The organism is uncultured Methanobrevibacter sp. (assembly GCF_946184425.1).
GTDB lineage: Archaea > Methanobacteriota > Methanobacteria > Methanobacteriales > Methanobacteriaceae > Methanocatella.
In genome coordinates, this window is record NZ_CAMHFP010000003.1 from 1 (window position 1) to 88,405 (window position 88,405).

The 88,405-nt window shown below is 31.8% G+C and carries 87 protein-coding genes and 1 tRNA gene; 45 read left to right on the plus strand and 43 right to left on the minus strand.

Features of this window, described 5'->3' with window-relative positions:
• The 4 genes from Q0P94_RS00725 to Q0P94_RS00740 all read left to right on the plus strand — a co-directional run.
• Positions 1-441: 4Fe-4S binding protein (locus Q0P94_RS00725; RefSeq protein ID WP_295112495.1), on the plus strand; the 441-nt coding region annotated here is incomplete at its 5' end.
• Between the two features lie 312 nt (positions 442-753).
• Positions 754-1,929, plus strand: coding sequence for an MFS transporter (locus Q0P94_RS00730; protein WP_295112498.1), 1,176 nt, complete (start codon positions 754-756; stop codon positions 1,927-1,929).
• A 160-nt stretch (positions 1,930-2,089) separates the two neighbouring features.
• Positions 2,090-3,358 carry a serine hydroxymethyltransferase gene (gene glyA / locus Q0P94_RS00735; RefSeq protein ID WP_295112501.1) on the plus strand — a complete coding sequence of 423 codons (1,269 nt, stop codon included), beginning with the start codon at positions 2,090-2,092 and terminating at the stop codon, positions 3,356-3,358.
• Positions 3,359-3,364: 6 nt separating this feature from the next.
• On the plus strand, positions 3,365-4,057 hold the full coding sequence (locus tag Q0P94_RS00740; RefSeq protein ID WP_295112503.1) for a dihydromethanopterin reductase (acceptor): 693 nt from the start codon (positions 3,365-3,367) through the stop codon (positions 4,055-4,057).
• Here the strand turns inward: Q0P94_RS00740 and Q0P94_RS00745 are convergent.
• Entirely contained in the window at positions 4,043-4,285 is a 243-nt protein-coding gene (locus tag Q0P94_RS00745) for a DUF192 domain-containing protein (RefSeq protein WP_295112777.1), read from the minus strand. The two genes, Q0P94_RS00740 and Q0P94_RS00745, sit on opposite strands and share 15 nt — an antisense overlap.
• 140 nt (positions 4,286-4,425) lie before the next feature.
• The gene (locus Q0P94_RS00750) at positions 4,426-5,091 is read right to left on the minus strand and encodes a DsbA family protein (RefSeq protein ID WP_295112506.1); all 666 of its coding nucleotides are present in this window, start codon (positions 5,089-5,091) and stop codon (positions 4,426-4,428) included.
• Positions 5,092-5,406: 315 nt separating this feature from the next.
• On the opposite strand from Q0P94_RS00750, the gene ileS reads away from it, so the two are divergent.
• Genes ileS through Q0P94_RS00770 form a run of 4 tightly spaced genes read left to right on the plus strand, consistent with a single transcriptional unit; the run spans position 5,407 to position 13,180 of the window.
• Complete coding sequence (gene ileS / locus Q0P94_RS00755) at positions 5,407-8,646, plus strand: isoleucine--tRNA ligase (protein ID WP_295112509.1); 3,240 nt, start codon at positions 5,407-5,409, stop codon at positions 8,644-8,646.
• Positions 8,647-8,656: 10 nt separating this feature from the next.
• Entirely contained in the window at positions 8,657-10,795 is a 2,139-nt protein-coding gene (gene purL, locus Q0P94_RS00760; RefSeq protein WP_295112512.1) for a phosphoribosylformylglycinamidine synthase subunit PurL, read from the plus strand.
• A gap of 20 nt (positions 10,796-10,815) precedes the next feature.
• Complete coding sequence (gene glp, locus Q0P94_RS00765) at positions 10,816-12,033, plus strand: gephyrin-like molybdotransferase Glp (RefSeq protein ID WP_295112515.1); 1,218 nt, start codon at positions 10,816-10,818, stop codon at positions 12,031-12,033.
• 16 nt (positions 12,034-12,049) lie between these two features.
• The gene (locus Q0P94_RS00770) at positions 12,050-13,180 is read left to right on the plus strand and encodes a site-2 protease family protein (protein WP_295112518.1); all 1,131 of its coding nucleotides are present in this window, start codon (positions 12,050-12,052) and stop codon (positions 13,178-13,180) included.
• A 129-nt stretch (positions 13,181-13,309) separates the two neighbouring features.
• On the opposite strand, the gene Q0P94_RS00775 is transcribed toward Q0P94_RS00770, so the two are convergent.
• Together Q0P94_RS00775 and Q0P94_RS00780 are read right to left on the minus strand one after the other, a co-directional pair.
• Entirely contained in the window at positions 13,310-13,723 is a 414-nt protein-coding gene (locus Q0P94_RS00775; RefSeq protein WP_295112521.1) for a ferritin family protein, read from the minus strand.
• 44 nt (positions 13,724-13,767) lie between these two features.
• Positions 13,768-14,994: an FprA family A-type flavoprotein gene (locus tag Q0P94_RS00780; RefSeq protein ID WP_295112524.1), complete on the minus strand. Its 1,227-nt coding sequence runs from the start codon at positions 14,992-14,994 to the stop codon at positions 13,768-13,770.
• Between the two features lie 191 nt (positions 14,995-15,185).
• Between Q0P94_RS00780 and Q0P94_RS00785 the strand changes: the two genes are divergently transcribed.
• The 5 genes from Q0P94_RS00785 (at position 15,186) to Q0P94_RS00805 (ending at position 18,966) form a co-directional block, all read left to right on the plus strand.
• Positions 15,186-15,347 (plus strand): hypothetical protein, encoded by a 162-nt coding sequence (locus Q0P94_RS00785; RefSeq protein WP_295112527.1) that lies wholly within the window; start codon positions 15,186-15,188, stop codon positions 15,345-15,347.
• A gap of 29 nt (positions 15,348-15,376) precedes the next feature.
• Entirely contained in the window at positions 15,377-15,700 is a 324-nt protein-coding gene (locus Q0P94_RS00790) for a hypothetical protein (protein WP_295112530.1), read from the plus strand.
• Complete coding sequence (locus Q0P94_RS00795; protein ID WP_295112533.1) at positions 15,654-16,301, plus strand: tyrosine-type recombinase/integrase; 648 nt, start codon at positions 15,654-15,656, stop codon at positions 16,299-16,301. The genes Q0P94_RS00790 and Q0P94_RS00795 overlap by 47 nt, the downstream gene beginning before the upstream one ends.
• A 216-nt stretch (positions 16,302-16,517) precedes the next feature.
• Positions 16,518-17,804 carry an ATP-binding protein gene (locus Q0P94_RS00800; RefSeq protein ID WP_295112536.1) on the plus strand — a complete coding sequence of 429 codons (1,287 nt, stop codon included), beginning with the start codon at positions 16,518-16,520 and terminating at the stop codon, positions 17,802-17,804.
• A gap of 178 nt (positions 17,805-17,982) precedes the next feature.
• Positions 17,983-18,966, plus strand: coding sequence for a hypothetical protein (locus Q0P94_RS00805; RefSeq protein WP_295112539.1), 984 nt, complete (start codon positions 17,983-17,985; stop codon positions 18,964-18,966).
• A gap of 96 nt (positions 18,967-19,062) precedes the next feature.
• Here Q0P94_RS00805 and Q0P94_RS00810 read toward each other — a convergent pair whose 3' ends face one another.
• Entirely contained in the window at positions 19,063-22,278 is a 3,216-nt protein-coding gene (locus Q0P94_RS00810; protein ID WP_295112542.1) for an AAA family ATPase, read from the minus strand.
• 85 nt (positions 22,279-22,363) lie between these two features.
• On the opposite strand from Q0P94_RS00810, the gene Q0P94_RS00815 reads away from it, so the two are divergent.
• From Q0P94_RS00815 to Q0P94_RS00825, 3 genes are read left to right on the plus strand one after another with little or no spacing between them, the layout of a single operon-like run.
• Entirely contained in the window at positions 22,364-23,887 is a 1,524-nt protein-coding gene (locus Q0P94_RS00815) for a VPA1262 family N-terminal domain-containing protein (RefSeq protein WP_295112545.1), read from the plus strand.
• On the plus strand, positions 23,869-25,314 hold the full coding sequence (locus tag Q0P94_RS00820) for a hypothetical protein (RefSeq protein ID WP_295112548.1): 1,446 nt from the start codon (positions 23,869-23,871) through the stop codon (positions 25,312-25,314). Before Q0P94_RS00815 ends, Q0P94_RS00820 begins: the two co-directional genes overlap by 19 nt.
• A gap of 57 nt (positions 25,315-25,371) precedes the next feature.
• Complete coding sequence (locus tag Q0P94_RS00825) at positions 25,372-26,838, plus strand: hypothetical protein (protein WP_295112551.1); 1,467 nt, start codon at positions 25,372-25,374, stop codon at positions 26,836-26,838.
• Between the two features lie 120 nt (positions 26,839-26,958).
• On the opposite strand, the gene Q0P94_RS00830 is transcribed toward Q0P94_RS00825, so the two are convergent.
• Positions 26,959-27,762, minus strand: a complete 804-nt coding sequence (locus Q0P94_RS00830; RefSeq protein ID WP_295112554.1) for a DUF2971 domain-containing protein — start codon at positions 27,760-27,762, stop codon at positions 26,959-26,961.
• A gap of 72 nt (positions 27,763-27,834) precedes the next feature.
• Here Q0P94_RS00830 and Q0P94_RS00835 point away from each other — a divergent pair, with 72 nt between their 5' ends.
• Positions 27,835-28,929, plus strand: a complete 1,095-nt coding sequence (locus tag Q0P94_RS00835; protein WP_295112557.1) for an FRG domain-containing protein — start codon at positions 27,835-27,837, stop codon at positions 28,927-28,929.
• 165 nt (positions 28,930-29,094) lie between these two features.
• Here the strand turns inward: Q0P94_RS00835 and rhuM are convergent, their stop codons facing one another.
• Entirely contained in the window at positions 29,095-30,126 is a 1,032-nt protein-coding gene (gene rhuM / locus Q0P94_RS00840; RefSeq protein ID WP_295112560.1) for a RhuM family protein, read from the minus strand.
• Between the two features lie 122 nt (positions 30,127-30,248).
• On the opposite strand from rhuM, the gene Q0P94_RS00845 reads away from it, so the two are divergent.
• Positions 30,249-30,485 carry a hypothetical protein gene (locus Q0P94_RS00845; RefSeq protein ID WP_295112563.1) on the plus strand — a complete coding sequence of 79 codons (237 nt, stop codon included), beginning with the start codon at positions 30,249-30,251 and terminating at the stop codon, positions 30,483-30,485.
• Between the two features lie 493 nt (positions 30,486-30,978).
• On the opposite strand, the gene Q0P94_RS00850 is transcribed toward Q0P94_RS00845, so the two are convergent.
• Entirely contained in the window at positions 30,979-31,158 is a 180-nt protein-coding gene (locus tag Q0P94_RS00850; protein ID WP_295112565.1) for a hypothetical protein, read from the minus strand.
• On the opposite strand from Q0P94_RS00850, the gene Q0P94_RS00855 reads away from it, so the two are divergent.
• Positions 31,157-31,429: a hypothetical protein gene (locus Q0P94_RS00855; RefSeq protein WP_295112568.1), complete on the plus strand. Its 273-nt coding sequence runs from the start codon at positions 31,157-31,159 to the stop codon at positions 31,427-31,429. The genes Q0P94_RS00850 and Q0P94_RS00855 overlap by 2 nt on opposite strands.
• A gap of 38 nt (positions 31,430-31,467) precedes the next feature.
• Here the strand turns inward: Q0P94_RS00855 and Q0P94_RS00860 are convergent, their stop codons facing one another.
• The 6 genes from Q0P94_RS00860 to Q0P94_RS00885 form a co-directional block, all read right to left on the minus strand.
• Positions 31,468-31,644, minus strand: a complete 177-nt coding sequence (locus tag Q0P94_RS00860) for a hypothetical protein (RefSeq protein WP_295112571.1) — start codon at positions 31,642-31,644, stop codon at positions 31,468-31,470.
• On the minus strand, positions 31,637-32,608 hold the full coding sequence (locus tag Q0P94_RS00865; protein ID WP_295112574.1) for a TIR domain-containing protein: 972 nt from the start codon (positions 32,606-32,608) through the stop codon (positions 31,637-31,639). The genes Q0P94_RS00860 and Q0P94_RS00865 overlap by 8 nt, the downstream gene beginning before the upstream one ends.
• 12 nt (positions 32,609-32,620) lie before the next feature.
• Complete coding sequence (locus tag Q0P94_RS00870) at positions 32,621-34,297, minus strand: ATP-dependent helicase (protein WP_295112576.1); 1,677 nt, start codon at positions 34,295-34,297, stop codon at positions 32,621-32,623.
• A gap of 41 nt (positions 34,298-34,338) precedes the next feature.
• Positions 34,339-36,060, minus strand: coding sequence for an ATP-dependent endonuclease (locus tag Q0P94_RS00875; RefSeq protein WP_295112579.1), 1,722 nt, complete (start codon positions 36,058-36,060; stop codon positions 34,339-34,341).
• Positions 36,061-36,837: 777 nt separating this feature from the next.
• Entirely contained in the window at positions 36,838-37,320 is a 483-nt protein-coding gene (locus Q0P94_RS00880) for a hypothetical protein (protein WP_295112582.1), read from the minus strand.
• A 45-nt stretch (positions 37,321-37,365) separates the two neighbouring features.
• Positions 37,366-37,854 (minus strand): hypothetical protein, encoded by a 489-nt coding sequence (locus Q0P94_RS00885; RefSeq protein WP_295112585.1) that lies wholly within the window; start codon positions 37,852-37,854, stop codon positions 37,366-37,368.
• A gap of 2,480 nt (positions 37,855-40,334) precedes the next feature.
• Here Q0P94_RS00885 and Q0P94_RS00890 point away from each other — a divergent pair.
• The 7 genes from Q0P94_RS00890 (at position 40,335) to dmpI (ending at position 45,625) form a co-directional block, all read left to right on the plus strand.
• Positions 40,335-41,147, plus strand: a complete 813-nt coding sequence (locus Q0P94_RS00890; RefSeq protein WP_295112588.1) for a phosphate ABC transporter substrate-binding protein — start codon at positions 40,335-40,337, stop codon at positions 41,145-41,147.
• Between the two features lie 19 nt (positions 41,148-41,166).
• Positions 41,167-42,042, plus strand: a complete 876-nt coding sequence (gene pstC, locus Q0P94_RS00895; RefSeq protein ID WP_295112591.1) for a phosphate ABC transporter permease subunit PstC — start codon at positions 41,167-41,169, stop codon at positions 42,040-42,042.
• Positions 42,039-42,890, plus strand: a complete 852-nt coding sequence (gene pstA / locus Q0P94_RS00900; protein WP_295112594.1) for a phosphate ABC transporter permease PstA — start codon at positions 42,039-42,041, stop codon at positions 42,888-42,890. The genes pstC and pstA overlap by 4 nt, the downstream gene beginning before the upstream one ends.
• Before the next feature lie 18 nt (positions 42,891-42,908).
• Positions 42,909-43,661: a phosphate ABC transporter ATP-binding protein PstB gene (pstB, locus tag Q0P94_RS00905; protein WP_295112597.1), complete on the plus strand. Its 753-nt coding sequence runs from the start codon at positions 42,909-42,911 to the stop codon at positions 43,659-43,661.
• A 16-nt stretch (positions 43,662-43,677) separates the two neighbouring features.
• Positions 43,678-44,349, plus strand: a complete 672-nt coding sequence (gene phoU / locus Q0P94_RS00910; protein WP_295112600.1) for a phosphate signaling complex protein PhoU — start codon at positions 43,678-43,680, stop codon at positions 44,347-44,349.
• A gap of 69 nt (positions 44,350-44,418) precedes the next feature.
• Positions 44,419-45,300, plus strand: coding sequence for a phosphate uptake regulator PhoU (locus Q0P94_RS00915; protein ID WP_295112603.1), 882 nt, complete (start codon positions 44,419-44,421; stop codon positions 45,298-45,300).
• Positions 45,301-45,439: 139 nt separating this feature from the next.
• A complete protein-coding gene (gene dmpI / locus Q0P94_RS00920) occupies positions 45,440-45,625 on the plus strand; it encodes a 4-oxalocrotonate tautomerase DmpI (RefSeq protein ID WP_295112606.1) in 186 nt (61 codons plus the stop codon).
• A 9-nt stretch (positions 45,626-45,634) separates the two neighbouring features.
• On the opposite strand, the gene Q0P94_RS00925 is transcribed toward dmpI, so the two are convergent.
• Positions 45,635-46,048 carry a helix-turn-helix domain-containing protein gene (locus tag Q0P94_RS00925; RefSeq protein ID WP_295112609.1) on the minus strand — a complete coding sequence of 138 codons (414 nt, stop codon included), beginning with the start codon at positions 46,046-46,048 and terminating at the stop codon, positions 45,635-45,637.
• 111 nt (positions 46,049-46,159) lie between these two features.
• Between Q0P94_RS00925 and Q0P94_RS00930 the strand changes: the two genes are divergently transcribed.
• The gene (locus Q0P94_RS00930) at positions 46,160-47,380 is read left to right on the plus strand and encodes an MFS transporter (protein WP_295112612.1); all 1,221 of its coding nucleotides are present in this window, start codon (positions 46,160-46,162) and stop codon (positions 47,378-47,380) included.
• A 102-nt stretch (positions 47,381-47,482) separates the two neighbouring features.
• Here the strand turns inward: Q0P94_RS00930 and Q0P94_RS00935 are convergent, their stop codons facing one another.
• Together Q0P94_RS00935 and Q0P94_RS00940 are read right to left on the minus strand one after the other, a co-directional pair.
• Entirely contained in the window at positions 47,483-48,127 is a 645-nt protein-coding gene (locus Q0P94_RS00935) for a HEAT repeat domain-containing protein (protein ID WP_295112615.1), read from the minus strand.
• Between the two features lie 16 nt (positions 48,128-48,143).
• Positions 48,144-48,854: a tRNA threonylcarbamoyladenosine dehydratase gene (locus Q0P94_RS00940; protein WP_295112618.1), complete on the minus strand. Its 711-nt coding sequence runs from the start codon at positions 48,852-48,854 to the stop codon at positions 48,144-48,146.
• A gap of 107 nt (positions 48,855-48,961) precedes the next feature.
• On the opposite strand from Q0P94_RS00940, the gene Q0P94_RS00945 reads away from it, so the two are divergent.
• A complete protein-coding gene (locus Q0P94_RS00945) occupies positions 48,962-49,714 on the plus strand; it encodes a TatD family hydrolase (RefSeq protein WP_295112621.1) in 753 nt (250 codons plus the stop codon).
• Positions 49,715-49,956: 242 nt separating this feature from the next.
• Positions 49,957-50,727, plus strand: a complete 771-nt coding sequence (locus Q0P94_RS00950; protein WP_295112624.1) for a V4R domain-containing protein — start codon at positions 49,957-49,959, stop codon at positions 50,725-50,727.
• On the opposite strand, the gene cobI is transcribed toward Q0P94_RS00950, so the two are convergent.
• Positions 50,724-51,428, minus strand: a complete 705-nt coding sequence (gene cobI, locus Q0P94_RS00955; protein ID WP_295112628.1) for a precorrin-2 C(20)-methyltransferase — start codon at positions 51,426-51,428, stop codon at positions 50,724-50,726. The two genes, Q0P94_RS00950 and cobI, sit on opposite strands and share 4 nt — an antisense overlap.
• A gap of 95 nt (positions 51,429-51,523) precedes the next feature.
• On the opposite strand from cobI, the gene Q0P94_RS00960 reads away from it, so the two are divergent.
• Positions 51,524-53,353, plus strand: coding sequence for a helicase C-terminal domain-containing protein (locus Q0P94_RS00960; protein ID WP_295112631.1), 1,830 nt, complete (start codon positions 51,524-51,526; stop codon positions 53,351-53,353).
• A gap of 1 nt (position 53,354) precedes the next feature.
• Here the strand turns inward: Q0P94_RS00960 and Q0P94_RS00965 are convergent.
• The 8 genes from Q0P94_RS00965 to hpt all read right to left on the minus strand — a co-directional run bounded on the left by Q0P94_RS00965 (position 53,355) and on the right by hpt (position 57,803).
• A tRNA-Arg gene (locus Q0P94_RS00965) sits at positions 53,355-53,428 on the minus strand.
• A 20-nt stretch (positions 53,429-53,448) separates the two neighbouring features.
• Positions 53,449-54,444 (minus strand): topoisomerase IV, encoded by a 996-nt coding sequence (locus tag Q0P94_RS00970; protein WP_295112634.1) that lies wholly within the window; start codon positions 54,442-54,444, stop codon positions 53,449-53,451.
• Between the two features lie 9 nt (positions 54,445-54,453).
• Positions 54,454-54,765: a transcription factor S gene (locus Q0P94_RS00975; RefSeq protein ID WP_295112637.1), complete on the minus strand. Its 312-nt coding sequence runs from the start codon at positions 54,763-54,765 to the stop codon at positions 54,454-54,456.
• Between the two features lie 74 nt (positions 54,766-54,839).
• The gene (locus Q0P94_RS00980; protein ID WP_295112640.1) at positions 54,840-55,262 is read right to left on the minus strand and encodes an NUDIX hydrolase; all 423 of its coding nucleotides are present in this window, start codon (positions 55,260-55,262) and stop codon (positions 54,840-54,842) included.
• A 27-nt stretch (positions 55,263-55,289) separates the two neighbouring features.
• Positions 55,290-55,574 carry a DNA-directed RNA polymerase subunit L gene (locus Q0P94_RS00985; RefSeq protein WP_367270187.1) on the minus strand — a complete coding sequence of 95 codons (285 nt, stop codon included), beginning with the start codon at positions 55,572-55,574 and terminating at the stop codon, positions 55,290-55,292.
• Positions 55,575-55,585: 11 nt separating this feature from the next.
• Complete coding sequence (locus tag Q0P94_RS00990) at positions 55,586-56,152, minus strand: exosome complex RNA-binding protein Csl4 (RefSeq protein ID WP_295112647.1); 567 nt, start codon at positions 56,150-56,152, stop codon at positions 55,586-55,588.
• 75 nt (positions 56,153-56,227) lie between these two features.
• Positions 56,228-57,232: a diphthamide biosynthesis enzyme Dph2 gene (gene dph2, locus Q0P94_RS00995; RefSeq protein ID WP_295112650.1), complete on the minus strand. Its 1,005-nt coding sequence runs from the start codon at positions 57,230-57,232 to the stop codon at positions 56,228-56,230.
• Between the two features lies 1 nt (position 57,233).
• Positions 57,234-57,803 carry a hypoxanthine/guanine phosphoribosyltransferase gene (gene hpt, locus Q0P94_RS01000; protein ID WP_295112653.1) on the minus strand — a complete coding sequence of 190 codons (570 nt, stop codon included), beginning with the start codon at positions 57,801-57,803 and terminating at the stop codon, positions 57,234-57,236.
• 97 nt (positions 57,804-57,900) lie between these two features.
• Between hpt and Q0P94_RS01005 the strand changes: the two genes are divergently transcribed.
• The 7 genes from Q0P94_RS01005 (at position 57,901) to Q0P94_RS01035 (ending at position 64,453) form a co-directional block, all read left to right on the plus strand.
• Complete coding sequence (locus tag Q0P94_RS01005; RefSeq protein ID WP_295112655.1) at positions 57,901-59,250, plus strand: signal recognition particle protein Srp54; 1,350 nt, start codon at positions 57,901-57,903, stop codon at positions 59,248-59,250.
• Between the two features lies 1 nt (position 59,251).
• Positions 59,252-60,460 (plus strand): tRNA pseudouridine(54/55) synthase Pus10, encoded by a 1,209-nt coding sequence (locus Q0P94_RS01010; protein ID WP_295112657.1) that lies wholly within the window; start codon positions 59,252-59,254, stop codon positions 60,458-60,460.
• Positions 60,461-60,465: 5 nt separating this feature from the next.
• Complete coding sequence (moaC, locus tag Q0P94_RS01015; RefSeq protein ID WP_295112660.1) at positions 60,466-60,933, plus strand: cyclic pyranopterin monophosphate synthase MoaC; 468 nt, start codon at positions 60,466-60,468, stop codon at positions 60,931-60,933.
• A 69-nt stretch (positions 60,934-61,002) separates the two neighbouring features.
• Positions 61,003-61,164, plus strand: coding sequence for a preprotein translocase subunit Sec61beta (locus Q0P94_RS01020; protein ID WP_295112664.1), 162 nt, complete (start codon positions 61,003-61,005; stop codon positions 61,162-61,164).
• A 49-nt stretch (positions 61,165-61,213) separates the two neighbouring features.
• Positions 61,214-62,038, plus strand: a complete 825-nt coding sequence (gene hisF, locus Q0P94_RS01025) for an imidazole glycerol phosphate synthase subunit HisF (RefSeq protein WP_295112667.1) — start codon at positions 61,214-61,216, stop codon at positions 62,036-62,038.
• Positions 62,035-62,949, plus strand: coding sequence for a DNA glycosylase (locus Q0P94_RS01030; protein ID WP_295112670.1), 915 nt, complete (start codon positions 62,035-62,037; stop codon positions 62,947-62,949). The genes hisF and Q0P94_RS01030 overlap by 4 nt, the downstream gene beginning before the upstream one ends.
• Positions 62,950-63,085: 136 nt before the next feature.
• On the plus strand, positions 63,086-64,453 hold the full coding sequence (locus Q0P94_RS01035; protein ID WP_295112673.1) for an MFS transporter: 1,368 nt from the start codon (positions 63,086-63,088) through the stop codon (positions 64,451-64,453).
• Here Q0P94_RS01035 and Q0P94_RS01040 read toward each other — a convergent pair.
• The 4 genes from Q0P94_RS01040 to Q0P94_RS01055 form a co-directional block, all read right to left on the minus strand.
• Positions 64,445-64,684, minus strand: a complete 240-nt coding sequence (locus Q0P94_RS01040; RefSeq protein ID WP_295112675.1) for a hypothetical protein — start codon at positions 64,682-64,684, stop codon at positions 64,445-64,447. The genes Q0P94_RS01035 and Q0P94_RS01040 overlap by 9 nt on opposite strands.
• A 20-nt stretch (positions 64,685-64,704) precedes the next feature.
• Positions 64,705-64,863: a hypothetical protein gene (locus Q0P94_RS01045; protein ID WP_295112678.1), complete on the minus strand. Its 159-nt coding sequence runs from the start codon at positions 64,861-64,863 to the stop codon at positions 64,705-64,707.
• On the minus strand, positions 64,853-65,260 hold the full coding sequence (locus tag Q0P94_RS01050; protein ID WP_295112681.1) for a hypothetical protein: 408 nt from the start codon (positions 65,258-65,260) through the stop codon (positions 64,853-64,855). The genes Q0P94_RS01045 and Q0P94_RS01050 overlap by 11 nt, the downstream gene beginning before the upstream one ends.
• Before the next feature lie 134 nt (positions 65,261-65,394).
• Positions 65,395-65,826 (minus strand): peptidylprolyl isomerase, encoded by a 432-nt coding sequence (locus Q0P94_RS01055; protein ID WP_295112684.1) that lies wholly within the window; start codon positions 65,824-65,826, stop codon positions 65,395-65,397.
• A 71-nt stretch (positions 65,827-65,897) separates the two neighbouring features.
• Between Q0P94_RS01055 and Q0P94_RS01060 the strand changes: the two genes are divergently transcribed.
• On the plus strand, positions 65,898-67,058 hold the full coding sequence (locus Q0P94_RS01060) for an acetylornithine transaminase (protein ID WP_295112686.1): 1,161 nt from the start codon (positions 65,898-65,900) through the stop codon (positions 67,056-67,058).
• Positions 67,059-67,083: 25 nt separating this feature from the next.
• Positions 67,084-67,785, plus strand: coding sequence for a hypothetical protein (locus tag Q0P94_RS01065; RefSeq protein ID WP_295112689.1), 702 nt, complete (start codon positions 67,084-67,086; stop codon positions 67,783-67,785).
• Here the strand turns inward: Q0P94_RS01065 and Q0P94_RS01070 are convergent.
• The gene (locus tag Q0P94_RS01070) at positions 67,782-68,183 is read right to left on the minus strand and encodes an NUDIX domain-containing protein (RefSeq protein ID WP_295112691.1); all 402 of its coding nucleotides are present in this window, start codon (positions 68,181-68,183) and stop codon (positions 67,782-67,784) included. The two genes, Q0P94_RS01065 and Q0P94_RS01070, sit on opposite strands and share 4 nt — an antisense overlap.
• A 127-nt stretch (positions 68,184-68,310) precedes the next feature.
• On the opposite strand from Q0P94_RS01070, the gene lysA reads away from it, so the two are divergent.
• Together lysA and dapF are read left to right on the plus strand one after the other, a co-directional pair.
• Positions 68,311-69,594: a diaminopimelate decarboxylase gene (gene lysA / locus Q0P94_RS01075; protein ID WP_295112694.1), complete on the plus strand. Its 1,284-nt coding sequence runs from the start codon at positions 68,311-68,313 to the stop codon at positions 69,592-69,594.
• Positions 69,595-69,603: 9 nt separating this feature from the next.
• Positions 69,604-70,464 carry a diaminopimelate epimerase gene (gene dapF / locus Q0P94_RS01080; RefSeq protein WP_295112696.1) on the plus strand — a complete coding sequence of 287 codons (861 nt, stop codon included), beginning with the start codon at positions 69,604-69,606 and terminating at the stop codon, positions 70,462-70,464.
• A gap of 8 nt (positions 70,465-70,472) precedes the next feature.
• On the opposite strand, the gene Q0P94_RS01085 is transcribed toward dapF, so the two are convergent.
• The 10 genes from Q0P94_RS01085 to polC all read right to left on the minus strand — a co-directional run bounded on the left by Q0P94_RS01085 (position 70,473) and on the right by polC (position 82,382).
• Positions 70,473-70,631: a hypothetical protein gene (locus Q0P94_RS01085; protein ID WP_295112698.1), complete on the minus strand. Its 159-nt coding sequence runs from the start codon at positions 70,629-70,631 to the stop codon at positions 70,473-70,475.
• A gap of 11 nt (positions 70,632-70,642) precedes the next feature.
• Entirely contained in the window at positions 70,643-71,227 is a 585-nt protein-coding gene (locus Q0P94_RS01090) for a HemK2/MTQ2 family protein methyltransferase (protein ID WP_295112701.1), read from the minus strand.
• A gap of 5 nt (positions 71,228-71,232) precedes the next feature.
• A complete protein-coding gene (gene rsmA, locus Q0P94_RS01095) occupies positions 71,233-72,105 on the minus strand; it encodes a 16S rRNA (adenine(1518)-N(6)/adenine(1519)-N(6))-dimethyltransferase RsmA (protein ID WP_295112703.1) in 873 nt (290 codons plus the stop codon).
• A gap of 8 nt (positions 72,106-72,113) precedes the next feature.
• On the minus strand, positions 72,114-72,767 hold the full coding sequence (locus Q0P94_RS01100; RefSeq protein ID WP_295112706.1) for a DUF655 domain-containing protein: 654 nt from the start codon (positions 72,765-72,767) through the stop codon (positions 72,114-72,116).
• Positions 72,768-72,920: 153 nt separating this feature from the next.
• Positions 72,921-73,268, minus strand: a complete 348-nt coding sequence (locus tag Q0P94_RS01105) for an RNA polymerase Rpb4 family protein (protein WP_295112709.1) — start codon at positions 73,266-73,268, stop codon at positions 72,921-72,923.
• Positions 73,269-73,273: 5 nt separating this feature from the next.
• Entirely contained in the window at positions 73,274-73,564 is a 291-nt protein-coding gene (locus Q0P94_RS01110; RefSeq protein WP_295112712.1) for a 50S ribosomal protein L21e, read from the minus strand.
• 233 nt (positions 73,565-73,797) lie between these two features.
• Positions 73,798-75,477, minus strand: coding sequence for an MATE family efflux transporter (locus tag Q0P94_RS01115; protein ID WP_295112716.1), 1,680 nt, complete (start codon positions 75,475-75,477; stop codon positions 73,798-73,800).
• A 338-nt stretch (positions 75,478-75,815) separates the two neighbouring features.
• Entirely contained in the window at positions 75,816-76,292 is a 477-nt protein-coding gene (locus tag Q0P94_RS01120) for a hypothetical protein (RefSeq protein ID WP_295112719.1), read from the minus strand.
• 253 nt (positions 76,293-76,545) lie between these two features.
• Positions 76,546-78,864, minus strand: coding sequence for an anaerobic ribonucleoside-triphosphate reductase (nrdD, locus tag Q0P94_RS01125; RefSeq protein WP_295112722.1), 2,319 nt, complete (start codon positions 78,862-78,864; stop codon positions 76,546-76,548).
• A 215-nt stretch (positions 78,865-79,079) separates the two neighbouring features.
• Positions 79,080-82,382, minus strand: coding sequence for a DNA polymerase II large subunit (polC, locus tag Q0P94_RS01130; protein ID WP_295112725.1), 3,303 nt, complete (start codon positions 82,380-82,382; stop codon positions 79,080-79,082).
• A 200-nt stretch (positions 82,383-82,582) separates the two neighbouring features.
• Here polC and Q0P94_RS01135 point away from each other — a divergent pair, with 200 nt between their 5' ends.
• Genes Q0P94_RS01135 through Q0P94_RS01145 form a run of 3 tightly spaced genes read left to right on the plus strand, consistent with a single transcriptional unit; the run spans position 82,583 to position 84,547 of the window.
• Entirely contained in the window at positions 82,583-83,662 is a 1,080-nt protein-coding gene (locus Q0P94_RS01135) for a hypothetical protein (protein WP_295112728.1), read from the plus strand.
• A 37-nt stretch (positions 83,663-83,699) separates the two neighbouring features.
• Positions 83,700-84,170: a nucleoside deaminase gene (locus Q0P94_RS01140; protein ID WP_295112730.1), complete on the plus strand. Its 471-nt coding sequence runs from the start codon at positions 83,700-83,702 to the stop codon at positions 84,168-84,170.
• Positions 84,170-84,547: a hypothetical protein gene (locus tag Q0P94_RS01145; RefSeq protein ID WP_295112733.1), complete on the plus strand. Its 378-nt coding sequence runs from the start codon at positions 84,170-84,172 to the stop codon at positions 84,545-84,547. Before Q0P94_RS01140 ends, Q0P94_RS01145 begins: the two co-directional genes overlap by 1 nt.
• Before the next feature lie 26 nt (positions 84,548-84,573).
• Here Q0P94_RS01145 and lysS read toward each other — a convergent pair whose 3' ends face one another.
• On the minus strand, positions 84,574-86,157 hold the full coding sequence (gene lysS, locus Q0P94_RS01150) for a lysine--tRNA ligase (protein WP_295112736.1): 1,584 nt from the start codon (positions 86,155-86,157) through the stop codon (positions 84,574-84,576).
• 82 nt (positions 86,158-86,239) lie between these two features.
• Positions 86,240-87,445, minus strand: coding sequence for a proteasome-activating nucleotidase (locus Q0P94_RS01155; protein ID WP_295112780.1), 1,206 nt, complete (start codon positions 87,443-87,445; stop codon positions 86,240-86,242).
• A 303-nt stretch (positions 87,446-87,748) separates the two neighbouring features.
• On the opposite strand from Q0P94_RS01155, the gene Q0P94_RS01160 reads away from it, so the two are divergent.
• The gene (locus Q0P94_RS01160; RefSeq protein WP_295112774.1) at positions 87,749-88,099 is read left to right on the plus strand and encodes a hypothetical protein; all 351 of its coding nucleotides are present in this window, start codon (positions 87,749-87,751) and stop codon (positions 88,097-88,099) included.
• The last annotated feature ends 306 nt before the right edge of the window (positions 88,100-88,405 follow it).

Here is an 88,405-nt window from a genome sequence, read left to right on the forward strand (position 1 = left end):
TCCAGATCTGCAGACGGATTCTACATGGAAGCTCACCCTAAACTCAGACCTGTTGACACCTTAACTGACGGTGTTTACATTGCTGGTGTAGCACAAGGTCCTAAAGATATTCCTGACTCCGTAGCACAAGGTTCAGCTGCAGCATCCAGAGCAGCTATCCCAATGGCTAAAGGAGAAGTAGAAATCGAACCTATTATTGCATCCAACGATGAAACCGTTTGTGGAGCATGCCAAGTATGTGTTGAATTATGTCCATTCGGTGCTATTACTATCGCAACCGGTGTAGGTGGTAAAGAATTCGCACAAATTAACACTGCATTATGTAAAGGATGCGGAACTTGTGTAGGTGCATGTCCATCTGGTGCAATGAACCAACAACACTTCAAAACCGAGCAAATTATGGCACAAATCAGTGCTGCTCTTGAAGACATAGGTAAATAGATTTAGAGATTAATTTCTCTATTTCTTTTTTTTCTTTTTTTATTCATTTTCATAATGTAAACCAATTACTTTAAAAAATTAGATTTTTCTCTTGTAGACTTTTTTCTTTCACTTATATGTAACAAAAATTTTATATAATTTTAAATGTAAAATTACGACTGTACAAATAAGTGTTTATTATTAAATGATTTCTTTTATTGATAATGTTGAGTTCGATTTCGTTCTAACTTACATTTTTAATGATTATAAATTTTTTTAAGTTTAATGCACGATTTGGTTATTTTCATCATTTATATATAACTATTGTTATTAATGAGGAACACGACTATGAAAAACAATCCCAAAATACTTTTATATATTTTAATGCTATCAACATTGGGTATTAACACTCCATTAAGTATTATTGGTATTATTTCACAAATTTCACAATATTTCAACACATCAATTGCGATATCCGGTCTTTATGTAAGCTCATTCACGTTTACAATTGCGATTTCAGGTCTTTTCATACCTATATTTTTTTCAAAATTCAACCGAAAGACAACATTTGTTTCTATTCTATCGATTTTTGCAGTTGCCAATATTGTAATTATTTTTACAGACAATATTTATGTCGCATCATTTTTCAGAATCATGTCTGCAGTATTTTATCCAGCTTTCATATCAGTTGCATTGACATTCTGTGAGGAAATAGCGCCTGAAGGTGAGAGACAGGATTACATTACAAAAATATTGCTTGGAATTTCTGTTGGAAGTATAATTGGTCTTCCAATAACTACAGGGATTGGAACGGTATTCGGTTATCAGTTGGCTATGACCTGGATCTTTTTGATAAATCTGGTCACATTAATTTTAATAGCCGTATTTTTCCCTAACATTTCAGGTGAATCTAAAAAATTAGAAATACCTTTGTCATCCCTTAAATCTAAGGAGTTTATTTTAGCAACAATCGGAATTATTATGATGCCAATTGGGGCCAGTATCGTTTATAACTACATGCCTTACTTTTTGCAAACTGTCAGTCATGTTTACACTTATAAATTGAGTATTTTCCTATTTGCTTATGGGCTGATTTCAATATTTGGAACCTGGTTGGGTGGAAAACTAATTGTCATTAATGATAAGACCACATTAATCATTTTTCAATTGGTATGCACATTGATATTTTTAGGTTTGTTTCTCTTTGCAGATTATCTGATACCTGTCCTGATTTTATTCATGGTCTTTGGAATTTTGGATGGAATGGGGTATAATCTTATCCAGTACATTGAAACTTCAGTCCTGCCGGAAAGTCCTGAGCTTGCAAATGGGATATTTTTAAGTGTCCTTAATGGAGGTATTGCAATTGGAATTGCTATTGGAGGATTTTTAGTTGATGGGTTAGGTGTAATGTCAATATTTGTTTTTGGGATACTGTTTCTGGCGATTGCTTTTATTTTGCTCGTTTATGTGATTTTATTTTTAAAAATAGATTTAAAGTATAGCTAATCATGTTTTTCTTCACTCACTTTAAAATTAATTCTTTGAGTGAATTATCAAATCTGTTTTTTTAATATATTTTAGGTTGGGACTAATTTACATAACTCTTATATTAGATGTTAAACAAAAATTAAATCATAAATATATAATTGGATATTAGGTGTAATGAATGGCTAATTATCATGAAGAAATTTTAAAATTTGAAGAGATTGCAAAGAAACATACTAAATATATGAGAAACAGTATCAACCTGATTGCTTCTGAAAATGTTACCAGTGTAGAAGTGACAGAAGCTGTTGCAACTGATTTTGCACACAGATACGCAGAAGGACAGGCATTTCAAAGATTTTACGAAGGATGTCAATATGTGGATCAAGTCGAAGACATGACCAAAAAGCTTTCATGTAAAGTATATGACTGTGACTATGCAAACGTTCAACCGGTTTCTGGTGTTACAGCAAACCTTGCAGCATTTTTTGGTTTTGCAAAACCTGGTGAAAAGGTAATGGCTTTGGAAGTTCCTTCTGGAGGACACATTTCTCACGCAGATGTAAGTGCTGCGGGTATTCGTGGTTTAAAAACAGTTTTCCACCCATTGGATCAAAATATCATGAATATTGACATTGATGCAATGAACAAAAAAATCCTAGAAGAAAAACCAAAAATTGTTTTATTCGGTGGAAGTTTATTCTTATTCCCTCACCCAATCAAAGAAGCTCGTGAAGCAGCTGATGAAGTGGGAGCTACAATTATGTATGATGGAGCTCATGTATTAGGTCTTATTGCAGGAGGCCAATTCCAGCAACCTTTAAAAGAAGGGGCAGACTTGATGATGGGAAGTACACATAAAACATTCCCTGGTCCACAAGGAGGAATCATCCTTTCCCACAAAGAAAATGAGGAAGTCATAGACAATGCCGTATTCCCTGGTGTTGTAAGTAACCACCACTTGCATCATTTATTGGGATTAGGTATTGCAACTGCTGAAATGTTAGAATTCGGAGAAGCTTATGCAAAACAAACAATTAAAAATGCACAGGCATTAGGTCAGGCAATGTATGAAAGAGGATTCAATGTATTGTGTGAAGATTTAGGATTCACCAAATCCCATCAAATTGCAGTGGACTTGTCAGACATAAGATCAGCATCAGACATTGCAAAAGAATTGGCTGACAATAACGTTATTCTAAATAAAAATCTCTTACCTGGTGATGACAGGGACAACTCCGATAATCCGTCAGGTATCAGAATAGGTACTCAGGAAATAACCAGAAGAGGTTTAAAAGAAAAAGAAATGGATGAAGTTGCTGAATTTATCAAACGTGTAGCAGTTGATAAGGAAGATATAGCTTCTGAAGTTGCTGAATTCATGAACCAATACACAAAACTTGATTATGCATTCTCAGACAGAGATGCTTATCAATATCATCAATTATAGATTAAAATGAGAATCGGATTTGCATTTACTGGAGCGGGTCATTTACTTAGGGAATCAGTGCAAGTGGCTGAAAAGTTAGCCGGAGAACATGAAGTCACTGTATTTCTGTCAGGTGCGGCTGAAGAAGTCCTTAAAATGTATGGGCTTTATGAACGTGTTGAACGCATAACTGGTGGAAAGTATAGGGAACTTGCCACTGATTCAAACCAAAAATTTTCATATCCAATTACTGGCCGTTTATCTTTAGGTAAATATGACCTGTTAATAGTAACACCTGCTACAGCAAATACAGTTTCAAAAATAGTTTATGGAATAGCTGATACTTTAGTAACCAATGCGGTTGCACAGGCTGGAAAAGGGGCAGTACCGGTTTATATGGTGCCAGTTGACATTCATCCGGGACCAATTGATACAGTGCTTCCTTCAAAAATCGAATTGTCCAAATGTGAAGGATGTGATGATTGTGTCGCAGCGCTTGCATGCGAACAGGGCGCAATTATTCCTCATGAAGAGATAGACTTGACAAAATGTATCGGCTGTGGTCTGTGCAGAAATACATGTCCGAATGATGCAATATCTGAAGGAAAAATCATAACAATCTATATGAGGGATATCGATATTGAAAATACCCGTAAATTGGAAAGTATTGACAATATTAAAATATTTGAAAATCCACAAGAGATATTAGATAAATTCTAATTCATCTCCTATTTTTATTTTTAACAAGTCTTTTTTTGTTTCTAAAATGTATTTTGCATGTTTTTTTGGTCTATGGAATTTCCATGGTTTTAATGTAGCTTTTTCAAAAACAATCTTATTTTCATCTAGAAAATACACATCAATATCAAATCTCATGAAATGAGTATGTATTCCAGAGTCCTTCAGGTTACAGAATATCAATGCAAAATCAATATTATTTTTCCCCATCAATCCTTTAAAACGTTTAAAAAAAGTGTTAGCATACTTAATATTGATACAAATTTGTTTATTGGTGGTTTTATTTAAAATCATTAGATTTAATATTTTGTTTAAAGCTATTTATACTTTAAACAAATAAAAATCAATATTTAGATGAATGTTTTGTCTTTCATCTCACCGCTTTCAAGATCTTTCAGAGCGGTTTCAAATTCTTCGGTTGAAAATACTCCTGGAATAATCAGTCTTTCCCCATTTTTATTTAATATGAAGCATGGTGTAGCTGTTATTCCATTTGAAAGCGCTTCTTCCATATCTAAAAATACTTCTATATTATAATAATTATTTTCTATTATTTTACGAGCTTCATTTTCTTCCAATCCGCAAGATGTTGCAATTTTTGTCAGAACATCATTTTTTGCTAGGTTTTCATTTTCAACGAAATTTGAATAAAATATTTTGTCTACAAGATCTAAAGTAATTTCCGGATGGTTATTCTCCACAAACTTTGTTAACCTTAGTGCATCTTTGGAACTTGTAAGCTGCATATCCTTGTAATTCATGTTTAAGCCATCATCAGAAGCAATTTTGTCTATTTCATCTATCTTTTCTGATGCCTCTTTTTCGGATAAATCATGTTTTTTTGCATAAATTTCTGTAGTGCTTGATGTAGGTCTTTTGCCTGCTTCGGGTTCAAGTTCAAAAGGCCTCATTTCCCATTCCACATCTAAATCTAACTTTGCCACGGCTTTCTTAATCCTTTCAAGTCCAATATATGAATATGGGCAGTTAAAGTCAATTACATATATAATTCTCATTTTTTATCCTCTTTAGATTTTTTAGAATCTTTTTTGGATACCTTGTATAATTTCACAAGATTGTCAATAGTTCTTATGATTGTGTTGTATTTTCTATAAAATCCCATGTTTAAATATTTTAAATTAGTGTTATATGTATTTTTAGAGTTGGATATCACTTTCACCCATGAATTTTAAATTTAATTAAATCAAAAATCTTTTTTATTTTTAAAATATTCAAAAATCCCATAACCTTTATTTATTATCTAAAACAAAAAGATATATATTATAAATTTTTATTTACCTATATTAATTTTAATTATATGAGGAGTTACAATGCCAATAAAAGAGGCAGAAAAATCATACAATCATGAAAAAATAGAAAAGAAAGTTCAGAAATTCTGGAAAGAAGAGGAAACTTTCAAAAAAGTAAATGAACTTAGAGAAAAAGGTCCTAGATACTCATTCTTGGATGGCCCACCATACTGTAGTGGTAAAATCCACTTGGGAACAGCCTGGAACAAGGTAATCAAAGATTCATATCTCAGATACAAGTCAATGAATGGATTCAGCTTAAGAAGACAGGCAGGATGGGATATGCATGGTCTTCCAATCGAAAATAAGGTTGAACACATCATGGGTATTCAATCCAAACAGGAAATTGAGGAAGACATTGGAATCGACAAATTCGTTGATAAGTGTAAGGAGTTTGCAATTGAAAATAAGATTGCAATGGAACAGGAATTTGACCAGTTAGGTGTTTGGATGGATTGGGATGATCCGTACATGACACTTGACCCTAAATACATGGAATCTTCATGGTGGATGCTTAAAAGGGCAAATGAACAAAATTTACTTTTAAATGACCAAAGAGTCATTAGCTGGTGTCCTCATTGTGGAACAGCTCTTGCAGCTGCAGAAATTGAATATGAAGAAAAAGTGGATCCGTCCATATTTATCAAATTCCCGGTTCAGGGCGAAGAAGATACATATTTCCTTGTCTGGACCACCACTCCATGGACATTGCCGGCTAACCTTGCAATTTGTGCAAATCCTGAATTTGATTATGTTTATGTTTCAAAAGATGGTGAAACTTACATTTTGGCTGAAAATCTGATGGAAGACGTATTGGGAAAACGCATCAAAATCCACAGAACCAAAATCCCAGCTGAAAATGAGGATGAAGAAGACCAAATTATAGAAGAAAAAGAAGTGATGTATGAAATAATCAAAACAGTTAAGGGTGAAGATTTAATTGGTCTTGCTTATGATTATATTTTGGCAGATGAAATTCCAAAGCAAATGGAATTTGACTCTCAAATTGATAAAGTTCATACAATATTACCTGGTGACCATGTAGAGCTTGGTGAAGGTACCGGTTTGGTCCACACTGCACCGGGGCACGGTCCGGACGATTTTGAAGTTGGTAAAGCTAATGGTTTACCTATATTCTGTCCTGTAGGTGAAGACGGATGTTTCACTGAGGATGCGGGTAAGTATGACGGTAAATTCACAAAAGAAGAAAATGATCAAATCATCAAAGATTTGGAAGCTAAAAACTTAATGTATCGTGTAGAAACCATTGAACACAGGTATGGAGTATGTTGGAGATGTAAAACTCCTATTATTTACCGTGCAACCAAACAATGGTTCCTTAAAGTGACTGACATCAAGCAAAAGATGTTAGATGAGATTGAAAAGGTAGAATGGATTCCTAAGTGGGCCGGTGAAGGTAGGTTCCATGATTGGGTAGACAATGCACGTGACTGGACAATCTCAAGGCAAAGATACTGGGGTATTCCAATACCTATATGGGAATGTCCTGATTGTGGAGAACTAAAGGTAATTGGTTCTTTAAGCGAGCTAAAAGAAGAGTCATTAAATGAAATTAACGTAAGCGATTCAGAACTTATCCACAGACCATATGTGGATGAGGTAGAAGTAAAATGTGACAAATGTGGAACTTCAATCAAAAGGATTCCTGACGTATTGGATGTGTGGATTGACTCCGGTGTAGCAGGATGGGCATCATTATACTACCCTGAAGAAAAGGAAAAATTCCAGGACTGGTTCCCATATGACTTTATCACTGAAGGGCACGACCAAACCAGGGGATGGTTCTACTCACAACTCGGAACCGGGGTAATTGCAATGGGACAAAGCCCTTATCAGAAAGTATTGATGCATGGATTTGTTTTGGATGAGCATGGAAATAAAATGTCAAAATCATTAGGTAATGTTGTAGCTCCTGAAGAGGTAATAGAAAAATACGGAGCAGATGTGCTTAGATTCTACTTGTTATGGGCTTCAAAACCATGGGACGACTTAAAATTCGTATGGGAAGAACTCCTAAACATCAATAAAATGTTCAACATCCTATGGAATGTATATGTTTTCTCAACTACCTACATGTCCCTTGATAACTTCAACCCAGTCGGATTAAATGAAGATGACATGATTTTAAGAGCTGAAGACAAATGGATTATTTCAAAAGCTAACAGTCTGATTAAGGAAGTTGCTGAAGATTTGGACAACTTATTCTTCCACAAGGCAACCCGTAAAATCAACAATTTCATCCTGGAAGATCTAAGCCGTTGGTATGTAAGGCTTATTCGTGGAAGAACCTGGGTTGAAAGCGATGATCCTGACAAGCTTGGAGCTTATTACAGTTTATACACAGCACTTGTCAAACTGATTCAGGTATTATGTCCAATTGCACCTCATGTTTGTGAAGAAATCTATGAAAACCTTGTAAAAGGAGTAAACCCTGAAGCTCCGGAAAGCATTCACATGCTTGACTGGGAATATGATGACGATGCAATCGACAGTGTACTTGAAGCTAAAATGGATGTTGTTCGTGATGTAATTGAAGCATCCATCAAAGCACGTGATATGGCGCAATACAAACTCAGATGGCCTGTATCAGACATTACTGTAGTATCTGAAGATGGAGATGTATTGAATGCCATTGAAGATTTAAAAGACATTATTAAAGATCAATCCAATACTAAAGATGTTTTATGTGCTAATGAGTTTGAAAAGCTATCCTACAATGCAAAACCTAACCTTAAAATCCTTGGACCAAAACTCAAAGGAGACATGGGCAAAGTTGTTAAAGGTTTAAAAATGGCTGATGGTAATCAAATCAAAGCAGACCTTGAAGCCAATGGCAGTGTTACAATTGAAGGAATCGAATTGTCTTCTGAAGAAGTATTGTTTGACTCAGAACTTCCGGATGATTTTGTTTCCTCAGAGTTTGACGGCGGAAATGTGTTTGTAAATACAAACATCACTCCTGAAATCAAGCAGGAAGCTATGGCACGTGAACTTATAAGAAGAGTTCAGGACATGAGAAAAGATTTGGACTTGGATGTTGAAGCAAACATTGATGTAAGTGTTGAAACATCAGCAGAATTCAAAGACTTGATTGTACCTCAATCTGAATTCATCTCTCATGAAATCAGAGCCAGAAGTCTGATAATTTCTGATACTGAACCTTGCAACAAAGATTCTGAAATTTATACAAAAGAATGGGATATTGAAGGAGAAAATGTTGTAATCTCCATAAAAGATTAAGGGTGTTAAAATGACTTTAACAGATTCTGAAATGGAATATATTGAAGGAATCCTCGGAAGGAAAATGAATGAGCTCGAAGAAGGAATGCTTGATGTAATGTTTTCAGAACATTGTTCATACAAAAGCAGCAGAAGGTTCCTTGGAGCATTTCCAACTGAAGGGGAAAATATTATCTTAGGTCCGGGTGACGACGCAGGACTTGTAAGCGTAACTGATAAATATGCATTAGCTGTAGGAATGGAATCACACAACCACCCATCAGCTATTGAACCTTATGGGGGTGCAGGAACAGGTATTGGTGGAATATTAAGAGATATTATTTCAATGGGAGCAATGCCTATAGCACTCTTGGATTCACTCAGATTCGGACCAATCGAAGATGAAAAATCAAAATACCTATTTGAACATGTAGTAAAAGGAATTTCCGATTACGGTAATCGTGTTGGAGTTCCAACCGTTGCAGGAGAAATAGAATTTGACGAATCATTCAGAACAAACCCATTGGTAAATGTAATGTGTGTCGGCCTTGTCGAAAAGGAAAATATCGTTCGTGGACAGGCACCAAATATCGGTGATGTATTCTTATTAATGGGTGGAACAACTGGCCGTGACGGAATCCATGGTGTAACATTCGCATCCGAAGAGTTGACCTCTGATTCTGAAACTGAAGATAGGCCTGCTGTTCAGGTGGCTGATCCATTCACTAAAAAAAGAGTTTTGGAAGCTTCTTTAGAGATATTGGAAAAAATCGATGTCAGCGGTGTAAAGGACCTCGGTGGTGGCGGATTAACCTGCTGCATATCAGAACTTGTAGACGAGTCAAACAATGCTGCATTTGTAGATTTACGCTCAATTCCATTAAGAGAAACAGGAATGACTCCATATGAAATCATGCTTTCAGAATCCCAGGAAAGGATGGTATTTGTCATAAATCCTGATGATGTCAAATTAGCCCAGGAAATCTGTGATAAGCACGAAATCGTTTCTGCAGTAATCGGTGAAGTTCGTGAGGGAAACAATATGATCATTTCCGATGAAGGGGAAGAAATCGCTAACTTGCCAACAATTTTGCTTGCAGACCCACCTTCAATCGAAAGACCTGTTGCTGAAATTCCAGAAGATACAGAAAAAATCGAGCTTAAGGAACCTGGTGTTTATGAATCATTACCAAAATTATTGGCTAGTCCAAATATCGCATCAAAAGAATGGGTTTACAAACAGTATGATCATGAAGTTCAGGTAAGGACTGTTGTAAAACCTGGAGATGATGCAGCGGTTTTAAGAATAGATGAGGATACAGCTATTGCACTTACCACAGATTCAAACACAATTCACACAAAACTGTCTCCATTCGATGGAGCTGCAGGATGTGTTGCAGAAGCAATAAGGAATGTGATTTCAATGGGAGCAACTCCTTATGCAGTTGTGGACTGTTTGAACTTCGGAAATCCGGAAACACCTGAAATACTCTGGCAATTTAAAACAGCTATTGAAGGTATGAGTCTTGTTGCTGAAAAATTCAATGCACCTGTTATCAGTGGAAATGTAAGTTTCTATAATGAAACTGAAGGAATCAAAATCAATCCAACTCCTGCCGTTGGAGTAATTGGTGTTGAAAAGATTGAAAACATCAGAACTATGGACTTTAAAAATGAAGGAGATAAAATCCTTTTAATAGGTAAGACCTATGATGAACTCACAGGATCAGAATATCACAGAACTATTCATAATCTTGAAAAAGGAACTGCTCCAAGAATTAGAATTGATGAAGAACTCGCTAACGGTCAAACTGTATTGAAATTAATTGATGAGGATGCAGACAAAAATATTACTGCCGTTCACGATGTATCAGCTGGAGGTCTTGCTGTAGCACTTTCAGAAATGGTTATCAAATCCGGAATTGGATGTGAAGTTAACTTAAAAGATGATGAATTGGATAAAATTCAATTGCTGTACTCAGAAAGCCACGGCAGATACCTGGTAACTGTTAAAGCTGATGCATTGGATGAGATTTTATCAAAAATTGATGTTGATGTACAGGTCATTGGTGAAGTTAAAGGCACATCATTAAATGTAAATGACCATGAATTCAGCTATGAAGACTTAAATGATGCATATCATGGTGTAATTGAACAATACATGGCATAAATAATTGGGGGAGTATTGGCATGTTTTTATCTAAATTGGAGTCTCTAAGTAATGCATCAAAATTAGTCAATGAACATATAAAAACTACTGATGTTGAAGAAATACCTATCGCTGAAGCTCATAAAAGGGTTTTGGCTGAAGATATTATGGCATTTCACGATTCTCCACCTTTCGATAAATCTGCAATGGATGGTTTTGCAGTAATAGGTACAAATACTTTTGGAGCATCACAGTCCGCTCCTAAAGAATTTAAAATTATTGATGCTATAGGTGCAGGGGACTTTTCATCTAAAACCATTGGTGAAAATGAGGCTATTGTAATAGCTACCGGAGCTCCTATTCCTGATGGAGCTGATGCGGTTATCATGAAGGAGTATACAACTACTGATGGTGATGATTTAACAATTTACTCTCAGGTGACTCCTGGCGAAAATGTCAGTCCAAAGTCTGAAGATATCAGGAAAGGTGAAAAAATCCTTTCTAAAAATACTTTTATCAGATATCAGGAAATGGGTTTGATTGCCTCTGCAGGTTATGATATGGTCAAGGTATATAAAAAACCTAAAGTCATGATTGTCATAACAGGAAATGAACTAGTTGAACCGACCAAAGAGGAAATCGATAAGGCAAAAATCATTAACTCTAATCAGTTTACTATTAAGGCAATGGTTGAAGATTCAGGAGCTGTTGCAGATATTACACATGCAGGGGATAGTTTTGAGGAAGTAAAATCTGCAATATCAAAAGCGACTGAGGATTATGATGTTGTGATGACTACAGGTGGAACAGCTATCAGTAAGGGAGATGTTGTTTTAGATGCTGTTGATGATCTTGGAGAAATTCTCTTTCATGGGGTAGCTATCAGGCCAGGTAAACCTGCTGGTGCTGGGCTTGTTAATGATACAATGGTATTTACACTGTCAGGTCAGCCTGTAGCGGCCATGAGTCAGTTTGACATGTTTGCTAGAAAATATCTTTTTGAAATGCAGGGAAGGTCATTTGATTTTGATGTAGTGCAAAGAGTATCTCAGCTTAAGATACCTTCACAGCTTGGAAGGACTGATTTCATCCGTGCAGTTTCAGATGAGAATCATGCAAAGCATGTACTCAATAGAGGTTCTGGCATTATTAGGTCAATGGTTGAGGCAAACAGCTATATCATCATTGACGAAAATGATGAAGGATATCAAAAGGATGATTTAGTTAACGTTGTCTTCTTTAATTCATTACTTTGGTAGTTAAAGGTGTATTTTAATGAATGGTATTTACTATTATTTGATAGCTTTTGCCGTTATCTGGGTATTGGCTTTAACATTGAAAAGTAAATTAACCAATCATGGTTTTGAAATTAATTTCCCTGTCATAATGTGGAAAACTGAAAGGCTGAGAGGATTAATTTCAAAAATTTCTAATTTTTCTCCTAAATTCTGGAAATGGTACATGAATTTGGGAATTGTTGTGTGTTATATTGGTATGGTAGCCATGACATGGATACTGATTAGTTCCCTTCAAACGGTTTTTGACACACCAAGTGTTTCTATCATACTTCCTGGTGTGGAAATGCCCGGTTCTCCAATATATGTCCCATTTCTATCAGGTTTTATTGCATTAGCTACAGTATTGGTTGTTCATGAATTTTCGCATGGTATCCAGTCCATTGGTGAAAAGATCCCAATCAAATCCATAGGATTACTTTTGGTTGCAATTCTTCCGGGAGCTTTTGTTGAACCTGATGAGGATGAATTGAAAAAGGCCAGTAGGATGTCACGTTTGAGAGTTTATGGTGCAGGAACAATGGCTAATATAACATTGGCATTGATTGCACTTCTTGTAGTCTCTGGGGTTTCTTATGAAATACCTCACCTGTTTGATGAAAACGGAATTGAAGTAAATAGGATTGTTGGTGATTCACCTTCTGAAGGTATTTTAAAGGAAGGGATGGTATTGCAGGCCATTGACAATAAAGTCATTAACGATTCCGAGTCATATATGAATATTGTATCATCATTCAAGCCGGGTGATAATGTATCGGTAAAAACGGATCAGGGCACTTTTAATGTGGGGCTTGGCAAAAATCCAAACAATGAATCTGTCGGATTTTTCGGTATTCAGGCTTCAAAACACTTTGTGCTTAAGGACACTTCAATGGGTTCCATTCCATGGATACTGTTCAGTATTGCAGAGCTTTTCCAGTGGATATTTACATTGAATCTCGGAATAGGTTTATTCAATATACTTCCAATAAAACCTCTTGACGGAGGATATATGCTTGAGATTTTACTGAGTTATAGGCTACCTGAAAATCAGTACAAGCCGATTGTTAACTCAGTTTCTGCAGTTCTGGCAATGGTTATTGTATTCAGTCTTATTGCAGGGTTTTTATAAAAATTGCTCTAAGACTATAATTTTTTTTCAAAAAGAACTGATTTTTAAATAATAAAATTATAATTATCTTTTTATTTATGAATTTTTTAAAAAAAGAAAAGTGTGAAAGAATAATTAAATTCTTTCGATTTAGAAGTATCTTTCTAAGATTCCTTCTAAGATTTTGTAATGACGACCTTCGTCTTTTGAACTTTCTCTGAAGAAATCAGCAGCAGTTTCAATACCAGCTTCCTGAGCTTTTTCAGAAGCTTCTCTTTTTTCTGCATTTGCCATTTTTTCTCCACCCATCATCCATTCGATGTTAGCTTTGAGGTCATCTTTAATGATTCCGTTCATTTCACAGAATCTTGCAGCATGTTCAGCTTCTTCCCATGCTAATCTTTTGAATACTTCAGCTAATTCCCCATATCCTTCTCTGGAAGCTTGTCTGGACATAGCTAAATATATACCTACTTCGTTGGTTTCTCCTTCAAAGTTTCCTGCTACGAATTTTTCTACAGGGGTTCCTTTGGTAATTCCAATTTCATGTTCGTATTTTACCATTATATCTACCTCTTTATTGCAATATATAATTTACATTTTGGAGTTTATAACTCTTTACATGCTTGAGCTAATTTTTTACCTAACTCGTAACTTGCATCATCTTCATCAGCGGTTGGTACAAAGTAAATTTCTTGAGTGTCCACAATGTCGAATCCGCAGGTAGCTAATTCTTCAGCGAGTTTAGCAGGAGCTCCTCCTCTTCCACCCATGGAACCGAAGGTTACTGCTTTTCTTTCAATACCAGTTCTGTTGAATAATAATCCTTTCAAGTAGTACATGATGTCTCCGATACTTGGGTATGGTACATCGTTGATGGTAGGATCTCCAATAGCTACTCCTTTACTGGTTAAGATACTTTTAACTATTTCAGATCTTTCGTCTTCGTGCAGGAAGAACATTTCCACATCGTATCCTTCAGACATTGCACCTTCAGCAATTTCATGGGCCATTTGCTGGGTGGAGTAGTGCATGGTGTCGTAGATAATAGTGATTTTATCTTCACATACACCGGTAGCCCAGTTTTGGTAAGCTCCGATTACTTGCATTGGATCAGTCCAGATTTGACCGTGGGATGGTGCAATCATTTTAATTGAGTCGAGTAAACCTAATTCAACAACTTCATTTAATTTTTTGAGAACTAATTTTGAAAGTGGGGTGATTAAGTTTGCATAGAATTTTTGAGCAGCATCCATTAAGATGGTTTCTGGAATTTCATCTGAGAATCTTTGGGTGAAACATAAGTGTTGACCGAATGCATCGTTAGGGAATAAAATTCCGGTTTCATCAGCAAGTAAGGTGAACATGCTGTCAGGCCAGTGTAATAAGAATGCGTCTAAGAATGCTAATGTTCTTCCACCAACATCTAAACTGTCACCGGTTCCAACAGTGATGAATTCAGCACCTTCAAGTGCAGGGTAGTGTTTTAACAATCCTTTTACTGCAATTTCGGTACAGTAAATAGGTGCTTCTGGGAATCTTTTGTGTAAGTCTACTAAAACACCTGAGTGGTCTTTTTCAACATGGTTTTGGATGATGTAGTCAACTTTGACATCTCTTCCTTCTTGAGCGAATGCATCGTCGATACGAGCCATCATTTCTTTGGTTTTTCCAGGATAAGCATTATCAATAATTGCAACTTCGTCTTCACCGAATACAATGTATGCATTGTAGGTAGTTCCATCTAAAGTGTAACCGTGGTATGTTCTTAAGTCCCAATCGAGCACACCTATCCAGTATACTCCTTCAGCTATTTTTTGTGCGTTTGCTTTCATATATATCACAACTTTGTTTTTTTTTTTTTATTTAATCCATAATTTCGACTATGAATTTATAATATTTTTAGGAGTATTTGTATATATAGTTTTGTTTTATACGAACAGTTTCAAAAGTTCTGATACTTATTAGTATTCAACCGCTCTCTCTCAAGATATTATACCTATGAAAAATAAAGGTGTTAAGTATGATGAATGACGAGCTATTAAAAAATTTTTCAATAAGCTGCAACCATGCGCAGGGCACATTTTTTAGCTATGAGCTTTCGCTGAGAAAGTACTGCGAGTATTTTGGTATGAGCTTAAAAGATCTTCTTTATGAAGCTGAAGAAGATGAAAACACAGTCGATTAAAAGCAAAATTAGTCGAATATAGGCATTATATGTATCAGTATTATGCTCCAGGAACTGTCAGAAAAGAGATGAACTGCATTAAATATTTCTATAAATTCTATGACATAGAGATATTGTCACTGCCTAAAATTAATGAAAAAAGCATTCAAAAGCCAGCTCCGATATATTTCAAGGATTTGCCGGATAAGGCAGTAATAAGAGAGGCTTTTCAAATAGCTTCTCCTTTAATGAAAGCTATAATTTTGTTTTCATGTTCCAGCGGTTGTGCGAGAACAGAAACATTGAGTCTGACAATTGGAGATTACATTGAGGCATTATCTGAATATCTACCAAAAAGGGATATGGATATTTAATGTAATCGATTATCTCAATGGTGTTGATGATGTTGTTCCGACCTTCAGTATTTTGAGGAAAAAGACAAACAAGTATTACATCACATACTGCAGTCCTGAAGCTGTAAAGGCCATTAACGCATATCTGTTGCTTCGTGATAAACCTCTAACTGAAGAAAGTCCATTGTTTAGGATTAGCAGGACATATATGGTGCAATCATTTGAGATGATCAATGACACTTTAGGCCTTGGAAGGGTTGGAAAGTATCGAAGGTTCAGAAGCCATATGCTCCGCAAGTTCCATGCATCAGCATTGTATAATAGTGGCATGAGTTTGGATAAGGTCAATGATTTGCAGGGTAAGGCCAAAAACAAAACAGATGCAGCATATTTCATGACCAACCCTGACGATTTGAAGTATGAGTATATAAAACATCTACCAGCAGTAACAATCAATACTGATGTTGAAAAGCTATCCATCAAATCACCTCAGTTCATTCAAATGGAAAAAGAAAATGAATCCTTAAGATTAGAAGTAGGTAGCATGAGAAATGAAATGGAGGAGATGAGAGGTTTGAAAAAAGAACTTTTAGGCATCATAAACATGGTTAATGAAGGCTAATTGATATAGTAATGATAGCATTTGGCATGTGTTGAATGCTATCAAAATAATATTCAAAAAATCTTATAAATCCATAATTTTACAATGGAGTATTCTTGATGAAAAGTATAAAACAAACTTGATGAAAAACATAAAATTTATATGATGAAAAGTATAAAATAAATTTGGTGAAAAGTATAAAATAAAACTGGTGAAAAATATAAAAAAGTGATTAATATGAAAAAATATTTACCAAGATATACTGATCAGGAACTGAAAGAATCTCTTGAATATATGGGTGCTGTACTAATAACTGGTCCAAAGTGGTGTGGTAAGACAACAACAGCTAAACAACAATGTAAAAGCCTAAAGGAACTACAACATCCTGTTCATGGAAAATCTTACTTAAAACTTGCAGACACCAATCCAATAGAACTCCTAAAAGGTGAAAAACCAATGCTGATTGACGAGTGGCAGATGGCACCAGAACTATGGGGTGCTGTAAGGTATTTGGTAGATGAATCAGATGAGGATGGATTATATATTTTAACTGGATCATCAACAGTAGATGGTAGTAAAATCGCCCACAATGGTGCAGGTAGAATAAAAAGGATAGTAATGCGCCCGATGAGTTTATATGAAAGCGGAGAATCCACCGGTGAAATTTCATTAATGGACTTATTTGATGATAAAGATTTATACATTGATGGCATAACATCAAAATTAACAATACCTGATTTAATATTTGCCGCTTGCAGAGGAGGATGGCCAGAATCATTAAACAAAAAAACAAAAAAACAGCAATTGGCCATTGTATCAAATTATATTGATATAATATGTAATAGTGATGTTTCAGAGGTGGATGGGGTTAAACGCAGTCCTCAAAGAGTAAAAGCTATTCTAAAATCATATTCTAGAAACATATCAACATTGGCAACAAAAAGAACACTAATGAAAGATATAAAAACAGAATATGAAGATATTTCACCACCCACTTATAATTCTTATATTAATGCTCTTGAAAGGTTATATGTTATCCAAAATATTCCTGCATGGTCACCAAACATCAGATCAGCAAATACCATGAGAAAATCATACAAAAAAGAATTCATTGACCCATCAATAGCTGTGGCAAGCCTAAACCTAACACCTGAAAAGTTGCTTAAAGATTTTGAAACATTCGGATTCATATTTGAAAACCTGTGCATACGTGACTTGCTCGTTTACTCAAGCTCAGTCAATGGCGAAGTGTTATATTACAATGATGACAGTGGCCTTGAAGCGGATTGTGTCATATATCTAAATGATGGAAGATATGCATTAATAGAGTTTAAATTGGGCAACCGTGAAATCGATAAGGGAGCAGAAAATTTACTTAAGCTAAAAAAATTGATTAAAAAAAGTGTGGAAAACAAAAAAATTGATTTGGAAGAGCCAAGTTTTCTAGCAGTGATTACTGGTGGTGAACTTGCCTACACTAGAGCTGATGGAGTGAAAGTTATTCCGATTGGGTGTTTGCGATAAATATTTTTTGGATTAGAATACACTATGTTCAATTATCTGGAGTTATAATTGTTATCAGGAGGATAATGAAAACAAGAATCAAATACAACAGTTAGATTCAGAGTTAGCTATACTTAGAATGATGAAATACATTTTATTCATCCAGAAAAACTAAAAAAAAATAAAATGGTGTATTTTTATGGACTTTAAATTAAAGGAATATTTCATACATGATGTTTTACCTCCATTATTGTATCTTGATAAAATATATATTGATGCAAATCATCAATTACATGAAGAGTTGCTATTTGATTTGGAAATGGTTAATGAAGAAGATGTTTTGAGTTATTACAATCAACATGAGAGTCAGTTGAATTTTTTAAATCATAGAATTCCTGATAAAATGTTATGTGCTAAAATATTATTATTGGGAGATTTAATTGCTAATTCAATATATGAAGATAGATTACAAGCATTATTAGTTAATAAACCTTACGATAAAAATGAATTCGATGGTTTATATGATGATGAATATCTAATTAAAATAAATAAAAAATCAAAAACATATGATTCAATTTTCATTGATAATAATAGGTATGGGTTATGTTTACAATATAATGCTTTTAACTCATCATATTGGATTTCAAGGGAATTAAACAAGCTTAATTTAGATGAAGTTAAATTAAAAATTCGACCAGATCCATTTTTAAAAAATTTTAGTCCACTTATTCTAAAAAGTACAGTTTTTTCAAAACCTTTAAATTGGAATAATATTAGGTTTTTAAGAAATGATGATAGAGGTAAATTTGAAAATTATAAAACTGGAGAAGTGACTGAATATTTATGGCATCCTAGAAATAATGAAGTAATATTTACTTGTGAAGAATTGCCTCCAAAAAATCAAATAAATCTGAGAGGAAGTAGATATTTCCATGTCATATTTGAAAATGACTCAGGAAAATTTCAACATTGTGATGGTTCTATAAAAATCTATAATGAAAAATCATATGGGAGGAGATTGGATTTTTCAATTGATAATAATGAAGTAAATGATATTGGAGATGAAGTGAAAATATTTCGAGTTGACAATAATATTCCTAAAGAAAAATTTACTTCATTAATTTGTAGCTATTTTTATTGGAATTATGATTTGAGCAATTATTTTAGTAATTTGGTTAAATAAAATAATTTTGTTCCTATCTAGAAAATAGTTTAAATATTTTAAGAATTTTCAATATTAAATAACATATTTTATATTATTCAACCTCTCGAATCTTAATCAGAAAGGAATACAAGATTCTTCAATAAATGTTTTAAAAATATAAAATAAGTTATTCCAATCAATTTCAATGTTATATTGATTAATAAGATAAGGAATATTGCCTAAACAGTAATACATATTTGCAAAGAATTTATCTGAAAAATAAACATTTGTGGTAATCGAATCATGTATTATTAAAAGAAAATCTTCTTTAATAATTTCATCATCATATATTTTAAACAAATCTGGATATGTCATGCAATCATGATTCCCATTTTGTAATCTAGCTAAATCTAAATGGGTTAATCCTTCTAATTTAATTTCATCTAAATCATTGCTTTTCAAATAACCTCTTTCTAGAATTGTTTTATCAGATTCATCGGGTATTCTATCATCATCCTTACATTTTTCATACATTATGTCATTCTCCTCAAAAAATTGAATGCATCCATTAGGAACATTATAAACTCTTAATTTAAGGAATTTAAGATGAAGTAATAACTGTTTTTTATAATTTGACTTTAAAATATGATTAATATTGTTGAAATCTATTTCTCGGCTTGAATTAAATTTGAAGAAGTTCTTAAAAACAATTTTTTCGGGAAACTTATTAATTTTATCTTCATCTAGATAACCAATTTGTGAATCAAAATCTAAATCATAAGAATCTAATATTCTTTCAATTTTATCAGGTGCTTTTTCAGCTATATAATCCAAACTTAGATGGTGGATTCCTTTTTCTGATTTATTCATCGTATTCAAAATTAAATTCATCGATTCTTCTTCAAGAATACAACCATGTTTTTCAAAAATCAATAAAGCGGTATCTAGTGTTTCGACACTATAATCTTTGTGAAAAGAATACATATTAAAATATTTAAAGATTTCAGAGTAATCGAAATCTACTTTTAACGTATTATTGAATCTTAAATATCCTAACAATTCAATATATAAATCACAACTCATTTTATTTAAATTATTTTTTATATGCTCTGAAAGAGTAGATTTTAAATAAATGTTTTCATCTTCTAGATATCCACATTGATATATTCTCAATTTAGCACCATTCAATATATTCCGCGCAGGCATTGTGCGAATTTTTAATTCATCTAATATTTTGTTAAATTCCATATCATCAGACCAATTCCAAGATTTATTAACAAAATTATCAATAAATGGATAATATTTGGAATTTTCACAATTATTAATCCAAACATACGCTAAATAGTCCTCAAGTAATCTATAATTAAATTCATAACGGATAATATCCTCAATAACATTCTCATCTGCAATTTCACAATCTTCTTCAGAATAGAATAATTTTTCAATATCCCATTCTCTGTTTAATTCTTGGATTAGTTCTTCTTCATCATAGTATTCATTTTCTAGTAATTTTTCAAATGAATATACATTTTTTTCTTTATAATATTGATATAAACTCCACATTACACCATTACTATAAATATCACTTTCATTATATCCATTCCAATCTGCATATCTAAAAATTTGATAAAATAAACTAAAATTATCAAAATAGTCATTTCTATCAACAATCATATAAATTAGAATAAAAGAATAATATTGATAAATATTTAAAGTATTTGGATAACCTTTCAATATTTTTCTTAGATTTAAATAAAAAATTTTGACAGATTCAAAATCAAAATTGCTGCTTAGTTCTTTAAAGGTTTCAAAGTTTGAATATTTCCTTAAAACTTCTTTGACGAACTCTTCATCTTGAAAATCAATTGTATGGAATCTAGATAGATATTCAATGTTTATTGATAAAATATTTTCCTTAATACGGTCTAATATTCTATTACTTGCATCTAATTTAATTCTTAAATAATTATTAAAACTATCATGGAATAAGTTTAATCTATTCATTGCTGAATTGAATAAATAAGGATGTTCCTCTATGAATTCAAAAAGCATTTCCGAGTTATCTTCATCCAACAAACTTGAAATCTCTTCTGTTAAAACGTAAGAAGGAATAGTTAAAAATATCTTTAATAAATTTTTATATTTAATTTTTCTGATAATCTTATCATAATAATCATTAATTGATTCTATTTTCTCAGAATATTCAGATAAATCCCCTCCATTTTTAATGTGCTCTGCAAGATAATATATAATAATGGGATAACCAGCGGTAACATCATATAATTTTTCATAATAGTCGTTTAATGAAGGATATTCTTCATTTAAATAGTAATATGTTTCATCTTTAAACCAATTTCTTATTGTATGTTTATTTTTCATTTCGGAATAATTTCTAAGAGGTCTTGAAAAAATTATAGTTTTTGTATTGTCTAAACATTCAATGAAATTTATAAAAAATTCTAATTGATCTTCCCTATAATTTTCAACATGATCTAATCCATCAATGAGTAATATTCTATTTGATTCTTCCAATTTTTGGATGATTTCCTCTTGTGAATGTAAAGATGAATTTTTAAATAGTTCACATGATAAATTTTGTAAAAAATTATAAAAAACTACTCGATCGTCCTTGTAAAGATCATCATTTCCTATGTGGAATCTATAAATAAGTGTATTTTCATATTTGTCTTCAAATTCACTTACTAAATGACTTTTTCCAATTCCTGGGGGTCCAATACACCAATGAACTCCTTTTTGCACACGATTTTCATCTGGAATTTTTCTTAAAAGAATAGTTTTTTGATTTAGTTTAATCGGATAAATTGTATATGGAGGTAAATTCTTTTTATGAAATTCAAATTGGCCATTGTGTAAATTATTATAAATTAAATTATGTACTGATTTTTCTCGATTTATATCAAAATATCTTCCAATTTGTTTTTCTGAATTTGCTATAGTTAATGGGATAAAATACACTGAATCAATAAGTTTAGCTTTTATTCCTAAAATTTCATTATCACATTCAAAATTTGATTGGAAAACAACTATATTGGTATCTTCCTTTTTGAAAGGAATATCTTCATATCCCTTAATTTTTACTTTATTTTCTTTAATAGAAACATTATCTATATTAAAATTTTCGTAATCTTTTGCTTGAATATAATAAGTATTATTGTCTATATCTTTTAAGATTATGTCATCAAATTTAGTAGTTTTAGACTCATCTCTACTAATTTCAGCATCAATATATGTAATTTTATTGTTCAAATCCATTTTATATACAAAGTTAAGGTAAACCCATTTTTGATAACCATAACCTTTAAAAGCATTTCTTGTAATTGTATTTCCCATAAATAAAAGTTAATTTTATAAGATTAAATAGGTTGTGTTAAATCTCAACATAATTATTTAAATAAAATCTATTATAGTAATAATTATGGATGAATATGAGTTATTAGTAAAAAGTGGAAACATTGGAATTTATAATAGCTGCGAAGTAACTGAATTAGTTATTATGGAACCAAATGAAATTATTTATAATTTATATACTATCTGCGTTTTCCAAGAAAAAAATGTCAGTCCTGAAAAACATAAATATGACAGATTCTGTAAGAAGATAAATCTTGATGATTGTTCAATTGCTATTTTTCAATATGAATTAACATTATCAGAAATTAAAGAGAATTTTGAAAAACTTATCCATGAATATAAATGGATTTCTAATCGTGAAGGAGAATATTCCATTAAGGATAATAATCTAAAAAGGCTTAATAAACAATTCATCCCTTCTATTGAAGATAATAGGTTAAATCATGTTTTGAAAAATAATTTTTATTCAGGTTCATATATTCTGGAATTTTTTGATGAAAAAAAGAAGTTTGATTTTCTCACAGGAGATGAAGAACATTTTGAAAAAATATCTAAAAAAATTCATAAACGGCTTCCTATAAATCTATTTAAAGTAAGAGACAGGTTAGGAAACTTTATTTTTCAATTTCCAGTTAATATATTAAATGTTAAAACAAAAGTTGCATCAGATTCATGGGAGTCTCTAAATTTTAATTTAGATTGGCATCATTTAATTAAGGATAATTATCCAGATTGTATTTTAGAAGTTGATTCAATACTGGATAACAACCATATTGGCACCAATTTTGAAGAATATAATGGAAATGGCTTTCAAGAAGTGAATGCCGGTAATGTTGATTCATTAGTAAATATAAAAATCTGGAGAAAAAATCCAAAATTATTATTATATTCTGATTCGGGCAATTATATAAAATCAATTGGCTTTTCTATATCAATTGGAGGTCAAAATGTAAGATATTTTATGAATGATGGTGAAAAAGTGTTTATTAATTTATATTCAAAAGATTTAGAGTCATCAGTTGAAAATCAAAAATATTATCAATATATTGAGAATTCAATAGGTATTAAAGAAAAAGAGTTGCTTGAAAAAACATTATCATTTAAACAGTATACTCCATTTAAGAATAAATCAGAAGGAATTGGGGATTTAAGAAGATTGATTCGAGAAAATGGTAAGAATGGAGTATATTTATGGGATCCATTTTTAAGCTTCAAAGATATTGTTAACACGTTATTTTACTGTCCTTTTGAGGGTGTTGCTTTGAAAGCGTTAGGATCCAAAAAATTAAATAAAGATGAATTGAATAATCAAAAAGATTTATTTTCAAATTTGAATAGTAATTTTAAAGGTTTAAATTTAGAATTTAGGATTCAACAAAGTGAAAAGGCACATGATCGTTTTTTAATATTTCCAGGCAATTCTAAAAGATATGAACAACCAAAGGTTTATTCACTTGGAACATCTTTAAATTCATTTGGACGCAATTATCATATATTGCAAGAAGTTTTACATCCTCAGGCGGTTGTTAGGGTATTTGATAAAATTTGGGAAGAATCAAAGGAGAATTCAATATGGAAATATCCAGAATAATAACTAATTTGGAAGATTTCAATCAGGTTTCATCAGATAATGATTTAGATTTTATTATTGAAGATTTGTCTAAATTTTCTTTTGAAGATTTTATTTATATTGAATATGTTGGAAATAGTGAAAGTTTAGATATACGGGAGTTATTGAGAAAATTAATTAATAAAATAGATGATGTTTTTAAGGAAAATTCAATTGAGAAAAAATTAGCTATTATTAAATCATTAGTTCAAATATTTCAAAAAGGGCTTGATGAAATTAATTTAAGTTATTTTTTCATATTTTTACATGCCAATAGTCGAATAGATTTGCCTATTGGGGATTTAGTTAATAAATATGATTTAAATGATGAATTCAATGAAATTCTTATAAAAATATTTGAAATTTTGAACAATATTAAAATTCATGTTGCTGATGAAGCTTTATCTATGTATTTTGATAAATTAAATGCTCTTAATTGGGAAGAAACTCTAATTACTTCATTAAGAGAAATAGATTTTGAAAAATATAATCCTTTAATAAGAAATACTAAATTTATATTGCCTAATCATTTTTATCAAATGATTTATGTATTGCAAAAATATAATTTAGAATTATTTGAAAAGTTATTAACTTCAGATAATGTATTTTCTTTGGTTCTAATTATCAAATGCTTGTCCTTTAATCAAATAAATTCATTTTTCATAAATCATGAAATTAAGGAAAAAACATTACTTTGTTTTTTAATGAAGTTTTTAAGAGCATCTTCGGATGATATTGAGAATTATCGTGACATGGTTGTAGAAATGTGTATTTGCTTATATAAATTGAATAAAACTCTCTTCAATGGATTAATGGATATTTTTATGTATAATGAATTTTTCAATGAAGTAATTGGAGTGATGTTTTGCAAACTATCTAAAGATAATCTTAACATTTTAATTGAATCAATTCCATTGAATGATAATGTTGAATGGATTAATGTTAGGACAAAAATGTTAAATGAATGCAGTGAATGTGAGAATTCTGAATATATTAATGAATTAATTTATACTAAATGGAATAATCACCTTTCGAATTCGTTTAATGAGAAAAATAAGGGTTTGAATATTCTTTGCACTGATTTTTGTAATTTTATCATTGCTTATTATTTCCATAACTATGATAATGATAAGTTATTGGATTCCATGAAAGAGTTATTTGTTAAGCTTAAAAACTTGGATAGTGAATGGTCATATAATATTTTACATCATAGAAATAAATTTTTCGTATATTACTCTAAATTATTTATTTTCAGTGTCATTTATGAATTTAATAAGTTGAATGATGATGAAATTAAAGCGTATTATAATGAATTTTATGATGAGTATGTTTTGTTTAAAAAATTTTTAGATAATAAAAAAGAAGACTTTTTAGATAGGTTTGAAGAGAATTTATTGGGTAAATTATAGTTTTACAAATATATTTAATAATTTAATTGATTTAAATCATTTATGGGGATATTTATTATGAATACAAATTTTATTGGATGGGAACTGTTGGAAAAACCTATTAACATATGTTTATTAGGAGGAGAGTATCTTTTAGAAAATAACATTAATTTATTCAATATAATATTTAAGAGAAATGAAAATTATGAGTTAACCGCTATCCTAAATGGTTTTATTGATGAAAATATTGGGCGTAAAGTCAATATTTTTTTTAAATCTATTGAGAATAATAAAATTGTCATCAAATCATTAAATGGGCATGATATTACATTCCAATATAATGTTAGAGATTATAGTTATCATCAGGTTCATTATGCTGTGAAATTAGATATTCTGTATTTGAGAATTGGTGAAATTGATGAAGAAAAAGTCGAATGGAAATCTAGATGGTATATTAATGGATCCGATTTAATTTTACTAAGGAATCCAATATATACTATAGAAAAGGGTTCTAATTTTAAAAGGTTAAATGATGTTGGAGAGTTAATTATTAATACAGATTCGGAATTTAATCATTTTGTTTCCAGTTATTTTGTTGTTAAACCAGACACTCTAAATCAGTTCATTGTATCAAAAATTTCAAATAAATTCAATCCTCAATGGTCTAAAAAGATGAGTATTGATTTTTTTAGAGAATTCGGATTTCACAGTAAAGAACAAATTAATTTAATTGAAAATGTTTTATCTTTTGCTTTTGGAAGGTCATTAATTGATATTGGGGAAAGTCATTTTGATAAAAATGGTAGTTTAATTTATTATAAAGCATATTCTCCAAGAATTTCCCATACCATTAATTTAAAATATATCTGCGATATGGGACCTAATTGTCCATTATTTTATACTTTTTTTGACATGAGACATGAAAATGATTTAGCGTTTATAATTGACAAATGTGAAGAAAGCAATGTTAATTATTATAATGTATTTAATTACTTAAGGGAATCTTTTAATTTGCCTCCTTTGTCTGAAATTGTTTTAATTGCTGGAGCATTGGAATTTTTAGCAGAAAATTGGTTACAAAATAATTCTAGTGGTAAACATGAGCACATGCCTCAAGAAGATTTTGAAAATCTAATTTCTGATGAATTAAACAGTTGTCATGAGAAATTTGAAGAATATGGAGTTAAAAGAATTGATGATTTAATGGATAATATTAAAGGAGCATATAAAAAACAAGGTTCCAAAAAATTAGATTTATTTTTTGATGAGTTAGGTATTACTCTGGGGAAAATTGAAGAGCCTGCAATACAGTATAGGCATACTCCGGCTCATGGTAGAATAATGAATTTAAAAATGGCTCGAAAATTTTCGTTAAGGACATTGTCCTACAGGTTGTTATTGAATAGATGTATATTGAAATCTTTAAATTTTGAAGGATACTATTGGGATTTTTTCTCTAAATCTTATAAGAATCTAAGTGAATCTATAGATAAAGAAGATTTTAATAAAGTTCGAGATTCTGTGAAATTTATAAAAGATAATTAGTAATTATTCGTCACCTTTATAATCGGGATAATTTTCATTTTTAAATTGGTTGTTAAAATTACCAAAATTCTTTTGAGGCATAATACTAATTGTGAATATATGTAAATATTATTAAGATTATTATTCATACGGAATATAAGTCAAATTAAAACTTGAATTATCTTTAATCATTCTATAGACTGGGATAGCTCTTATTTCGCAAAGTTTTTTGATATAATATGCATCTTTGTCATCAATTTTATATCCTAAATAAACGGATTTCGGTGTTAAAAATTTAATATGGGGTTTATTATCATACCATATAATCTTAAATAGTTGTTTTGGATTTTTAAGCATAATTATTCTCCATTCTTGTTCATATTCCCATTCTAGAGATTTATTGGTAAATGTTTCGATAGATGATTTTCCAATATCTGCTTTAGCAATTATTTTAGGCAAAATTTCTTTATTTCTTTCTTCTGTGACATAAGCTATTGGGAAAAAAATTTCTTTTAGTAAATCATCATCTTTAAAATCATACTCCACACAAATTCCTTTATGTTCGCCCCCATAATGGTGCCACATGGGTGTTATATCGTTTTTTTCACTGAAACAAGCAATATAAACTCGATTTTTCATATCTTGATTTGCTTCATAAAAAAGGCTTTTAATACCTTTTTTGTCCAAATTAGGGTTTCTTATAGGGTTATTATAAAATTCATCTAAATCATATAACAAATCACCTTCGAAAGGGTCATTTAAATCTTTTATTTCTCGCAAATACATTAAATCATCTAAAATTAATGTTTTTGCATGTTTAACACGTGTATATTGAAAAATTTTTGTTAAGTGCTGATTTTTACAGTCAATCCATTCTTTTTCATTATCCGCTTCAATTTTAAAATAATTATCAAAAAATTCATTTCTCCATTTTTTTTCTTCCATAGTACTATATTTATTTCACTATTAATAAATAACATAATGTATTTATTATCTTGAGATAAAAAATTTTATCATATGTCTTATAATGAATTCATTAAGGAAATTGAAATTAATAATTATGATGATTTAGTTAAGAGTATCCAAGGAAAATCTAAGAAATGTGATGATCTTCGTGATAAATTTATATTTAGAGGTGTTGAAGATAGTGAGTTTCAGTTAATTCCTTCTGCTCTTCGTGGAGATAATATTAATGATTTTGTTGATGAATCATTTGATATTACCTTATGGATTAATTCAGAAAATGTGGATGAATTTAATTGTATCACTGGAATTAATTTAGAGTATAGTGAAGGATTATTATATCCTGTTAGATTTAATAAATATCTTGAAGCATTAGATCATGATATTGTCAGTCAAGTTCATTCTTTTGGAGAAATACAGTTTAGAAAAGAACTCAATGCATTAATGAATTTTTTAAATTATACAGATAAGTCAGGATTAAAAATTCCAATCAAGCAGGAAACACGTGAATTAATCGAACATGATATTCGAAAAAAATTTGATGGAAATTCTCATTGGCCAGATTCTGATTTTTATGAGGTAATATCATTAGCTCAACATTATGGCATACCAACAAGAGCTCTAGATTGGTCTTATGATTATAGGGTAGCATTATATTTCGCCGTTAAAAATATATTGGCTGATGATTATTCAATTAATAATACTCCAGATAATGCAGTATTATGGGCATTTAATTATAAGTATTTTGAAGTTAATCCTATGTATGATACTGCAACACCATTTCCAGTTCAATATTATCGGCCCGAATATAATTCAAATCCAAATTTAAATGCTCAAAAAGGTTTGTTTACATTCATTGTTGATGATTTAGATAATATTTCAAAACAGCCATTTGATGAATTTGTTGTAGATAATTTATCTGGAAAATTGAATGATTTTATTGGATTTAATGGATCAAGCAGAGTTCATTTGCCAGAAGGTGAAAAAGCATTTTATAAATTCATAATTCCTGAAGATATAAAACCTGAGATTCTTGATGAATTGTATCATGAGGGTTATTCTGAAGAATATTTGTTTCCGGGTTATGGTGGTGTTAAACAATTTGTTGAAAATAGGATTAAATTGGATAAATTACTTAATAATCTATGATGTTGCAATAGGGTAACTGAAATTTAATGCACTCATGTACGGAGGTATTTTTGACTACAAACTGCTATAATAAGTTAACCATCCTTATATTTAGTATTTCCACTAAAACCTAATCCCTTAAGAATTTCAAAATCATCTGGGGATGAGTATTCTCCAGATATGTATTTATTTTTTACCTTCCAGCCGTTTTATGGATTTAATCAGGTTATCAAAATCAGATTCATAATTTCTATCCTGATCTATTCTGAATTCCTTATACTCATTAATCGCATGGGCTTTTGCTTCAACAGCTGAAACTTTACCCTTTCCTTCCAGTAGCGGCAGTTGGCTTAATTCAAGATATCCGTAAAGCAATGTTTTCCAGTCTTTCATGAATGTTGGTTTTTGGGAATTTGCCCTTGTCTCGGCCAATGTTAAAAAACCGTCAACCAGTGTATTCAGTGAATCCAATTCCATTTCGTTTAAGTAGTTTTTTGAAATTACCACATCTGCCTGCAGGATTTTTCCATGAGGAGCATCTTCCCATGTTGTAAGTCCCATGTTAACTTTAGTTTTGTCGCTGCGGGATTTTATGATTTCAGCGGCAGTCTGGCCGGTTATTGCAAAGAGTAGCATGTTCTGTACTGTGGCAAAGAAGTCTTTTGTTTCGTCGGCATCCAGATTGTAGTCGGCGCTTGTTGCATATAAATCAGTGATTTTCTGATTGAATCTTCTCTCTGATGCACGTATTTCACGGATTCTTGAAAGCAAATGGTCAAAGTAATCTTTCCCGAATCTTGAGCCTTTTTTTAATAATTCATCATCCAGTGCAAAACCTTTTACAATATACTCCTTAAGCACGCTTGTCGCCCATCTGCGAAAGTGTGTTGCCTGTTTGCTGTTTACACGATAGCCGACTGAGATTATGGCATCAAGGTTGTATAATATTGGCTGTGTTTTCGCATCGGGATTTATAATAACGATTCCACTATTAGTGGAATCGTTCGGATTGAAAGTGACTTCTGATTTTACCAACTCTCCGGACTCAAAAATATTAGTTAAATGTTTGCTTATGGTTTTAATATTTTTACCAAACAATTCAGCCATTGTTTTTTGTGTAGTCCACATTGTGTCATTTTCAGAATCAATAATTACCTTTATGGCCACTGCTCCGTCTTCACTGGTGTATAATAATGTTTTTACAATTTCATTATTCATATTATAAGCTCCTGCATCTAAAATTAATATAATAATAAGTAGGTTTATAATGTATATAAAGAATTAGAGAGACCATTTGGTAAGTAATATTTAGCATATCTTTTATTAAAAATCATGATGATATGATAGAGTTATTAGGTGCAGTTAAATCAATTTTAGAAAATTATTTTGAGGATTGTGAACCTCATATTCGAATTTCTCATAATCCTGAAACTGGTTCTGAAAAATTAATTATAGTGATTAAAATAACTAATGATGATTCAAATGATTTTATTAAGGATTTAATGGCGATTAACTCAAAAATAAGGCCTTTAAAAAAGAAATTTAATTTAATTGGTAGTTTTTTAATTAATGTGTAATCATTATGACTCATTTTGATTGGAAAGGTTAGTATAATTTGGCTAAAAAATTATCTAAAAATATTGATGACGAAGCTTCAATTCGTTCAGCTATTAGTAGATGCTATTATTCTGCTTTTGTTCAGCTAGATATTATTTGGTTGAAGTAAAACATGAATAACATTTATTGGACACTGTAGGGGCGCACACGAATGTATATTCTTTCTTACAAAAATCAGATAATTTTAATGAAATGAATTGGGGGAAGTATTAGAAACTTTGTTTGAAAAGAGGTATTGTGCAGATTATGATTGGCGAAAACACTGATTTAGAATTTTTTTTATCAATGATTTATCTATTGTTGAAACATTAGTTGAAAAAGCATTTTTGAATATGAATGTATTAAACAACAATCCTTCTGATTTTAGAATTCCATAAATATTTTAATTATTTGTTTGTATTTAATAAATGCAAATTTTATCTATGTTTTATAGTATATAATTTCTTAAATTAATTATATTCTAATAAACAATCTCCAAAAATCTTCAATCTCTTCCTCATCAAAAACAATAGGATTATTCTCCATACTTTCACCGATTGTAGCTAGTTTAACAATTTCTGCAATATCTTCCCTTTTAACTCCAAAATTTCTTAAGTTAATCTTACTTTCTGAAATACTACCCAACCAATTCATGATATCATCTATATTATTTCCATCTCATGCATCCAAAAACAGTTCCTTTTCACTCACATATTTTCAGTTTCTTTTTATCACTTCAAATAATGTTATTGCTACTGCGAAACAATGGTTTATCCCATACATCATTGTCAGGGGTTATGATATTGAGTGTGATGCGCTTGCACGTGGTTTGAAAATGCAAGTCCTGCAAAAAATAATCCATAATCACCTGCTTCTATACTCCAGATTATCCAAATCACTTAAGCCAATGGAGGATACTTTATGATACTTCTCATTGAATTTCTGACCAGTGTTCGAATGTATCTATCTGATGGTTTTGACCAGGTAAGATTCCATTGCAGGGGATAAAGCGTCAAGATTTGTTGATAATATCATATTCTTATCCATTGTGCTGGTCAGTTCAGCTACTAACCATGATTCCTTTGGATATATGTATTCTGAACCTAAATTTAAATTCCATTCATTTATAATTCTATTCATAGATTATATTTTTAAAACTTTCAATTAATTCCTCTGAAATATTATTTTTATGAATTTCATAAAATCTTCTTAAAATTACTTCTCCATCATTTCCATGTAATTGATTATTTCGTATTACACTATCAACTAATAAATCTATTTGATTTTCATCAAAATCTTCAAAATAAGGTTCAATATATCTTAATAACTTGTTACATTTATCATAATTCCAATTTAATCGGGGATTGTTTAATTTAGACAAAATGATATTTGTCATTGCATAATGGTAATAATTAACAATTTCTTCTTGCATTTGGTTAATATTGCGAATATGCTTAGATTGAATTTTATTTAAAAATCCATAAGATTCTGTTCCATCAATAGATAATGGAATTATCATACAACCTCTTTGCAAAGCCATTCCAACTTCCTGACTACAATAATCAGATTTTTTAAAATCATCACTTAATAATGCTATAAATATATCTACTTGTTTTAATTGATTAAATATTTCCTCAGCCCATTCACGAGAAATATTAATGTCTTCATGGGCTAGAAAACCATCAAGTCCAATTTCTTGCAATGCATCTTTAATTTGTGCACAATATTCTTTATTTTGGTTTGAATAACTTATAAATGCAATTTTGTTTATTTCTTTTTTGTTATTTGTTGAAAAATCATATTGGGCATATAAATCATCGATTTTCCTTGAACTTATGCCATATTTTCTAAATAAATATCGAATCATTTGTATTGCTTCTTCTTCATTATCGTGTAATGCTTCGGATATTACTCCAATAACATTGTATTCATAATCATCATCACCGAAATATTGACTTCTTGTTAATCTATCATATTCATTAAGTAAATAATCAAATTCAAAACTTTCTAAAATTGAATACCAATTAATTTGGTTTTCAACAGTTTCATTTTTAAGTAATAATTCACTTATTTCCATTGCTAGTATTTTTAATTCATCAGGCATTGTCTTCACCATTTATTTGTCATAAAATATAGATTTCCACATTCCATAATCTTTTTTCGGAACCACTAAATATAAAAGCTTTTTAGCTCTTGATAATGCTACATAAATCACTCTTAATTCTTGGTTTTTATCTAAATTAAGATTATTTGGAATTATTTCACTATATTTCTCATTGTGCTCGGTTTCTTCTTTTAAAAGCAATAGTGTAGCATCAAAAGAACCCCCTTTTACACTATGCACAGTACCAATATTGTAATTTAAATTATTTTTTGAATCTTCATTAAATAACAAGTCAAAAGTAACTTCTTTTGTATAATAATCTGTTTTGTACATTTTACCATGTTTTACTTCACTTAATCTAAAATAATCTTTAAATCTATAATTCACTTCATTAATCCAAGAATTAATGGTCTGATTATTTTCAATTGGTGGAAAAACATTTATGAAATTATAAACATTTAAGCGATGATTTTGAAAACCTTGAATTTTAATTTCTTCAAATATGTCTAGGTTAGTAATCTTGTTATTATTATATTTAAGTTTAAGGTATTCTTTTTCCATTATCTGAAAACCTTCTAAATGATTTTTATTATTCCAGTGATACAAACCTTCGAGAATATTCACAGTCCGGCTTTTACTATCTGAATAAAATTCAAAAAGATATTGAACATCTTTGATTTTCAAGGACTTTTTATATTTATTCACTTCTTTATTTCCCCTAAATAGTATTGAAACATTTTTTTCATCAAGTCTGATTCCATTTTTAATACATTCTTCTTCAAATTCATCTATTACATGTTTATAATTATTTTTGTAAGGTATAATTTTTGGGGGTATATCTGTATCATGAGGACATTTTGAATAAATGCTTTCTATACTCGATAGTCTCGAGAAAAAGTCACAGATTTTTTGAGAGCTTCTAAAATTATAATCAAATATTATTGAATTATCTTTCCATTTTTCATATTTTTCATTGAATAATTCAGGTTTTCCTCCTTTCCATTCATATATTGACTGTTCTGGATCACCCACTAAAATAAGATTATTCAAACCATTCTCAACTAATAAATCAATTATCCTCATCTGAATATCTGAAGTATCTTGTGCTTCATCAATAATCATGTGAGGAAATCTAATGGACAATGCTTTTGCAATATGAGGATATTGTTCTAATACCCTCATTGCATGATAATTTGCATCATTTTGAGTTGCAAATCCTTCTCTAGTTAACCTATATTTCATTTGTTTAACTGTATCATAATTTAAGTCTTTCTTTTTATAGTTTACTTCACCATCAATTAAAAACTCCACCCTATCAAAATAATTTTCAATATAATCTCCGGAAGACCAATGACTAATGGGGTCTCCAACTAATATTGGTCTTTTTTCACAATTCATTACTAAATGTCCATAAGGTAAAAATAGGTATTTGTTAAAAAAACTATCAAGTGTTCCAATAAAATGTGTATAATTGATTTCTAAATTTCTGTCTTTTTTCTCAAGATTTTCTTTTATTTCGTCAGCTGCAATGTTAGTGAATGAAAGAACAGCTATTCCAGATTTTTTATTATTCCAATTTTTAATAAATCTATAAACTCTTTCTGTAACTGCAGCAGTTTTTCCACTTCCAGGACATGCTTTTACAACAAATTTTCCAGTTTTATTTAAATCTAAAAATTTTTCTTGCATATCTGTCCATGAATGTTTAGTTGTTTTAGTCATAAAAACACCTATTTTTTACAAACAAACTCTAAAGCGGTATCAATGTAGTCAGGTACAGTATAATTAATATCTTTATCTTTATTTAATTCATTTGATAAGATCCAAGCAATTCTGGACTTTTTAATGCTCTTTTTTGATTCATTCATAATGGCACATATTTCTTCATTACTATTGTTAAATACATTTTTGAATATACTCGGATGTATTTTATTAAATGTTTTACGAATAAATGATTTATCAGGGTTGCAGATTAATAAATCATATTCAAATGTTTTTTCAGCACCACAAACTTTTAAATTTTTATTTTCTTTTTCTTCTAACATTTTAAAAGTATTAGATTCTGCATCATCAAGTTCTTTTCTATCTTTATCAGTTATTATTGCTCCTTTGAATATTAATTCATTTTCTTCATCGAATAATGGGATAAAATGTTTAAAACTCACACCATTTAACATTACAACTTCAACACCTTTATTTTCTAAATCATAACCTAATTTTTCAGCAAAAATGGGGACTAATAAAGCTTCTGATATTCCTTCAACAAAAATAACTCGTTTACTGAATAATAATTGGGATTTGGTAACATCTAAAAACTTTTGTAAATATTCTTTATTTTCTTCATCAAAGTTCAATGATTTGAAATCAGCACTGACTACATTTTCATTTTCATAATCTCTTTGCAATATGATTAAGGAGTCTAAATCTGCTTTTGCGGTTATTGTTGGTGAATGTGATGTTATGAATATTTGAAAACTTTTCTTATCATTCAATTCTTTATTTAATGTATTCAAATAACTGAAAAATAGATTCTGTAATTGTGGCTGCAGGTGTGCTTCAGGTTCTTCAATTAACAATGATAGGTATAATGAATCATCACTTTTTGATAAATCTTCTAATCGAGTTAGTAAAATTGCAATGTATATTAAATTGTTATGTCCTAAACCGTTTTGATGTAAATCTAAGTATTTTTCATTTGTTTCATCTTTTGTAAGTGGAATTTTGATTTTTAAATTTTTGCTGAGTTCTTCATAATCTTGATCAAGAGGCAGTATGTTTAGTGTAGCATCTTCATCAAAAGTAATTTTGTCTAAATGTTTTGCAATGTATGTTTTCTTGACTTCTTCAACAAAACCTGAAAATTCACTTTCTGCAATGTTGTTACTAAATTCTTCAACCATAGTGTTACGATTGTAATCCTCGGATATATTTTTTTCATCAAGGCCAATAACCAAATCGCCCAATTGGTTATAACGTCCTGGTCTTAAGTATCGCTCAGCGTCTCTTAGGGCACCAAGATAAACTTGAATAAATGAATGAAAAACTTCCGATGGAATATTTGCTCCTTCGTTTTTACCTCCCCAAACATCACTATGGATTCTTTCATATTTGTTATATTGTCTTAAACTGAATTTGAAGTGTAAATCTAATGAATCATTTTCAGCATCATATAATTCAATAAAATAACCAATTTCTTCATCAACATCTTTTTTAAATGATAAATCAAATTCTATGGGTTTTAAATTTTTATCGGTTATTGAAATGTGAAAATCATTTTTAGTTACTCTTAATCCATCTTGGTCTCGGTATCCTAAACAGATTCTTAAAGCATCAATAATTGTTGTTTTTCCAGCATTATTTTCTCCAATTAAAATATTAATTCCTTTAGAAAAATTTAATTCAATGTCTTTTATTGACCTAAAATTTCTTATTTTTAATTCAGTTAAATACATGAAATCACCAACTATTATGAATATATGATTTGGAGATATTTAAATTTCAACAGAGCATCTGAAAAGTAATGGTGCGATAAGTTAGGGTCTATTTCCCATTTAAATCAGTGAAATTTTATTTCAATCCCGTTATGATGGGATTTTTCCCATTTAAAATCATAATCAAGTGATTGATTATGAAGTTGCATGATATTATGTACAAATAAATATAAAGCATTCATTATGTTTATGTGCTATGGAAAGAATGAAAAAGGTTAACGTTAGTGAACGATTATAATCTTTGTAATGCAAGCCAATATGTAGAATGTAATGTTAAATTTAATTTAGCTACTATTGAAAGTAAATTCAAAGGAATAATCAATTAATATATGGTTATTTAGTAATAACCTTGCAGTAATGGCACTGTCAAAAATTGTCATGATTTTGCTTTGTTTTTTTAGTGAATTGTGGGTTTTTAGTTGAGATTGTAAACAACATTTCTTTGTGTCCAGCGGGCTTTTTGTAGTCTTATCCATCGAATTAATCCTTTTTTTGTTCTAAATGTTCTTTTTAGATTTCTTGGAAGTGTTATTTTGAAGTATCCTTCAATTTTGTTGTTTGTTCGTGGTATTTGTGGGTTTTTATGGTATTCTGTTGTTTTGTTGAATTTCTTTTTCAGGGTTTTTAAAAAATTCTGTGTGTTTTTGTCGAATTGGTTTATTTTGTTGTAAATTGTGTTGAATCTTTGTTTTGCTGCTTTTTCGGTGTCTGTATCATAAATTGCTCTTATTCTTTCAGTTATGCTTTCTTGGTCTTGTAGTTCTTTTCTTTTTTCGGATAAGTCTCTTCTGAGTTGTCTTGTTGTTTTTCTAATTTTTTCCTGGTTTTAATTCTGTTTTGGCGTGTTATATCTTTTATGCTTCTTCTTTTTTCATTTATTCCTTTACTTTTGTTTTTTATTCTCAGTATTCGTTCTTCATTTTTGTCTATTTTTGTTTCTAGGCTTTTTATTCTTCTTTGGATTTTGTTGATTATTTTGTAGGATTTGTCATGATGATTTTTGATTATGTGGAATATGCAGAGTTGTTGTTTCATGCAAATTCTTTCAATTATTGGTGGATATGTCATGTGGCCGTCTGTTATTAGTATTTTTTTAGGTAATCCTTCTAAGCTGTATTTTAAGAAGATTTCCATGAATTCATTGTCGAAATCTTCTTGAGGAATTATCTGATCATTTATTATTAAATTGGTTACTGCATCTATTATGGCTAATCTAACCATATTTATGCCGTTTTCGCATAAATATTCTTCATCGTAGTGATATATTCAGCTAGGTTCAATATTTGTTTCTTTTATGATTTTTTGAAGGTTTTCCTCTTTTTGTGTGATGAAGAATTCAGAATATTTAGATTCGTGATAATATGCCGTTTGACGAGGTAATTTTATTCCATTTTCAAGTTGAATTAGTTCTGCCTTTTTTTGGTAAGATAAATAAGCAATTGACTCATATTCTAATGATTTTTCACAAATGGCTCGCGTATAATTAGAATATCTTTTAATAAAATTTTCCAAGCTGGTTGTGTGTGTTTTCCCACATTCAGGACAGATATATTGTTTTTTACGTATATTCGACCATTTGTTTGGTTTTGCAGGCCTAGAACCATTGCTGTTCATCGTGCTATCGCAATTTGGACATAATGGCCTATCATACTCATAATATACAATTTCCGTGTAACAATCACAATAATATTCTCTAAAAAAGTTCAAATCATCAGGATCAATTAAATTACACACATTTAACCGATCACAATCCAAAAAATACAAAGGTTTATTTAAAATGTCAACAAAATTATTACTTGTAAAGGGTTTTATAGAGCGCATATAATTATAATATACCCTTTACATTATTTATACACTTCTATTTTTAATATTAGTCATTTTAAACACTTGAATTTATATTAACTTGATATTCATCAAGTTATAAATCTATTAAAAACCAAATAGGAAGTTAAATTAAAAATAAATAATGATGATTAAAACAAATTTTTTTACAAAATTATTTAATTTAATCAACCGTATATTCCATTAAAATCAATTTAAAAATCAAATAATAATTAGTTTTTAATATAACTAATTTATAATTTTATAAAATGTATTTAACGTGATAATATATTTTAAAGATTAAATTAAAGTGATTTTATCATGACAATTTTTGACAAAGCCTATCAATGTTTTTCCTATTGATAATGAGTGCTATTGTATCTTTTGTGGGTAATTCAGCTGTGTTGCTCATTTTAAATTCTCACAAATTTCTTCAATTCTATCTAAAATTTCCCACATTCTATCCCACAGTTTCTTTGGGATTGCAACATACATTTTTCCATTTATTTCCTTTTTTCTCATGATTTTTCCTCTCCTGTTTTTCCATTCATGGGAGGATTATAAATTCGACAGTCTAAGCTCATGGGGTCAGGAATTTTTTAAAAAATAAATAACATGGCAAAATCAATTTTCCGTCTTTTAGCCAATATTTAGAATAAGATAAGTTTTGCTTTTTTGGATTTGACAATCTTTATATATCCCTTAAAATAAACTAGTTATTGGGTTAAGTTTTGGAAAATATTAATTTTTAACATAGTTTCGCGACATGTCTAATTATTTTTATTTTTCTCACTGCCCATGGGATTATTCTAAAAATATCTTAATAGCTCGTCATTCAATTAAGTATTTTTTTTATAATCCTTTTTTCATGATCTGATTTTTACTATTTCTTTTCTAGTATTTTACCTCTCTAAATTGATTTTCAGGCCTCACCAAAAAAAGTTGTCTCACCGTGAAAAGTTGATTTCACTTCGTAAAATTTACTTCAATGGTGGAGGCCAGTTGATAGTTTGTCAATTTGGATATATAAACATTTCTATTAGTATTTGTTGTTAAAATGTTCATTTTTTTGAGAAAAAATTGTGTCCATAAGCCTTGTATTTTTGGAAATTTTGCTAAACATTAAAACATAAATTGCCTATAAAAAAAGTCAAATGTATAAATCGGAAATGCTTAAGTAAGCCTTAAATTAATGTTTCAGGCCTAATAAAGCTTTATTATCCTTTTTATTATATTGTTTATATAAATGAAATAATAATGCCAGTATAGGCATTCCAAAAATTTTATCAATTGCAAAAAATAAATTCTGTATCAGAGTTTTAGTGGTCCGAATCGATAAGTATCGGAACTTTTTTATTAGTTTTATACGAATTGTTCGTAAATATTTGATTAATTGTTGCTTTTTTAATTAAAATTTTTCCTAAGTTAATGATTTTTTGATATATTTGAGGTGATGGTAGAGTGGATTGGTGGTCCACACTAATTAATTCAATCAATTTGTCAAATAATGTCACAAATTAAAATTCCACTTCATCGAAGTTCGTTTTTTAGAATCCTCACCTTGAAAACTGTTAACCTAGCTTTGATTCCTATCAATCGTCAATCAGAAAAATGCTTGTTATATTCTTAACCAATATAGGTAGGAATATAAGTGACTGTTAAAAAAATAATGCAGTCAAGAAGCATTTCTACCATCAACTCACCTTCCTTAGGAGGATAAAATATTTTGGATATTCGCTTTATCATTCTATGACTCCTAATTTTATATAGAATTTTTATCTGTTCCAGAGTACTATCATTTATTACTTTTATTATATAAAGTATTACTTTTTATTTTTTTACAAAATTTTATATATTAAAAAAAGGCAAGTAGTATTATTGGATATTCGTTGGAATTCATTTTATGGTTCCATTTTTAATAATGGTTTAGAGTTATTTTTAACTCTATCCTATTATTAAGTTCTTATTTTATTAGAAAATTAGTTTTATACTGTAGTTTTAGTGCTTGAAATTGATAAGTATCAGAACTTTTTTATAAGTTTTATACGAACAGTTTTATGGTGATTTTATTGATTTAGGGTAAATTTTTTAAAATTCGTCTTATTTTTTTAACATTTGAATTTTAATATGTATATCCTGGTCCGGTTAGATGAAATTGCTATTAAATAGAGTTTAACATAGTATCTGAAGAGTATCGCAACTTTTTTACATGCTTTTTTGATTTTTCCTTCAGCAAAAATTTTGTTCAGTTTTTGGGAATTCTTTAATTTTTCACGGTTAATTTTCTTATTTTTGTTCATGTTTTATGAACTTTATTTCACTAAATAGTAAGTTTTAAATAAGTAAAAACTATATTTCCAATCAAGCAGGTGAAAAAAATAGACTGTGGTAAAAAATCTAGAGAGGAAAAATTAATGAAAAAAAGTCGAATGATTTTGATTATTATTTTAATTGCTATAATTATGGCTCTGGGCATTCTGTCTTTTGGACCGGGTGCTTCTCAAAGAATTGATATTGTTGGTTCCACATCAGTTCAGCCTGTAGCTGAAAAGCTTGTAGAGGAGTATAAAATCAGTCATCCTGATGTAAAAATAAATGTTCAGGGCGGAGGATCCAGTTTGGGCATCAAAACTGTTCATGATGGAATTGCTGATATAGGAATGAGTTCCAAGGAATTGGACAGCAGTGGAAAAGAGGGCATTTCTGAATATGAAATTGGAAGAGATGGCATTGTAGTTGCCGTAAATGTTAAAAACAATGTCTCTGATTTAACAAAAAGTCAGCTGAAAGATATTTTTTCCGGAAAAATTACCAACTGGAGAGAAGTTGGCGGTAATGATGGTGAAATCCACATTGTATGTCGTGAAGCCGGATCAGGTACATTGAATGCATTTGAAGATATTGTAATGGGTGATACTAAGATTAAAAGAGATGCAATCGTTCAAAGTTCTACAGAGGCTGTAAAACAGTCTGTCAAACAGGATGAAAATGCAATAGGCTTTGTTTCATTTGCACATGTTTCTGATGATGTAAAGACTTTAAATATTGGAGGAGTAACTCCGGGAAATGAAACTATTGCAGACGGTTCATATGAACTGCAAAGACCTTTTTTATTCCTGGTTAAGGGAAATCCTTCAGGCGAGCTGAAAAAATTCATCGACTGGACGGGCGGAAGTGAAGCCCAAAAGATTATTGAGGAAGAAAAAATTATCAAATCAACAGAATGATTTGTTGGGTGTGTTTATCATGAAAAAATCTTTATATGAATTATTAATAGAAAATGCACTGTTTTTAACGGCGCTTCTGTCATGCTTTATAATTTTAATTATTTCCGCTTTCATATTTATTGAAGGGCTGCCTGCAATTCAGGAATACGGATTTTTCAAATTTTTACTGGGAAATCTGTGGTCTCCCAATGACGGTGAATTCGGAGTATTTTCAATGATTGCAGGGTCACTTTACGTAACTTTCCTTGCACTTTTAATTTCAACACCTCTGTCAGTTTTATGCGCTACATTTATGGCGGAAGTTGCAGGTGAAAAAGTCAGAAATATATTAAAGCCGATTATCCAGACATTATCCGGAATTCCTTCTGTCGTTTACGGATTTTTCGGACTTGTAGTGCTGGTTCCTTTTATAATGTCTCATTTTGGGGGAAGCGGATTCAGCGTAATTACTGCCGCATTAATCCTGTCGGTAATGATTCTTCCAACCATAATATCAGTTTCATATGATTCGCTTAGAGCAGTACCTGGCGAGTATAGGGAAGCATCACTTGGACTTGGCGCAACAGGATGGCAGACAATCAGAAGGGTTGTAATTCCATCAGCACTTCCAGGTATCATCACTGCAATAATTTTGGGAATGGGAAGGGCAGTAGGTGAAACTTTGGCGGTGATAATGGTTGTCGGAAATGTTTCAAAAATACCTTACTCAATATTTGAGCCTGCAAGAACATTAACATCCAATATTGCGCTTGAGATGAGTTATGCAACCGGAATTCACTATCATGCATTATTTACAACAGCAGTCATACTGTTTATACTAATAATGCTGCTTCTGGTAGTTGTGAAATGTATTCAAAGGAGATTCAGCCTTGATATTTCCGGAGGGTCATTATGAAAAGCTTTTTATCACCGGGCACTTCACACAAAATCATGAATTCAGTATTGATTTTTTCAGGTGTACTTACAATTTCAGTTCTGGTAATCATTTTGGCATTCATATTGATTGAAGGGCTTCCGGCAATAGATTTGGAGTTTATTTTCGGCGGTGTTAAAGACCAGGGCAGATCCGGAGGAATATTTCCAGTAATTGTCTCCAGTTTGTATGTGACTCTAATTTCAGTTTTAATAGCAGCTCCTTTAGGCGTAGGTGCTGCTATCTATGTCGTTGAGTATGCAGAAAACAGGAAGCTTGTCAATATAATACGTTTCGGGGCAGAGACATTGGCATCTATCCCTTCAATTGTATTCGGTTTATTCGGATTTGCATTTTTCGTAATGTTTTTGAAGATGGGATGGTCTGTATTTTCAGCAGGTCTTGTTTTGGCAATTATGGCGATTCCTACAATATTTCAGGTTGTTGAGGTTTCATTAAGGTCAGTTCCAAGCACATATAAGGAAGGAAGCTATGGTCTGGGAGCAACAAAATGGCAGACTATATGCAATGTGATTTTGCCTGCGGCAATTCCCGGAATCGTAACTGGGATAATACTTGCAATGACAAGGGCCATTTCAGAAGCCGCCGCTGTAATGTATACAGTCGGTTCATCTGTTTCCATGCCGATTTCAATGTTTGATCCGGGCCGTCCGCTGCCCCTTCATCTGTATATTCTGGCAACTGAAGGAATATCCCTGCAGAATGCATTTGCAACTGCTGCGGTTCTTGTAATTATAGTGATGGTAATTACATTTTTAACCAATTATTTCACACAAAGGTATCAAAACAAAATGATGGGAAATTTATAAAGTTTATGAGGTTTTATTATGTACAGGATTACTGCAGAGCATCTCAACACTTATTTCGGAGATGCTCATATTCTTAAAGATATCAGTTTAAAAGTAGCTGAAAACACGGTTATGGCGCTTATTGGTCCGTCAGGCTGTGGAAAATCAACTTTTTTAAGGTCAATCAATAGGATGAATGATTTAATAGCTTCATTTAAATTGGAAGGAACACTTCTTTTGGATGGAAATGACATTTATTCTAAAAACATGGATGTGGTGGATTTGAGAAGAAGGGTAGGAATGGTTTTTCAAAAGCCGAATCCCTTTCCCAAATCCATTTTTGAAAACGTGGCATACGGACTTAGAATTCACGGAAATGATGATGAGGATTATATAGCACAGAGAGTTGAAGAAAGTTTAAAATCAGCGGCAATTTGGGATGAGGTAAAAGACAAGCTTGATCAGTCAGCTTTAGGTCTGTCCGGCGGTCAGCAGCAGAGACTTTGCATTGCACGTACAATAGCAAATAATCCGGAAGTTATTCTGATGGACGAACCGTGTTCTGCACTGGATCCGATTTCAACATTGAAAATAGAAGACCTGATTCATGAGCTTAAAAAAGATTATACGATTGTTATTGTTACTCATAATATGCAGCAGGCTTCAAGGGTTTCTGATTTCACGTCATTTTTCCTCAACGGGGAGCTGATTGAAAGTGAAAAAACAGAAAAGCTATTTGTAAGTCCGAAAGAGAAAAAAACAGAAGAATACATTACAGGAAGATTTGGATAACGGGGGATGTGAAATTATGAGCGAAAAAACACCGGGAATTTCATTTCAAAACAGAATGGACAATATTGTAGATGATTACAGGGAACTTGGAAATCTTGCTATCAGATTAAACGGGGACGTTGTTAAACTGCTTGAAAATTATGATGAATCAGTTCACAAAAGCATATCTGCAGGTTCCAGCACATTGGATATCAAAACAATTAACCTCGAAAGGGTCTGCATAAGATTCATGGCTACCGAACAGCCATTGGCTAAGGATTTGCTGTTTATAGAATCAATGCTCAGGGTTATCAGCCACATCAAAAGGGTTGGGCATTTGTGCGCCAAGATTGCCGATTCAATCAGAAATATTCACGAGGTTCCTATTCCCGAAAAGATACTTAATCAGATGGCTTTGATGGGTGAGTATATTGGAGTCATGTTAAAAAAATCATTTTCAGTATTTTTAAATCATGATCTCGACAAGGCAAGAGAGCTTGACAGGGATGATGATAAAATAGATGAGCTATACGATTCTATTTTAAATGAAGTTACATCAACAATGATTAATGATGCTGAATTTGCCCCCTATATTATCGATACAATTTTTCTGGCAAGATATATGGAAAGAATAGCCGACAAGGCAGTAAGTATAGGTTCAAGAACAATATTCATGATAACTTTAAAAAGACCTGGAATAGATGAGTGAGGAAATTCGAATAAATATTTGTACTAGTTAAAAAATAACTAGTCATATCTTTTGTGGGGAGTCATTAAAATGGGAAGAAGTAATAAAACACTGGAAGAAATTTTAGAGTACATATTTTATCAAAATCCGGCCAATCAGGATGAAATTGCCGATGATTTGAAAATAAGCCGGAGGTATGTAACCAAATTGTTAAAGCCACTGGTCGATGAGGACATTGTCCGCAAGGTTTATGTTGTTAATCTGGAAAAATATGATGAAATTTACGGAGGTTTCGAACACAGCAATAAAAAAATTTCGACAGATTTTTTAATTAAAAACATTTTAAGGACTATGGCTGAGCATATAGAAAATCAGCTGGAACTCTCCTTTGAAGCAATCCTTGAAAATGACAAACAGAAAGCAAATGAAGCTATTGAACTCGATTTTACAACAAATAACATGTTTGAAAAGATTCGCTCATCAGTTGAAACAGTAGTCAATTTGGACCCTCACTCAAAACTTTCCAAAATTCTTCTTTTTAATGAAGTGGCTTATAATTACGAAAGAATCGGTGATTACTGTATCCATCTCAATAAGTTTGTCATCAATGATGATTCTGTAGTTGACGATAAGATTCTTGACATCCTCAAAAAGATGTATAAATACGCAAAAAGATCTGTTTCATATGCAAGTGAAGCATTCATTGACGGTAAAGTTGAGTTAAAAGAAGATTTGATGGATACAGAAGAAAAGATGCATAAAATGCAGGATAGAGCTATGAAGGAAATTGCTCTTCAGATGGGTGAGTCCACTTTTGATGATGTTGGCCATGCGAATTATTATATTTATCTCACACGAGTAATCAAAGCATTTGAAAGAACTGGAGATATTTCCGTTGAAATAATGGATATTGCAATCGAATTTCATAAAAATATTCCAAGATCTACCGTTCCCCGCTATTTCAGGGAATGATTTATTTTAATTTTTTAGATTTAAGGATTAAGTTTACATTTTTCTTGGAAATGTTTTGCTAGTTGAATAATATCACGTGTCATTTTTGCCACATTAATTATTTATTAATGAAAATGAAAGCGATAACCGGTGATAATAAATGCCAGTTATTAGTTTTGATATAGGTGAATTAACCAAAGAGCAAAAAGAAACTTTAGCAAAAGAATTCAGCGAATCAGCTTCCAGAGTTACCGGACTTCCAATTGAAATGATTTACGTTCTTTTCAATGAAAGGAAATTTGACAATGTCAGTGTTGGCGGAGTTCTTTTAAGCAATCAGGAATAATTTTTATAATTATTCTATTTCTAAAATTTCCTTATACATTTCTTTTAATTCTTTTTTTTCATGTTCGGAGTAATATTCGTTATCGGTATCGTTTTCTATTGCAAACAACAATAACTCATAGAATACCTTGTTAAGTGATTTGCCTTTTTTTGTCAGGAAGTATTCAGTGTTTTTCGGATCGTCATCTTCATTTGTCTTATAAATCAAATCATTGTCCTGCATTGTTTTAAGACATCTTGCTAATGCTTTATTGTCTAAAGATAATCTGTTAACTTTAAATTCATTAAAATGGCTTTTGCCTAAAAACAAGTCTCTTAAAATGTGTAATGTCCATTTATTGCTAATGAATTTGGTAATGTCTTCAAGGGGGTTTCGTTCATACTTTTTTTCATAATAAATTAATTTTTTCGGACTTAAAACCATGTTAATTCTTATATGTGTTTTTACATTTAAATTTTAGTTTAAATGGCATTCATGCCACTTTATATTTAAATATTTAATTTTTTAAATTATTTTTTAATTAAGGTGGAAAATATGGAATACATTGGTAATAATGATAAAACTGTTGAAATGACAAAATTCTTAGCAATCTTGTTTGCTATATGTTCAGGTCTTGCAATAGGTAACTTATACTGGGCTCAGCCTTTACTTGTTCAAATAATGAATAGTTTTGGACTTCCGGCTGCAAACGGTGGACTGCTGGTCACTGCTACTCAGATAGGATATGCAATTGGAATTCTCTTTATAGTGCCGTTAGGAGATTTTGTTGAAAGAAAAAGATTGATTACAATCGTAATGGCATTGTCCATAATTGCGTTAATTTCATGTGCGATAGCGCCTTCTTTTACCATACTGGCATTGTCTTTGTTCAGTATGGGTATTGTAACAATTTCTGGTCAGGTCATTTTGCCTCTTGCGGGGGATTTAAGTAAAGAAGAAGAGCGTGGACATATTGTGGGGATTGTATCTTCTGGAATAACTACTGGTATTTTATTTTCAAGATTTGCAAGCGGTATTATTGCAGGTTTGTGGGGATGGAGATCAGTATATGTAATCGCTGCGGTATTGAATCTGGCAATGGCTTTAATCATCATTTTTGTTTTGCCGAAAATTCCAAGGAAAAACAAACTTGAATCATATAAAAAACTTTTATCCAGTGTATTTACAACATTTAAAAGGCATGAAACATTACCGAGAATATTGCTGCACAGCGGATTGATTTTTGGATTGGTCTTTAATATTTTCTGGACTTCATTAACATTCCTGTTATCCGGAAACCCTTTCAATTATGATACATTTCAAATAGGACTTGTTAGCTTGGCAGGACTTACTGCAGCAGTATTCGGTTTGGGAATTGGAAAATTGCAAGACAAGGGCTTAAGCGTACCTGCCCTTGGAATATTTATAATTCTAAGTTTAATCACTATGCTTTGCGGGCTTGTGTTTTATGATTCCATTATAGCAATCATAATTATTGCTGCCGTACTTTCAGTTGCAGTTCAGGGAATATCTGTTTTATCACAGGCAAGATTATTCAATTTATCAAATGAGGAACGCAGCAGACTAAATACTGTATTTGTTGTTAATAATTTCATATTTGGGGCAGTAGGAAGTGCTCTTGCATCATTATTATGGTCTTTAGGCGGATGGCAATATGTCATGATGGGGGCAAGTTTAATTTCATTAATGGCATTAATAGTTTGGTTGACTTCAAGAAGCTCATTTAATGAAATAGATAATAAAACAAGATTTTAATTAAATAAATCAATATTAAAATACTGGAAATTCCACAGAAATAGTATTGTATTGGATTTTAAAATAAATAGATTCGAGTAAATGATGGAATCAGTGGCTCAATTAGCTATTTTGATGTTTTTTCAATGCGTTTTTTGTTATTCTAACCGCACCACTGCAATGAATGCGAACAGTGGAATTTTCATCATTTTCTGCAATACATTCTAATTTTTCTAAGTAAGGAATCACATAGTCTGGTTTTTGTTTCCCAATTACTCTAAACATTTCGGGGGATTCTATCCTAACCTTTTCACTAGAATCCGAAATCATATCATAAAAGATTTCCAGTTTTTCACAAAACATCTCTGGTGCGTTTGAAGCTATATTTTCACAGGCCCATATAAATGCATGCCTGACGTTCTCAGATTCATCATATCTCATTTCCATTAATTTTTCCAAATGTGGAGTTATTAGGTTTTTGTTTGCCCTGCATATTCTTCCTATTGCATTGGCAGACCTTTCCCGCAGTTTTGCATTTGTATTGTTCAAGTAACTGGCAATTTTTTCAATGTGGCATTCAATTTCTGCAGGATATTTCAGTCCCATCTCTCCAAGAAGCCACAGTGCTTTTGCTTTTATCTCAATGGAATAATTTTCACTCAATTTAGATGCGACATCATCAATGTTTGTTTTCCAGCATTCTCTGTTTTTTTGAATATCTCTTAATTCTTTCAGAATATCTTTATCATCACTTGACATCTTATTCATCTCTTGAACTTTTGAATTATTTGCCTGCAATGTCTTTAATCACTTCGCCTGCAATTATCAATCCCGCAACAGACGGAACAAAAGAAACGCTGCCCTTCACTTTAAATTTCCTATCCTGGTTAATAACATGGTCGTTTGTGTTTATTGGATGTTCTTTGGAATAGACTACTTTCAATTTTTCTATATTTCTCTTTCTAAGGTCTTTTTTCATTATTCTTGCAAGCGGGCACACAGAGGTTTCATAAATGTCTGCAACTTCGAACATTGTTGGATCCAATTTGTTGCCTGTACCCATTGATGAAATAACAGGAACTTCAAGGGCATCACATTTACATATTACTGCAATCTTGGCCATAATAGTATCCACGCAATCAACTGCATATGACAGGTCTTCTGTAAGGATGTCGGTTTTAGAATCAGCCATATAAAACTCCTTATAGACTTCAACATTTGCATTCGGGTTGATATCCAAGATTCTTTCCTTCATTAAATCAACCTTATATCTGCCGATAGTTTTTGTTGTTGCAATCAGTTGCCTGTTGATGTTGCTTTCATCTATCTTATCATAGTCCACCAAAATAAAATTTCCAATTCCGCTTCTTGCAAGTCCTTCACAAACAAATGAGCCTACTCCACCAATACCAAAAACAGCAACTTTGGCATTGTTTAGTTTTTCCATTCCCTCATTTTCAATTAACATTTCTGTTCTTGAAAATTTATTATCCATATCTGCACACCAAAAATTTAATTTAATTTAATTTATTATATAATTATTGAAGTCAGAATAATAAAAACTTATGCAAATAGATTTCATATCTTTTAATGAGGATTTTCATGATAATAGATACACATTGCCATATTTATAATAGTGAAATGGAAAATGCAGAGGAAATTATAAGGCAAGCCGCAGAAAATGATATATATCTGATTTTGAATGGCACAGACCCTCTAAGCAATCGGGAAATATTGGAATTGTCCGATAAATATGAAAATGTTTATGCTGCATTGGGATATTTTTATTCTTTTGCAGATGAAATTACTGATGAGGATATTTCTTTATTGGATAATCAACTTGGCAATGATAAAGTAATTGCTGTGGGTGAAATAGGACTTGACTATTATCATACAAAGGATAATAAGGCTAATCAAAAGGAATTATTTGACAAGATGTTGGTTCTTGCTGAAAAACATGATTTGCCGGTAATAGTTCATTCTAGAAAATCAATACAGGATACCTATGACATGTTGAAAATGCATGATGTAGTTGGGTCTATGCATTGTTACCAGGGTTCAGCTGAAATGGCGGAGCAATTTATCAAACTGGGTTTCTATATGGGAATAGGAGGACCGATTACTCACACCAACAATAAGAAAATAAGAAAAATGGCGAGAAAAATAGGCATTGATAATATGCTTGTAGAAACAGATTCTCCATATTTGCCTCCGGAACAAAAAAAAGGTGAAAAAAACACTTCATTAAATCTGAAATATATAACAAGAGGGATAGCCGAAGAATTGGGCATGTCAGAAGAGGATGTCATTGAAATAACCTCAAAAAATGCAAAAAAATTGTTTAAGATAATGTGAATGATTTCTAATTATTAAGTTCTGAAAAATTAGTTTTAGTTATAATTTTTCGGTGAAGATAGTTAATTATACGAACTATTTTATATGTCCTAAAACGAACAGTTCGTATTATTTCTTTTTATTTCTTTTTATAATGTTCAAATTTATTTCAATAATTATATACAATATACTAATTTTTAATTTTTAGATATATTTATTAACTAATGATTTAAAATATATTTGTATAATTGGGAGATTTTATCATGAAAGAACAAAAACCGATCCAAATTTTTTCAAATTTTGATGAGAAAATTGGTGTAAATGTAATCAAAAGTCCTGTAAAACTTACTATTTTGGAAATGCTTAGAGATAGTGACATGGAATTTGATGAAATCGTTAATAACACTGGTAAATCTAAATCTACCGTTTCAGTTCATTTGAAAAGTTTAAGGGAAAATGGAATCATATCATATAGGGTTCATCCAGTAGATAACAGAAAGAAAATATTTTATTTAAATTCCAAATATATAGGATCTGTAAATATTGCTGAGCCAAAAGAGATTAAGGAAACCCAAGCGGACTATCTAATTGAAAATCTTGTTGATGATGATGCTGAATTTTCAACATTGCTTTTCCATACCTTAAAATCAATGCTTATTCAGGAAGGAATAAATATTGACCCTATTTTACAATCAACAGGAAATTGTATCGGTAATTCAATTTTTGGAAAGTTATATGATGATGATTTAGATATTTTCATGAGAAATATTGCTACATTTTGGGAAAATAAGGGTTTAGGTAGACTTTCATTTGAAGTAGGTCAAATTATTCGAATAACTACTTTTGATTGTTTTGAATGTGAACTGTTACCTAGAACAGGAAAACCAGCATGTTTTTTAGACACTGGAATTTTTGAAGCATTATTTACACAATACTTCAAACTGCCAGTCAGTGTAATTGAAACCCAATGTTACACTATGGGTGATGAAAAATGTGTTTTTGAGGTAGAACCTCTGCCAATTAAAAATTATTAATCATCCCCAAATTTGATAACGGTTGTTGTAAGATAAGGTTTTTCATTAGAAAATCCTTCAATAATCTTTTCATTTTCTCTAGTACAGTTTTGCACTGAATAAATTTCCTTAGGTCTATTTTTTTCTTCGATAGTGTTTTCTAGTTTACTGGTGTTTCTTGAAGCTTTCATGAGGACAATTGAATCACTGTATTCTAAGATTTCTTCTAGTCTATCATCAATTTTAGGTACGATTGTTAAAATTTGGTTTTGTTCTACAAGAGCTTTGTTACGAGCTGCCGCACAAGCAGTAAATGAAGTAATTCCAGGAATTGTTTCGATTTCATATCTTCCAGCTAATTTTCTTTGCACATAAGAATAAGTACTAAAAATTGAACTGTCTCCAAGAGTAATGAATGCTACATCCCTTCCGCTATCCAAGTACTGTGCAATCATTTCGGACGCACTGGTCCAAACTTTTTCAAGTTCATCTTTATCCTCAATCATTGGAAATATTGGTTCTACACGCATTAGTCTTTTGTAATCTTTTCTTTTTTCAATAATTGGTCTAACGATTGATAATGCAATACTTTCTTTTTCTTTTGAGGATTTTGGTGAGAAAATAACTGGCACTGTTTCTAATACTTTTACAGCTTTTAAAGTTAATAGTTCAGTATCTCCCGGTCCAACACCAATTCCAATCAATTTTCCTTTTTTTGCCATATAATCACTTTATTTAAGAATTATTCTCTTTGATATTAATTTTTCAATTTCTCTTTCTATAATTTATTTATAGTATATTAACTAATATAATGTTAATGTCTAATTCTATGTTTTGTCCAAATTGCGGTATGCTTAAAAGTAATTGTACTTGTAAAACTACAAGTAAAAATGAATCTAACGGTCCAACTACTTTATTTAGTTTTTCTAAAAAAAGGACTTCTTCAATTTTAGATGATGAGATTCCTGAAGTCTATTCTGTTGATGACCATAAGTTGGATGAGGGAACATCAGCTTACTTAAAGGAACTTTATCCTCATATAGATGATGTGATTATAGAGAATTTTCCTTTTGAACAGCCTAGATTAGGTCAGCTGGAGATAATTCAGGATATTAATAATGCAATAAAAAAAGGATATAAGTATATTATTCTTGAAGCTGGCACAGGTACCGGTAAATCAGCAATAGCAACCACTCTTGCTAAAATGTATGAATCTGCATATATTTTAACCATGACAAAACAACTGCAGTCTCAGTACTCTGATGAGTTTGATTTTCCTTTAGTTAAAGGAAGGGGTAATTTTGCATGTTTGAATGATAATCTGGAAACTACCTGTGATATGGGTACATGTAAAACAACTCCAACTAACAGCAATTTCTTTTGCCAATACGGTGTTGCTAAAAATCCGACATTGGATGCGGAACTTGCTTTTGAGGATTCATTTGGAGGATCAGTATTTTATCAGTCCGGAAGTCATTGCCACTATTGGAATCAGAAAGCCAATGCAATCAACTCTCCAATTACTTTAATGAACTATGATTATGCAATAGTTGAACTGAATTATGTAAAACATTTCGGCACACGTTCTTTACTGATTTTAGACGAGGCACACAACATAGAAAACAAATTAATGGCCACAATGGAAGTCACTTTGTATAATAGGGTTCTTGAAAAGGATATCAACAAAGCTATATCTAAAGAGACATTGAAAGATGGGGAGCTTGAAGACTGGAAAATGGAAATTGAGGCTATATGTGATAGTTACGAAGATATTGATTTGAAGGAAGTAACCAAAAACAAAGCGGATAGAATAAGATCAACAATTTCCAGATTAAAAAGTCTTAGAAATAACCTTGAAAAAGAGCCTAAAAATTGGGTTATTGACAATGACGAGTTCGGCGTCACATTCAAGCCGTTAAGGGTTCATCATTATGCTAAAAATAATTTGTTGAAATATGGTGATGTTGTTATTTTTATGAGTGCAACCATTCTTTCCCATAAGATGTTTGCAAAATGGTTAGGATTAAATCCTGCTGAAGTTTATCATATTAAAGTTGACAGCCCATTCACTAAGGAAAAACGACCTATCATTCTTAATTTGGCAGGAAAGATGTCTGCCAACAGAATTAAAAAAACAGCTCCAAAGACTATTCCTATTTTGCAGGAGATTTTGAAAAAGCATGAAGGCGACAAAGGTTTGATTCATACTCACAGTTATAAATGTCAACAGTATATTACCCGTAATTTAAATAATTCCCGTTTAATATCTCACACACCACAAAATAGGGAACAGATATTGAATTTCTTTGAAAAAGATGAAAATCCCTTGGTACTGATTTCACCATCCATGAGTGAAGGTGTTGATTTGCCGTATGATAAGTGCAGGTTTCAAATTATCTACAAAATGCCCTTCCCTTATTTGGGTGATAAGCAGGTAAACATGAGAATGAAGCGAGATAAAAAATGGTATGCATATAAAACAGTAATGACTCTTATGCAGGCGTATGGTCGTGGAATGAGGGCTGAAGACGACTCATGTTATACCTACATTATTGACAGTGATATAAATATGTTGTTTAAAAGTCCAATGTATAGGTCACTGATACCTGACTTCTTTAAGGAAGCTGTTGTTAGGGTTAAAAATTAAGCGGACCTGGAGGGATTTGAACCCCCGATCTCAGGATCCGAAGTCCTGCGTCATTCCTGACTAGACCACAGGCCCTTAAAATAAAATTAAAAAAGTTATTCCTTTTTATTTTCTTCTTGAGAATCAATAGAAATTATAGGAATATCTTCAATGCCTTCAACTTCAGCGAAAATATCATCAATAGATTCGTTATCAAGTTTTACTTTTTCATATTCTATTTCTTCGATTTCCTCTGTTGTCAAACCTTTTCTTTCAGCAGGTTTTTCACGTGCTGGAGGAATATCATCGATATTTTCTTGTGGTGTGGTTTTAGGTTTAGAATTAGATTTTGATTTTTTGAAAGTATTTTTTAAATCACCGAATTTAAATTCTCCTATTTTGAAGGATTCCTTATCTAATGGAATGTTGCTTTTAGGTATGATATTTTCATCCTCTTTTTCCATTTTTTCGGTTTTAATATCATTTTCATTATCAAGTGAGTCAATACTATTCGAAATATTCTCCAACGGATTTTTCAATCCAATAACTTTGTATAATCCGTAGATTAATAGTAATAAACCAAAAACAATAAAAATTACTGTGATAAAACTACTTTCTCCTGAAATAACATTATCTACTATTCTTTCACTACGGGAACTGTAAACAATTGCTCCGATTACGATTAATATTAAACCTAAAACTGTACTTACTATGCCTAAAACTGGAGTTCTGCCAATTTTGGCATTAATGACATTGTCAAAGTTTTCACTTATTTCTCCTACAATTATATCGTCATCGAATTCTTCATCTGAATCTAAATTTTCTTCGTTTAATTGATTTTCACTTTCTTTTGGTGTTTTAATCAAAAAGTCTTCATCAATAGGATTTTCTTCTAAATTAATAGCATTGTTATCATCATTGTCTGGATGATAGATGAATTCATCATCAATTTCTAAATCTCCATAATCACGGGTATTTTCATTAAGATAGTCAATTAATTCACTATCTTCTTCAATATCCTCATATTTGATACCTTCTTCTTCATCTTTCACGGTATCAATCATATCTTTGAGATTAGAAATTCTATGCTCTTTTTCTTTAGAATCTTTCATATAAAAACCTCAGTCGTATTCTCTCCAAGTATATTTGCACTCAGTACAAGTAAAGAAACGTGTAGGTGCTTCATCAGCACTACGGGTTTGTTTTATTTCATAATAAGCTTTATCATTTCCACATTCTGGGCAAACTTCAGTGGTGGTTGGACGAACATCTGATTCGTCTCCGAGCACTTTGACATTTTCACTTTCTTTTATATCTCTGGAGACTTCATATTCATTATTATTGGATAATGATTTTTCATGTCCGCATGAATTACATTTTAATATTCCCTCTTTTGGAAGCATCATTGCTCCACATTCAGGACAAAATTCCATTTAACTCCTCCTTAAAAAGATTCATAATCTTCTTTAAATTGTAATATTTTTTTCAATATATTTAAATATATACCTTAAAAAGTAGTTTTAGCTTTGTTTAAACAATCTTTTATAATTTTATCATGGTCAAAAGCAAGATTGATTTCATTTAGTTTTTCAACTGAAAAGATGCCAATATCTTTTGCATCACTGCTGGCATGCATATTGTTCATATCTCCGGTAGCTATGTAAGCTATGGATATTGTATGACCTCTACTATCTCTATTGGGGTCAGAATATACGTTCACTAATCCTTTTAAGTTTACATCAATATTAGTTTCTTCTTTAGCTTCTCTAATAGCCGCATTTTCCACAGTTTCACCGTATTCTACGAATCCTCCGGGTAATGCCCAGTAATTTTTAAAAGGGTCATTATCCCTTTTAATTAAAATGAAGTTAAGATTCTCATCAAAAATGAATATATCTGTAGTTAGTGAAGGGATTTTATATTCTGTCATTAAATCACAATAAAAATAATGGTGAAGCTATAAAGCTTCGTCAATAAGTTTTTTAAATTCTGAACTTTCTTTTTGAAGTTCTTCAGCTGCTTTTTTCAATACTTTCCTTGGTCTTTTTCCTCTTTTTGTTTTAATAGTCATTTCTGGTTTTCCAGTAAGAGGGTGATCGATATTATAAACAGCATATTCAACATCAGGGTCTTGCATCAAAATGTGTCTGAGTGCATTGAAAACACCGTGACTTTCATCTTCTACTCTAAATGTTAATTCTAATGTTTTTTCTTCAATAATTTTAAAATTTTCTTCCATTATATCAACCTTAATTAATTAACATAGTTTTTAGAAACTTTTCTTTTTTCTTTTTTATTACATGAATTACATTGAAGTTCATTTTGCTTTTTTGTGGTGTGCATGTAATCTCTGCAGCGTGTACACATAGCTTTTAGGACTCCACAATCATCGTCTACAGTACCTAAATCAACATTATCTCCAGTAATTTTAACTACTTTAGCTTGAACTATGTCTCCTATTCTAAAAGCATCAGATAATTTTTCCAAGTAGTCTTTTTTTGCTTGTGATATGTGGATAGCACCCATATATGGTAATGCCAATGGCCTTGCATTGTCTTTGATACATTCAATATTTACATTAGCTCTTTGAGGTTTAATGTCGGTTATTTGTCCGTAGATTATGTCTCCAACTTTTAATAAAGCAGGTTTTGCGTCGGATTCAACAGATATAACCTTCATTTTTTGATTAATTTTAACATTACCAAGTACTGATGATTTTATTTCACCATTGTCATCGTAAGTACCTTCTCCTGGCAGATACTGTTCTATGATTCCTAATTTATCTCCAGGCATTACAATTTGTTCCTCTTCTATACTCATATTAAAATCACCAAAATAAAGATTTGATAAAAATTTTTATTTAATATAATAATTTTATTTATATTACTATTTAAATTATTTGTATCTTTCATGGAATAATATTTCGTCTAACTGATAGTTTTCCCATTCTCTTTTGTTCAATACGATTTCTAACTCTTGTGGTGTTAATAATGGCTTTTTATACATTTGTGAATCATCTATAGCTATTCGAGGACATGCACTAACAACAAATGCCTCCAATTCCATATAAGGTAAAAGCACATCCGGATTAACATTGTCCATTAAGAGTATATATGCTTCCATTCCTTTTTCTTCAAGAATTTTTTTTATTTCCTTTGCAAGTTTCATCCGATATTGTCCTTCTTTGGAAGATACGATGATTCCCCATTTTTTAGCACTTCTTGCCTTGGTTATTCTTGCAAATCTTATCCTTAAAATTCTGTCTGCATACTCGTCCATTCTTCTAAGTTCATTGTTGTAAGGATCTAGTGCCAGTACAGGTGTATTTGAAAATAGATTAATTCCTAACGGATGAAAATTGCCGCTGCCTATGAACAGAAATATTTCAGCATCCAGATTTTTGATGGAAGAGAAATTGCATCCCAAAACCTGTCCTTTCCGGGTTGATTTTGATGAACCGAGCACGACTTCTTTGCCGTTATCTTCTAGATAATCTTTTATTTCATTTAAAAGATGTAAATGTTGTGTTGTTGTTACTAAAGCTACTTTAGAATAATCTTTTAGAGCATCTAAACATTTTTCTAAATCTTTTTTGATATCAATTTTTGCAAATGCTTCAATAAAAATTGTAGGAACTTCATATTTTAGGGGAAGCGGTGTATGTCCGTAATGCACAATCAAATCAACTGAACCTTTCATTTTATAGTCGCTTACATCACATGCTCCAAAACACGGATCGCCTGAAATGATAACTGTGGCATCGGTTTCATCTTCAATTTTTCGTGCAATTTTCACGGCCTGCATTTTCAGTCCTTCCGGAAATTGAAGGCCTACTGTTTCTACATTTTTGGAGTTGATTTTACGGATTACTCTGTCTAAATCCATATCGTACATTGACATTTTAATCTTCGATTGTTTTTTCAATTACTACTTTTCCATCAATTACGTCTAATTTTACAATAGACAATACCTCTACGTTGGTTTCATTTTCAACTATTTCTTTTCCTTTTCCCTTTTCAATAACGGCAACAACAGACTTGATGTCTAAGCCCATGTCTTCTAAAGTTTTTATCAATGCAATTAGGGTTCCGCCGGTACTTACCACATCATCGATGAGAAGAATTTTTTCTCCTTCATGCAAATCATTAACATAAAGGTTTGATGAGCCGTATCCTGTTTTCTGATAAACTTCCTTTTCTCCTTCGAGACCATATTGTCTTTTACGTATAACGACAAATGGAATGTCGGTTGTCAAGGATAGTGCAGTAGCTAAATGGATTCCCATAGCTTCAACAGCAACAATTTTATCAATATTTAAATCAGCATGTTTATAAACTGCTAAAGATAATTCTCTAAGCATTTTTGGGTCCATTGCTGGTACGCCGTCACTAATTGGATTTACAAAGTAATTGTAATCTCCTTTCTTCACAATAGGGGATGCTTCTAAAGATTTTTTTACTTCTTCTAACATAGTATCACACAAAAATTATAAAAACTTATTAAATATAAATATAATTTAATACAATTATATAATTTTGCTAAAAATGAATTTTTATTAAAGTGATAATATGGCAATGCTCGGAAGTTTAGGAGAAAATCTTACTAATACAATGAAGAAATTAGTAGGGATGTCAGTTATTGATAAAAAAACAATTAAAGAAGTTGTAAAAGATATTCAACGAGCTTTAATTCAATCTGACGTAAATATTAAATTAGTTTTAGATTTATCCAAAAAAATTGAATCAAGAGCTCTTGAAGAAGAACCTCCAAAGGGTATCACTCCAAGAGAACATGTTATAACAATTATTTATGAAGAAATGGTAAACCTACTGGGTAGCGATGCTGCAGGTTTGGACATTAATGAAAAACCTTATAAAATTTTATTCCTTGGTCTTCAGGGTTCAGGTAAGACAACCACTATAGGTAAATTATGCAGATATCTGCAGAAAAAAGGGTTCAATCCTGCTGTTGTTTGTACAGACACATGGAGGCCTGCTGCTTATGAGCAGTTAAGGCAACTTACAGAAGAAATGGATGTTCCATTGTATGGGGATCCAAATAATAAGGATGCTTTGGATCTGGCACAGAAAGGTTTGCAGGAGTTCAAAAACAGAAAAGTTATTATTTTCGATACAGCAGGTAGGCATAAGCAGGAAGAGGACCTGATTGCTGAAATGGATGAATTGGATAATATAATCAATCCTACTGAAGCTATTCTGGTTATTGATGGAACTATCGGTCAGCAGGCTGGTGAACAGGCAAAAGCATTTTCACAAGCTACTGATATAGGTTCAATCATCATTACAAAATTGGACGGTTCAGCTAAAGGTGGAGGTGCAATGTCTGCGGTTGCAGAAACTGGTGCTCCAATTAAATTCATAGGTACTGGTGAAAGAATCGATGACTTTGAGTTATTTGATCCTCAAAGATTTATTTCAAGATTGCTTGGTATGGGAGATATCCAGTCCCTGATTGAAAAAGCTGAAGAAAATATCGATGAAGACATTGCTGAAAAGACTATGAACAATATGCTTACAGGTAAATTCACCTTGTTGGATATGAAAAACCAGTTCGAAATGATGAATAAGATGGGTCCGATGCAGCAAGTGCTGAATATGATTCCTGGTATGGGAAATAAGATTACCAAAGAAGCTTCAAAAATGACTGAGGATAAGATTGATTCTTATAAGATTATGATGTCTTCCATGACGGAAGAGGAAATGCTAAACCCAAAAATCATCAAACAGTCACGTATTCAAAGAATTGCAAGAGGATCCGGTGTTGATGAAAGTGAAGTAAAAGAACTTTTAAAATATTATAACAACACCAAAAAGACCATGAAAGGTATTGGAAAACGTGGTGGCCGTTTAGGCGGCGGAGCAATGAACCGTATGATGGGACAATTTATGAACAGATAACATGTATGAATTAGCTAAACAAATACTTGATGAAACTGATGGTAAAATCTGTAAGAATTGTCTCGGCCGCAAATTATCTAAAACAGTTGAAGGATCCAATAATATTGAAAGGGCGGATAAGATCTGCAGTGAATTTGGAATAGACTTGGATGATGTGGACTGTGTTGTTTGCGATAATCTGTTCGATAAGCTCAATGATGATTTATATAAAAAGATTGATGATAAGATTAATCAGCTGGGCGTTGAATTTGACACATTTTTAGTGGGTTCAAAAATCAGTAAGGATATTCAAAATAGAGATGAGGAATTATCTGAAAAATTAAATTTAAGTGTTGAAACTATTAAAAAGGAAGTTAATCGATTAATAGGTCTTGGCATTTGGGAAATATATGACAAGGAAGCAGAATTTGAAAGTCAGGACATAGTTTTCAATATAGACTTAATTAATGAACCTAAAGTCAGAATTCAGATTAACCCGTTATATGTTGAAGGCAAATACAATAAATTAAAACGTGGAATACCTCAAACCAAATGGCCATGTACCAAATGCAAGGGAAGAGGCTGTGAAGAGTGCAATTACACGGGCAAACAGTATCCTGAATCAGTTGAAGAATTGATTTCCGAGCATTTTTTAAAACTGACCAAAGGAAAGGAAGCCAAATTCCATGGTGCGGGCAGGGAAGATATTGACGTTTTGATGTTGGGTTCTGGTAGGCCATTTGTTTTGGAAATCAAGGAACCTAAAATTAGAAATCTTGATCTGCCATCATTAGAAAAGGAAATTAATAAGATTAATGAAGGTAAAACTTCTTATCATAATTTGCATGTTTGCCAGAGAAGAAGAAAAGCGGAAATTAAGCAATCTTCTCCGGATACATATAAGGTTTATAATGCATTTGTCAAATGTGAAAATGCATATGACAAAGATAAGCTTGAATTATTAACAGAATTCGATGAAATACATCAGCAAACTCCTTTGAGGGTTTTAAGGCGCCGTGCAGATAAGGTACGCATCAAACATGTGTTAGATTTATCTTATGAAATTGTGGATGATACAACATTTAATATGCGCATCAAAACTGAAGGCGGACTGTATATTAAAGAGTTAATTTCAGGCGATGACGGAAGAAGTCATCCTAATGTTAGTGAAGTTTTAGGAGTCACTGCAGTTTGTGAACAATTGGATGTAATTGAAGTAAGCGAGAAGTAGATATTATGGCAGATGAATTTACACATTTAACTGATAGCGGAGTACATATGGTTGAAGTTGGTGCTAAGCCGGACCAAAAAAGAAGGGCTATTGCCAGAGGTAGTATTTTTTTAGATAAACATACTGTTGATTTAATTCAAAATGAAGAAATTAAAAAGGGTAATGTACTTACCACTGCTCAAATTGCAGGAATTCAGGCAGTTAAAAATACTTCTTCAATAATTCCACTTTGTCATCCGTTGGCTTTAACTGGTATTGAACTTGATTTTGAAGTTAAGCAAACAGAAATCATAGCTACCTGTGCTGTTAATACTTTAGGTAAAACTGGAGTTGAAATGGAAGCTATTACTGGCGTTAGTGTAGCGTTGCTTACTGTATGGGACATGGTCAAGGCAGTTGAAAAAGATGAGAACGGCCAATATCCAGATACTCGTATAAGTGATATCAAGGTTATCAAAAAAGAAAAAATTTAAACTATATATACTATGAAAAAAATATTTATATACAATTATTTTAATTAATTAATTAGGAAGGAGATTACTATGGCAAAAAAGGATAATAAGATTTCTATGCCTCAGACAGGTGCAGGTTTAGTAAGATATTTTGATGAAGAAAGTGTAGGCCCAAAACTTTCTCCTGAACATGTTCTCGTTGCTACTGTTATTATAGCAATACTTTGTTTTGTTTTAAGATATTCTGCTTAAGAATATTCTATAAGCAAAAATTCACTACTTTTTTTATTATTTTGATACTATGTTAACTAAAAGAATTATTCCATGTCTAGATTGTGATTTGCAGGTTCCGGAAGGTAGGGTTGTAAAAGGTGTTGAATTTAAGGAAATCAAATATGCAGGTAATCCTGTAGATCTTGCAACACGATATTATGAAGAAGGTGCCGATGAAGTTGTAGTTTTGGATATTACTGCTTCACATGAAAGACGAGCTACCATGGCTGATGTTATTGACAGATTGACTGAAAATGTGTTTATGCCAATTTGTGTTGGTGGTGGAATAAGGAAAGTTGACGATTACATTAAAATGCTTAAAGCGGGTGCAGATAAATGCTCAACAAACACTGCGGCTATCAAAAATCCGGAACTTTTAACTGAAGCATCAAAAGTAGTCGGATCACAGGCTGTTGTAATTGGAATTGATGCAAAAAGAAGATATGTTGATCATCCTGATGATGTGCCGGATAAAACAGTTATTGAAACTGAAAAAGGTTACTGCTGGTTTGATACTAGTATTTATGGTGGTCGTGAATTCACAGGCATCGATGCTATTCAATGGGCTCAGAAATGTCAGGATTTGGGTGCCGGTGAGATTTTATTGACCAGTATGGATGGTGACGGAACTCAAAACGGATATGATATTGAGTTGAATAAAACCATTAATGATGCAGTTGATATTCCGGTAATTGCCAGTGGTGGTGTTGGTGAGCCAAAACACATTTTAGAAGTGTTTGAAAAGACTGATGTGTCAGCTGCTCTTGCAGCAAGCATATTTCATTTTAACCAATATTCAATAGGCACTGTAAAGGAATACTTGAAAGAAAATAATGTGGCTGTTCGCTTATGATTGTTGAAGCACCTATTGATTTGGAACTGACACAACTGTCCGGTCAGACTTCACAGCCTCCCTGGATGGAAGTTGATAACTGTTACAGCAATGTTGTTCTGGTTGATGGTGAGCCGGTTGTTTTTAATTTGAGGCAGGCCGGTGATTTTCTGGATTTTAATTTTAGGGGCAATGTTTCTCAAAAGAAAGCTATTTCGAAATTAAGCTATATTTTTGATTTGGATTTTGATTTGAATAAATTCTATAAATATCTGGGTAATCATGCTGAACTTGCAGAAATGTCCAAGTTCTGCAATGGTTTAAGACTATTTTTGGCACCCGATCCATTTGAGTGTATAATATCATCAATATGTTCTGCCAACAATTCCATTAAACGATGGACGAAATCAATTTCTCAGATAAAGTGTAATTGGGGAAATCAATATGGAAATTACTATACTTTTCCTCAAAGCAAGGATTTATTAAATGTATATTTGGATGAAGAACAGGAATTAAATTCATCAAATATTCAAAATATTTCAATGTGTAATAATAATCTTAAAAGTTGTGGCGTAGGATATAGAGCACCATACATGAGAATGGCATCAGAGATGTTTACAGGTGAAATTGATTTCAGGGAAATTTTTGCAATGGATTATGATGAAGCATTTGAAACAATATTGAAAGTTCCTGGAGTCGGTCCGAAGGTCGCTGATTGCATATTGCTTTATGGATTTAACTTTAGGGAAGCTTTTCCTTCTGATGTCTGGATAAAACGTATAGTTTCACATTTATATTTTGACGGAAAGGATATGAGTGTGGCCAAAGTCCGTGATTTTGGAATGGAAGAATTTGGAAATAATGCTGGATATGTACAGCTTTATTTGTTCCATTATGCAAGAAAATCCGGTTTGATGAGTAAACTAAAATAAATTTAATTTTTAGGTGCATCTTTTTTAATACATTTTTCTAAAGTTTGTAGAAATGTTATATATTGAAAGTTAGGTTCCATGAACTGTGGAATATTTTAAAAAATATATAAAGTTCATTTTTAATATATAATTATTAATGGAAAAGAAAAATTTACTTTTATTAGTTTGTACTGTATTGTCATTTTTCACGGTTTTTGCAGTCAATGCGGTGACTATTGTCATTCCATCAATTGCAGCCGAATTTCACATGAGCAATATTGTTCAAAACTGGGTAACTATCATTTTTTTACTTGTAGTGGCGATACTGTCTGTTCCGGCAGGTCAGATTTCGGGAAAATACGGTCTTAAGAAAGTTACAATCCTGAGTATAGTTTTATTTATCATTATTTCAATTGTCAATGTGCTTGTAACATCACAGGAACAATTCTTGGCCTGCAGATTGATTTTAGGCATTTCACTATCTTTTATTAATGTCACTTCGATGGCGATGATTGTTAATGCTTTCCCTCCTGAAGAACGTGGTAAGGCATTGGGTATAAATATAACTGGTGTTTATGTAGGTTTGTCATTGTCTCCTTTTATTGGAGGTGTCTTGAATTATAATTTGGGTTGGAGATCTGTAGTATTGTTCGGTGTTCCATTCCTGTTTGTAATTTTAGCTTTACTTCTAACAAGAATCGATGATGAATGGAGTTCATTTGAAAACATTCCGCTTGATATAAAAGGATCATTTGCCTATGGAATTGGAATAGTGCTTTTCATGTATGGATTCACTATTTTAAACACTCAACTGGGTATAATACTGACAGTTCTGGGCATAATAATTCTTGTGATATTCGGATTGATAGAACTGAAACAGACATATCCTGTATTTGACATAAGATTTTTCAAAAATCGCAAGTTTTTATCCTCTAATTTTGCTTCATTATGTGCATATCTGGCAACTTATGCTGTAACAACAATTTTAAACTATCACTTGCAGTATATTAAAGGATTCGATTCACAAACTGCTGGTCTGATATTGCTTGTGGCACCATTGTGTCAGGTGATTTTAGCCCCTATTGCCGGAAGATTGTCAGATAAGTTTGTTCCCCAAATTCTTGCAGCTATCGGTATGGCACTCGGAACAGTTTCGCTTGTCATGTTCTCATCTTTGGATAGCACAACATCAATGGTATTTTTAATCGTGGCGATGATAATCTATGGTATAGGTTTCGGGTTGTTCTCTCCGCCTAATACAAATGTCATCATGGGTTCCGTTCCGCCGAAAGACACATCAGTAGCATCAGCTGCAGTAGCGACAATGCGTACAGTAGGTCAGGCAATGAGTATGGGGATATTGACATTAGTATTTGCATTTGTGATGGGTGATGTTCCGATTATCGCTCAATATTATCCTTTATTGATAAGCAGCTGTCAAATAACATGCATTATTTGTGTGGTGCTATGCATTGCATCAGTATTTGCTTCATTTGTTGGAATTAAATCAGATAGTTCAAATTAATTCAATTTCCTGAAGCAATTCAAATATTTTTTTAGATTTTCTACAGCAGCGATTGTATATATGTTTTAGATTTTTAGGATTTTTGGAATCATAATCTACTGTGTTTCTGTATTTTCTTAACACATTTAATCTTTGGCTTATCCGGGCACCAATATTGTTTTTATTTAATTTTTCATGTTTTTTAAAGGTGAATCTGGTTTCATGATGGATCCTACCTGATGTGGACCTCATAATTTCTTCATTATATGGATTTAAAATAGTTCATGGTTTAAAATATAATCTCTAGATTCTAAAAAGGAGGAATAATAAAATCTTCCAATTCCTGTTCTCGTTTTTGCAATATCTTCTTCAGATTTATATGATTCGGCAAGTTTAAAATAATCATGCCAATCGAAATCATTATTCTTCATAAGGCTCCACCAGAATTATGTATTCAATATCTGTTTTTGGATATCTGTCAATGATTCTATCGCTGATTAAGTCTTCTTTTAGGAGTAATGTTTTTTCATCCGATGTGGAATAGATTACTATTTCAAGGATTTTTTCATGGGGATCTGTTTCTTTCAAGAAATCCAGTGTAAGTTCATTATAGGATAACTCTTCGGATATAATTTCAGGTAAATTTAAAATAATGTTTTTCATTTCAATGTCTTTTGAAATAAACTTTTCAATCAACTCTGAATTTGAAGAGGGAAATTTAAAGTATTTTTTTAGTGTTTCATAAAGATTTGGGATTATTTTTACCTCATTTAATGAACTTTTATGAGGAATTTGCATTTCTAGTTTTTGCTCGTAAAATTGTTTCATATTTAAACCTCTGGATTTTAATTTAAATCTAATTATAGTATGGTGAGAGGTTTATTTATAGTTAACTTTAATTTAACATCAATTTTACAAATTTAAAGCAATTTAAAATAAAAAAAGAAAATTGAAAGATGTAATTATCTTTCTTCGACGGTCACTCTGTTCATTACATCTCCCTGTTGGATTGCATTTACAACATCCTGACCTTTGATAACTTGACCGAATACTGTGTGAACACCGTCTAAGTGTGGTTGTGGACAATGGGTAATGAAGAATTGGCTTCCTCCAGTGTCTTTACCAGCATGTGCCATGGATAATGCACCGGTACCGTGTTTGTGTGGGTTTCCTTCGGTTTCACATTTTATGGTGTAACCTGGTCCGCCGGTACCGTTTCCGTTTGGACATCCACCTTGAATTACAAAGTTAGGAATTACTCTGTGGAAAGTTAATCCGTCGTAAAATCCTTCTTTGATTAATTTTTCAAAGTTGGCTACAGTTCCAGGTGCTTCATTAGGAAACAGTTCAAGTTCTATATTTCCTTTGTCAGTTTCGATTGTTGCGACTTTCATTTTATCACCTATTTTTAAATAATATTAATATTATAAATATTAATGATTAAATAGTTTATGGAGGTTTTTATATGAATACTAAAGAACTTATAGAGATTGAAGATGAATACTTTATTAATACGTTTACAAGACAACCAATTGTATTGGACCATGGTGATGGTGTAAAAGTCACTGATATTGATGGAAATGAATATATGGATATGTTTGCAGGGATTGCTGTAAACTGTTTAGGTCACAATCACCCAAAACTTGTAAAAGCAATTCAAGAACAGGCAGAAAAACTAATTCATATTTCCAGTATTTATTATAATGAACCTGCTTTAATTTATGCAAAAAGACTGATTGATAAAACTCACTTTGATAGAATATTCTATTCAAACAGTGGTGCTGAAGCAAATGAGGGAGCTATTAAGTTAGCTGTCAAATACACTGGTAAAAGTGAAGTCATATCAACTGTAGATTCATTCCACGGAAGAACAATAATGACTCTTGCAGCAACAGGTCATGATGAATATCACGAACCATTCAAACAAATAATGCCAAAAGGTTTCATTAATGTCCCATATAATGATATTGAAGCTATTAAAGAAGCAATAACTGATGAAACTGCTGCCATTATTGTTGAACCTGTACAGGGTGAAGGTGGAGTAAATATTCCTGATGCTGATTATTTAAAAGAAATTCAAAAGATTTGTAATGAAAAAAACATTGTATTCATTGTGGATGAAGTGCAAACAGGATTTGGAAGATGCGGAACATTATTTGCTCATGAACTATTTGATGTTAAACCTGATATCATGACAATGGCTAAGGGTATCGGTGGAGGAGTTCCAATGGGTGGAATTCTTGCAACTGAAAAAGTGGCCAGTGCGTTTGTACCTGGTGATCACGGTACCACTTTCGGAGGAGGACCATTAGTTGCAGCAGCAGCAAATGCAGTCCTTGACGTATTTGAATCAGATAACATATTGGACAATGTAAATGAAGTCGGTGACTACTTTATCTCCGAGTTAAAAAAATTAGACAAAGACATAATTGCCGATGTAAGAGGTAAAGGATTAATGGTCGGTATTGAATTGACCAAACCTGGTGCTGAATATGTGGACAAACTTCGCGAAGCAGGATTTTTAATTAACTGTACTGCCGGCAATGTTTTAAGATTAGTGCCACCATTAATAATTACAAAAGAAGAAATTGACGAATTTGTAAAAGCTTTAGATGAAATATTATAGTTAAATAATCTTTTGGAGGTTTATTATGGCAAGACAAGTGGAATATTTATGTAATACTTGCGGATACACTTATACTTCAATAGATCAAATCTTTTGGATTGATGAGGTTGGACAAGTAACTCTAAAGCCATTGGTAATGTCAACATCAGCTGAAAGTTCTAACGCTCCGGTAAAAGGATTTTTTGCAAACTATTACTGTTATGAATGTCAAAAATTTATTAATAAATTCATTATTTATAAGAAATCATCTGAACTGGATGATGGAGAAATTATTCAGCTAATTGAAAATTATAATGATAATCCCAAAATCATTCAATTTGACGATGAGTTCCAGAGATGTTTGGACTGTGGTAGTGAATTGCCTTCAAAAGCAGATTATTCATTCGCTCTGGATGTATCCGATGAATTCCATATAGGGGAAGATGACTATGACTTTTCTAATGGTGATGATTTTAAATTTGCAGGAGTTTATCATGGATATTTCTGTTCAAATTGTAAAAAACAAATTAATAAATTTGTCATTACTGAAAATAAAGCTGACTTTTCCGATTCGGATATTAAATCTGTACTTACTGAACATACTAACGATTTAACAATTTTCATTCGCCGTGATTTTGACATATGTCCGGATTGCGGTGAAGAAGTATATTATTTGAATCAAAATTCCACATGTCCAAAATGCAGAAGAGATAGTTTGACCATTGTGGGGCACATGATGGTTGATTAAATCTCCCATTTTCTTTTTTTCAATACTTTTTTAAGGGATGTTGAAATATCTAATGTTTTTATTTTTTCTAAATTTGCCCACATCCAGTCTGTATGCTCTTCACTTATTTTCACTTCTCCAGTAACATTTTCCATATACATCATTAATTGAACGGTTCTTTTGTGTGTATAGTCGTTTTGTATTGCCTCTGCGAAGTCTCCAACTTCACAATCAAGATTGGTTTCCTCTTTAATCTCTCGAACTAATGCATCGGTAAAGAACTCTCCTTTTTCTACTTTTCCACCAGGCAGTTCCCACATTTCCGGGTCGGTTCGGCTTTTGGGGTGTCTTTTTAAAATTAAGATTTCTTCATTATGATTTTTGATAATTCCTCTAACAGTTAGTCCATATGATTTCATACTATCACTAATTAATTTTATAGTTTAATGTTTAATAATTTGAACGGAAAACCTTTTTCCTTAAATAATCTTAAATAAAAGTTGGGACATAATATTATTATAATGTAACTTTTTAGGAGTTTTAATTATGGATTTAAATATTAAAGTAAACGACAAAAACCACCTTGATATAGGTGGTGCTGATGCTGTAGATATTGCAGAAGAATTTGGAACTCCAACCTTTGTAATTGATGAAAATAGGGTAAGATATAATTATAATAAATTTTATAATGCATTTTCAAAATATTATCCTGATTTTAAAGTATTTTATGCATGTAAAGCTAATACAAACCTTGCTGTCATGAAAATTTTAGAAAGTGAAGGTTGTTGCATTGATGCTGTATCTCCTGGTGAAGTTCACATTTCAAAAATGCTTGGATTTTCCGGAGATAGAATTTTATTTACAGGTAACAACATCACAAATGAAGAATTGGAATATGTTCACAATGAAGGGGTTGTCCTTAACATTGATTCAGTTTCTGCATTAAACAGATTAGCTAAAATCATTGACCCTGAAGGAGTTAAACTTTCATTCAGAGTCAATCCGATGGTAGGTGCAGGGCACCATGAACATACCATTACCGGTGGAGTAATGAGTAAATTCGGTATTATGGATAATGAAGCTAGTGAAGTTTATAAATTAGCTCAGGAATTAGGATTTAATCCAATTGGTATGCATTCTCATATCGGATCTGGAATTTTGGATCCGGAACCATTCAAATTAGCTATCGAGTCAACAATGGATATTGCGGGAAAAGTTCATGAGGATACTGGAATAGACTTTGAATTCATTGACTTCGGTGGAGGTGTGGGTGTTCCTTACACTCCTGAAGAAAATCTTTTGGATTTGGACAAATTTGCAGAAGTCAACGTTGGTTTATTTAAAGAAAAATTAGAACAGTATGGTATGGGAAATCCTACAATGTTTTTAGAACCTGGAAGATACTTAGTTGCCGATGCATGTGTTCTTCTTGTAACTGTAAACAGTGTAAAACAAAGTTACAGAAAATTCATTGGAGTGGATGCAGGTTTCAACACACTCCAAAGGCCAGCAATGTATGGTTCATACCATCATATTGTAGATGCAAGCAGGATGGATGCTCCTAATACTCAGGAAGTGGATGTTGCAGGTAATGTATGCGAATCAGGAGATTTATTTGCACGTGACAGACCTTTGCCTGATATAGAAGAAGGAGATGTTTTAGGAATCATGAATGCTGGAGCTTATGGATTTACCATGTCTTCACATTATAATTCAAGACCTTTACCTTCAGAAATATTAGTGACTGATGGAAAATGCTCTGTAATTCGTCAAAGAGAAACATTCGAAGATTTATACAAAAAACAATGTATTCCTCCACATTTAAAATAAGTTGATACTATGGTAGATTTAAAAGGATTAAAATTTTCAAAAATGCATGGAATAGGTAATGATTTCCCTATAATTGATGAAAGTAAGGGAGAAGTTATTCCTGAAGCTGATAAACCTGAAGTCTGTAGGATTTTATGCCACAGAAACTTTGGAGTAGGTGGTGACGGAGTATTATTCGTAGAACCATCTGAAGTTGCTGATATTGGATACAGAATGTTCAATCCTGATGGAAGCGAAGCTGAAATGTGTGGTAATGGTATTAGATGTTTTGGTGATTTTGTTTACAGAAAAGGTATTTTAAAACAAGAAAAAATGACTGTAGAAACTAGGGCAGGAATTAAAACTATTGAAATTACCTTGGAAAATGATGAACCTGTATTATTTAAAGTTGATATGGGGTTATCTACTTTTAAAACTCCTGAAATACCAATGACTGCTGATGTTGATGAATTTTTGGATGGTGAACTGGAAGTATTGGACACTACTTTTAATGTTACCGCCATCAGTGTAGGAAATCCTCATGCAATAATATTCGTTGACAATGTTGATGAAATCGATATCAATAAATATGGTCCTGCTATCGAAGCGCATGAAGTCTTCCCGGAAAAAATCAACGTTCACTTTGTTGAAGTTATTTCCAAAAACGAAGGTAAAATGATTACTTGGGAAAGGGGCGCTGGTGTGACTCTTGCATGTGGTACTGGAGCAACCTCAACAGCTATTTCTGGTTTTAAATTAGGTTTATTTGATGAAGATATTTTGCTCCACTTGCCTGGCGGGGACTTAAATTTCAACATATATGAAAAAGAAGATGAGCTTGGAGCTTTCATGAAAGGTCCAGCTACACTTGTTTTTGATGGAGAATTTTAATTCTCCTTTTAATTATTTTTTCTGACAAATCCAGTAATCATCATCAATACAGCTATAATAATCAGCAGTATGCCTAAATATGCATATTTTTTTGTTATTGCAAGGAATATTATTGCAATTATTAAAAAAATTATCCCGGATATTATTGATTTCATTCCACTATTCATTTTTTCATCTCCTATATTTTGTATGCATTAATTAATGTTATATCTTCAAAAAAGAAATGTTCTGATGCAGCTATTTCTGCAATAAATCCTAATTCATCTAATTTTGCTAATGTTTCATCATTGCCCGAAAGTGAAGACTGTATCATCTGGACAATTCCTCCATCATTTAAATGATTTCTCACTTCATCTAAAAACATGTCAATAACTTTCCGTCCATTTAATCCTCCATCAAATGCATAATTTATAGTGTTTTCTAAAACTTCCTCATCTTCAGTAGGTAAATATGGAGTATTAAATAAAATTACATCAAACTTTCTGTTTTTGACAACTTCAAAAAGATTGCCCCATAAAATTTCCACGTTTTCTATGTTGTTTTCTTGGAAATTTTTTCGGGCAAGTTCACATGCATCAAAATTTATGTCGGTTACTGTTATTTTATCAGTCAGTTTTGAAGCATACATTGCAACAATTCCTGATCCTGTTCCAATTTCTAAAACACTTTGCCCTTCCTTAATTTCCAAATTATCAGCTAATAGATAACTGTCTTCGGCAGGAATATAAACATTATCATCAGTATTAATAATAAAATCTTGCATAATATCTACTCATTAAAAATAGGATTTAAATTTTTTGATAAATACATTATCTCTTCCGGAGTTAGTACAATAACTCTTTTTGAGAGATAGTCATTTATTTCGTCGTCTACAATAGCATTTAATCGTTTTTTAAGAATTTTTTTATCAATATTGCCTATGATATGTCTTGAATCAATTAATGCATTTTTAATTTTTTTATTCCTGTGTTGGAATAATGCCTTTGTAAAATTAGAATATATTTCAAAATCCTCATCTGAAATTTTATTTTCTTTTGGTGTTAATTTAACCACTGTTGAGTCAATTTTTGGTTTTGGTATGAAACTTTCTGAACTAACATCAGTCAAGGTTTCTACATTGCATCTGAAATATAACATTGCTGAAAGTCGGGAATAGTTTTTGCTTCCGACTTCACCATTCATTCTATCTGCAAATTCTTTCTGATACATTAGAATGGCCAGATCAAAATCGTAATTTAAAAATTTAAAGGTTATTGGTGATGAGATTTGATAAGGTAGATTTGAAATGATTTTATTGAATTTTGGAAAATCAACTTTTAATGCATCATCATTAATCAGTTCTACATTATCGATTTTTTCATCTTTAAGTCGTTTGGTTAAAATTTTATAGATATTTTCATCTTGTTCAATAGCTATTACTTTTTTTGCTTTTTTAGCAAGTTCAATTGTTAGTGTACCTATTCCAGTCCCTATTTCTAAAATAATATCATTTTTATCAATATTTCCAAAATTGATAATTTGATCTCGTTTATTTTTATCAATCAAGTAATTTTGGCCAAGATTCTTATTTAATGTTATCCCATGTTGATTTAAAATGTTTTTAGTAATTTTAGATAAAGATTGGGAGGTATCACTAGTCAATTTATCACTTATTTTCTTGGTTTTCTCTGTCTTCTTTGTGGTTTCCTTTGAGGTCTAGGAGCTTGTGTAAACAAATTATATTTGTTTTTTCCTCGTTTAGGAGTTGAAGTGTCGAGTTCTTGTTGCACTCTTTTTGTAATCATTCCTGCAGGATCTGCTAAATTAGGAAGCCTTTGTGAAAAGTCTTCAAAGCTTTCAAAAGGTTTTTCTTCTCTTGCTTCAATAATTTCCCACATGTATTTTTTACCAATTCCTGGAATTAACTCTAACTTGTGGAGCCTTGTACTTAATGCTTCAGCAGTGTTGAAAAATTCAACGAATTTTTCTTCTTGTGATTCAACAATATCGCGAATTGCATATTCTAATTCGATTCTACTTGTTGCAGTTAAGTTTTCAAAATCTAATCTTCCAAGAACTCTATATATTTTGTCTCTTTTTTCTTTTCCAATATATACAGTGTCTTGTATTTCTAAATCTACTCCGGTTTTGGGAGCTAATTCTAGTAAAGTGAATTGTTCTGTACCAATAGCTTGAGCAATAGCTTTTCCACCAAATTTGGACATATCGGATTTGACATATCCACGACTTAAATAGTCAAGTACAACAGCATATTCTTCTTTTTTAACTGTTGGTCCTTTATTATTATTGTTTTTATTATCCATGTTATCACTTCACTATTGTTTTATTATCAAAAATTGACTAAAGATAAACTTATTAATAAATTTTATTTTTAAATGTAATAAACATATCTAAAAAAAGTTAGTAATAGCTAATAAAATAAGTAAAATAATAAAAAAAGAGAATAGTTTTAAGAACTATTCATCAATATCATATTGCTCTAAAATTTCTAAAATTTCTTCCATTTCTTCTTTAGAAGGTTGATATGGTTCTTTAGCAAATATTAATCTTAAATCTGCCAAATCTTTAGGAATTAAATCTACAATATGGACAATTGCTCTAGTTCTTAAGTTTGGTAATGCTTCTTGAAGTTTTTCCATGATTTCTTCACTGTCTTCCACAGAATATCTTTTGAATCGTGAAAGATGGTTTAAAGTTAAGTTTTGTTCATAATTTAATTCATTATCATCTGAAAACTCTTCAAGAATTTCTTTTACTTTTGCGCTTGGTATTGCTTCACTTTCAATTATTTCTTTTCCGATCATAAAAATCAGTTTTGTAATTTTAAGTGGTCTGGTCTAACAATTAATTCTTTAGCTTTGTTTCCATCTTTTAATGATATGATGTAAGCTTTTCCTTTTTGACCAGTGACTTTACCAGTTTTTCCATGGAATCTAGGAGCTGGTTGTCCTTTTTGAATACTTGGGTTAATTGTAATGTGAACTAAATCTCCTTCTTCAAATTTTTGAAGTCTGTTTGTAATTGGGTTAGTTCTACCTGGCCTTTGTACTTTAGTCATTTTTTTTCTTGATCTACTTTTTAATCCTCTTGATCTTTGCATTATATAACCTCTTATCAGTTCGTCTGGGTATGAATCTATGTTATCAGCGACCTAGTATTAAAAAAGCCCATAAATACTAGTAACATAGAATGTGAAAATAACTATTACCATCAGTGATATGATAATATTATAATTTTAGTTTAATGGTATTAATATACTTTTAGTTTTTTTGTTATTATTATAAAATTTTCAATTTAAAATTTAAAATAAAAAAAGTAAAGCTAAATAAATATTTAGCTTTTATCCATAACATATTCAATTGTATTGAATCCTAAGACTTCCGCATATTTAAGGAGGTCTTTTGGGAAGTTATTTTTCAAATGTTTGAGATTTTCATGCTCCCCGTCGTACTTGATGTCAAGGTGTATATTGTCATCATAATCAATGACCAGCACTTCCACATATGTATCATGAGGGTTTGTATCAAAAATCACATCAAAAATCTTATTTGCATTGCTACAGAATTCATCGTCAGCATTCAAGTTTTTCAAATGCTGTATACATTCTTCCCGTGCATTGATATCGTTATCTGTTAAAACAAAGTTTTTGGTTTTAGGAATCAATGCCTCTTCAATAAAGAATAATCCACTGTATTTAGATTCTCTTTTTTGAATTACTTTAACGATAATTACAATAAGAATCATTGAAATTATACAGGCTACCGGAAATCCTAGCCATATTCCGTCGGATCCTATTAGGTTATACAATACGAATACTGAAATCAATGGCAATACGAGTGTGTAAAGGGTTGAAACTGCTGTTGAGAGTACAGACCTTTCAATAGCTTCGTAATAGAATACCAATAAGTTAGGAAGTATTGACAGCAGGAAGAAGAGTGAATATAATCTAAGTGCATGTGCTGCAAATCCTGCAATATCCTTGTGGTGGAAATTATAAAGTGCCAGGAATCCTTCAGGCCATATCCATATCATTAATGTTAAAATAACTGCCGCCACTACAGAAATTATAAGTGAAATTTTAATTAAATGATTCACATTTACATAATCGTGTTTTGCATAATATATTGGAATGATTGATGTCAATGTTTCTGAAATACCCACATCGATAATACTTGCGATTACCAATGCATCCATACACAGCATGTATGTAGTCAATCCGGTATCTCCTAATGTTATAGCTAGGAAATAGTTTAATATGTAAACGAAAATCACATCAAAAACACCGATACTTGCACCAGGGAAACCTACTTTTATCATTTCCGCGCTGGTTTTGATGAATGTCTTAAGTTTAAGTGCCGCTCTGGTAAATTTGAATGTTCTTTTTGGATTGCGGGCATATAATATGCATACTGCAAGGCCTACTGTATATCCTATAAATGTTGCAAGTGAAGCTGAACTCATGCCCATACCTGAAGATAAGAATATATAATCTAAGAAGAGATTGATTACATTTGCTATTATGATTACTGCTGTTGCAAAGTTTGGCTGTCCATCTACACGGATATATTGGGTAAGTACTCCTGCAACGGTGGAAACAATAAAACATCCAAATAAATATCTAGAATATTCCAGTACTAACGGTTTGTTTGCGGGTGTTGCATGTAAAAGTGAAGCTAGGGGATCCATAAATATTACACAAAAAATGGCCATTATTAAAGAGGCAACAAAAGATAATACTATGGATACTGTAAAGTAGCGATTACTTCCTTCCGTATCGAATTCTGCTTTTTTGTTTAATGCTAAAATTTGACCTCCAAGTCCAAATAACCATTCAAAAACAGTTACTAATAATATCACTGGTTCTAAAACTTCAATTGCTCCAACTGCATATTCACCAATAAAAATACCCACGAAAACACTATCGACAACAGAACTTATGTTCAATGCCATTACAATAAGCATTGTGGGCAATAATAATTCCTTAAATTTACTATTTGCTATTTTAAAATTCATTCAAATTCACCTTAAGTTAATCAAGTAATGCACATTATCATTTGAGATATCTTCATCCATTCAGCAAGTTAAATTTATGATGGATTTTCACTATCTCTGTCAAATCTGTATTTTTGATTATTGTTAAGATTTATTTTTTTATTAAGTTAAATATTTATTGTTTTATTCAATTTTACCGATAATATATGAATAAATTTAAAAAATGAATTGTAAATATAACTGCATGTAAATTATATAGGATAATGTTAATTAAAAAAATTGGAATGCTAATTTCATTCATTAAAAAATTAAAAAATGTGACTGAGTCACATTCTAAAAAAAAGTTTTAAACAAAAGTTTTATTTTATTACAGATTCGATATCTGCTTCAGTTGGTGCTTTAATTTCAACTATTTTACCGTCAACACTATAATCGAAAATTGCATTATCCTCGTTTTGGGTGAGGAATCCTTTATGGCCAGCAATAGTTTTTGAATTATTGCCGGTTAAATTTTCAAATTCGCCGTCATCAGCGAAGAATGTTTTAACGATGATGGTAGTGTTGTCTTTAGTAAGTTCGGTAAGTGATACTTTACAAGGTTCACCACATAATTCTGTTTGATTTGCTAATAATCTGCCAGTTTCATTTTCTTTAAATCCATTAGGAATTTTGAATTCTACTCCTTGAATGGTAAGTTTATCATTTTCTATTGTTATGTCTCCACCATCAGTATTTGATTCGCTTCCAAATGAAAAATTAAATCCCTCAGCGCTAACAGCACTAATAGATACTCCAATTGCAATCAATGCAATTAAAACAATCATTATCTTTTTCATAAAATCACCTATTTATACATTGTTTTATTGATTATATGAGAATAATTATATAAATAGTTATCCTTGCTTTGATAACTTTTAAATATTTCAACAATATATCTTTTAATTTGTTAGAATACATATTTAATAATTATATTCATTTAATTTTATTCAAAATATTAAAAAGTGAGAGTATGGTAATTTCCTAATATTTAATATTGGTGTTGTTTGATGGTTTGTAAAAAAAATAAGGTGGAATAAGATAACTAGGTATCTAGTTATCTTCAAATCTTCTTCTGTCAATTAGTTCTTGACGTTTACCAGGGTTCCATCCGCCAGAAGCGGATTTTGCACGTCCTACTTGTTGCACGTATCCGGTAATTCTGTCATACCATTCTACATCTTCGCTTTCACCGCAAGTAGGGCAGGTTGTGTTTAATCCTTTCATTAAAGTTTTACATTTAAGACAGAAACTTAATGCGGAACTGTAAGCCCAGAATCCGATATCGGATTTTTTAGCAATTTTATTTGTTAAACTCATTAAGGAATCTGGATCAGAGTAGGATTCTCCCATGAATGCATGGAAGATGTGTCCTCCAGGAGTTAAGCTGTGGTATTGTTCTTCAATTTTGATTTTTTCAATTAATGAAGCACCGGTGTCCACTGGTACGTGTGAAGAGTTGGTGTAGTAGTTAGCATTTCCTTCACCTTGTACGATAGCCTGGTCTCCGAATTGTTTTTTGTCAAGTGTTGCAAACCTGTATGCAGTAGATTCTGCAGGGGTTTGTAAAACAGACCATCTGAGTCCAGTTTCTTCTTGTAATTTTTTAGCTCTTGCATTAACGTATTCGAGACATTTTACACCAAATTTGTTTGCATCTGGGTTTTCGATACCTTCGCCGAATAAGGATAATAACATTTCGTTAAGTCCAACGAAACCAAAGGATAATGTTGAATTTTGGATTCTGTAATATGAATCTTCAGCAACTTGTTGTTTTAAGAATGGTAAGATGTGGAAATCGTTTAAACATTTTAATCCTTGTTCTCTTCTGAGCATTAAGGTTTCTACTGCTAAATCCATATATTCATCTAAGTATTCAAATACTTGGGTTTCGTCTTTGGATTGGTATCCGATTCTAGGGAAGTTTAAGGTTACATATGCTAAGTTACCGGTTCTTAAACAATCTTGATCCCAGTCACCGGTCCAAGTATCTTGTAGACAGGTTCTGCATCCCATGTAGTTTGCCATTTTTCCTCTGTATTCTGGGAACATATTTACAAAGTAGGATGAACCGTATTTTGCAGATAACTCGTGAACTAATCTGATGTCATCTTCATATTCGCTGGTCATTGTTTCAGGTCTTAAGGTGTAAATAGTATTTGGGAATAAATGAGGTTTACCTTCATTATCACCAGCAAGTAAAGTTTCAGTAAATGCTCTTTGGATTAATCTGGTTTCTTCTTCAAAGTCAGCATAAGTTCCAACTACTTTACCTTTAGGTCCGTATGCAGTTTCGTCTTTTAAGAAATCCGGAACACCAAATTCCAATGCCATACTTGTGAATGGCACTTGTGATCCTCTTGCGGCATATGCCATGTTTAAGTTGTAAACAAGCATTTGTACAGATTGTTTGATTTCATCATATGTTCTTCCTCTTGCAAATGGTGCAACAAATACGTTCCAAAGGGACATTCCTTGTCCTCCAGACATGTTTTGTTGTGCTGCGAGCATGATTTCACCAGTATGGTTCATTAAAGTTTCCATATGGTTTGGTGCTCCTGCAATGGAGGTGTGGTCACCAGTACCGTCTACTTTAAGTCCGTATCTGATGAATGTTCTGATATCGTGTTGCATACAGTTTAATGGCCTTCCTGCGAAAAATTCTAAATCGTGAATGTGAATGTCTCCAGCCATATGTGCATCTGCTAAATGTGATGGGAGCATTTTTAATAATGCATATTGTTTTAATGCTTCGTCTGCTACATGTTTGTGGATACTTTCTGGGTTATGGATCATATTTGCGTTATCTCTGTTACCGTTTTCAATTAATGAAGTAATGTTGTATACTGGAATACCTAAACGAGTGTAACGGCTTCTTAAATCTTCTAATCCGTATTCAATTAATTTTGTGTTAACCATTTCCCTAATCATTGGAGCGGTTAAATATTCAACATTTAATTTTTTAAGTTCTTTCCAGGTTTCAGTAGCAATTTCAAAAGCAGTTTCTTGGCTAGCACCGGTTTCTTCAATCAAAGTATTTGCAATTTTAGATAAATCGAATGCTTCGATTGTATCTCTGGAAGTACGTACTTTTAATTGGGTACTTGCTAAATATTTGTTTGCGATTTCACTGTCGATGTTTTCTAAACATTCGTAAACAATTTTTTTAATTTCTTTAGTTGTGATTCCGTCGTATAATTGTGATACAACAGTTGCAATAATCTTATCAGATTCAAAAAATGGTGTTTCAACCATTACTAAAGATTTAACTAATTTTTCATAACTAAATCTTTCTTTAATTCCGTTATTTTTTTCTACGTTTATTTTAACGGATTCATTTAAATTATTTCCGATTTCTGAACTTCTTTCCATATTATCCACCTTATTTTTTTTAACTATAATTATATTGAATTTAATTGTATAAATATTGTTCGTATTTGCACGAACATAATATAGTCAATACTTTGAATTTTTTAGTATATAAATCGTTCGTCTTGCATCGAACAATATTTATATACTCTGAAATTTATTATGTATTTGCTATTAAAAATTAAATGCCCGAGAGCATTTGAAAAGTAATTGGTTCTTTAGAAAAATATATCTAAAGAACTTTGTTTTGATTTATCACTTTCAAAAAGCGAGTTAATACCAAATTCTTGGATTTCAAGACGTTGTTCCAGATAATGGGAAACGGGATATCTATTAACCAGGTCTCTTGAAATTTCAAGATATTTTGTAACTGACCCTTTTGAAACTGAAAGAATTAAATTTCCTCCACATTTTTGGCATTTTCCTGTAAGTGGCATTCTACGATATTTTGATCCGCATTTGGTGCATCTGACCTTTTGTTTGGAAAATGCTCTGGAATTGCCCATAATGTCAGGCAAAAAGTGGGATGATAAAACTTTTTCAACAACTCCTCTTTGATCAACCGCCCTAATTTTTTCAGCAAGACTGATTTGGGCCTCAACTTTTTCTCTCATTGATGGCAATCTTTTATAAAGACATACTGTAGGTCCCGCATGAATGCTTGAGGTATGATGTGAGAACATTAATCCTTCATACTGCTCAGGTGTTCCTAAATGCATTTCTACATTATCAATATATTCTAGAACCTCTGCCGGTTTGTGAGGGGTATAGGTCTCTTCATAGAATTCAACAGGGAATCTTTCAAAAATATCCAGGTTGTGTGATTCATCATCTATCTCTTCAGGGTCGATTCTTGAAGATAAAACTAAAGGAGCATCCATACTTCCTCCTCTAGTGTTAGGAAGGTATGTTTTTGAAAAGTTTATTAAAGCATCTAAAAGTAGCATTATAGCATCTTCGTCACTGTCACAATTCCTACGTTTTGCAGAGTGGAAGTAAGGGTGAGCATAACAGCCCAATGCTTTTGTAAAACCGACAATTCTTCCGAGAACTCCTGCGGAAGTGTGCGGTGCAAGACCTGCCACTAAATGTCCAATCAAATCACTTTTTTCATTAACATTATAAAATGGCTCCATATCATAATAACGTGTAAGTTCATCATCAATGAATTTGGCAGTTCTCAGTAGATAATCTCCGCAGTTGTCTGAAATAACAATGTCCTGGACTCTAAGTTCAACGATTTGATTCTCATTTTCGATAGGATTTCCATAACAGTCCTTTTCATAACCCATTTCATGGAGCTTTTCAACTGTCACTCCAATTTCTTTAGGAATGAAATGTGTCAAAGGCAAGTCAGTTGAGTCGTGACGTATAGTCCCGTCTTTAAATGTAAATACTTCATTTTTAGCTCTTAATATTCCTTTTTCAAGAGGTTCTGGTAATTTGGCCTCGGAAATCATTCCGACAACTCCTTTTACTTCATCCACTCTTCTCACTTTAACATTGTCTGATGCTTTTTTAAGCATACTTGCAAGTGGAATATTTTTTGAACTTGGTGAACTGATTTCGGTCGGATGACCGCATTCTGGACAGAGTGAATTGTAAGAGCTAAGTCCACAGCTTGGATTTGTACATTTTCTTCTTGATAATTCAACTTTAATATTTCCTTTCTTAGCCGCAGTTGCTATTAATCTTCTAGAACCACCATAATTGCCGATAGGGAATAATCCATGTGGGGCAGGTTTCATTAATCTTTCTTTTGATTTTTCAGGCCTACCTACACGTGTACCAATGTATGCAGGAGCTTTATTCTTGATTTCAACTGGGGATACCTCATTTATCGCTTCAATGGTGGTTGATTTTTGAGGTAATCTTTTAGGCAATGTTATAACTAATGCATAAGAATGGTCTTTATCTATAATAATTTTGCCATCACGGACAATATGGGGAACACCAATAATTTCAAGGGTTCTTTTTTGATAGGACAATTCTAATTCAAGCTCTTCACCTGGACTGTAATTAATTTTATGTTTGTTTATCAGGTCAATAAGAGAGTTTAAATCTGTAATTGTCACGTCATTATAACAATAAGTGTATTTTGGGTGAAGTGGTATGTTATAATTCTTTGATAAAGTAAATGCCTCGATTGCAGTTAAATATTCATATTCAAGTTTGTATAAATCTAAATCATTATTGTCTTTATCATAGTTTTCGCTTCTGGTCAGTAGTTGAATCCACCATTCCTCACACCATCCTGATGGATATAACGGCTGGTTATTTCTTAAAAATTCTCCAAATGCCACAAGCATGTCTCCTAGGAATAAGATTTCAACTACATCCTTTTTAACTTCACGTGCCTGTTTCACACTGTCAATGATTACAACGTCTCCATTTTTAAGCTTTACGACAGGTCCTTCAATAGAATCCACTGGAACAACACAGTTACCTTTTCCGGGATATTCAATTTTAAGTTGTGTTCCAACTGCTAAAAATTCCAGCAATGCCATTGTTGCCGGATGAACACCCATTGTAGCAAGACCAGTATTTCGGCTTCTTCCGTATCTAAGTCTGAACGCTCCTTTTTCAGAAGGATATCCTAAAATAGGTCTTCCGCCGATAATATCCTGAATGTATTTAGGTTCGCTGATGATATCGGAGTCTCCGTCATCATCTCCTTTCGAATCATCTTTTTTAGGTTTGGAATATTCTGTAAGCCATTCCCAGTTAAGGCCTAATTTATTGGAAATTTTGTGTATCTTCTTTGATTTTTGGATAACTCCTTCAACCATCGCAAGAAGTGCTCCTCCACGAATATTATTGGTTTCAACACGTTCTAAATCTCTGTGGGATACTTCAACTTGATCAGTCTGTTCTCCGGTTACCTCTACAGGTATATTGTTTGCAGCGAATCTCACTTCTTCTGGTGTTGGTGAGTATTGTAGATTTGTAACCTCAGATTCGTAAAGTTCAACTTCCTCCACATATCTTTCAATTTCATCTTCTATTGGTTTAAATGCATCAATATTAATTGCTCTTCTGATTTTATCTCCTAAAAGAACTGAAAGTGCCGCTGCTGTACCTCCAGCACTTCTGATAGGTCCTGCAAAATAAACTCCAATATATTTGGTTCCGTCGAAATTATCTTTAATTTTTACTTGTGAAATTCCTTCAAGCGGTGCAGCTACTACTCCTTCAGTAAGAATAGCTAGTGCAGTTCTTAAACCTTGGTCACATCTTTGCTCTTCATTCCATTCTGCCTTTTCACCAGTAAGTTCAAATTTTCCTGATGCAATTTCAGCAGCAATTTCAAAAGCAACAGATTCCCTATCCATATTTTTCTCTAATTCTTTGATACGATTCGCAACTCCTTCAGGACCAACAAGCCCTTCTACTCTTTCAGCTAAATCCTTTGCAAGAGGTACTTCAGTTTTTGTTTCAACATCCAATCCCTTTGATCTAGCTTCATTAGCTATGTCATATAGGTGATGGGTTTCAGCTTCTAATCTGTCAAAATAATCCATTTTATCGCCACAAATTATAAAATTAATTCAGTATATAATTATTGATTTTCATAATATTAATAATATTTGCAAGTGCTGAATTATGAAAAAATTTCTAAAATAAATTTTGATAAATTTTAAATATACAGTAAAAGAAAATTTTATTTTTAGTATACTGATAGTTGAACTTAATATTTAATATTGCTATTTCGGTGATATAAATGTCTGATAAAAAACCTATTAATGCCATGTATGGCTCTAAAATGAGTTTAAATCTTGATAAAATTAAAAATAAGAAGTCTAAAGAAGAAAAAATAGTTGAAGAAACTCCTGTTGAGCAAATTAATGAAACTATTGAGGAAACTCCTGTTCAAGAGGTTGTTGAGGAGTCTTCTGCTGAGGTAGAAGTTGTTGAGGAAGTTCCTGCAGAGGTTGTTGAGGAGTCTTCTGCTGAGGAAGATGTTATTGAGGAAGTTCCTGCAGAGGTTGTTGAGGAGTCTTCTGCTGAGGAAGATGTTATTGAGGAAACTAAAGAAAATCCTGAACAAAATAAAACTGTTGAAACTTCTGTAGATTCTGATGTTGTTTCTAAACTGAAAAATGAAATTTCTGAAAAATCTAAAAAACTCTCCAATCAATCAAGTGAGCTTAATTATTTAACTAATAAGGTCATTCCTAAACTCAAGAAAGAAAATTCTGAATTGAAAAGTGTAAAAATGGAATTGACTGAAGCTTTAGAAAAAACTACTAGGAAATACTTCGATCAGTTAGATATTAGTGCAGATTTAAGTAATAAAATCGGAAAACTCGGTGCGGAGGGTGCTGTTAATAAAGTAAGGGCAGACAAATTAGAATCTGAATTGGAAACCATCAAGTCAGATTATGAAACTAAAATTGCTGATTTGAAAGAAGAATTAAATTCTAAAGATGTTCATGAATTAGAAAAATTAAAAGAACAAAATAGTAATTTAAAAGAAAGAATTTCAGATTTAAATGAAAAAATTGACAGTGCAAAAGCTGAAAATCTTGAACTCACTTCAGAAATTAATGAGTTAAGACAAGATTTAATTGAAATAGGTAATTATAAAGAAGAAATTGATAAAAATAATAAGGAAACTATTTCTAATTATAAAGAAGAAATTTCAAGTCTTACAACTCAATTAAAAGTCAAAGAAAGTAGTTATGATAAATTATCTAACGAAACAAATAAAACAATTTCTGATTTAAGAAAACAAGTTAAAAAACTTGAAGATGCATTAGAAAAAGAATCCAACAAAGGATTGTTTAATAGATTTAAATAGATGATTAATTCATCTATTCATATTTTCTTTTTTTAAGATGATTGATGATACTTATTTTATGGATGAAGCTATTAAGGAAGCTCAAAAGTCTTTAACGGAGGGTGGAATTCCAATTGGGGCTGTTCTTGTTAAAGATGGTGAAATCATATCTAGGGGTCATAATAGACTAATTCAAAATGATTCTGTATTGTTGCATGCTGAAATGGATGCAATTGAAAATGCGGGACGTCTTGATTATGATGATTATATACACTGTACATTGTACACTACACTTTCACCATGTCCAATGTGTTCTGGGGCCGTGATTTTATATAATATTCCTCGGGTTGTAATTGGAGAGAATACTACTTTGATGGGTGCTGAAAATTTATTAAAATGCAATAATGTTGAGGTAGTTGTTTTAAATGATGTAAGATGTAGAGATTTATTTTTAAAATTCGCATGCAATAACCCCGGTGTTTGGGAAAATGAACTTGCAAAAGTTGGAAATTCAACAGAGGTCAAATAATGGAGATAATTGTAACTGACGAGCGTGACGAGCGCTTTATAAAATTTTGTAAATCATTTGGTTGTGAAGTGGATGATCCTCAAGTAGTCTTGCTTTTAAATAGTTTTAATAAAATTGTTGGATGCACTAGTTTTAAGGTTTATGATGCTGATTCATGTGAAATTACAACACTGTTTTTAAATTCTTATGATGAAAGGGAAAAGATAGCTTATAAGTTGATTAGGCAGCTGGAAAAAATAGCTATTGATTATGAATTCAAAAGTGTTATTGTAAGCTTTGACAGTAAGGAAGATATTCTAGTAGAAATATTTGAAAAATTAGATTATTGCTTTATAGATAATTTTGTAATGAAAAAAGAGTTTAAAAGTTTAATTTAATTTTGTTTAAAAATAAAAGTTGAAGATTAAGCTTCTTGTCTTAATCTTTTTACAACAAAGTCTTTATCTAAACTTAGTAAAAATGATGCTGCTCTAGGGCCTTGTTTTTGACCAAGAATCATTTTATAAATTGCCTGGAAACCTTTTTGTGGTTTTAAACCTTGACCTTCTAAGATTTCATACATTGCATCGTGTAATACGGCTGCATCATTGAATTCGGTTTTTTCCATTAAATCCGCCAAATCACTTAAGAATTGTGTTTGTTCATCTGTTAGTGGTAATTTTGGAACTTTTTTAGTTTGCACTTGGAATTTTACGAATTTCGGTGCATAAGTATCTAACCAGTATTTCACATTGTCAACTCTTTCACGGTATTGGGTTAATTCCAACTCTGTTAATTCGCCAAATTCCTTGTCTTCAAAGCTTTTTGTTAATTGGGAGTTCCTTTTGAGAATATCAAAAATCTTTTCAAGGTCGTCTCCTGCAATTTGATAAGCATTAACCAGGAATCTGAATGGTGGTCTGAAAGGTAAAGGTGCATCAGGATTCATTTGAACTATTTCATAGATTTCTTTGAATTTTTTACCTTCTTTTTCAGATGGAGCTTCTACTTCATCGTAGAATACTTTTTCAACTGTATCGAACTGGTCAATAAAGTCTAAAAAAGGCATTTTTGGTGAGAAATCTTTTGCTTTCATCGGTTTTGACCTGAATAAGTAATAATGAAGACTTTCAGCAGGTCCTATTTTTAGCCATTCTTCAGGAGCAAAGAAAACACCATGGGATTTACTCATTGCTTCACCGTCAAGGGTAATCCATTCGTATGGCACTGGATATGGTGCAGGATAATCAAATATTTCTTCTGAAATAACGCTACTTACATCATATGATCCTCCACTTGCAGCGTGGTCTTTTCCGAATGGTTCACAAGTTGTTCCAAATATTTTCCATCTTGCAGCCCATTCCACTCTCCATGTAAGTTTACCGTTTCCGGATTTGATGTCCATTTCACCTTCATGGCCACATTCACATCTGTATTTTACAATATCTCCATCGAAATCATAAGCTTGAGTTGTGTTTACTCTTCCGCACTCTTCACAAATAGGATTATATGGGAGCCAATCATCAGCTAGTGGCTCTCTTCTGTATTGATTAAATATCTCTTTGATTCTTTCAACATTTTCAAAAGCAGTTCTTATGTAATCATTATAAATGCCTGATTGGTACATTTCAAAACCGGATTTATGTTCCATTTCAATTCCATAATCATCCATTACTGAAAGCAAAGGTTTTTCAAAGTGTTCTACAAAGTTAGCACAGCATCCGTCAGGGCATGGAATTGTAGAGTAGGGCATGCCCAAGTATTTGTCATAATCTTCAGGTAATGGATAAGGAACCTTTCTGAGTGGGTCATGGTCATCGGCAATCCAAATTGTTTTAGCTTTTTTTCCTTTTTCTCTTAATTTTTTTCCAATTCCGTTAGCTATAAATATATCGCAAGAGTTTCCAATGTGTATTGAACCTGAAATGGAGGTTCCACTTGCGATGACATGTTCTTCTACATCCATTTTGCTTAATTCATCAGCTATGTTTTCAATCCAATGTGTCATCTAAATTCACCAATATAAAAAAATAAATTATCATTAAAATAAGTTATACTAATAAATCTTTGTAGTTATTAATATAAAAAGATTATTTTAATTGTAAATTTGCTCTTGATGATTCGATAATTTTATCAATTGCATCCAGGAAATCTTTTGTTATTACAATTTTTCTATTATTTCTGATTGCAAACATTCCCGCTTCAGTACAGACAGCCTTCAAATCGGCTCCTGAAAAACTTTCTGTTATTTCGCTTATTTTGTCAAAGTTGATGTCATCTTCAACTTTCATTCTTTTGGTGTGAATTTCAAGGATGTGCTTTCTTCCGTTTTTTGTAGGATTTGGAACTTCTATAGTTCTGTCAAATCGTCCAGGTCTTAAAAGGGCATCATCCAGAATGTCAGGTCTGTTTGTAGCTCCGATAATTCCAACATCTCCTCTTGAATCGAATCCGTCAAGTTCAGCTAAAAGCTGCATCAAGGTTCTCTGGACTTCTCTGTCTGCACCGCTGGTTTCTCCCATTCTTTTTGTTCCTATTGCATCGATTTCATCGATGAAAATTATTGTAGGGGTCTTTTCACGTGCAAGTTCAAACACTTCCCTGACATATCTGGATCCTTCTCCGAGATATTTGTTTACAAACTCTGATGCCACCAGTTTTATGAATCTTGCTTTGGTTTCATTTGCTACCGCTTTTGCAAGGAGTGTTTTTCCTGTTCCCGGAGGTCCGTAGAGAAGAATTCCTTTTGGAGGGTCTATTCCAATTTCTTCAAATATTTCAGGGTGTTTTATCGGAAGCTCAACGGTTTCTCTCAGCTCTACTATCTGGTATTTGAGACCTCCGATATCTTCGTAAGTTACATTAGGCCGTTCTTCAATTTCCATTGCGGTGATGTTTTTATCTTTCTTTTTTGGAAATACGTTGACGACTGTCAAATTGGTTTGGTTCAGCGCTACTCTGGATCCAGGTTCTAATAAATCCTTATTGATTGAACCGGGGTAGTTTACAAGAAACTCATGGCCAACGTTTCCCTGGATTCCGACCTGTTTGTCATCGAATACTTCCGTTACTGTTGCAAGGATTAGTGGAGTTTTCTTGAATGAGTTGATTTCTCCTTTAAGTTCTCTGATTTTGCCTTCAAGCTGGCGGTTGTTGACATTGGATTTCAACTGTTCTCCTTCAAGACTTCTGATTTTTTCACTCAATTCTTCGATTTTGTTATTATCTTCTTTTAAGGATTCTATCAGTTCTTCTTTTGTGGCATCTTCAAGGGATTCCATGCTATCACCTTGTATTTAGATTTGTTGGGCATATTATTTTAACATTAACATTATCAGGTTCATATTTAAAAGCAATTTTTGAGTTGTGTGTGACTTCTAATTTTCAAACATAAGTTCAATGCCAAGGATTTAAACTCAAAAACTTTTCTCTCACATCTATATTTTTTAAAGTATATTTTCCCGTTTTAATAGATATTAAATATTTAAAATGCTTTATTTTTATTTTTAATTTACTTATACTCCAAGTATATGAATAAAAAGACTAATAGACAATGCTCCGGGTTGTTTTTAAGAATGAACGATAATCAAAATGAAAAAATGAGGGAATATACAATTAGTGGAAATAAGAAAGATGGTGCATATCTCTCCAATCAGGTTCGGGAATTCATATCCTGCGATAAATCTGCTCTCTATGTTAGTTCGGCGGTAGAGGAAATGATTGTCCATATTGTGGATATGAATGATGATTTGGAATGGATTGATGTAATCATTCGTTATAATGGTGAATATACTGTTATTTCAATGAAATATTCCGGAATAGGATATAATACAAATGATGATTCAAATTTCAATTGCGAGAATACTGGTATATTAAGCAGCATTTCAGACAGTATTGATAATTCTCAAATATTGGGGTTAAATAATATTGTCATGACAATTAAAATGTGATTGATGAATGTATTTTCATCTGAAATTGAATATCATAATCCATCACCATTTTTTTTTAATTTGTAGGTTTAGAAGGTTTTCATATATGGTGTATCTAAGCTTGGATTTTCTCCTATACCTTGCTTTAACAGATGTATATATCCCAATTTAAAAATCAGTGGAAATTTCAAAACGTTAATGTTAAAATTGAGTCTATTAGATTAAGAGTTAAAATAAAAAAAGAAGTAAAATAGATAGAAGTCTATCTATTTGATTAAGTCAGAATCGGATTGGTCTAACCATTCGTTAACGATTTTTACTGCACAG

Excerpts from the sequence above, each read along its gene's own strand:
- Q0P94_RS00730 (WP_295112498.1), top strand. The coding sequence starts at position 754 with ATGAGGAACACGACTATGAAAAACAATCCCAAAATACTTTTATATATT.
- glyA (WP_295112501.1), top strand. The coding sequence starts at position 2,090 with ATGGCTAATTATCATGAAGAAATTTTAAAATTTGAAGAGATTGCAAAG.
- Q0P94_RS00740 (WP_295112503.1), top strand. The coding sequence starts at position 3,365 with ATGAGAATCGGATTTGCATTTACTGGAGCGGGTCATTTACTTAGGGAA.
- Q0P94_RS00745 (WP_295112777.1), bottom strand. The coding sequence starts at position 4,285 with ATGGGGAAAAATAATATTGATTTTGCATTGATATTCTGTAACCTGAAG.
- Q0P94_RS00750 (WP_295112506.1), bottom strand. The coding sequence starts at position 5,091 with ATGAGAATTATATATGTAATTGACTTTAACTGCCCATATTCATATATT.
- ileS (WP_295112509.1), top strand. The coding sequence starts at position 5,407 with ATGCCAATAAAAGAGGCAGAAAAATCATACAATCATGAAAAAATAGAA.
- purL (WP_295112512.1), top strand. The coding sequence starts at position 8,657 with ATGACTTTAACAGATTCTGAAATGGAATATATTGAAGGAATCCTCGGA.
- glp (WP_295112515.1), top strand. The coding sequence starts at position 10,816 with ATGTTTTTATCTAAATTGGAGTCTCTAAGTAATGCATCAAAATTAGTC.
- Q0P94_RS00770 (WP_295112518.1), top strand. The coding sequence starts at position 12,050 with ATGAATGGTATTTACTATTATTTGATAGCTTTTGCCGTTATCTGGGTA.
- Q0P94_RS00775 (WP_295112521.1), bottom strand. The coding sequence starts at position 13,723 with ATGGTAAAATACGAACATGAAATTGGAATTACCAAAGGAACCCCTGTA.
- Q0P94_RS00780 (WP_295112524.1), bottom strand. The coding sequence starts at position 14,994 with ATGAAAGCAAACGCACAAAAAATAGCTGAAGGAGTATACTGGATAGGT.
- Q0P94_RS00785 (WP_295112527.1), top strand. The coding sequence starts at position 15,186 with ATGAATGACGAGCTATTAAAAAATTTTTCAATAAGCTGCAACCATGCG.
- Q0P94_RS00790 (WP_295112530.1), top strand. The coding sequence starts at position 15,377 with ATGTATCAGTATTATGCTCCAGGAACTGTCAGAAAAGAGATGAACTGC.
- Q0P94_RS00800 (WP_295112536.1), top strand. The coding sequence starts at position 16,518 with ATGAAAAAATATTTACCAAGATATACTGATCAGGAACTGAAAGAATCT.
- Q0P94_RS00805 (WP_295112539.1), top strand. The coding sequence starts at position 17,983 with ATGGACTTTAAATTAAAGGAATATTTCATACATGATGTTTTACCTCCA.
- Q0P94_RS00810 (WP_295112542.1), bottom strand. The coding sequence starts at position 22,278 with ATGGGAAATACAATTACAAGAAATGCTTTTAAAGGTTATGGTTATCAA.
- Q0P94_RS00815 (WP_295112545.1), top strand. The coding sequence starts at position 22,364 with ATGGATGAATATGAGTTATTAGTAAAAAGTGGAAACATTGGAATTTAT.
- Q0P94_RS00820 (WP_295112548.1), top strand. The coding sequence starts at position 23,869 with ATGGAAATATCCAGAATAATAACTAATTTGGAAGATTTCAATCAGGTT.
- Q0P94_RS00825 (WP_295112551.1), top strand. The coding sequence starts at position 25,372 with ATGAATACAAATTTTATTGGATGGGAACTGTTGGAAAAACCTATTAAC.
- Q0P94_RS00830 (WP_295112554.1), bottom strand. The coding sequence starts at position 27,762 with ATGGAAGAAAAAAAATGGAGAAATGAATTTTTTGATAATTATTTTAAA.
- Q0P94_RS00835 (WP_295112557.1), top strand. The coding sequence starts at position 27,835 with ATGTCTTATAATGAATTCATTAAGGAAATTGAAATTAATAATTATGAT.
- rhuM (WP_295112560.1), bottom strand. The coding sequence starts at position 30,126 with ATGAATAATGAAATTGTAAAAACATTATTATACACCAGTGAAGACGGA.
- Q0P94_RS00845 (WP_295112563.1), top strand. The coding sequence starts at position 30,249 with ATGATAGAGTTATTAGGTGCAGTTAAATCAATTTTAGAAAATTATTTT.
- Q0P94_RS00855 (WP_295112568.1), top strand. The coding sequence starts at position 31,157 with ATGATATCATCTATATTATTTCCATCTCATGCATCCAAAAACAGTTCC.
- Q0P94_RS00850 (WP_295112565.1), bottom strand. The coding sequence starts at position 31,158 with ATGAATTGGTTGGGTAGTATTTCAGAAAGTAAGATTAACTTAAGAAAT.
- Q0P94_RS00860 (WP_295112571.1), bottom strand. The coding sequence starts at position 31,644 with ATGAATAGAATTATAAATGAATGGAATTTAAATTTAGGTTCAGAATAC.
- Q0P94_RS00865 (WP_295112574.1), bottom strand. The coding sequence starts at position 32,608 with ATGCCTGATGAATTAAAAATACTAGCAATGGAAATAAGTGAATTATTA.
- Q0P94_RS00870 (WP_295112576.1), bottom strand. The coding sequence starts at position 34,297 with ATGCAAGAAAAATTTTTAGATTTAAATAAAACTGGAAAATTTGTTGTA.
- Q0P94_RS00875 (WP_295112579.1), bottom strand. The coding sequence starts at position 36,060 with ATGTATTTAACTGAATTAAAAATAAGAAATTTTAGGTCAATAAAAGAC.
- Q0P94_RS00880 (WP_295112582.1), bottom strand. The coding sequence starts at position 37,320 with ATGGTTAGATTAGCCATAATAGATGCAGTAACCAATTTAATAATAAAT.
- Q0P94_RS00890 (WP_295112588.1), top strand. The coding sequence starts at position 40,335 with ATGAAAAAAAGTCGAATGATTTTGATTATTATTTTAATTGCTATAATT.
- pstC (WP_295112591.1), top strand. The coding sequence starts at position 41,167 with ATGAAAAAATCTTTATATGAATTATTAATAGAAAATGCACTGTTTTTA.
- pstA (WP_295112594.1), top strand. The coding sequence starts at position 42,039 with ATGAAAAGCTTTTTATCACCGGGCACTTCACACAAAATCATGAATTCA.
- pstB (WP_295112597.1), top strand. The coding sequence starts at position 42,909 with ATGTACAGGATTACTGCAGAGCATCTCAACACTTATTTCGGAGATGCT.
- phoU (WP_295112600.1), top strand. The coding sequence starts at position 43,678 with ATGAGCGAAAAAACACCGGGAATTTCATTTCAAAACAGAATGGACAAT.
- Q0P94_RS00915 (WP_295112603.1), top strand. The coding sequence starts at position 44,419 with ATGGGAAGAAGTAATAAAACACTGGAAGAAATTTTAGAGTACATATTT.
- dmpI (WP_295112606.1), top strand. The coding sequence starts at position 45,440 with ATGCCAGTTATTAGTTTTGATATAGGTGAATTAACCAAAGAGCAAAAA.
- Q0P94_RS00925 (WP_295112609.1), bottom strand. The coding sequence starts at position 46,048 with ATGGTTTTAAGTCCGAAAAAATTAATTTATTATGAAAAAAAGTATGAA.
- Q0P94_RS00930 (WP_295112612.1), top strand. The coding sequence starts at position 46,160 with ATGGAATACATTGGTAATAATGATAAAACTGTTGAAATGACAAAATTC.
- Q0P94_RS00935 (WP_295112615.1), bottom strand. The coding sequence starts at position 48,127 with ATGAATAAGATGTCAAGTGATGATAAAGATATTCTGAAAGAATTAAGA.
- Q0P94_RS00940 (WP_295112618.1), bottom strand. The coding sequence starts at position 48,854 with ATGGATAATAAATTTTCAAGAACAGAAATGTTAATTGAAAATGAGGGA.
- Q0P94_RS00945 (WP_295112621.1), top strand. The coding sequence starts at position 48,962 with ATGATAATAGATACACATTGCCATATTTATAATAGTGAAATGGAAAAT.
- Q0P94_RS00950 (WP_295112624.1), top strand. The coding sequence starts at position 49,957 with ATGAAAGAACAAAAACCGATCCAAATTTTTTCAAATTTTGATGAGAAA.
- cobI (WP_295112628.1), bottom strand. The coding sequence starts at position 51,428 with ATGGCAAAAAAAGGAAAATTGATTGGAATTGGTGTTGGACCGGGAGAT.
- Q0P94_RS00960 (WP_295112631.1), top strand. The coding sequence starts at position 51,524 with ATGTCTAATTCTATGTTTTGTCCAAATTGCGGTATGCTTAAAAGTAAT.
- Q0P94_RS00970 (WP_295112634.1), bottom strand. The coding sequence starts at position 54,444 with ATGAAAGATTCTAAAGAAAAAGAGCATAGAATTTCTAATCTCAAAGAT.
- Q0P94_RS00975 (WP_295112637.1), bottom strand. The coding sequence starts at position 54,765 with ATGGAATTTTGTCCTGAATGTGGAGCAATGATGCTTCCAAAAGAGGGA.
- Q0P94_RS00980 (WP_295112640.1), bottom strand. The coding sequence starts at position 55,262 with ATGACAGAATATAAAATCCCTTCACTAACTACAGATATATTCATTTTT.
- Q0P94_RS00990 (WP_295112647.1), bottom strand. The coding sequence starts at position 56,152 with ATGAGTATAGAAGAGGAACAAATTGTAATGCCTGGAGATAAATTAGGA.
- dph2 (WP_295112650.1), bottom strand. The coding sequence starts at position 57,232 with ATGTCAATGTACGATATGGATTTAGACAGAGTAATCCGTAAAATCAAC.
- hpt (WP_295112653.1), bottom strand. The coding sequence starts at position 57,803 with ATGTTAGAAGAAGTAAAAAAATCTTTAGAAGCATCCCCTATTGTGAAG.
- Q0P94_RS01005 (WP_295112655.1), top strand. The coding sequence starts at position 57,901 with ATGGCAATGCTCGGAAGTTTAGGAGAAAATCTTACTAATACAATGAAG.
- Q0P94_RS01010 (WP_295112657.1), top strand. The coding sequence starts at position 59,252 with ATGTATGAATTAGCTAAACAAATACTTGATGAAACTGATGGTAAAATC.
- moaC (WP_295112660.1), top strand. The coding sequence starts at position 60,466 with ATGGCAGATGAATTTACACATTTAACTGATAGCGGAGTACATATGGTT.
- Q0P94_RS01020 (WP_295112664.1), top strand. The coding sequence starts at position 61,003 with ATGGCAAAAAAGGATAATAAGATTTCTATGCCTCAGACAGGTGCAGGT.
- hisF (WP_295112667.1), top strand. The coding sequence starts at position 61,214 with ATGTTAACTAAAAGAATTATTCCATGTCTAGATTGTGATTTGCAGGTT.
- Q0P94_RS01030 (WP_295112670.1), top strand. The coding sequence starts at position 62,035 with ATGATTGTTGAAGCACCTATTGATTTGGAACTGACACAACTGTCCGGT.
- Q0P94_RS01035 (WP_295112673.1), top strand. The coding sequence starts at position 63,086 with ATGGAAAAGAAAAATTTACTTTTATTAGTTTGTACTGTATTGTCATTT.
- Q0P94_RS01040 (WP_295112675.1), bottom strand. The coding sequence starts at position 64,684 with ATGAGGTCCACATCAGGTAGGATCCATCATGAAACCAGATTCACCTTT.
- Q0P94_RS01045 (WP_295112678.1), bottom strand. The coding sequence starts at position 64,863 with ATGAAGAATAATGATTTCGATTGGCATGATTATTTTAAACTTGCCGAA.
- Q0P94_RS01050 (WP_295112681.1), bottom strand. The coding sequence starts at position 65,260 with ATGAAACAATTTTACGAGCAAAAACTAGAAATGCAAATTCCTCATAAA.
- Q0P94_RS01055 (WP_295112684.1), bottom strand. The coding sequence starts at position 65,826 with ATGAAAGTCGCAACAATCGAAACTGACAAAGGAAATATAGAACTTGAA.
- Q0P94_RS01060 (WP_295112686.1), top strand. The coding sequence starts at position 65,898 with ATGAATACTAAAGAACTTATAGAGATTGAAGATGAATACTTTATTAAT.
- Q0P94_RS01065 (WP_295112689.1), top strand. The coding sequence starts at position 67,084 with ATGGCAAGACAAGTGGAATATTTATGTAATACTTGCGGATACACTTAT.
- Q0P94_RS01070 (WP_295112691.1), bottom strand. The coding sequence starts at position 68,183 with ATGAAATCATATGGACTAACTGTTAGAGGAATTATCAAAAATCATAAT.
- lysA (WP_295112694.1), top strand. The coding sequence starts at position 68,311 with ATGGATTTAAATATTAAAGTAAACGACAAAAACCACCTTGATATAGGT.
- dapF (WP_295112696.1), top strand. The coding sequence starts at position 69,604 with ATGGTAGATTTAAAAGGATTAAAATTTTCAAAAATGCATGGAATAGGT.
- Q0P94_RS01085 (WP_295112698.1), bottom strand. The coding sequence starts at position 70,631 with ATGAATAGTGGAATGAAATCAATAATATCCGGGATAATTTTTTTAATA.
- Q0P94_RS01090 (WP_295112701.1), bottom strand. The coding sequence starts at position 71,227 with ATGCAAGATTTTATTATTAATACTGATGATAATGTTTATATTCCTGCC.
- Q0P94_RS01100 (WP_295112706.1), bottom strand. The coding sequence starts at position 72,767 with ATGGATAATAAAAACAATAATAATAAAGGACCAACAGTTAAAAAAGAA.
- Q0P94_RS01105 (WP_295112709.1), bottom strand. The coding sequence starts at position 73,268 with ATGATCGGAAAAGAAATAATTGAAAGTGAAGCAATACCAAGCGCAAAA.
- Q0P94_RS01110 (WP_295112712.1), bottom strand. The coding sequence starts at position 73,564 with ATGCAAAGATCAAGAGGATTAAAAAGTAGATCAAGAAAAAAAATGACT.
- Q0P94_RS01115 (WP_295112716.1), bottom strand. The coding sequence starts at position 75,477 with ATGAATTTTAAAATAGCAAATAGTAAATTTAAGGAATTATTATTGCCC.
- Q0P94_RS01120 (WP_295112719.1), bottom strand. The coding sequence starts at position 76,292 with ATGAAAAAGATAATGATTGTTTTAATTGCATTGATTGCAATTGGAGTA.
- nrdD (WP_295112722.1), bottom strand. The coding sequence starts at position 78,864 with ATGGAAAGAAGTTCAGAAATCGGAAATAATTTAAATGAATCCGTTAAA.
- polC (WP_295112725.1), bottom strand. The coding sequence starts at position 82,382 with ATGGATTATTTTGACAGATTAGAAGCTGAAACCCATCACCTATATGAC.
- Q0P94_RS01135 (WP_295112728.1), top strand. The coding sequence starts at position 82,583 with ATGTCTGATAAAAAACCTATTAATGCCATGTATGGCTCTAAAATGAGT.
- Q0P94_RS01140 (WP_295112730.1), top strand. The coding sequence starts at position 83,700 with ATGATTGATGATACTTATTTTATGGATGAAGCTATTAAGGAAGCTCAA.
- Q0P94_RS01145 (WP_295112733.1), top strand. The coding sequence starts at position 84,170 with ATGGAGATAATTGTAACTGACGAGCGTGACGAGCGCTTTATAAAATTT.
- lysS (WP_295112736.1), bottom strand. The coding sequence starts at position 86,157 with ATGACACATTGGATTGAAAACATAGCTGATGAATTAAGCAAAATGGAT.
- Q0P94_RS01160 (WP_295112774.1), top strand. The coding sequence starts at position 87,749 with ATGAGGGAATATACAATTAGTGGAAATAAGAAAGATGGTGCATATCTC.